Raw genomic sequence first — 88,126 nt, forward strand, 5'->3', positions numbered from 1 at the left:
GGCGGCGCCGGCCGCCGGTCCCCCGTCCTCATGTGCGCCGGGACGCCAGTGAGTCAGGGCGCTGCCGAAGCCGGACGCCGGCAGCGGCAGACACCTATCGGGAACGGCTGATTTGGGGCAGGATATGCCCTGTAAAAGTGCGCCGGCCGCGGCCGCAACCTGGCACCCCCGGCCGCGCCCCCAGCTGCAAGGAGTCCCGGACATGACCACGCTCAACCCGTACCTGAGTTTCCGCGACAACGCGAAAGAAGCCATGGCTTTTTACCAGTCCGTCTTCGGCGGCCAACTGAACATGAGCACCTTCGGCGAATATCAGGCCAGCGACGATCCCGCCGAGCAGGACAAGATCATGCACGCCATGCTGTCCACGGAAAAGGGCATGGTGCTGATGGGCGCCGACACGCCCAACGGGATGGACTACACGCCCGGCACCAGCATCTCCGTGTCCCTCAGCGGCTCCGACGAGAACGAACTGCGCGGCTACTTCGACAAGCTCGCCGACGGCGGAAAAGTGACCGTCCCGATGGAGAAGGCGCCATGGGGGGACATCTTTGGCATGTGCACCGACAAATTCGGGACCGACTGGCTCGTCAACGTCGGACCCGAACCCGGCCAGGCGTAGGTCCGGCTGAGTTCCCGGGCCTCCCCGGGGCCGCACCTCTGGCAGGCACAGGGGGAGAGGCGTAAGCTCGCGCCATGGGCCAGGATCCGGTGGTGTCGAACCCCGCGTTGTACCGGGTAGTTTTCGAGAATGCGCGCGTCCGGGTGCTCGAATACCGCGACGGTCCGGGCGACAAGACCGTGGAGCATGGCCACCCCGACAGCGTCATGGTCACCCTGAGCTCGTTCCGCCGCCGGCTCTCGGGCCACGGGGAGGACGTCGACGTCGAGATTCCCGCCGGGACGGCCCGCTGGCTCGCCGCCCAGGACCATTCCGGCGAGAACATCGGCGACACGGAAACGCACACCATATTCATCGAACTCAAGGAACCCGCGGCCGGGAAGACCACCGGTGAAGCGGCCAGGGCCCCGCTTGGTCCCGCCGACAGCTAGCTGCCCCCGGCCCCGCACCCCGGCCCGCCTCAGGCCGTATTCCCCTAGCCGGTGGCCCCGGCTATTCTATAGACGGCCGGGACAGCATTTTCGAGTCCACCTCCCCGGCCCAGAGAGGCGTGCCATGACCGAGAAGCTGCACCTCACGCCGGAGGATGAATTCCCCGAGGACCTCAGCAAGGTGGAGGACAAGGACCTGCAGGTCCTCGACAGCCAGGTCCAGCGGCAGCTGGACCACGAATACGTGGCCGACGGCGAACCGAACCCGGAGACCGAGTTCAGGCACTACGACCTTGACGAGGAGTTCAGCGAGCGGGACAAACGCGATGGCTGACCCGCCAAACTCTGTCAGTATGCTTACTGGATGCTGAAAGAGCCCCCCACACGCACGCCCGAACGCTTCGAGATTGAGGCAGCGGGCCATCTTGGCCACGTGTTTGTCTCCAAGAGCCCGGCCAGCCACGCGCCGGGGCGGACCGCCGTCGTACTGATCCACGGGATCGGTGCCTCGCACCGCTATCTCAGCCGGCTTCACGGGCTGCTGGCCGCATCCGTGGACACCTACTCGATCGACCTGCCCGGCTTTGGCGCTACCCCCCGGCCGGAGAACACCCTCCCGGTCGCGGACCACGCAGCCTACATCCTGGGCGCCCTCGAACAGCTCGGCGTCCTGGAGTTCGTGCTCGTCGGGCACTCTATGGGAAGCCAGTTCGCGGTTGAGGCCGCACTGCAGCAGCCGGGCCGCATTTCCCATCTGGTCCTGATGGGGCCGGTGGTCGACCCGCTGCGGCGCACCGTGGCGCAGCAGGCCACTGCACTGGGCCGTGACAGCCTCTTCTTCGAAAGCCCGTCCTCGAACGCCCTGGTCTTCACGGACTATCTCCGCTGCGGCCCGAGCTGGTTCCTGAAAACCTTGCGCGTCATGATGGGCTACCGGACGGATCAGCGGATCACCGGGGTCACGGCGCCGGTCCTCGTCCTGCGCGGCGCCAATGACCCCGTCGCGTCCGCGGACTGGTGCCGGCGGTTGACCGCCAGCGCGGCCCGGGGGCAGCTGCTCGAAGTCGAAGGCACCGGGCACGTGGTGCAGCACAACCGTTCGGTGGAAGTGGCCGGAGCCATCCTGGACTTCGCCGGGATCCAGCCGGCGGCCCGGGAGACACCACAGGGGCGCCCGGCATGAACCGGGTACTGCAGGCAGCCGGCTGGTGGGTCCAGGACTACGTCTACGCCGCGGGCCGGCAGCTGCTTAGCGCCGTCTCCCGGACCCGGCCGGACGATTTCCTCGGCGGGACCGGCCGGCCTGTCGTCGTGATTCCGGGTGTGTACGAGGACTGGCGCTTTATGCTCCCGCTGGTCCAGCGGCTCCATGAGGCGGGCCATCCGGTATATGTGCTGAGCCTGCTGCACCGGAACCGGCTCGCGGTGCCCAAAGCCGCGGATCTGATTGCGGGCTACATCCGGGACCGTGACCTGACGGACGCGATGATCGTCGCACACAGCAAAGGCGGGCTGATCGGCAAGTTCGTGATGATGCAACTGGACCCCGAACGCCGGATCGCGGGCATGGTGGCGGTCTGCTCACCGTTCTCCGGTTCACGCTACGCCTCGTTCATGCTGCTGCCGAGCCTGCGCGCCTTCTCGCCCCGCAATGCCGTGACGATTCAGCTCTCCCGTGAGGAACGCATCAACGAGCGCATTACCTCGGTCTACGGTCTCTTCGACCCGCATATCCCCGAGGGCAGCGTGCTGCCCGGCGCCCGCAATATCCAGCTCGACACTGCGGGCCACTTCCGCATCCTCGCCCACGAGGACACGATCCGCACCATCCTGGACGTCGCCGCCGGGACGCCGGCCGCAAGCCCTGCCACGCAGCGCGCCGGGCCGACCGCCTAGCCCTCGAAGTGGGTGCGGGCGGGTCCTTGACCGAGCGACTCCACGACCCCAGCAGCCACCACATGGAGCTTGATGTTGCGGGCCGCGCGGGTGTCGCCGTCGAGTAGGAACGGCAGAGCCAGGATGGAGCGCACTCCATGGCCGCGCACCGTGGCGGCGTACTGGATCTCGTCCATGGCCTGGGCCGCCGGGCTGCGCGCGGAAACCCGTGCCAGCTCACACCGGAACCGCTGCAAAACCGTACCGGGAAATTATATACATCCGGTTCCCGTGTTTCGACGCCCGTGAAGGATTCAGCTTGTGGACGTACCCTAGGGCATAACTCCACGTTCGAACGGATCCTGCATGCCAGAGCTCGATGTCCAGAGACCACCCGCTGCGCCCTTGATGATCGCCGACGCCGCCCACCGGCCGGTGGGCGAGGTCGCAGCGCAGCTTGGCTCCGGCGAGCAGGGCCTGAGCAGCAGCGAGGCCGCCCGGCGCCTCCTCGAGCTGGGACCGAATGCGCTCCGCACCCATCAGGCCAGCGGCTGGTCCGTGCTGGGCCGTCAGCTGCGCAGCCCCATCCTGATCCTGCTGCTCGTCACGGCCGGTCTCTCGCTCTTCCTCGGTGACGCCACGAACTCGATCGTGATCGGCGTGATCCTGCTGGTCAGCGTCGGATTGGGGTTCAGCAACGAATACCGCGCCGAACGCGCCGCCGAGGCGCTGCACTCCCGCGTCACCCACCGCGCCGTCGTGGTCCGCGACGGGACCCCGCAGGAAACCGACGTCACCGCGCTGGTGCCCGGCGACGTCGTGCACCTCGCCATCGGCGCGATCATCCCCGCCGATATGCGGCTGCTGACGGCGAAGGACCTGCTCTGCGACGAAAGCATCCTCACCGGCGAATCGATGCCGGTGAGCAAGGACCCCGCCCCCGTCCCCGGCGCTGCGGCGCTCGGTGACCTGACGTCGTGCCTGTTCATGGGAACCGTGATCCAGGCCGGCAACTGCGCCGGCGTGGTGGTCGCCACCGGCGGCCGGGCCGAATTCGGCCGGATCGCCCTCGGCCTCGGCGAACGTCAGCCGCAGACCGAATTCCAGCTGGGCCTCCAGCGCTTCTCCTACCTCCTGCTCCAGGTTGCCATCGGCCTCACGTCCCTGATCTTCATCGCCAACCTGGTGCTGCAGCGGCCCGTGATCGAGTCGCTGCTGTTCTCGCTCGCGATCGCCGTCGGGATCACCCCGCAGCTGCTGCCCGCCATCGTCAGCACGAGCCTGGCCACCGGCACCCGGCAGCTGGCCAAACGCAAGGTCCTGGTCAAACGGCTGGTCTGCATCGAGGACCTCGGCGACATGGACATTCTGGTGACCGACAAAACCGGGACGCTGACCGAGGGCCGGATCAGCTTTACCGCCGCCCTGCCCGCCGGCCCCGGCATCTCCGCGGGCGAGCTGCTCACCCTGGGGCTGCTGGCCACCGAAGCCGACTACGCCGAATCCAAAGGCTCCCCGGTGGGCCTGAACCCCCTGGACGCCGCGCTGTGGGCCTCCGCCGGAGCCGCAGCCTTCCAGCCCGCCCGGTACGAGCGGCTCGACGTCATCGACTTCGATCATCTGCGCCGCCGGACCAGCGTTCTGGTCAGCGAAGCGGGCGCCGCTGCCCGCATCGTCACCAAGGGATCGCCGGAAGACGTCCTGGCGCTCTGCGGGGACACCCCGGCACACGTGCAGGCGATGCTGGACGAAGAGTTCGACGCCGGCTCCCGGGTGGTGGCCGTCGCCACCCGCCCGGCCGGCGGCCTGACCGCAATCGGACCCCCGGACGAAAAAGACCTGGTCCTCGCCGGCTTCCTGATCTTCCTGGACCGGCCCAAGGCCACCGCCCGGGCTTCCCTGGACCGGCTCGAGGAACTCGGCATCACCGTCAAAATCGCCACCGGGGACAACGCGAAGGTCGCCGAAAAGGTCTGCGACGACCTCGGGGTCCTCTCCGGCGGCACGCTCACCGGCGCCGAGGTCGAGGCCCTGTCCGATCCGGAACTGGCCGCCGCCGCGCGTGAGGCCAGCATCTTCGCCCGGGTCTCGCCCGAACAGAAAGCCCGGATCATCCGGCTGCTGCGGCAAAGCGGAGGGTCCGTCGGCTTCATGGGCGACGGCGTCAACGACGCGCTGGCGCTGCACGCCGCGGACATCGGCATCTCCGTCGACAGCGCCACCGACGTCGCCAAGGATGCCGCCGACGTCGTGCTGCTGGACAAGGACCTGGGTGTCCTGGCCGAAGGCGTCATGGAGGGCCGGCGGATCTTCGCCAACACCATCAAGTACGTTCTGATGGGCACTTCCAGCAACTTCGGCAACATGTTCAGCGCGGCCACGGCCTCCGTCGTGCTGAGCTTCCTGCCGATGTTGCCGGGGCAGATCCTGCTGAACAACCTGCTCTACGACGCTGGCCAGCTCGCCATCCCGGGGGACCGGGTGGACAAGGAACAACTGGTTGCTCCCTCGCACTGGGACATCGGCTTCATCCGCCGCTTCATGTTTCTTTTCGGACCGATCAGCTCCCTGTTCGATTTCGCCACGTTCGCCCTGATGCTGTTTGTCTTTGATGCCGTCCCCGGCGAATTCCGGGCCGGCTGGTTCATCGAGTCCATCGCCACGCAGACGCTCATCATCTTCGTCATCCGGACCCGGCGGGTGCCGTTCTTCCGCAGCCGGCCCTCGGTGGGCCTGGTCGGCGCCTCCCTGGCCGTCGTGGCCCTCGGGGTCTACCTTCCGCTCTCGCCCCTCGCCGGTGTGCTGGGCTTCGATCCGCTCCCCGTCCCTTTCTTCCTGGCCCTGCTCGGAATGGCCGCGGTCTACCTGGTGCTGGTTGAACTCGCCAAACTCTGGTTCTACTCCCGCGCCGCGCAGCAGCCCGTCCTGCCCAAGCCTGCGGGCATCCGGCGCCGCGGCCGGACGCACCACATTTCGCGCCGGGCCGCGCGGTTCAGCACCGCGACGCCCGGCCACATGCTCCATCACCGGGGGGCCCGGCGGGGGCACCGGCCAAACCGGGCATAAAGGCCCTCACCCCCGGCGGGTTCCTGGCAGATAGTGGGAGGGAGCGGCCAACTGGTCAATTCCCCAGCCTGCGGAACGCACGCCTGGATGAGCCCGCGGCCGACATCCCGACTGGAAAGCCGTAGCGATGAGCATTTTCGAAGACAGGGTCGACGCCGGCCGGCAACTGGGGAGGCGGCTCGCGGAACTGCGGGGCCAGGACATCGTCGTCCTGGGTCTGCCCCGCGGCGGCGTCCCGGTCGCCTTCGAAGTCGCCGCGGCCCTCAACGCCCCGCTGGACGTGATCGTGGTTCGGAAACTGGGACTTCCCTACCAGCCGGAGCTTGCCATGGGGGCGATTGGTGAGGGCGGCGCCCGGGTGCTGGAAGAGCATGTGCTGGCCCATGCCCGGGTCAGCGACGCGGAGTTGCAGGCCGTCGAAGACCATGAACGCGCCGTGCTGGCGAACCGGGTGGCCCGTTTCCGGAAAGGCCGGATGCGCCAGGATCTCACCGGGCGCATTGCCGTGATCGTCGACGACGGCATCGCCACCGGTTCCACCGCCCGGGTCGCCTGCCGGATCGCCCGCGAGCTCGGAGCCGCGAGGGTCATCCTGGCTGTTCCGGTCGCCCCCGCCGACACCCTCCGAAGCCTGACCGAGCCCGACGAGGTCGTCTGCCTCGCCACACCGCACCAGTTCTCCGCGGTCGGCTACCACTACCGCGATTTCTCACCCACCGAGGACGACGAGGTGGTGCAACTGCTCGACGCGGCGGCCAAGCGGCTGCAGAATTCAGCGCCGGAGTCCCGGAAGCCGGCCGCGGCCGGCGTGGAGGACGCCGCCGAGCTCGATGAGGAAGTCGAGATCCCCTCGCGCGGGGTCCGTCTCCAGGGCCAGCTGCACCTGCCGGTCCCGGCCCCGGGCGTGGTGCTGTTCGCGCACGGCAGCGGCAGCAGCCGGCACAGCCCGCGGAACCGGTACGTGGCCGGGGTACTCCAGCAGGCCGGACTCGGCACCCTGCTGCTGGACCTGCTGACCCCGGCGGAGGAACGAAACCGCGCCAACGTCTTCGACATTGAACTGCTGGCCCGCAGGCTGTCCGCAGCCACGGACTGGCTCGCCACCCGGCCGGACACAGCCTCCTCCAGGATTGGCTACTTTGGAGCCAGCACGGGCGCCGGGGCCGCACTCTGGGCCGCCTCCGAACCCACTGCCAGGATCGACGCCATCGTCTCCCGCGGCGGCCGGCCGGACCTGGCCGGACCCAGGCTGTCCGCGGTCCGGGCCCCCACACTGCTCATCGTGGGCAGCTACGACCACGAGGTGCTCGAGCTCAACCGCAAGGCGAAAGCCATGATGCGCTGCCCCAACCAGCTGGCTGTGGTCCAGGGTGCCACCCATCTCTTTGAGGAAACCGGTACGCTGGCGGCGGCTGCCATCCTCGCCAGGGACTGGTTCGTCGACTACCTGCTAAAGGCCGAAACCAATCCCCAGGAGTAACCGCATGAGCTACACCTACACCGCCGTCGTCCCGCTGAACTGGGCGGAGGCCGTCGAAAAGACGCGTGCGGCGCTCGCCGCCCAGGGCTTCGGAATACTCTCGGAAATCGATGTGCGTGCCACCTTCGCCGCCAAACTCGGCGAGGAAGCCGCGGAAGCGCTGGGGGACTACGTCATCCTCGGGGCCTGCAACCCGATGCTTGCCAGCCGGGCGCTGGCCGCCGAACCGGAAATGGGGGCGCTCCTGCCCTGCAACGTCGTGGTGCGCCGCGGATCCGGGGCCACCGCGACCACCGTCCATGCCATCGACCCGCAAACCATGGTGCAGCTCAGCGGCGCACCCGAGGTCCGCGAGGTCGCTGAGGACGCCGGCACCCGCCTGCGCGCGGCCATGGCCGAACTCGCCGGGGGCGCCTGATCCGTCAGGCCCCGTGCACGTTGTGTTGGGCCCCGGGGTGGGCGCCGCCCCGGTGGCGGTAGGCGTAGACCAGCAGCGCCACACCGGCGAGGACCAGGAATACCGGGACGAAGAACTCACTCGCGGTGAGCAGCGCCGTGGCCTGCAGGGCGAAGATGAGCCCCAGCACGGCCAGGACCGCCGCCGGAATCAGGGGCCACTTCATCCGTGACGGTGCCGCGGGCCCCGGGTGGCCGGCCAGCGCTGCAGACCGGTCCGGGTAGCTGCCCGGGCCAGGGATAGGGCCGGAGCCAGGGTGCGAACCGTCGCTGGGGCTGGGGCCGGGGTGGACCGGAACCAGGGACAGGGCCGCGAACGTGGCAGCCAGGCCCAGGAACAGGACGGCGGCGACCGGTATGCCGCCCCAGGCCTGCGGGAGGGCCACCACGAGGGCGAGCGTCAGCATCACCCCGCAGGGGATCAGCGCCCACCAGTTGGAGCGTTCGCGCACATACACGGCGCCGAAGCCTGAGCCCATGAACAGGAAAAAGACAGCACCGCCCCATTCCGCCGCGCCCGGCCAGAGCTGGGTGAGAGTGATGACCGCCGCCAGGCCCAGGAAGACCGAGCCCGGGATGGCGGCCCACCAGTTGTCCCGGCTGCGGAGGAACAGGGTCAGGAAAGCGGCCCCGGCCGCCGCGAAAATAAGCGGCCACACGAGGGCCGCGCTGTCGAGGATCCCGAGCAGATCCAGCAGCAGCAGGACGCCGGCCGCCATTAAGGCTATGCCTGCGATGATACTGGTTCTTGCCGATTTCACCGTTTGCCTCCCGGAAGCCGGCGGGCGGCTGCGCACCGCCCCTGAATCTTCAGGCTAATCCGGTCCGGGGCGCCGGCGTAGGGCACAAGGTCATGGACGCCGGGGGCCGCCCCGGTAGCGGCCGCGGCCCTCGGCCAGGGATTTGAGGCCCAGCAGCATGCGCCGTTCCATGACGAACTGCACGGGTTCCAGCACTGGCCGGAGAATCAGCCCCACGGGGAGCGGGGAGTAGTCGTACCGCGTGCGGGACAGCAGCCGCGTGGTGTGTCCGTCGACGGGCTGCAGCACAAAGGTCCAGCCAAGCTCCAGCCGCGGGCTCGCCGCGGCCCCGCGGGAAGGGGTGCTCTTCCCGGTGCGTGGATCCATCGTGCCGCCGAGGGCCAGCACCGCTGCGGTCGCCAGGCGCCGGACCGGAATCCCGACGTCGGGGCCCAGCGGGATGACATCGCCGACGTCGAGCTGCTGGTATTCGGGCAGGATCCCGTCCGCGCTGTGCATGCCGAGGCCCGCGGCGTTCTCCAGCAGGTCATAGCTGTACATGCCCCCGCGCCCGGCACCCAGCTGGAGCAGCCAGGGCCAGATGCCCTCGGCCGGTGCGTTGATGGTGACGGCCCGGGTGCTCTGCATCCGCGGCGTCCGAACGAGTTCGTCGCCGGGGAGCGGGCCGGCGGCTTCCTGGCTGGTGGCACCCCAGTTCAGCAGCCGGGGCCGGACCGCGAGGACGTACCCGGCGGCGGCGGCCGCCGCGGCGAGGGCGGCCAGCGGTCCGCGGAGCCGGGTGGATGCGGGTCGCCCGGCGTGTTCCGCTGTGCGGGTCCCCGCCGAAACTTGCAGCTGTGCCATGGCTCCTACCCCTCCGGCCCTTGAACGGCGCCGGCGTCCGCGGTGTCCGGCCGGTGGATCCCGCGGCGCTGCGTCACGACCCCGCTGGAATCGAGCTCAAGTTTCCACAGGTGCAGCCCTCCCAGCACCAGGAAGAGCGCCGACAGCAGCACCGAGGACCACAGGGACAACGCCGAGACCGGGACGCCGAACTGCGGTTTGAACAGCTCGCCCAGCGCCAGGGAGAAGATCAGGGTGAACCCGAGCAGGTACAGCGCCGGCATAAGAACCAGCCCCGGCCAGCGGCGGCGGAACGTCCCAACGGCCAGGATCAGGAACGCCGGCATGATGAAGCACAGGTCAAGGATGAACACGGAGTAAAGCGAATCGATCTGCTCGCCGGTCCGCATCAGCGGCAGCAGCATGGCAACCCAGAGCGGATAGAAGATGAGCGGCTGCAGGAGCGCGCCCGCGGCCGAGAGCACCCGGATGCCCCGGGGGAGCCGCGCACGCCGCGGCCCGTCCGCCCGGAGCTCCAGCGCCGTGTAGACCATCCCCCAGAAGGACAGGGCAAAGACGGCCAGGTAGAGGAGATAGAAGCCGTTGTAGGTCCGCTCGATGGAGTAGATGCCGTACGCGTAGAACAGGTAGCCCAGGATTCCCAGCGCCGCGATCTGCGCCTTGGCCTGCCCGCGCCGCGCCGCGAACGCCAGGACCGGGAGGGTGATCCCGGCGGCGGCGGACATCAGGTCCTGCGAGACCGCGCCGGGCAGCAGCTCCGCCGCCACAACGCCCCGGTAGATGCCGGGGACCAGCAGCCCGGTCACCGCGGCCGGGAGGGTCAGCGCGCCGGTGAGGATCCAGAGGCCCCGGACCGGCCACCGGCTGCGGCCCATCACTTCCCCTGGTGCTCTCCCGCGTCCTCGCCGACCACCAGCACCGGGCAGTGGGCGTGGGCCGCGCAGGCGCCGCTGACCGATCCCATGACCTGCGCGAGGAAGCCGCCGCGGCCGCGCCTGCCGACCACCAGGAGCTGGGCGTTCCGGCTCTCCTCCACGAGGACCTTCGCCGGGGGCCCGAACTTCACGGTCCGGGTCAGGCCCTCCGGGACGTCAGTGCCGAAGGCACGTTCCAAGGACTCCCCGACGAGCCGCTTGGCCGTCTCTTCCAGCTGGGTCGTGGTGGGGGCGCGCTCTTCGGGCAGGTGGGAGGCCAGGAAAAGATCCGAGGTGCCCAGGCAGGTGACCACCTCCAGCGGCGCCCCAAGGCTTCTGGCCATCCGCCCGGCGAGCCGCAGCGCCGTCGTTGAGAAATCAGAACCGTCCACGCCCACGACTATCCGCTGATCAGCGTTCATGGCCCCCAGCCTGCCCGGTCAGCCCGGCAGTGCCTAGGGCCAAAAGTCACGCGGGGAACCGCCCCCCGGGGGTGTGCAGCGTCCCCCGCCCCCTCTAGGGTGGAACAAACCCTACGAGCCGAGGAGTGCAAATGAGAGTTGCTGTAACTGGAGGAAGCGGAAAGCTGGGCCGGAGCGTTGTCCGGCGGCTGGGCGAGGACGGGCACGAGGTCACCAACCTGGACCGCACGGGAACGCGCGGACACGGTTATACCGAGGTGGACCTGCGCAACTACGGCCAGGTGGTGGACGTGCTCCTGGGCCTTGAGGACCGGCACGACGGGTTCGACGCGGTTGTGCATCTGGCCGCGATCCCGGCCCCGGGCCACGCCCCGGACGCCGCGACCTTCGAGAACAACATGCAGGCCACCTACAACGTGTTCCAGGCGGCCCGACGGGCCGGGATCAAGAGGATTGTCTACGCGTCCAGCGAGACGGTGCTCGGCCTGCCGTTCGACGTCGACCCTCCCTACATCCCGGTCGACGAGGAATACCCGGCCCGGCCGGAAAGCACCTACTCGCTGGTGAAGCACCTTGAGGAGCAGATGGCGGTCCAGCTCACCCGCTGGGATCCGGAGCTGAGCATCACGGCCCTGCGCTTCTCCAACGTGATGGACCCGGAGGACTACGAGGAGTTCCCCGGCTTCGACGCCGACGCGACGCTGCGCAAATGGAACCTCTGGGGCTATATCGACGGCCGGGACGGGGCGCAGGCGGTGGCCCGTGCCCTCGAACACGGCACCCCGGGGTTCGAGGCGTTCATCATCGCCAACGCCGACACCGTGATGAGCCGCAGCAGCGCCAGCCTCGCCGCGGAGGTCTTCCCGAACGTGGCTGTGACCAGGGAGCTCGGAGAGCACGAAACCCTGCTCTCGATCGACAAGGCCAAGCGCCTGCTCGGCTACGCGCCGGAGCACACCTGGCGGAACTACCACCCGCTGCGCACCACGCCCACCGAAGACTGAAGGGGACTCCCATGAAATACCGCACGCTTGGCACCAGCGGCGCCGTCGTCTCCAACTACGCGCTGGGCACCATGACCTTCGGCGCCGAAGCCACTGAGGAACAGTCCCACGCGATCCTGGATGGCTACCTCGCGGCGGGCGGCAACTTCATCGACACCGCCGACGTCTACAGCTCCGGCGTCTCGGAGGAGATCATCGGGCGCTGGCTCGCCGCGCGCCCGGAGGCCCGGGACCGCGTGGTGCTCGCCACCAAGGGCCGCTTCCCGATGGGGAAGGCCCCGAACGACGTCGGCACCTCCCGCCGGCACCTGAACCGGGCGCTGGATGACTCGCTGCGCCGCCTTGGCGTGGAGCAGATCGACCTGTACCAGCTGCACGCCTGGGACCCCATCACGCCCCTGGAGGAATCGCTGCGGTTCCTGCAGGACGCCGTCTGCAGAGGCAAGATCGCCTACTACGGCTTCTCGAACTTCCTCGGCTGGCAGCTGACGAAGGCCGTCCACGTGGCCCGGTCCCACGGCTGGAACGGACCCGTGACCCTGCAGCCGCAATACAGCCTGCTGGTCCGCGAGATCGAGTCCGAGATTGTCCCGGCCTCGCTCGACGCCGGAATCGGGCTGCTGCCCTGGTCGCCGCTGGGCGGGGGCTGGCTCTCGGGAAAGTACAAGCGGGACCAGCCGCCGGCAGGCGCCACCCGGCTGGGTGAAAACCCGGAGCGCGGCATGGAAGCCTGGAAGGCCAGGAACGCGGACCCGCGGACCTGGGAGATCGTGGACGCTGTGCACGAGATCGCCGGACGGCACGAGGCAAGTGCCGCCCAGGTGGCCCTGGCGTGGCTGGCGGCACAGCCCGCCGTAACCTCGGTGATCCTGGGCGTGCGCAGCACGAAACAGCTCGCCGACAATCTCGCGGCCGCGGACCTCGCGCTGACCGAGGGGGAACTGCTGCGGCTAAGTGAGGTGAGCCGGCCGCGCGTCGGGGTCTATCCGTACGGGCCGATGGCCCAGGAACAGCGGAGCCGGAAGATCGCCGGCGGCCGCTAACACAGCAACAACACAGCAACGCGGGGTCACATCGCGCCTATCCGGGCACTCCGGATGGGCGCGATGTGACCCCGCGTTGTGTTTCCGGGGGCGGGGCGGGGGTGCCGGGCTGCTGGTGCCTGGACCAGATGTCGCCCATCTCCTCCGAGGACTGCTCCACGATCCGGCTCATCGCCGCGTGCGCCGCGTTTGCCTCGCCGCGCTGGATGGCGCTGGCGACGTCGACGTGCAGCTGCAGCGCCTCGTGCTGGGGCAGGTGCGGCATCAGGCCGTGTTCGGTGCGCCCGGTCAGCACCTCGGTGACGAGCTTGTGCAGCTGGGAAAACATGGGATTGCCGGAGGCCTTGAGCACCGCGGCGTGGAATTCGATGTCCAGCCGGAGGAAATCGTCCTGGTCCCCCTGCTGGCCTGCCGACCAGAGCCGGGCAGCCCGGGCGACCAGATCGCTGCCGGCGTCCCAGGAGGCGCGCTCGGCGGCAAGGCGGGCGGCCTGGGGCTCGATCGCGCCGCGGAGTTCGTTCAGCGCCTGCAGCTGTTCCAGCCGTTTGGAGGAGGCGAGCCGCCAGCGGATCACCTGCGGATCGTAGGCGTTCCAGGTGTCCTCCGGCTGCACCACCGTGCCGAGCCGCCGGCGTGATTCCAGCATGCCCTTGGAGGAGAGCACCCGCGTGGCCTCCCTGACCACCGAGCGGGACACCTTGTACTGGGCCTCCAGCTCGTCCAGGCGCAGGATCGAGTGCGGTGCCAGCGTCCCCTCGGCGATGGCAAGTCCCAGCTTGTGGACCAGCACGGAATGCAGGTCAGCTGAGGACTCCGCCTTTGGGGTATTCATAAATAAATCATACGGCTCGGGCGCAAGGGGTTGTTTAAGTCTGCTTTATTTCTCTAAGATCGCTTCCAGAGCAGATGTAACGATGCATATGCAGCCGGCTGGACAGTGACGCCCAGCCCCTAAAGAACCAAGGGAGTCGTAATGAAGCGACGTTCGATCATGCAGTACGCGGCAGTCGCCGCGGCCCTGTCTCTGGGCCTCACCGCCTGCGGCGGAGCCAGCGGCAGCACCGATGCCAAAGCCGCCGGCACCGTCCGGGTCACCCTCGCGAACCACGTCTGGACCGAAGGCATCAAGGCAGCCATTCCGGAATTCGAGAAGTCCACCGGCCTCAAGGTTGAGCTGACCCAGCTCGGCGAGGACCAGCTCTCGGACCAGTACAACGTCAAGCTCAACGCCGGCAGCGACGAGATCGACGTCATGATGTACCGCCCGCTCCAGGAGGGCAAGGCGTTCGCCAAGAACGGCTACCTCGCCGACCTGACGTCCAAGGTCTCCTCGGACGCCGGCTGGGACTGGAAGGACTACCAGGAGGGCCCGGTCAAGGCCAGCACGGTTGACGGCAAGGTGGTCGGCGTCCCGATCATCACCGAACGCGAAGTGCTCTACTACCGCAAGGACCTGCTGAAGGCCGCCGGCCTCGAGGTTCCCAAGACCATGGACGAGCTCGAAGCGGCTGCCAAGGCTATCAAGGCCGCCAACCCGGACACCGCGGGCTTCGTGGCGCGGACCAGCAAGTCCGCCGCCGTCACCCAGTTCTCCAGCTTCCTGTACAGCTTCGGCGGCGACTTCACCGACGCCAGCGGCAAGTCGGCCGTCAACTCCGACGCCGCCAAGAAGGCCTACGCATTCTACGGCGGCCTGATCAAGAACTACGGCCCGGCCAACGTCAGCACCGACATGAGCTGGCCCGAGGCGATGGCCATCTTCACCCAGGGCAAGGCAGCCTTCTACACCGAGGCCGACTCGCTCTACAAGAACGCCACCGACCCGGCCAAGTCCAAGGTCGCCGACACTGTCGGCTTCGCCGCACTGCCCGCCGGTCCGGCAGGCTCCAAGCCGTACAACATCCCGTCATGGGGCCTCGCGGTGAACCAGGCCTCGGGCAACCAGGACAACGCCTGGAAGTTCATCCAGTGGGCCACCAGCAAGGAACGCACCCTGGCGGCGCAGAAGGCCGGCGTCCCCGGACCCCGCGCCTCCGTCTGGGCCGACCCCGCCGGCACCTCCACCTACCCGCAGGACCTGGCCGAGGCCATCGCCGCCAGCGCCAAGAACGGCGTCGGCCACGACCGTCCCGAGGTTGTCACCGTAGGCAAGGCCCGCGAAATCGTGGGTGGCCCGATCGTGGCCACCATCACCGGCGCGGACGCGTCGACCGCTGCTGACACCGCCCATGACGCCTTCCAGAAGTTCCTGGACAGCGAAAAGAAGTAGCGCACTGAACCGCCCGGCGGGGCGGCGGCCAAGCCGTCGCCCCGCCGCGGCCAGCTCTTCACTTCACCCCCGACTCCTTAGGTGAACCATGTCTGTACTGACTCCTCCCCGCAACGCCCGGTCCCAGCCGGGATCCGGCCGGAACGCCGGCCCCGCCCGCAGCGCCGGTGAGAATTTCTCCGCCTGGGCCAACCGGCACCGGAAGTGGCTCTTCGCCGCCCCCGCCATGATCTTCGTCGGCGTCCTGATCGTCTTCCCCCTCGCGTGGACCCTGTACCTGAGCCTCACCGATTCCCAGGGCTCCGTCCGGGCCGCCTCAGAGTTCGTCGGCCTGGAGAACTACCTCACCGTCCTCTCCGACGGGGAACGCTTCTGGCCTGCCGTCGGACGCACCCTGACCTTCACCGGCGTCGCCCTCGTCTGCGAAGTGGTGCTGGGCATGTGCATCGCCCTGCTGCTGTGGCGCCCGTTCCGCGGCGAGAAGTGGGTCCGGGTGGCCATCCTCATGCCGCTCGTCGCGACCCCGGTGGCTGTCGGCATGATGTGGCGGCTGATCTTCGACCCGAACATCGGCTTCGTCAACCAGCTGCTCGGCATGGTCGGCATTCCGCCACAGCCGTGGCTCTCCGGCCAGGACACCGCACTCGGCACGACGATCTTCATGGACGTGTGGCAGTGGACCCCGATGGTGGTGCTGATCCTGCTCGCCGGCCTGACCTCGCTGTCCGAGGAGCCGGACGAAGCTGCCCGGATGGACGGCGCCAACGCCGCCCAGCGCTTCTTCCTCATCACGCTGCCCCTCATGATGCCGACCGTGATCGTGGCCATCCTGCTCCGCGGCATCGACGCCCTCAAGACCTTCGACATCCTCTACGCCACCAAGGGCAAGGGCGGCGGATCCTTCCACGAGGTGGAGACCCTCAACGTCTACGCCTACGGCCTGAGCTTCGACTACAACCAGTACGGGCTGTCCTCCGCGGTGCTGATCCTGTTCTTCATGATCATCATCGGCTCCATGTGGCTGCTGACCATGCGCAAGAAAGCGGTAAGCAAATGACCGTACTGTCCAAAAACACTGAAACTGCACCGCAAACCGCCGCCCGGCCTGCGCCGGCGCCGCGCCGCCGCAAGCCGCTGGGCACCCGGGCTTACAAGGCCTTCCGGGTCGCCGCGCTGATCGGCGTCGTGCTGTTCCTGGTGGCCCCGCTGTTCTGGATGCTGCTGGCCTCCTTCAAGACCAACGTGGACATCTACGACACCGGCAAGTCGTTCTTCTTCACCCCCACGGGCGAGAACTACGCGAACGTGCTGCAGCGCAACAACTACTTCGTCTTCATCTTCAACAGCTTCTGGGTCGCGTTCGTCTCCACCGCACTGTCACTGGTCCTCGGCGTCCCGGCGGCCTACGCGATGAGCCGTTTCACCATGCACCGCTCGGCCCTCGTGGTCCTGATGGCGCGCGTCATCCCGGGCGTCTCCCTGCTGGTGCCCTGGTACTACGTCTTCTCCAACCTGAAAATGGTGGGCGGTTTCGAGGTCCTGATCCTCAGCCACATGTTCGTCTCGCTGCCGCTGATCGTCTACATCATGATGAGCTACTTCGATTCGCTGCCGCTGGAACTGGAGGAATCCGCGCAGGTGGACGGGCTCACCCCGATCGGCGCGTTCCGCCGCATCACCCTGCCGCTCTCCGTGTCCGGCATCGCCACCGCCGGCATCCTGTCCTTTATCTTCTCCTGGAACAACTTCATGTTCGCCCTGGTGCTCTCCGGCTCCAAGACCAAGACCCTTCCGGTCGCGATCTTCGACTTCGTCTCCTACGCCAGCATCGACTGGGGCGGACTGATGGCGGCCGCCACGGTGGTCACCATCCCGATCATGATCATTGCGCTCTTTACGCAGAAGTACATCGTCTCCGGCATGACCGCCGGCGCGACCAAGGGCTAGGCCACCGATGACACTGATCAGCAGGATTGAAACCTTCCTCGTCGCCCCGCGCTGGCTCTTCGTCCGGATCGAGACCGCCAGCGGGATCGTCGGCTGGGGCGAGGCCAGCTGCGAGGGCCGCAGCGAAACGGTCCGCACCGCCGTCGACCAGCTCTCCGAGCTGCTGATCGGCAACGATGCGCTGCGGATCGAGGACCACTGGCAGGTGATGACCAAGGGCTCGTTCTACCGCGGCGGGCCCATCCTGGCCAGCGCCGTGTCCGGGCTGGACCAGGCCCTCTGGGACATCGCGGGCAAGCACTTCAACACCCCCGTGCACCAGCTCCTGGGCGGCCACGTCCGGGACCGGATCCGGATGTACGGCTGGGTGGGCGGGGACGAGCCCAACGAGGTCGCCGACCAGATCAGCGCCCAGCTGGAGGTCGGGCTCACCGCCGTGAAAATGAACGCCAGCGGCCGGATGAGCCCCATCGCCTCCGTCGCGGAGCTCGACGGCGTCGTCCGCCGTGTCGCCGCCGCCCGCGAGGTCCTGGGGGACCACCGCGACGTCGCGGTCGACTTCCACGGCCGCTTCAGCCTCGCCAACGCCCGGCGGGTGGCGCCGCTGCTGGAACCGTACCGGCCCTTCTTCCTCGAAGAGCCGGTGGTCCCGGAAAACACCCACCTTCTGCGCGAATTCACCTCCTCCACCACGACGCCGGTCTCCACCGGCGAGCGGCTCTACAGCCGGCAGGAATTCCTGCCCGCGCTTCAGGCCGGCATCGCCGTGGCCCAGCCGGACCTCTCACACGCCGGCGGCATCACCGAGGTCCGCAAGATCGCCTCGCTCGCCGAAATCTACGAGGTCCAGCTGGCCCCGCACTGCCCGCTGGGGCCGCTGGCCCTGGCCGCGTGCCTGCAGGTGGGCTTCGCGACGCCGAACTTCCTGATCCAGGAGCAAAGCATCGGCATCCATTACAACCAGGGCGCCGAAGTCCTGGACTACGTGATGGACAAGTCCCCGCTGAAGTTCGTGGACGGCCACATCGAACGCCTGACCGGCCCGGGTCTTGGCATCGAAATTGACGAGGCCGTGGTCCGCGCTGCGGACAAGCGCGGCCACGCCTGGCGCGGGCCCGTCTGGCGGCACCCCGACGGAGCCTTCGCAGAATGGTGAATCACATGACCAACGAGCAGACCAACCACCTGACGCCCGAGGCCCTGCTGGCCGGAATCCGGCAGACCCGGCTGGTCGCCATCGTGCGCGGCTCAGACGGCGGCGCCGCCGCGAGGGCTGCCCTCGCGGCCATGGACGAGGGCTTCCGCTACGTCGAAATCGCACTGACCACACCGGATGCGCTCACAGCCATCCGCCAGGTCCGCGCGGCCGCTCCGGACGGCTGTTTCGTCGGGGCCGGCACCGTGCTGACCGCGCAGGATGTGGAGCACGTGGCCGAGGCCGGCGGGCAGTTCATGGTGACCCCGGCCCTGGCCGAGTCGATCGGTGCCTCCGCCGCCGCCGGCATCCCGGTACTGGCCGGGGCGATGACGCCCACCGAGGCCTACGAGGCAATGACCCGCGGTGCCACCGCGGTCAAGCTCTTCCCCGCGTCAATCGGCGGAACGGGCTACCTCAAGGCACTGCGGGATCCGTTCCCCGGGATCCCCTTCATCGCCGTCGGCGGCGTGGGGCTCGACGAAGCGACGGCCTACTGGCAGGCAGGAGCCGTCGCCGTCGGCCTTGGCAGCCCCCTCTTCGGCGACGCCGGCTCGGGCGGCGACCTGGCCCCGGTCCGGGAACGCGCCCGCGGTTTCCTGGCGCTCGCCGCCGAATACGACCGACGGATCGCCGCGGAGAGCCTGCGGTGATTACCGACGGCGCCTGGACCCCTGAACTGCTCACCCTCGGCGAATCCATGGTCTCGCTGCGCTCCGCCGGGCCGCTGTCCGCCGGCGGCGCCCTGGCCATGCACGTTGCCGGAGCGGAGTCGAACGTGGCCGTCGGCGTCGCACGGCTCGGCCACCGGGTGGGCTGGGCGGGCGTCGTCGGCGCGGATCCGCACGGAGAGTTCATCCTGCGGCAGCTCCGGGGCGAGGGGATCGGGGTGCTGCACCGCGAGGACGCCAGCCGCAGCACCGGGGTGATGTTCCTCGAGCGGCGCACCGCCGACGTCACCCGCGCCTTCTACTACCGTGCCGGTTCCGCCGGATCCACCCTGGACCGGGACGACGTCGACCGGGCCTTCCGGAACGGCGCCCGGGTCCTGCATCTCACCGGGATTACGGCAGCCCTCAGCCAGGAGGCGCGGCGGGCCGTGGAGTATGCGGCCGCCCGCGCCGCCGACCAAGGCCTGGAAGTCTCCCTCGACGTGAACTACCGCAGCAAGCTCTGGTCCAGGGACGAGGCGCGGGCCGTCCTGACCCCGCTGGCCCGGCACGCCAGCATCCTGATCGCCTCCGACGACGAACTCGGGCTGGTCGCCGCAGCGCCGGGGGGCGCCGGGCCGGGGAGCGCCGGAACGGCCGACGCCGCCGAAACGGCCATGGCCGCCGAACTCCTGGACCGCGGGGTCCGGGAAGTCGTGGTCAAGCGGGGCGCTGCCGGCGCCGGGGTCCACACCGCCGCAGGCCGGTGGGAAACGCCCGCCGTACCCGTCACCAGCATCGATACCGTGGGCGCCGGCGACGCATTCACCGCCGGCTACCTCTCCGCCCTGCTCGACGGCGAGGACGTGGCCGGCCGCCTGCAGCGCGGCGCCCTCGCGGGAGCCTTCGCCGTCAGTACTGCCGGCGACTGGGAAGGGCTGCCCCGCCGGGACGAGCTGGCGCTCCTGGGGACCACACCCAGCGGCACCACCCAACGCTAGAGGCCCCGGCACCACCACCCACGTGCCGTCCACCGACTCACGACCAACCAACACAGAAAGCCAGGACCAGCTGTGAAAATCATTGCCGCGGAAGTCTTCGTGACCAGTCCGTCCCGTAATTTCGTGACCCTCCGGATTACCACCGAGGACGGGGTGACCGGGATCGGGGACGCGACGCTGAACGGGCGTGAGCTCGCCGTGGCGGCGTATTTGAAGGAGCACGTCGCGCAGTTGCTGATCGGGAAGGACCCGCACCGGATCGAGGACACCTGGCAGTTCCTGTACCGGTCCTCGTACTGGCGCCGGGGTCCGGTGACGATGGCCGCGATCGCGGCGGTGGACATGGCGTTGTGGGACATCAAGGGCAAGATGGCCGGGATGCCGGTGTACCAGCTGCTGGGCGGGGCGTCCCGGAACGGGCTGCGCGCGTACGGGCATGCCTCGGGCGCGGATCTGGAGTCGTTGTTCGATTCGGTCCGGGAGCACCTGGAGCTGGGCTACAAATCGGTGCGGATCCAGACGGCGGTGCCGGGGATCAAGGCCGTGTACGGGGTTGCGGCGCAGGCGCAGGCGTCGGGGGAGCGGTATGACTATGAGCCGGCGGGACGGGGTGCGTTCCCGGTGGAAGAGGACTGGGATACCCGCGCGTATTTGCGGCACCTTCCTTCGGTGTTTGAGGCGGTGCGGAACGAGTTCGGTCCGGAGTTGCCGCTGCTGCACGACGGACACCACCGGATGACCCCGATCCAGGCCGCGAAGCTGGGCAAGGCGCTGGAGCCGTATGACCTGTTCTGGCTGGAGGACTGCACGCCGGCGGAGAACCAGGAGGCGCTGCGCCTGGTCCGGCAGCACACCACGACGCCCCTGGCGATCGGGGAGGTCTTCAATACGGTCTTTGATTACCAGACGCTGATCAAGGAACAGCTCATCGACTATGTCCGGGCGGCCTCGACGCACTTCGGCGGGATCTCCCCGCTGAAGAAGGTGATGGACTTCGCCGCGCAGTACCAGATCAAGTCCGGCTTCCACGGCCCGACCGATATTTCCCCGGTCGGGTTCGCCGCGCAGCTGCATGTGGGCCTGGCGATCCATAACTACGGGATCCAGGAATACATGCAGCACTCAGACAAGACCAACGAGGTCTTCGAGCAGTCCATGACGTTCGTCGACGGGTACCTGCACCCGGGGGACAACCCCGGCATCGGGGTGGAGTTCAACGAGGAAGCCGCCGCGGCCTACCCCTACCAGCAGGCCTACCTGCCCTACAACCGCCTCGTCGACGGAACGGTCCACGACTGGTGAGGTTCCCTGCCTGACGGTTGCTTCCTGGCGGGCCGGCTGACGCAGCCAGGCGCAAAAAAGGTCCCGGGCGGGAGTCGAAGCTCCGCCGCCCGGGACCTGGCCCTTCTGCGCTGCAAGCCAGCGCTCAAGGCATCGTCAGGCTCAGTTAATGATTTCCCGCGTCATGCCGAAGGGCACCTGGTCGGAAAGCGCCGCCGTGTAGTGGCCTGCCTTGTGCCGCGTGAGCAGGATGCCCTGCGTCCCGGCGGCCATGGCGATCTGCTGGAGTCCGCGCACGGCGTCGTCGAGCCGTTCGTCAAGGACCTGGCGGCTGTCGACCTGGATCTCAATGCACTCGGTTATTGTCGTCATCGCACTGTTCTTTCTTGGGTTATTCATCGGCCCCAATGATTGAAGCGACAATAACGTCATATTTATGGGCCCGTCAAATCTGCGGGAGGGGCCTCAGCGGCGTCGGTTCGGACCAAAAACTCGGCCGGCGCGAACCGCACGCCGTTGACCTGCGGTTCCAGTACATGCGCCCCCGCATGATGGACCCGCGTGGTCATTTGGCGGAAAGCATGGCGCTTCGAAAATCTCCGGGACTCGCCCGGCCCGAGGACGGCTGTGCCGAGCTTGAACACCTTTTCCGCACGGCAGCCGTTGGCCTTGGCATAGTGCACCACATAGTCGACGGCGAGCCGCGCCTCCGCCGGTCCGTTATTGGTGACCTCGAAGTCGAAGGCGAGCTCACCGGGAAGCTCGACGACGGTACGATCCAGCCGGGGAGGCGTCACGGCCAGCGACGCCGGCGGGAACCCCAGCAGTTCCAGTGCGCCGGGGTGGGCCTTTTTGAGCAGCGTCCGCAAGCCGTGCCGGACCACCCTGGCGGTGTTCGCGTCCGGGGCGGCCACCCATCTGGCGGCGGTGGCGACCACCTCGTCCGGGGCGTGCCGGGCCAGATCGTTGAGGTGGTTGGCCACGGAGCGACGCACGTCTTCCACCGGGTCGCGGTACAGGGCGTCGAGGATCGACAGGGTAGCTGCGGGCCGCTCGGTGATTTCTGGAACACGGATCGCCCACGGCAGGTAGGCCCGGGTTCCCTCGCTGGCGAGCCGGCGGACATGCCAGTCCGGGTCGGAGGTCCAGTCCTGGATGACGGCCAGTGCCCGGTCCAGGTCGGCGGCGAGGAGCCGCCGGATCGCGAACTCAGCGGTGAGCCGCGGCGTCAGCTCAGCGAGCAACGACAAGCAGTCCTCGAAGTCGTGCGGCTCCGGCGAGATGAGGGCGAGCGTGGCCGCCGTCTCGGTCACGGGCCAGATCATCCAGCCGGTGAAGTCCGGATCGGCCAGCGCCCGGCGGAAGATGACCGCGGCAGCGGCGTAGTTTCCGGGCAGGTCGGACAGCAATGCGCGGCTCAGGAGGTCGGTGCGTTCCCGCAGGCTCAGTTCCTCCAGTTGTGCGGCCGTCCCGGCCAGGTGTGAAAAGCCGCCGCCGGGTGCGGCCGCGGCCAGGATCCGCTCCAACGATCGGACGACCCGCGGGTTGATCAGTTCATTCATGACGCCCATTTGATTCAGGCTACCTGGGAGCGGGCCGTCGGGCCGCCGGACAAGCCTTGGCGCCGGCAGAACCGACAGCACTTTCCGCGCCGGAACCGGGATATTCTTCACGAAGTAAATATCCATACATGGTGCAGAGGCGGATGCGGGAAATGGCGCAGGAAGAATCAGGAAGCTCGCCCGGCTGGTGGCGGGTTTTCCACGACAAGTTCGTGGTCGAGGAGCGTTACATGAGCGCGCAGGACCGGAAGAACCTGTACCGGATCGCCGTCGGCCTAGCGGTTGTCGGCGCCGTGCTGTTCTTCTCCATCCTTGCCAGTGTTCTCCAGCATGGCGGCCTCACTGCAGGCGATGAACCGGTCCGCTCCTGGCTCCTGACCCTTCGCTCCGAACCGCTCACGACGATCATGATCATCCTCGCGATCGTCTTCGGCCCTGTCGGCCTGCCGATCATCACTCTTGTGGTGACTGTCACCTGGGGGCTGTTGGCCAAGCATGCCTGGCGGCCGATGCTGCTCGCTGGTGCCATGCTCACCGGCGTCATCCTTGCCCAGCTCATCGGACGTTCCATCGGGCGCCAACGCCCGCCGGTGGACCTCATGCTCTTCGGCGCAGACTTCACCTTTTCTTTCCCCTCCGGGCACGTGCTGGGAGCCTGTGACTTCCTGCTGGTCACCACCTTCCTGGTCTTCTCGCGCCGGAGCAACCGCATGGCCGCAGTCGCAGGATTCCTACTGGCTGGCGTCGGAATCTTCTTCGCCGCGGTCAGCCGGCTCTACTTGGGCTACCACTGGCTGACCGACGCCCTCGCCTCGCTGTCCATCTCGTTCGTGATCCTCGGAGGGGTGATCGCGCTCGACACATGGCGGACGGCGCGCATCCGCGGGGAGCGGATCACGGGGGAGCTCTCCAAGGCCGACACCAGCCTGGAATGACTCCCGGCCGGTGTCTGGGTGGCATCGCGGTACGTCCGCGACGACGAGCCCTGGCCCGGACCGATGACGACCGCCAAGGCCGGCCTTTCGACAAGGGCCGGCCTTTCGCGTCACCTATTGCGCCGAACGGCATGTGACGAGGAGTTCAGGCGCAGTGGCGCAGGAAGGATTCAGGGCAGGTGTCCACAGGGGGCTCCGTCCAGTCCGGGAAGGGGTCCGGGGGCAGTTCCTGGTCGGGATCCGGGCCGGGGTCCATGGGCAAGCCGTGGTCCAGGAGTGCGTCCAGGTCCGTGCCGGTGCCCGCGCCCAATCCCGGGTCCAGACCCGTTTCTACATTTGTGGTCAGGAGGCCGTCGGGCCAGTGGGGTGGTTCCCAGTCCTGTTCTTCGCTGGGGTAGTACCGGCCTGAGGGTGAGGTCCATCCGGGTGGTTTGTCTTTGCTGGCTGCGGAGGGTGTCCACGCGGAGCCGTGTTTGAGCCGGTGGTGTTTCGGGCAGGGCTGTCCGAGGTTGGAGATCCCGGTGGTCCCTCCGTCGGCCCAGGCCAGGAGATGGTCCGCGTCGTTATCCAGCGAGGCGTTGTTGCAGCCCGGGAACGGGCACTTCCCGTCGCGCAGGCGCAACCACCGCCGCTGGGCTTTGGTGAGGCGGTAGCGGGTCCGGCCGATTTCCAGCGGCGCCCCGTCCCGCGGATCGGTCAGGACCCGGTAGAACGACCCGGCACCGTCGGCGATGAGTTGGCGGGCCATCGAGGGCGGGATCGGCCCGTAGCCGTCCAGGACCGCCGGTTCCCCGCTCATACCGAGCAGGGACAGGACCGGGACCGTGACCAGGACCTGCGCCCGCGGCGAGGGAACACCCCCGCACCCGGCCATCCCCGTGCCGGTGCCGGCGGTTCCCCCAGTGGCTATTCCCCCGGTGCCGCCGGCCGTTTCCCCGGTGGTGCTGCCGGCGAGGAGAAGGGTCGCGGCGATGTCGGCGCGCAACTGCGCCAGCGTGCGGGCCTCGTCGGGGTCCTGCAGGGCCCGGGCGGCGGCGGTGGTCCGGTCCCAGATCCCCGCGACGGTGTCCGCCGGCAGGTACGCCGAGAACCAGGCCATCCCGTCCCGGTCCGGGAGGAACTCCACCCGCCGGTCCGCGGCACACTTGGTGTGGCGTTTTTCGATGCTGACGGGGTGGTGGCGTTCGCGCCAGGTGCGGGCTTTGGCCCGGAACCGGCCCGGGACAAGGTCCCCGGCCGGACACCCCCGGGCCGCGCCGGGCGCGTCAGGGTCCAGGAAGTGCGCTTCCAGCCCGGCCGCGGCGGCCCGGTCCAGGCCGATGGTTTCATCGACCATGATCCGGGCGTGCTGCCAGGAAATTGTTCCGGCTTGCAGCGCCGCCAGGGTCAGCGGCAGCGACGTGGTCAGTGCCTGGCAGTCGCACAGGAACCCGTCCGCGGTCCGCTCGCTGACGGTCAGGACACACGCGACCTCCGCGGTCATGGCCATCTCCTGACAGGAGTCCCGCAACGACCCCGGGGCCGCCAGGGCCCTGGTGGCCTGCACGTACTCCGCGGCAAGCCGCACCTTCAACGCCGCCACACCCGCCTCCAACCGGGCCACCCCGGCCAACGCATCCAGGCAATCATCCGCCAGATCCCGCAACGGATCGATCCCCCGGAACGGATCCGTGTCCCGGACGGCCACCGCATCCCGCAACGGGTCCACGTCCCGCAGCAGGGCGCCGGCGTTCCGCAGCCCCTCGGCGGAGGGCTGGGCGTCGGCCTTCGGCAGCGGGGCCGCGTCGCGCAGCGCATCGGCGGAGGGCAGTTCCGACCCGTCCGCACCGGCGCCGATGAACGCAGCAAGCGCAGCCGTGGACGCCGCGACAGCCGCCAGGGCCTGCCTGCTCTCCACACTGAACGCTGCTCCGCTGTCCACAATCAAAGACTATAGGGGGCCTCTGACAGTAACCGGCTGGGGTGCCGCGTGACCTGGAACCGGCCGACATCCCGGACGGGTTGGTCTCCAATAGACAGATTTCGAGGTGACTCGGCTCCGGCGTCGGACACTCCCACGAGCTCGAAGCCCTCAAGCGGGGCAGCGCCGACGAATGCGATCACCTCGAACTCGATGAGCTGCTGGTAAGAGGTTCAAGTTGCGGCACCGATCCGGTCGGAGATTTCCGGGAAATTCAGGTGGCTCAAGGCGGTCAAACAGGGCAGACTGGCCTAGAGTCACCGGCGTAACGCGCAATTGCGGAAACTTACACGACTCCACGGGGCCTAACCCTGTCCCCAAGCAAGGGGGACGCGGCCTGGAACCCCCACTAGGACCGGCGTGAGCGGAGGCTGTTCAGTTCGTCCTGGAGCCGGGCGTTGACCGCCTCCAACTCCAGGACTTTAGCCACGCCGGCCAGATTGAGTCCCTCCTCCAGAAGCTCGCTGATCCGCCGCAGCACCGCCAGGTCTGCGTTGCTGTATTGCCGCGTTCCCCCGGCCGTGCGGTCCGGCGTCAGCAGGCCCTTCCGCTCGTAAAGCCGGATGTTCTGCTGCCCGGTACCGACCAACTGGGCCACGACGGAGATCGCGTAGAGGCCCAGTTCCTGACCACGATCCGTCATGGTGCTCCCTTGCAGTGTCTCGATCCTGCAGCGTCTGGTTGTTGCAGAGTTTGATGTTCCAATTTCCCCTTGCATCAGTGTCGCACCGGTGCTATAAAAAATCTATATCCACCACCACACATAATCAGGTCGGTTGGATAAAGGAAAAACTGGCAACCCCCGTATGAAGGAGTGGGAAATGATGTTGATGCGTACGGACCCGTTCCGTGAACTGGACCGGCTGACCCAGCAGGTCTTCGGAACGGCGGCACGGCCCGCGGCCATGCCGATGGACGCATGGCAGGAGGACGGCGAGTTCGTCGTCGCGTTCGATCTTCCCGGCGTCAACGTTGACTCGGTGGACCTCGATATGGAGCGTAACGTCCTGACCGTCAGGGCTGAAAGGCGCGACCCAACGCAGCCCAACGTTGAGCTGATTGCCTCGGAACGGCCGCGCGGTGTCTTCAGCCGCCAGCTCATCCTCGGCGACACGCTGGACACCGAGAAGGTCAAGGCGCATTATGCCGACGGCGTCCTGACGCTCCGCATTCCGGTGCTGGAGCAGGCCAAGCCGCGCAAGATTGAAATCACTCACACGCAGGACAAACTGCAGGAGATCGGGAAGTAACGGCGGCGGACCGATACCGTCCAGCCAGCCGATAAGTACGGGGACCAGACGGCACCGTCTGGTCCCCGCCCGGTCGTTCCGGACAGGGGTGCACCGATGAACCGTGACCCTCGTGGCTACTACGCGGCACTGCACGTGACGCCGGACGCGACGCCGGCAGAGATTCAGCGTGCCTTCCGGACGCTGATGCGCCTCCGCCATCCCGACGTCGGCCCCCGGGCCGGCGCCGGGGACTCAGTGGCCGGAGACGCCGGCGACGAAGTGCGGCGCATCCTGGAGTCCTTCGCGGTCCTACGGGATCCGAGATCCCGGGCCCAGTATGATCCCGTCGGCAGGGACGCCGGACAAGGCGCCATGGTGGCCGGAAGCGCCGCCACGGGACGCGCTGTCACCGAAAACCAGGCCACGGGAAGCCGCGAGGTCCCGGTGCGTCACCACCGAAACACGCAGCCTGTCCTGCGCGTAACCCCGGTGCGGTGGGAGCGGGGCCCGTGGTGACACCGGCGCGTGGGCCCGGCCCGGACCCAACACCCACACAGCAAAAACAAAAAGAAGGAGGGCGGCCATGAGCGCATGGCGCCGCTACGATTCGCATCTGATGCCGGTCTTCCACGAGCGTTTCGAGGCCCGCTGGGGTCAGGGGACGGCCCCCTTCCTCGACCCGGAAGCCCATGAAGCACCGCTTCCGCGGGCCCAGTGGATCAACGTCGACACCGGTGCGGCCCTGGCAGTGGTTCCCATCTGGACCGCCGAGGACAGCCAGCACCGCTCTTTCGGCGTTTTCTACCTGCCGCCGGCCGGTGACATTTGGGTGCTGCGGCCCGGGTACACCAGTTATCTGGAACCCTCGGCGGACGAGACCGAACAGCTCCAGGCCCTGCGCAACGACGCATTCAAGAAAGCCGTCGCCCACGCCAAGGATTTCCTGTTCGGGCCCGAAACCTCGGTGTATTGAATACGCGGCAGCCCTGCCGGGACGGTGGCCGCCCGGCACGCTGACGCAGGTCGTGGCGCGGGGATGCGGCGCGGCCTAAAATCAGTCAACTGCCGCAAAACTACCTGAGGGAATCTACTGATGAATGCTTCCGCCAAGGACTTGGCCGCCCTTTTGCCGTCGCGATTCACCCTTGGCGTGGCAACCGCGGCCTTCCAGATCGAAGGGGCCCTGAACGAGGACGGACGTGGCCCCTCTGGCTGGGACGTCTTCGCCGCCAGGCCCGGAGCGATCGTTCAGGACCACAGCCCGGCGGTTGCCTGCGACCACTATCACCGGATGCCCGAGGACGTGGCCCTGATGAAGGACCTCGGGGTCGATTCCTACCGGTTCTCCCTGTCCTGGTCTCGTATCCAGCCCGGCGGCAGCGGTCCGGTCAATCCTGCGGGGCTGGACTTCTACGACCGGCTGATCGACCTGCTGCTGGCCAACGGAATTGCCCCCATGGCCACGCTCTATCATTGGGACACGCCGCTGGAGCTCGATCAGGCCGGTGGCTGGATGAACCGGGACACCGCCTACCGGCTCGGCGAGTTCGCCGCGATCGCCGCGGCCGCCTACGGAGACCGGGTGACCCGCTGGGTGACGGTCAACGAACCCGCCACGGTCAGCACCAACGGCTACATGCTGGGGATGCATGCGCCGGGCGAGGCACTGATGCTGAAGGCGCTGCCGAGCGTCCACCACCAGCTCCTGGGCCACGGTCTGTCCCTGCAGGCCCTCCGGGCCGCCAACGTGCCCGGCGACATTGGCATCACGAACGTGTATTCGCCCATGGTGCCCGCCTCGATCAACCCGCTGGACAAGCTCAGCGCCGGACTGATGGACATGGCCCAGAACCGGCTCTACGCGGACCCCGTCCTGCTCGGCAAGTACCCCGACACCGTCCGGGCCGCCACATTCTTCTCCTCCTTCAGCCCGTCCAGCGAGGACATGGCGCTGATCTCGCAGCCGCTGGACTTCTACGGGCTCAACTACTACATGCCAACTCGCGTGGCGTCCGGTCCGGGCGGAGGCGCCGTGCCCAAGGGGATGGCAGAGGCCATGGGCGATGACCTGAGCGGCACCGCGCCCGGCGCCCCGTTCCACATTGCCTCGTTCCCGGACACCGAGACCACCGCCTACGGCTGGCCCATCAAACCGGAGTACATGGGGGTCGCGCTCGCGGAAATGGCCGAACGCTACCCCGACCTTCCACCGGTCTACATCACCGAGGGCGGAGCGAGTTTCGAAGACCTGGAGATCCGGGACCGGGAAGGCCGGCTAATCATCCCGGACGAACGCCGCGCCCGCTACCTGTCGGACCACATTGCCACCGCGATCGAAGCGACGTCACCCGGTGGCCCGGCGGAATCCGTGGACCTGCGCGGATACTACGTCTGGTCGCTGATGGACAACTTCGAATGGTCCGGCGGCTACAAGCAGCAGTTCGGACTGCTGCACGTGGACCGTAAGACCCAGACCCGCACGAAGAAGGCCTCCTACTACTGGCTCCAGGAAGTGCTCGCCGCCCGCCACCGGGACGCAGCCCCGAAGGCGCCCGCAACGCCGGCGTCCGGGGACGTGGCTGCCGGGGACGTGACTGTCGGCGCCGTGACTGCCTGCGCCGCGGCGCAGGCGTCCGACGTCGAACGCCCCCACCCGGTCGGCTAGCGCCAGGCTAGAGAAGGTCCATGTCCAGCAGGCCCTTGGCCAGTCCGGCGCCGTCGGGGGAGTAGAGCCACGGGACAGACGTTCCGGTGTGGTCGCCGGTGTCCGAGTGGCCGCCGGCCAGCACAGCCTCGCTGGCCGAGAGCTGGCGGATCCCGACGGCGGCGACGCTGTCGGGGTGCTGCCGGGCGAAGTCCGAGTAGATGGCTTCGTCGTGCTGGCCGTTGTCTCCGAAGAGCAACCAGCGCATGTGCGGGAATTGTTCGGCGAGCAGTTCCAGGTTGCGGCGCTTGTGCTCCTGGCCGCTGCGGAACCAGCGGTCCTGGGTCAGGCCCCAGTCGGTGAGCAGCAGGGTGCCGGAGGGGTACAGGTTCCGGCTCAGGAAACGTGCCAGGGTGGGCGCGGCGTTCCACGGACCGGTCGAGAGGTAGATCACCGGGGCTTCCGGGTGTTCGACCAGAAGGCGGTCCATCAGCACGGCCATGCCGGGTGTCGCCATCCGGGCCCGCTCGTTCAGGACGAAGGTGTTCCAGAGCGCCAGGAAGGGGCGGGGCACGGCCGTGACCATGATCGTGTCGTCAATGTCGGAAACGATCCCCAGCTTGGTGTCGGGGGAAATGACGTAGATCCGCGCCTCGGTGGGCTCGGTGCCCTCGGCGCGGAGCACTGCGGTGTGCCACCCCGGCGTGAGGGCCACCTTGACGATGGTGTCCACGAGGCCGCCGCGGTCCGCATGCACCCGGGCGGTCACCCCGCCGATTTCGATTTCCACTTCGGTGAACTGGATCGGGACGGACGTGAATGCACGCCAGCCCCGGATGTTCTGGTTGCCGTTCTGGGCGGCATGTTCCTCCCGGCTGCCGGGATGCGGCCTGCTGGTGAGGACCACGCGGCCGAGCACGCGGACCCACTCCGTGGAGCCGTACCCCTGGTAGGCGATGGTCTGCGGGATGAACCGCCAGCGTTTGGCCGCCTGCAGGCGGAACCCGTTGACTGTGTCCGAGACCAGGTGCGCCAGGCGGAAGGCCCGGTTGCCGGTGACCGGCTGCTGCCGGGGTGAGTGCTGTGAGGCCAATTCCATGCCTCCACTCTGCCACAAGGGTCCTTTCCGCCACGGACGGCGTCGGGAAATGCCGGGCGTTCAGGCAGCGCCCAGCATTTGGCGCAGGGTGTCGGCGTTGCGCACGGCGTTCCCGCCGCCGTCGTTGTTGAAATACACGAAGACCTCCCTGCCGGCCGCCTGCCATTCGCGGATCCGGTCCGCCCACCAGCGCAGGTCCTCGTCCGGGTACGAGCCGCCATAGAGGTACTCCCGGTCCGGGCCATGCAACCGGACGTAGACGAAGGACGCGGTGGCACGCAGGACGCAGGGGAGCCCCGCACCGCTCATGATGCAGTAGGCGGCGCCGTGGCGTTCCAGCAGCGCGTAGACCCCGGGATCGTCCCAGCTTTCATGGCGGAATTCCACGCTGACACGGATCCAGCCGGGCAGCGCCGCCAGGAAGTACTCCAGCCGCGCGTCGTCCCGGGCGAAGGCCGGCGGCAGCTGGACCAGCAGCACCGCCCGCTTCTCGCCGAGTTCGTGCCAGCACCGGGAAATCCTCTCGATCCAGACCTCCGGGGCGTAGAGCTTCTTCCCGTGCGTCAATCCGCGCGGAGCCTTGACCGAGAGCAGGAACCCGGGCGGAAGCCGCCGCCGCCAGCTGGCGAAGGAGGTGTCCCGGGGCCAGCGGTAGAAGCTGGCGTTCAGCTCCACCGTGCTGAAACGGGCCGCGTAGTACGCCAGCCGCTCCCGCGCCGGCAGCCCGGGCGGGTAAAGCACGTTCTCCCAGTGGTCATAGCTCCAGCCGCTGGTGCCGATGTGCACCGTTCCGTTCCCGGGTGTGCCGTGGTCCATTGTCCGTCCCTCTCCCAGCCTGCTGTGCCCGCCCTGGACTTCCCCGGCCCATTCGCCGGCATGGTCGGCGAAGGCCTCTTCCCGCCGCGCCCGCCCGGCCTCCGGCAGCGCTCCGCGCACGACGGCGGCTGCCGCGGCGCGTTCCGTTTCAGCATCTAGGATCCTAGTCCCCAGGTAAACGGGTGTGGCACTGTAAGTCCCATGGCTCGCATTGAAGATTACGCACTGGTCGGGGATCTGCACACGGCTGCCCTGATCAGCACCCAAGGTTCGATCGACTGGCTCTGCCTGCCGCGGTTCGACTCGCCGGCCTGCTTCAGCGCGCTGCTGGACACGCCCGAGGCCGGTCGCTGGCTGCTGGCGCCGGAGGGCGGCGGGGAATGCACGCGCCGGCACTACCGCCAGGACACCCTCATCCTGGAAACCGAGTGGGAGACGCCCACCGGAAAGGTCAAGGTCATCGACTTCATGCCGCCCCGCGACGCGGTGGCGGACATCGTGCGGATCGTGGTGGGCATCCGCGGCACGGTCAGGATGCGCGGTGAACTGGTCCTGCGCTTCGACTACGGCCACATCGTCCCCTGGGTCCGCCACGACGAGCACGGGATTCACGCGGTGGCCGGTCCCGACGCGGCGTACCTCGTGACCGAGGCACCGCTGCGGGGCGAACGCCTGCGGACCATCAGCGACTTCACTGTCACAGCGGGGGAACGGGTGCCGTTCGTGCTGACCTGGACGCCGAGCCATCTCTACCGTCCCCGCAAGGTGGACCCGGAGCAGGTCCTGGCGTCGACCGAGGAATTCTGGCGGAGCTGGTCGGCCAAGTGCACGGTCACCGGGCGCTACCGGGAGGCAGTGCAGCGCTCGCTGATCACGCTGAAAGCGCTGACCTTCGCGCCCACCGGCGGAATAGTGGCCGCCGTGACGACCTCCCTGCCGGAGGAACTGGGCGGCGAACGGAACTGGGACTACCGGTTCTGCTGGCTCCGCGACTCCACCCTGACGCTGCAGGCGCTGCTCGCTGCGGGCTACACGGAGGAGGCTGCGTCCTGGCGCGACTGGCTCCTGCGGGCAGTGGCGGGAGACCCCAAGGACCTGCAGATTATGTATGGCCTCCACGGCGAGCGCCGCCTGCCCGAGATGGAACTGCCCTGGCTGCGGGGGTACGAGGATTCCGCCCCGGTCCGGACCGGGAACGGCGCGGCCGGCCAGCTGCAACTCGATGTCTGGGGCGAGGTGCTGGACGGACTGTCGCTGACCCGGAATTCGCTGCTGAAAAGCACCGACGAATCCTGGGACGTGCAGATCGCCCTGATGGAGCATCTGGAGACGGCCTGGGACCAGCCCGACAACGGGCTCTGGGAGATGCGCGGGTCACGGAGGCATTTCACCCACTCCAAGGTGATGGCCTGGGTGGCGGCCGACCGGATGGTCAAGGGCGTCCGGGAGTTCGGCCTCCCCGGCCCCGCGGACCGCTGGGAGGAACTGCGGGACACGATCCATGCCGACGTCATGTCCAAAGGGTTCGACGCAGAACGCAACACCTTCCTGCAGTCCTACGGCCGGCCAGAGCTCGACGCGAGCCTGCTGCTCATCCCGCACGTCGGGTTCCTGCCTCCGGATGACCCCCGCGTTATCGGCACGATTGATGCCGTCCAGAAGGAACTGACCCACGACGGCTTCCTGCGCCGCTACAAGCCGGAAGAATGCGACGACGGGCTGCCCGGCGGGGAGGGGGTGTTCCTCGCCTGTTCGTTCTGGCTGGTCGAGGCGCTCCTGGGGGCGGGCCGGCACCACGAGGCGCAGGAACTGTTCGAGCGGCTGCTGGCGCTGCGCAACGACGTCGGCCTCCTCAGCGAGGAATGGAACATCGAGGAAGGGCGGCAGCTGGGTAATACGCCGCAGGCGTTCAGCCACTTTGCCCTGATCAAGAGCGCCTTGGAACTGCAAGAAGACGGCGTGCACCGCAGCGACACCCCGCTCCGGGGGAGTGGCACGGCGAAGCCCGTGGGCCAGGACTAGGGTTTTCTTCAAGAGTTTAGATAAGTATACTTACTAATATCCCAACGATGGGGCAGAGGATTTAGGAGTGTGCGATGGCTGGGTATTTCGAGCTCGTGGACGCGCCCGACGGCGGCTACCGGATCCGGATGCTGGACGGTGCCGGCGCGCTGATGGCCGTGTCCGTCACGTTTCCGACCAAGCGGGCAGCCGTCGCCGGCGTGGCCCAGGCCCGCGAAATCGCCGGCACGGGTCTGATCCGGGATCGCAGCGCCGGCGGGCAGTCCGCGCCGGTGGGGCCACTCGCCAGGGTGAACAGAAGAACCGCCGGGGGCGCGGGCCGCGGGGCCTCCCTGTCCGGCGGGTCGCTGGCAGCCGGCAAACGGGCGCGTGCCCATTACTGACATGAACCCCGCCCCGCCTGGCGGCCGCCGCAAAGCCGCGGTGCTGTTCGACGTCGACGGCACCCTGGTCGATTCCGTCTATTTCCATACCGTGGCCTGGTGGCAGGCGTTCCGGCAGGCCGGCTACGACGTGCCGATGGCGAGCATCCACCGCTCGGTCGGCATGGGCGGGGACAGGATCCTCGCCAGACTCCTGCCGGCTGACCGGGACGCCGGGGACGACAGTACGATCATGGCCTCGCACGCCGCCGTGTTTTCCACGTTCTGGCCTTCGCTGGAACCCCTGGATGGCGCCCGAGAGCTGCTGGAGCGGTGCCACGGCGGCGGGCTCGCCGTGGCGCTGGCGTCCTCCGCACGGGAACGCGACCTCGAAGTGCTGCGGTCCGCAATCGGGGCCGACTCCTTCATCGACGCGGCCACGAGCTCGGCCGACGCGAAGGAAAGCAAGCCGGCGCCGGACATCCTCGTTGCCGCCCTCGACGCTCTGGGTGTGCGCGCCTCCGACGCCGTCTATGTGGGCGATGCCGTCTGGGACATCTACGCCGCCGGGAAGCTCGACATTCCGGCCATCGGACTGACGTGTGGCGGCACCAGCGCAGCGGAACTGCGCGACGCCGGCGCAGCCGAGATCTACGAGACCCCCCGGGCGCTCCTGGAGAACCTGCCGGACAGCGCGATCGGACGGCTCGCCGCCCGCGTCCACCGGAGCTAGCGGGAGCCGGGCCTCCCGGGCACAAGACCACCCCGCCGACCTGTGGCTGCCGCCGACCTGTGGTTACAGTGTGTCCATGGATCCAACGGGGGAGAAGGAGTCCGGGCCGTCCCGCACCGGGCGGCTGGCCCGGTTTGCAGTGCCGTTCCTGGCCGTGGCCCTGCTGGCGGCGGGCATGGTCCTGCTCTCGCTGCCGGTGCGGCAGGAGAATTTCGGCTGGTTCGCCTATGCCCCGCTGTCCCAGCAGGCCTTCGTCCCCCAAGGCCTGCTGATCATGGACGCGGAGAAATGGGCGGGCGTTGTGCTGGCCGGGGTCGGACTGCTGACGCTCGCGTTCTGGTCCGGTTACCGTACCGGCCGGCAGTCCCGCCGGCGCGGGGACGGCCTGCCCCTGGATGGATGACACGTTGCCGCAATTTTGGCCGGAGCCCTGTCATGGCCCGGCAACTCGGCATACGCTGGCCGGATGACACGACAGCACCTGCCCGGCCGCGTAGCCGTAGTCACCGGCGCCGGCTCGGGGATCGGCCGGGCAGTCGCCCGGCTCATGCTCGCCGACGGGTACCGTGTGGTGCTGGCCGGCCGGCGGGAAGCGCCGCTGCTGGAGACCGGGGCAGGACATGCCCAGGCGCTGGCGGTTCCCTGTGACGTCACGCTGCCCGACGACGTCGAACGGCTCTTCGCCGCGGCCCTCCAGCGCTGGGGGCGCGTGGACGTGCTGTTCAACAACGCCGGCGTGTTCGGCCCGGCCGCCTCCGTGGACGAGATCAGCCTGGCGGACTGGGACGCCACCGTGGCGGTGAACCTGACCGGGTCCCTGCTGTGCGCCGCGGCCGCCGTCCGGGCCATGAAGGCGCAGTCGCCACAGGGCGGGCGGATCATTAACAACGGCTCGATCGCCGCGCATTCACCCCGGCCGCGGACGGTGGCGTACACCGTCACCAAGCACGCCCTGACCGGGCTGACCAAGAGCATTGAACTCGACGGCCGCGGCTTCGGGATCACGTGCGGCCAGATTGACATCGGAAATACGGCCACGGAACTGATGGACACAATCGGCGTCGGTTTGGGGGCTGTCCAGGCCGACGGCAGCAGGCGCGTGGAGCCGACCTTCCCGGTCGATGACGCGGCCCGCGCCGTGCTCCTGATGGCCGGCATGCCGCCCTCGGCCAGCGTGGGATCCCTCGTGATTACCGCCGCCGGGATGCCATTCATCGGGCGAGGGTAGCCCGGGCGCAGGCAGCCTAAAGCGGCAGCAGGCCCGAGAGGTCGGCGCGCAGCCCCGAGGCGGCGACCCGGCCGGCGTCGACGGCGTCCGCCCAGCTCAATTGCCCGCTGACCATCGCCAGCCAGGTGGCGGCGTCGCACTCGATGACGTTCGGGGGTGTGCCGCGGGTGTGCCGCGGGCCCTCCACGCACTGCGTGACACCGAACGGCGGTACGCGGACCTCCACCGAGTTTCCTGGCGCCCTCGCGGTGACCTCCTCCAGGGAGTAGCGGACCGCCATTGCCAGGGTGCCGCGGGGAATGGGGGCCGCCGCGGGGGAGCCGGAAGCAGCGGCAGGCTCCAGGGCGGCGCCCGACTCCGGGGCGTTGCCCGACTCCGGGGGGTTGGCTTCCAGCCATGCCGCGAGGGCGGCCCGGCCCTCGTCGAGGCCGATACGACGTCTCGAAACCACCCTTAACTTGCCTCCCGGCCGATCCACACAGTTAGCGGCAGGGCCGCTCTTTCAAAGCTGGATCCAGCTTACTCTGACCGTCACCACCGTCAGCGGCACCCCCGGGAACGCCGGACTCGCCGAACTGCAGGCCTACGGGAATTGACGGCGCCTTATTGACCGCCGCCTCGCAGACGCGCGCCCGGAGGGCCAGCCTGTCCGGCTGTGCCCGTCCGGCGTCGGATCGCCCGCCGCGGGCGGCGACGGTCAGTCGAGCAGTGCCGAGACGGCGTGGCCGAGGCGGATTTTGCCCACCGGCCGGCCGCCGCCAAGGACGGGGGTGACCACCTTGTCCAGGACACTGGCCACCTCCGGGACGTCGACAGCGCCGGCGGCTGCCAGCAGCGTCAGCCCGACAAGCGTGGTGGCCCGGATGCTGCCATCGAGGATCTTGATGGCGACGGAGGCCCCCGTGGGGGTGGCCAACACCAGCACGCCCTCGGCGCCGATCTTGGCGAGGATGCCCAGGTCGTCCATGACGATCGTGTTGCATTCGCCCTTGCCCTGCACAGCCCACGGGTAGTCCAGCATCGAGGTGGCGATCGTGGCGGCCCGGGCGTTGGAGTTCTTGTCCCCGGGGGCCTTGGCCAGTTTGGAGAAGGCCCGGGCGAGTCCGGTCAGTGAGACGGCAGCCACGGGGGCGCCGCAGCCGTCGATGCCGAGGTGGGCGATGCTTTCGCCGCAGTATTCCTCGATCACGGAGCGGATGCGCTGCTGCAACGGGTGGTTGGGCTCAAGGTAGCTGTGCGTGTCCCAACCGTTTTCTGTGCAGGCCCAAAGGAACGCGGCGTGTTTTCCGGAGCAGTTGAAGGCGAGCTTGGACTTGCCCCGTTCGGAGCGGACCAGCCAGTTCCGGGCGGTCTCATCCTCGGGCCAGGCAGCGGGGCACTGCAGCTGCTCTTCCTTGACCCCGGCGGCCTTGAGCATTCCTTCGACGACGTCCATGTGGTCCAGCGAGCCGACGTGGCTGCCGCAGGCGATCGCTGCCTGCGCGCCGCGCAGGGGGACTCCGGCCTGCATGGAGGCGAGGGCCTGCAGGGGCTTAAGCGTGGACCGGGCGTAGATCGGGGTGGTGATGTCGCCCAGTTCGGTGACCACCGTGCCGTCCCCGGCGATGAGGACGGCGGAGCCGATGTGCCGGGACTCCACAAAGCCGCTGCGTTCAACGACGGCCAGTTCGACGGCGGACTCGACGGTGAAGGTGGCGTGTGAATTCAGGGGCATCCAGCAAGTCTATGGTGCCCGGCGGGGATACCCCGGTTATTCCACGGTCACCATCAGCGACTGCCAGCCGGATGCGCCGTCGGGGACCGGATCCGCTCTCTTTTCGGTCTGGACCTCGCCGGTTCCGTCGGTGGCGCGGGCTTTGATGTAGTGCGGGCCCGGGGTGGCCTCCCAGTCGAAGGACCACTGCCGCCAGGTCACGACGGAGAGCTCTGTGGAGAGCACCGCCTCGGTCCAGGGTCCGCCGTCGATCTGCACCTCAACCTTGGTGATGCCCCGGGTCTGGGCCCAGGCGGTGCCGCCGATCGCGACCCGTCCGGCGGGGACCTTGGCGAAGGACTTGGGGACCTCCACCCGGGCCATGGTCTTGATGGGGCCGCGTTCGGACCAGCCGCGCTGCGTCCAGTAGGCCTTGCTGTCCGCGAATCGGGTGACTTCCAGGTCCACGACCCATTTGGTGGCGGAGACGAAGCCGTACAGGCCGGGGACGACCATGCGCACCGGGTAACCGTGCTCCAGCGGGAGGGCTTCACCGTTCATGCCGATCGCCAGCATGGCGTCGCGGTCGTCCTGGAGAACCTCGAGCGGCGTCGACGCGCTGAATCCGTCGATCGACGTGGAGAGCACCATGTCCGCGCCGTCCTTGATCCCGGCCATTTTGAGCACGTCACGGATGGGCATGCCCAGCCATTTGGCGTTGCCGGCCAGGTTCCCGGCGACGGGGTTGGACACACAGGTCAGCGAGACGTGGGATTCGATCAGCTGCGCGTCGAGCAGGTCCTGGAAGTTGAGCCGCACCTCCCGGTCCACCAGGCCGTGGACGCGCAGCTCCCAGTCCTGGACGTTGATTTCGGGCACGCTCAGGGCGGTGTCAATGCGGTAAAAGTCGTTGTTGGGCGTCAGCCAGGGTGTGACCCCGGCGGCCTTGGACTGCACACCGGCGGGTACCGCTGCGGCCGGTTTCGCCGGAGCGGGGAGCTGGAGGGAATCGCGGGCCTGCGCAACGTTGCTGCGGGCGGCGCTGAGCAGTCGTCCGCCGGTCGCGGCGATGGCTGAGGCTGCGGCGGTGACGCCGGTCGCGGCGAAGAACGTGCGGCGGCTGGTGGCGGGGCGTTCCGGATCCTTGGCGGCCAGAGCGGCGTCCATGTCCGGCCACTGACGCATCCGCCAGAGCCTCGTGATCAGGAAGCGGAGCACAATGAGGCCGGCCGCTGTGCCGATCAGCGTGGGAATCGCGTCCAGCGGCTTCACACTGGCCCGGGTCACCACGCTGCCGACTATCACGGCGCCCATCAGCAGCACACCCAGGACGCCGAGGGCCCACTTGCGGTAGGCCACGATGCCGAGGACGCAGGCGAGGAGCAGGATGGTCACGCCCATGCCGATGAACAGGGCGAGCTTGTCATTGGTGCCGAAGGTGGCGATCGCGAAATCCTTCATCCACGGCGGGGTGAAGTCGATGAAGGTCGAGCCGAGGGCGATCACCGGCGTCGCCCGCGGCGTGAAGAATGCACCGATCAGTTCGGCGACGGAGAGGACGACGCCGGCAGCAGCCACCCCGGCCAGCGCGGCCAGCGCGGTGGGTCCGGACAGCCGCTTCCCGGGTTTCTGTTCGCCGGGCTGCGTCCGGGCGGGTGTCCGGATGCTGAGTTCTTCCGCGCGGGGCGTCTGCGTGCTGGGCTTCTCCATATCTGGTCTTCGTAGCCGTACCGGCCGCGGATTGCCGCCGGGGGGCCGCCCTCCCGTGGGACATGCCCTCCTCTGGGGTGCGGGGATGGACATGCTGGCACTATGTCCGGTGGGCGCGGCCGGGACTGGGCATGTCCCGTGGTGGTCACAGCTTAGGAGCCTGCCGGGTCCACAAAGTACCCTTGGGAACTGTGAAGGTACTAGTCATCGGCCCCGGCGGCCGCGAACACGCCATTGTCCGGTCCCTGCTTGCTGACCCGAACGTGTCCGAGGTCCACGCGGCCCCGGGCAACGCCGGCATCAGCAAACTGGTCCCCACTCACGCCATCGACGCGAACGATCCCGACGCCGTCGCGGCCCTGGCCACCAAACTCACCGTCGACCTCGTGGTGGTTGGCCCGGAGGCGCCCCTCGCCGCGGGTGTGTCCGACGCCGTCCGCGCCGCCGGCATCCCCGTGTTCGGCCCCAGCAAGGCCGCGGCCCAGCTCGAGGCCTCCAAAGCCTTCGCGAAAGAAGTCATGGCTGAGGCCGGCGTGCCCACGGCCATGGCCCGGGTGGCCGCGAACGCCCAGGAAGCCGCCGACGCGCTCGACACCTTCGGCGCCCCCTTCGTGGTCAAGGACGACGGACTCGCCGCAGGCAAGGGCGTTGTTGTCACTAACAACCGGGACGAGGCCCTCGCGCACGCGCAGAGCTGCTTCGATGCCGGCGGCACCGTGGTGATCGAGGAATTCCTGGACGGCCCGGAGGTCTCGGTCTTCGTCCTCTGCGACGGCCGCAACACCGTGGCGCTGTCCCCGGCGCAGGACTTCAAGCGGATCTTCGACAACGACGAGGGCCCCAACACCGGCGGCATGGGCGCCTACACCCCGCTGGAATGGGCTCCCGAGGGACTCGTCCAGGAGGTCATCGACCGGGTTGCCCAGCCCACGGTCAACCAGATGGCGCACCGGGGGACCCCGTTCGTCGGCGTGCTCTTTGTCGGATTGGCGCTGACGTCGCGGGGCACCCGCGTGATCGAATTCAACGTCCGCTTCGGCGACCCGGAAACCCAGGCCGTCCTCGCCCGCCTCAAGACCCCCCTCGGCGGGCTGCTCATGGCGGCGGCCAAGGGCGAACTGGACAAGGTCCAGCCGCTGCGCTGGTCCAAGGAAACCGCCGTCGCCGTCGTTGTCGCGGCCGAAAACTACCCGGACACCCCGCGCACCGGTGACCGGATCCGCGGGCTCAAGAAAGTCGAGTCGATCGAGGGCGTCCACGTGATCCACGCGGGCACCAGGCTCGACGACGAGGGCAAGGTGGTGTCCGCCGGCGGGCGGGTCCTCGCCGTGGTGGCGCTGGGCACCGACCTCGTCGAGGCCCGGGAACGGGCGTACGACGGCGTCGAACTGGTCCAGCTGGACGGCGGCCAGTTCCGCACCGACATCGGTGGCAAGGCGGCCCGCGGCGAGATCAAGGTCAAGACGGCCGGCGCCGCCGCCACGAAAGCGAAGGCCTGAGCATGACCAACCCCGATTCCTCCGTGCCCGATTCCTCCGTGCCCGGTGCCCCGCTGCCCGGTGCCCCGCTGCCCGGTGCCCCGGCGGGCGGTGCCCCGGTGGCCAAGGGCGGCCTGGACACCGAGACGCTGGATCTGCCAGGCTGGAAGCACATTTACTCCGGCAAGGTGCGTGACCTCTACGTTCCGGCGGACGCGTCCATCACCGAGCGCCTCGGCCAGGAGTGCGTCCTCGTCGTCGCCAGTGACCGGATCAGCGCCTACGACCACGTCCTCGCCAGTGAGATCCCGGACAAGGGCCGCATCCTCACCCAGCTGAGCCTGTGGTGGTTCGAGCAGCTCGGCGTGGAGCACCACGTGCTGGCGGCCACGGTCGACGCCGGTGTGCCCGCCGCGGTGGAGGGCCGGGCGATGATCTGCAAAAAACTGGACATGTTCCCCGTCGAATGCATCGCCCGCGGCTACCTCACCGGCTCCGGGCTCATGGAGTACCGGCAGTCCGGAACCGTGTGCAGCATCCCGCTGCCGGACGGCCTGGTGGACGGGTCCCGGCTTGCGGAGGCCATCTTCACCCCCTCCGCGAAAGCCGAGGTGGGCGAGCACGACGAGAACATCACCTACGGCGCCGTCGTGGAGCTCGTCGGCGCGGACATCGCCGCCCGGCTGCGCGAGCTCACCCTGGAGATCTACACCAAGGCGGAGGGGATCGCCCGCGGCCGCGGCATCATCCTCGCCGACACCAAGGTGGAGTTCGGCCTCGACGCCGCCACCGGCATCATCACGCTCGGCGACGAGGTGCTCACCCCGGACTCCTCACGGTTCTGGGATGCCGCCACGTACGAACCGGGCAAGGCCCAGCCCTCCTATGACAAGCAGTACGTCCGCGACTGGCTGACCTCGGCCGAATCCGGCTGGGACAAGTCCTCGGACGCGCCGCCGCCGGCGCTCCCGGCCGACGTCGTCGCCCGCACCCGCAGCCGCTATGTGGAGGCCTACGAAAAGCTCACCGGCCGCACCTTCGGCTAGCCCGCCGCGGGGCGGCGGTCCCAGCGCCCGCAGGGCGGCCGGCTAGTTTCCGGCTGAGGCGGCGGCCTGGGCGCGGCGCTGCGCGAGCCGGATTTCCAGCACGGCGTCCATCGCCTGCTGGACCCGGTCCGAGGCGCCCGCGGCGCTGAATTCCTTCTGCGCTTCCTCGAGATAGACAAGGGCTTCGTCCGATTCGCCGGCGGCCTTGAGTGCCTTGCCGAGCAGGAGCGAGACCTCACCGGCGGTGTGCTTGGCCAGTGCATCCTTTTCGGCGTGGATCTCTCGCAGCTTCTGGACGGCGGCGACAATGTCGCCCGTGAGGTAAAGCCAGCGGGCCCGGATAAATGCGACCTCGAGCTGGTCCGTCTTGTTGCCGCCCACGATGGAGAGTGCCAGCTCGGCGCGCTCGATCGAGGTCAGCGTTTCCGGCTCGACGATCCCGGAGGACAGGCGGACGGCCGCCGAGGCTTTGTTGAACCGCGCCCAGAGGTCGATGTCGTTCGCGGGGGAGAGCAGCTGGGCCGCCCGCTCGTGGTACTTGATGCCCTCCTGGTAGTCGTGGCGCATAAAGGCCACGTTGCCGATCACCCAGGCGACCTCGCCCGCGAGCTGGGTCATGGAGTGGTCATCCATGTGACCGTTCATGTCCTGGCAGTACTCCCAGGCCTCGTCGAGCCGGCCGCTCTCGGCCAGCGCGCCGATCAGGGCGCGCAGCGCGCCAATAACGAGGGTGGACCCCTTGGGCAGCTCGGCGCAGAGCCGCACCGCTTCCTGGGCGTGTTCGACGGCGGCCGTCAACTGCCCTTGTCCCTGGGAGGCCGCGGCCAGCATCTGCCGGGCCCGCACTCCCAGCCCCGCCGACTCGGCGGCCATCGGGTGGTCCAGGAGGCGCTGGACGATGTCCTTGCATTCCTGCCACTGGCCTTGCTTGATCAGGCACTCGGCCTGCATGTAGCTCATGTTCCACCAGGCGCTGGTGTTCTTGGCTTCGAGGGCGATCTGGGCCGCAGCCGCGGCGTGCGTCGCCGCGAGCGGGTAATCCCGCAGATCCCAGGCCTGGCGGGCGTACAGTCCAGCGAGCACATATTCAGCGTCGCTGATGGATACCGGCTGGCTCCAGGCCTCCAGCGCCTTGGGGGCGAGTTCGAGCCGCCGGGCCAGCTCCTCAATCACATCCGCAGTCGGTTCGCGGCGCCCGGTCTCCAGAAGGGAGATGTAGCTGGGCGAGTACAGATCCCGGCCTAATTCCGCTTGCGTCAGGCCGCGTTCCAGCCGTTCCGCTCGGAGTTTCTCCCCGAATCCGTTCCCCACGGATACCTCCTAATTCCGGACAATCTTTGTACTAAATGCTTGACAGCCTCTGTGGAAATCATTTTACAATGTATGTCAACAAGGGTAGTGCTGACTTGGTAAGGACCCCGACTCATATTGAGGAACTACATGTTGAAGAAGATTGCAGCCGGCGCCGTTCTGGCGGGCGCACTGGCATTCTCCGCGGCGGCCCCGGCCGTTCTGTCTGCTGGTTCCATCGCCGACGAGGGTGGATTCACCGCTGTCGGTAACTGGCCGGATCCCATGAAGGCACCGCAGGCCGTTGGCAACTGGCCGGACCCGATGATGTACTCCCTCAACGTCGGTAACTGGCCTGACCCGATGTAAGACTTAGCAAAGCCGCGCTGAACAGCCCCGGGACTGGTTCGAACCGTGTTCCGGGGCTGTTCTGTGCCCGGGAGCCTTCCGCGACTGCCCCGTGCCGGCCCTTCTGGGGGGGTCAAAACGGCAGTTGTGGAGCAGCCGATCGGGGTTTTCGACGGCGGCGCTGGGCGGGGAGCATGGCGGGCACAACAAGAAGAGGACCCTCCAGCTGGAAGGCCCTCTACTTGATTGGTCGGGATGACAGGATTTGAACCTGCGACCTCGTCGTCCCGAACGACGCGCGCTACCAAGCTGCGCCACATCCCGATCCGTTACTTCAAAAGCAACTTCACAAGACTATCCGATGGGGGCCCCGGATGCGAAATCGGGCCGCCGGCGGCCCCGCAACAGAAGCCGTCACGGCACCCCGAACAGGAACCGACGCCGACTGCACGGCCCCCGCGGCTCAGACCAGCGAGTCTTTCCACGCCCCGTGCAGCTGCGCGAAGCGGCCCCCGCCGCCGATCAGCTGCTCCGGGGTGCCGTCCTCAACGACCCGCCCGTCGTGGACCACGAGGACCCGGTCGGCGGTTTCCACCGTGGACAGGCGGTGCGCGATGATCAGGGCGGTCCGGCCGCCGTCGGCGCCGGTCCCCCGCAGCAGCCCGGCGAGGCCAGCCTGCACGAGCCGCTCGGACGGGATGTCCAGCGAGGAGGTGGCCTCGTCGAGGATCAGCACCGCCGGCCGGGCCAGGAACGCCCGGGCGAAGCTGATCAGCTGGCGCTGCCCGGCGGAGACACGGCCGCCGCGCTTGTTGACGTCCGTGTCATAGCCGTCGGGGAGCGCCTGGATGAACTCGTGCGCGCCCACGGCCCTGGCGGCCGCCTCGATCTCCTCCCGGGCGGCCCCGGGCCGGCCCAGTGCGATATTGTCCGCCACGGAGCCGCTGAACAGGAAGGCCTCCTGGGTGACCATCACGACGTTCCGGCGCAGGTCCGCCGTCGCGAGCTCCCGCAGGTCCACCCCGTCGAGCGTGAGGGACCCGGCGGAGACGTCGTAGAAACGGGCGATCAGCTTGGCGAACGTCGATTTGCCGGCGCCGGTCTGGCCCACGAGGGCCACGGTCTGGCCGGCGGGGATGTGCAGGTCCATCGTGGGGATGATGACCGGCCCGTCGCCGTACCGGAATTCCACGCCCTTGAAATCGATGGTGCCTTTGGCATCGTGCAGGGCCACCGGATTCCCGGGCGGGCGGACGGTGGGGACCTCCTCCAGCAGCCCGGAGACCTTCTCCAGCGCCGCCTGGGCGCTCTGGAAGGAGTTGTAGAACATGGCCATCTGGTCCACCGGCTGGAAGAAGCGCTTCGTGGACAGGATCAGGGCCAGCAGCACACCGACGGCGAGTTCGCCGCTGAGCACCCGGAACCCGCCGGTGAGCAGCACGACGGCGACGCAGACGTTGCCGATCAGCACCAGACCGGGCTGGAAAATGCCGTTGAGGTTGATGGAGCGGACCGTGACCCTGCGGTAGTCCTCGGAGAGCTCGGCGTAGCGCGCGGCGTTCTTGCGTTCCTTGCGGAAGGCCTTGACCGCGCGGATCCCCGTCATGGTTTCGACGAAGTGCACGATCAGCCGTGCCGAGACCACCCGGGATTCGCGGAACGCGATCTGGGAGTGCTTCTGGTACCAGCGGGCCAGGAAGTACATCGGGACGCCGGCGGCCAGGACCAGGAGCCCGCTGCGCCAGTCGAGGGCAAACACCGTCACGGCCGTGAACACCATAAACAGCATCCCCGAGACCAGCGAGCTGATTCCGGAGTCCAGGAGTTCCCGCAGCGCTTCCAGGTCCGAGGTCTGCCGGGCAATGATGCGCCCCGAGGTGTACTTTTCGTGGAATTCCAGGCTGAGCCGCTGGGTGTGCCGGAAGACCCGGACCCGCAGGTCCAGCAGCATCGCCTGGCTCAGCCGGGCCGTTGACGTTACGTACAGGGCGGTGAGGCACGCCGTCGCGACGGCGGCCGCGAGGTAGGCGGCACCGGTGAGCAGCAGCGGGAGGTTGTTGCCGGCGCTCAGGGCGGGCAGGGCCCGGTCGATGCCGAAGGCAATCAGCGCGGGCCCGGCGACCCTCGCCGCCTGGGACAGCACCACGGCGGCAATGGTCAGCCAGAACCGCCGGCGGACCGGGCGGATGAGCGAACCGAGCAGGGCCACGGAGCGGCGCCGGACGGTCTTGCTTTCGCCCTTGGTCAGGTGCGCGTTGTCCTCGTTCGCCGTGCCGAAGGTTGCGCTGCTCATCGGGAAATCTCCTCGGCGCCGAGGCCTGACAGTTCTGAGTCCAGCAGGTCGGAGTCGAGGTCCCGGGGTTCGGTCTCGAGGCTGGCGATCACGTAGCGGTAGTGGCGGTTCTCCGCGAGCAGTTCGGTGTGCGTTCCGACGGCGGTGATGCGGCCGTCCTCCAGCAGCGCCACCCGGTCCGCCAGCGCCACGGTGGACGGCCGGTGGGCCACGATCAGCGTCGTGGTGTCGGCAAGGACCTCCCGGAGCCGGGTCTCGACGAGTTCCTCGGTGTGGACATCCAGGGCGGAAAGCGGATCGTCCAGGATCAGGACCCTGGGCCGGGCGGCGATGGCGCGGGCCAGGGCGATGCGCTGCCGCTGCCCGCCGGAGAGGCTGAGCCCTTCCTCACCGATCAGGGTGTCCAGGCCGTCCGGCAGCGAGTAGGCGAAGTGGGCCTGGGCGACGTCGAGCGCCTCCTCAAGGGCCTCCTCGCGGCGCTCCGCGGGCAGGCCGGCCGGGGCTCCGAGCATCACGTTGTCCCGGACCGAGCTGGAGAACAGGGTGGTGTCCTCAAACGCGACGGCGACGACCGTGCGGAGCTCCTCGACGCTGAACTCGCGCAGGTCCACCCCGTCGATGGTGATGGCACCGTCGGTGACGTCGTAGAGCCGCGGGACCAGCTGGAGCAGCGCGCTTTTGCCGCTGCCCGTGATCCCCACGAGGGCCATGGTCTCGCCCGGTTTGATGTCCAGGTTGATGTCCTTGAGGATCGGTTTGTCCGGGGCATCCTCGTAGGCGAAGGTGGCGTTGCGGAAGCTGAGGGCCCCCTTCAGCTCGGCGGGCCGGCGGGGCTGCTCCGGGCTGGTGATGGTGTTCACCGTGTCCATGACCTCAAAGTGCCGGTCCACGGCGGATTTGGCGGTGAGGGCCATGGCGAGCAGCATCCCGGAGAACTCCACCGGTGTGGCGATCACGGCGGCGGTGGCGAAGAAGGCGACGAGGGAGCCGATGCTCAGCTCGCCGGTGGAGGCCAGCAGGACCCCGACGACGAGGCCGGCACCGAGGGCCAGCTCGGGCAGGAGGGTCACGACCAGGCTGAACGTGGCCAGGTGCTTGGCCTTGGCGATCTCCGTCTGGCGGAGCTCCTCGGCCTGTTCGTTGAAGTTCTCCAGCGCCTCGCGGCTGCGGCCGAAGGCCTTGAGCACCCGGATCCCGTGCACGGATTCCTCCACCGTCGTGGCGAGGTCACCGGCCTGGTCCTGGCTGCGGCGGGCCACCTTGCTGAATCGGGTGCGGAACCGGAAGCCGTAGATCATGATCGGCACGGCGGCGGCTAGGAAGATCAGCGCCAGCTGCCAGCTCATCGAGAACATCACCACGACGCCGATCACCACGGTCAGGGTGGTGACCACAAGCATGATGGCGCCGAAGGCCATCCAGCGGCGCAGGAAGTTCAGGTCGGTCATGGCGCGGGAGAGCAGCTGCCCGGAGCCCCACCGGTCGTGGAAGGAGACGGTCAGGTCCTGCAGATGGTCGTAGAGGGACACCCGCATCCGGGTCTCGACGGTGGTGGCGGGGTTGATCACGAACTGGCGGCGCAGCGCCACAAGCCCGGCCTCGGCAATGCCGAGGCTCAGGATCAGGAGGGAGGCGATCCAGACCGCTTCCGCGCTGCCGCCGGGCTGGAGGGACTGGTTGACCAGCACCCGCAGCACCTGGGGGATGGTCAGGGCCACCACACTGGCGAGCAGGGCGCAGAGCAGGCCCATGACGAGCCGCGGAATGATCGGCCTGACGTGGGGATAGAGACGGCTGATGGAGGAGAAAAATGAGGTCTGCTTGGCCATGCCCGCTTCTTAGAGCTCAACTGCGAAGATCTAACGCAACTGGATGTAGTTTCCTGTAGCAACTACCCTAGGCCATCGAATGACAGGGTTCACGTGAAAATCCACAGCTTCAGGATCTCGCCCAGTAATTACATTCCGCAATGGTTCCCCCGCTCGCCCTGGCCCGGACATGCCCAGTCCCGGGCGCAGCGAGTGGACATAGGCACGGTGCCCCCGCTGGACATGCCCAGCCTTGCGCGCGGCCAGTGGACATAGTGCCACTATGCCCATCCGCGGCGCCCAGGGGAGGGCATGTCCCGCGGTGGGGCGGGGTCAGGGGCGGGGGGTGAGCGTGAGCAGCACGGCCTCGGGCTTGCAGGCGATCCGGACCGGGGCGAAGCGTGAGGTGCCGATGCCGCCGGAGACGTTTACCGGCGTCGTGCGTCCCTTGCTTTCCCAGTCGTGCAGGCCCTTGGCACGCCAGGTCGGCAGGTCGCAGTTGGCCACAAGGGCACCGAAGCCCGGGACGCAGATCTGCCCGCCGTGGGTGTGCCCGGCGAGCAGCAGGTCGGCCGCGTCCTCGGTGAAGTGGTCCAGGACGCGCTGGTACGGGGCATGGATGACGGCGACCCGGAGGTGCGGCCTGCTGTCCTGGCCCGTGGTTCCCCGGGGCCAGCCGGCGTAGCGCTCAAGGCCCAGATGCGGATCGTCGACGCCGGAGAAGTCAACGCGCAGGCCCCTGATGACCAGCGACTGGCAGCGGTTGGTCAGGTCCACCCAGCCGCCCATGCCGAAGCCCGTGCGGAGCCGCGGCCAGTCCAGCTTGGCGGGGTCCCTGGGCTTCTTGGACGGACCCAGGAAGTACGACGCCGGGTTCTTCAGCCGCGGGGCGAAGTAGTCGTTCGAGCCGGGGACGAAGACGCCGGGGAACTTCATCAGCGGGCGCAGCGACTCCAGCAGGGGTTCCACCGCCTTGACGTGGCTGAGGTTGTCGCCGGTGTTGACCACCAGGTCCGGTTCGAGATCCGCGAGCGAGGACAGCCATGCGGCCTTCCGGTCCTGGCCGGGCACGAAGTGGATGTCGCTGAGGTGCAGCACCCGGATCGGGCCGAACCCCGCCGGAAGAATCGGCAGGGTTTCCTCACGCAGGACGAACTGGTTCTTCTCCCACAGCCCGTATCCGGCGGCCGCGGCACCCGTGAGGGCACCGGCGGCGGCAGTCACGGCAAAGCCGCGCCCGATGCTCCGGACGCGGCCTGCCAACACCCTGTTGTTAGCGGTCATGGGTCAGGGCTTGCCGGTTGCGCCGTTGCCGGGCTTGGCCGTAGGCGCCGGTACCGGATCAGCGGGCGCCGGGCTGGAGGGCGCCGTCGTCGGCTGAGCTGACGTCTTGGGCACCGGCACCGGCGCGGGGGTCTGACCGTTCACCAGGTTCGACGGCGGGGCCGGGAACGGGTTGGTGCCGTAGGCCGGCGCGACCTGGGACATGTAGTTCGAGAACTGCGGGCCCGCGATCATGTAGCCGTCGATCGCCTTGTAGAACTTGCCGTTGAAGGTCAGGTTGCGTCCGGGCCGGTCCTGGCCGCCCAGGGCATCGCCGAACCAGGACGCCGTGGCCAGGCCGCTCGTGAAACCCACCACCCAGGTCGAGTTGTTGGGGTCGTTGGTACCGGTCTTGGCGGCGATCGGGAAACTGGTCCGGGTTGAGATCCTGGGCTGGATCAGGGAACCGGAGCCGCGGTTGAGGACTTCCTGCAGGGCGGCGGTCACGCCGCGGGCAACCTCCGGTTTAATCGCATCCCGGCAGCTTGTGGCCTGGGCCGGCAGCTGGGCGCCGGTCGCGTCGGTCACCGACTCGATGGCGATCGGCTCGCAGTATTTGCCGTCGTTCGAGAAGGTGGCGAACGCGCTGGCCATGGTCAGCGGCGAGGTCTGGGTCGCGCCGATCAGGTTGGACAGGCGCGTCATGGGAACGGGGTCGTTGGTCTGGCCGGCGTGGATTCCGACGGCATCGACGATCTTCTGGATGCCGCAGAGGTCCACCTGCGCCGCGGTGGCGAACGTCATGGTGTTGATCGAGTTCGCCAGGCCGTCCACGACGGTCATGTTCTTGTAGTAACCATCTTCGGCGTTCTGCAGGTCGTCGGCGGCGCCGAGTCCCTTTTCCGCAGTGTTGTATGCGCCGTCCACCGGGGTGGGGCAGGTGTTCTTCCACCGGTAGTTCAGCGGGTACCTGCGCACAGCGCCGTTGAGGACGGTGTTCATCGACTTGCCTTCGTTGAGCCACTCGGCGAAGGTGAACGGCTTCATCGTGGAACCGGGCTGGAATCCGCCCAGGCCGCCGAGGTCGTTGCCCTGGGCGTCCCTCATGTCCACGTTGAAGTTGATGACGTTGTTGAATTTCCCTTCGGCCTCCAGGAACTGGGTGTTCTGGGCCATCGAGATGATCTTGCCCGAGCCCGGCTGCACGGACACCAGCGAGGCGCCCCACTTGTCCGGGTTCGCCCCGGCGGAGCCGTCAACCTGGGTCTGCGCCACGGCCTGGGCGTTCGGGTCCAGCGTGGTCTTGATGGTCAGGCCGCCGCGGAAGACCGTCCGGACCCGGGCGTCGGCGTCGGCGCCGTAAGCGGGGTTGTTGAGCAGCAGGTGCAGCACGTAGTCGCAGAAGTACGGGGCCGTCGTCGAGTAGGCACAGCCCTGGCGTGCCGGCGTGACCTTCGTTTCCACCGGGGAGGCCACGGCGGCGTCATAGTCGGCCTGCTTGATCTTGCCCTGGCTCAGCATGGCCTGGAGCACCAGGTCGCGGCGGATCTTGGCGTTCTCCGGGTTGTTGATCGGGTCGTAGAAGGACGGGCTGTTGACGAGGCCGGCCAGCAGTGCGGCCTGCGGCAGGGTCAGGTCCTTGGCGGTGGTGCTGAAGAAGAACTTGGACGCGGCTTCGATCCCGTAGGCGTCACGGTTGAAGAACACAATGTTGAGGTAACCCTCGAGGATCTGCTCCTTGGTGAACTTCTTCTCCAGGGCGATGGAGAGCTTCATTTCCCGCAGTTTGTCGCCGATGCCCTTGTTCACGCCGTTCAGGAGGACCTGGTCGCCCTTGCCCTCGGCCTCCAGGGAGGAGTTGATGACGTTGTTAACGTATTGCTGCGTGATGGTTGACGCGCCCTGCTTGTTGCCGCGGGCCGTGCTGACGAGCGCGCGCATGATCCCGGTGGTGTCCACACCGCCGTGCTCATAGAAGCGGTTGTCCTCAATGGCGATGACCGCGTCCTTGATGTACGGCGACATCTGGTCAAGGGATACCTTGGTGCGGTTCTCCGCATACAGGCTCGCGATCACGCTGCCGTCGGCGGCCAGGATAGTCGTCGACTGGCTCGGCGGGTCCACTTTCAGTTCGGCTGGCAGCGTGTCGAAGAACTTGATCGATCCGCTGGCCGAGCTGCCCGTGACGGCGGCTGCGGGGACCAGCAGTCCCGCCACCAGGACGCCACAAATGGCGCTCACGCCCAGGAAAAGAAGGAGCTTTCCGAGGGTGGTGGCCGTGTCAAATAAAGGGTTCTTACCAGTCGCCATGTTTTCCACTTTACCGGCAAGGACTAGGCTTTAGGTCATGACCAAATGGGAGTACGCCACGATTCCGCTCATTATCCACGCCACAAAGCAGATTTTGGACCAGTGGGGTGACGACGGCTGGGAGCTTGTCCAGGTTGTTCCGGGCCCCGAAGGAAACGGCCTGGTTGCCTACCTGAAGCGGGAGAAGCAGTAGCCATGAGCACCCCCGCATCCGCCGCTCCGGGCGCCTCTGCCGCGCCCGGAACACCGGCCCACAGCACCGACGGGACGGGCGCGTCGTCCGCCGTCGAGCAGCGCCTCGCCGAGCTCGGGCTGAGCCTGCCCCAGGTTGCCGCCCCGGTGGCCGCCTACGTCCCCGCCGTGATCTCCGGCAACCACGTCTACACCTCGGGCCAGCTGCCGTTCGTCAACGGCAGGCTTGAGGCGACCGGCAAGGTGTCCTCCGGCACCGAAGGCTTCTCGGACGAGGCCACGGTCTCCCCGGAGGCTGCCCGGCAGTACGCCGCGATCTGCGCCGTCAACGCCCTCGCCGCAGTGAAGAGCGTCATCGGGGACCTGGACCGCATCACCCGGATCGTCAAGGTTGTCGGCTTCGTCTCCTCCGACCCGTCCTTCACCGGCCAGCCCGGTGTCATCAACGGCGCGTCCGAACTGCTCGGCAAGGTTCTCGGCGACGCCGGCCAGCACGCACGGTCCGCCGTCGGCGTTGCTGTACTTCCCCTGGACTCCCCGGTTGAAGTCGAACTGATCGCCGAATTCGCCTAGAGGGCAGGTTAGTTTCTTTTGCCTCAGTTAGCCCGACGCCTGTTTCCCCTTCCCCCGGATCTTGAGGGGGCGGCCCGCAGCTGGATAGAACACGGCGAGCGGACCCCCCGCGCGCCCCGCTTCGCCTCCTCGGTGGTGCTCCTGCGCGACTCACCCACCGGCCTGGAGACCTGGCTGGGCTACCGGCCCGGCTCATCACCGCTGGGCATCCTCGCCTTTCCGGGCGGCTCACTGGAGGCGTCCGACGACGACGCCGTCGGCTGGCTGGGCCCCCCGCCGCAGTACTGGGCCGAGCGCATGGGCACCGCCGACGTCGGCCTGGCCCGCCGCCATGTGGTCGGTGCCATCCGGGAACTGTTCGAGGAAACCGGCATCCTCCTGGCCGGAACGGACCTGTCCACCACGGTGGAAGCGACCTCCAAGGCCGAGTGGATGCGGGCCCGGGTGGCGGTGGCGGACCAGGAGAAGACCTTCACCGAGGTGCTCGCCAAGCGCGGCCTCTCGGTGCGGACCGATCTGCTCAAGCCCCTGGTCAACTGGCTCAGCCCGGACTTCGCGCACCGCCGCTTCAACACCCGCTATTTCGCGGCGACCGTGCCGATGAACCAGCAGCCGTCCTTGCTGGCCAGCAAGGGGATCTGGGGCCGCTGGGTGTGCGTCCGCAAGGCCATCGAAGAACGGAACACCGCCGCGCTCGGCGATGAGGTGGGCCAGGAGAACACGGTCGGGCGAACCCTCGGCCAGCTCCTGGTGCCCGGCTCCGAGATCATGCTTGAGAAAATGGCCGCCGCCAACGGTTGCATCGCCTACCTGAGCTACAAGCGCAAGGCCCACGTCTACCAGCCGAAGCTCGTCGAGGAAGACGGCCAGCTCATGCTCGAGGTCGAGGCGGCCAAGACCGTGGCCGGGGAACCCCAGCGCGAACGCTGACGCGCCGGGTGGCCCGGGGTGTCCGAGCCCCACGCCACGCCACCCCACCCCGCGCCGCCACGCCGCGGGACATGCCCAGCGTTGGCCCGGGCCAGTGGACATAGTGCCACTATGTCCACTCGTTGCCGCCAGGACTGGGCATGTCCCGCGGGGGAGTCCGGGAGCTTAAGCGTGGAAGCTTAAACACCGAAGGCCGGCACCGTTTTCACGGGCCGGCCTTCTTGGTGCTGCCAAACAGGTCTAGCGGGAGCGCTGGCGGAGGCGCTGCATGTCGAGGATGACGACGGCGCGGGCCTCCAGGCGCAGCCAGCCGCGCTGCACGAACTCGGCGAGGGCCTTGTTGACAGTTTCGCGGGATGCCCCGACCAGCTGGGCCAGCTCTTCCTGGGTCAGTTCGTGGGCCACGAGGACGCCGTCGGTCGCGGGACGGCCGAAGCGGTCCGCCAGGTCCAGCAGCGCCTTGGCCACCCGGCCCGGAACGTCGGAGAAGACCAGGTCCGAGAGGGAGTCGTTGGTGCGGCGCAGGCGGCGGGCCAGGGCCTGCAGCAGCTGCGCGGAGACCTCCGGGCGGGTGCGCAGCAGGGCGTTCAGGCTCTCGTTCTTCAGCCCGGCCAGGCGCGTCTCCGAAACGGCCGTTGCCGTGGCGGTGCGCGGGCTCGGATCGAAGAGTGCCATTTCGCCGAAGAGCTCGCCCGGGCCGAGGATGGCGAGCAGTGACTCCCGGCCGTCCGGGGACGTGCGTCCAAGCTTGACCTTGCCGGAAACGATGAAGTAGAGCTGGTCGCCCTGGTCACCTTCCCGGAATACCGAGGCTCCGCGTGAGAGGTCCACCTCGGTGAGTTCGTCCGTCAGCAGACGGAACGCCTCGTCGTCGAGCGTGGCGAAAAGGGGTGCGCGGCGCAATACCTCGATATCCATGAAATCTCCTGACTAAAACTGTGTCGGCTGGGGCGCTTCAGCCATTGTTTCAGAATTTTGGCGCTTCTGTGACGTACTTGGCAGTCAAACGCGCCAAACGTCGTGGCGGCGGGTGCAGGAGCGGCGCCTCCGGCCGCCGGACGCGCTCGGGAAACTGTCAGCCGGCGCCGGTAGAATTGGGGCTTACCCGCCTAAAAGGAGCACTGGTGTTCGGCTTGACCATCTTGGACCTCGTGTTGATTCTGACGCTGCTGTCCTACCTGTTCCACGGCCTGCGCAATGGCTTCCTGGTCACCGCCGGCGGCATCGCCGGGTTCGCGGCAGGCGCTGTGGCCGCGTTTGTGTCCGTGCCCGTCGTCAGCGGTCTGGTGGCGGACAGCGGGTGGCGGCTCACGGCCATCATTGCCACCGCCGTGCTGCTGATGGTCCTGGGGCACGGGCTGGGCACCGCGATCGGCCGCAGGATCCGCAGCGTCGTCAGGATCAGACCGCTCCGGTCCATGGACCGCCTGGCCGGCGGAGGTGTCAACGTGGTGGTCTCCGCCCTGGTCATGTCGATGCTGGCCTTCAGCATCGGTGCCCTCGGCGTTCCGTTCGTCTCGCAGCCGCTCGCCGAGTCCAAGGTGATCCGCTTCATCGACGGCGTGACCCCCGTACCGCTGAAAACGTCGATGGCCCAGCTGCGGTCCGCCGTGATCGGCGAGGGCATCCCGACCCTGTTCGAGGGGATCGGCCAGGGCCAGCCGGTGGCCGTCCCGGATGCCAGCACCGACACCCCGGCCCTGAACAGTGCCGCGGCCTCGGTCCTGAAGATCGCCGGCACCGCCTACCAGTGCGGGCAGAACCAGACCGGAACGGGCTTCGTGGTGTCGCCCGGCCGGGTCGTAACAAACGCCCACGTGGTCGCCGGGGTGTCAGAACCGGTCGTGGAGATCCCCGGCGGCGGCGCCCTGCCCGGGCGCGTGGTGTACTTCGACAGCCAGCATGACCTCGCTGTCGTGGCCGTGGACGGTCTCCGCTCCGCCCCGCTGCCCCTGGGTTCCGACCTGCCCGCCGGCAGCCCGGCCGCGTTTGCCGGCTACCCCCACGGCGGCCCGTTCCAGTCCAAGCCCGCCACGGTCCAGGACATCTCGACGGTGCTGGTCCCGGACATCTATGGCAACAACGCCGCGGCGGAGGACGTGTACCGGATCGCCGGGGATGTCCAGCCGGGCAACTCGGGTGGCCCGCTGCTGACCACCGACGGCCAGGTCGCGGGAGTGGTCTTCGCCAAGTCCACGGGGGAATCCTCGCTCGGTTACGCCATCACCATGACGGATCTGGGACCGGTGGCCGCCCGGGCCGCGGGCCTCGGCGATGCTGTCTCCCCGGGCCAGTGCATCCAGAAATAGCAGAGATCGAATAGCGGAGATCGCGGAACCGGCCCGGCACATCTGGGCAGCCGGCTAAAGCCATTCCAGGCTCTGGCCGTGCGGGCCGGTGATCGCCGTGGGCTTCCCGTTGTGCAGCAGCAGGAATCGGCCGCGGAGCCGGGAATCGTCCATTTCGGGGACCACGCTGGAGCCATCCGCCTGGATGATCACGGTGTGCCCCTCGTTGGAGAGCCACTGGCAGCCGCGTTCAACGGCGAGCCGGGACATGGTGCTGCGGAACCGCTCCCGGGCCTCCGCATCGAGGTAGGCCATCACCGCGCTGTGGAAGACCACCAGCGTGGCGTCGGCCGGCGCCTGCGCGGCCAGGGCCGGGAGCCGGTCGTTGAGGTCCCCGGCCACCAGGAGCGGCGGATCCGCCCGGGCGATCGCGATCGCCCGGCGCAGCCGTTCGCGGCGGAAGTCCTGCTCCGGCCAGATCAGCGCTTCCAGCCAGGCGACGTCGTCGGGGTCGCGGACATCGAGCGGGTTGAGGTCGATCCCCGCACGCCACACCACCCGCGGGAGTTCGGCCGGGAGCGGCACCGGGCCGGTGAAGGCGCAGTCCAGGACCGGGTAACTGCCGGGAGCAGCGCCGGCCGGGGCCAGCCGGGTGACCCCGGCGCCGGCGTCGTACGCGTAGCCGTAGCGGTCCGGGAAGAGCGCGAGCCCGGCGGACGCCCCGACCTCAAGCAGCGCCAGCGGTCGCCCGCCGGCGGCGGCGATCCGCGCCAGGGACGGCAGCAGGGCGGCGCAGCGCCCGGCCTCATTGGTCTGGGTGGCCCGGGTGAGCACGGTCCGCGAGACGTCGTCCCAGCGTGCGTCCAGGAACGCCCGGAAGTCCGGGTAGGGGCTGATCCGCGCGCCGAGGAACCGTGCGGCCGCGAGCAGCAGCAGGGGCTGGCGTTTGTTGTACGGCCACTCGTCGATCCGCCGGACCAGCCCCGGGTCATCCGCGATGCCCACCGACCACTCCGCGTAACACTCGGAATTGCCCGGCGCGTCGACGGTGCCGAAGTGCCGGTACCACCGGGCAGTGGCGGACTCCGCACCGCCTGATTCCGCCCCGTCTGTTTCCATAACGCCCGGTTCCCCGGTGGACGGTGTCCCTGCAGACGGTGTCCCGGAGCCGGGGCCAGCGGAGGACATGCTCAGTCGCCGCTGGCCTGCAGCCCGGCGAGGTACTCGACGGCGAACCGGTAGCCCAGGATCCCTGCGCCGGCAATCACTGCCTTGCTGACGTCCGAGAGGTACGAATGGTGCCGGAACTCCTCGCGGGCATGGACATTCGTGATGTGGACCTCGACGGCGGGCAGCTGCACCGCGGAGATGGCGTCCCGGATGGCGACCGAGGTGTGGGTGTACGCCCCGGCGTTGATGACGATGCCGAGGGCCCTGCCGCGGGCGGCATGGATGGCGTCCACGAGGGCACCCTCGTGGTTCGACTGGAAGCACTCGACGTCGAGACCGTGCGCCGCGCCGGTGTCCGTGGCGAGCTGTTCGACGTCGGCCAGGGTGGCGGTGCCGTATTTCTCGGGTTCGCGGGTGCCGAGCAGGTTCAGGTTGGGTCCGTTGAGGACCAGGATGGTGCCGCGGCCGGCGCCGGCGGGGGTGGCTTCGCTCATGCCTGACAATGTATCGCGTTGCGTTGCGGGCTGCCGCCCGGCCGGCGGAAAGGGCGCGCAGATGACGGCCCGGGCAGCGGCCAGCCGGCTCTGGCCCGCACCGGCCCGCCTGCCTAGACTGAAAGGACCATCGTGCGGAGCTCCCGTACCGGTCAGCCCGCGCGGAAAGCCCGATCTCGGAGCACATCATGCGCAACATTCATGCAGGAAAATCAATCCGCCGCGTGGCCGTGGGCATGCTCGCCGTTGCGGCCTTCCTCGTGCCGGCGCCACTGGCCACCGCCGCCCGGGCGGACCCGGCGGGCCGGGATGACCGGCCCCCGGTGATCAGGCTCCCCGGTGCCACCGGCGCTGAAGGCATCGCCGCCGGGGACGGCAGCACGTTTTTCGCCGGCGACCTGCTCAACGGGAATATCTTCCGGGGCGACATCGACAAAGGCAAGGCCAAACTGTTCATCACGGCGCCGGAAGGCCGGGCAGCCGCCGGCATGAAGGTGGACCGCGAAAACGGCCTGCTCTTCGTCGCCGGCGGTGCCACCGGCCAGGCCTACGTTTATGACCTGGAGACGAAGAAAACCGTGACAGTTTACGATCTGGCGCCGGCCGGTGCCAGCTTCATCAACGACGTCACCGTGACCCATGACGGCGCGTGGTTCACCAACTCCCGCGCCGGTGAGCTCTACCGGATCCCGATCGGCCGCGACGGGAAACCCGGCGCGGCCCGGACCCTGGCGCTCGAGGCACCCGCCGGCACCGTGGGCGAGGGGTTCAACCTCAACGGCATCGCCGCCGCCAAGGATGGCCACCGGCTGATCGTCGCCCACACGGGCAATGGCGCCCTGTACAGCGTGGACCCGGACGACGGGTCGAACAGGCTGATCGGCGTCACCGACTCCTCCGGGGCCCCGGTCACCCTGGCGAATGTCGACGGCATCATCCTTCGTGACAACACCCTGTGGGCGGTGCAGAACTTCACCAACCAGGTCAGCCGGATCGAACTGAACGGCTCGCTGCGCAGCGGCGAGGTGCAGGAAGTCATCACCAGCGGGAACTTCGACGTCCCGACGACGGCGGCACTGTTCGGCAACACTCTGGCCCTGGTCAACGCGAAATTCTCAACCCCCGCAGCGACCAGTTTCGAGGTGGTCCTCGTCAGGGCCTGCAACGGCGGCTGAGGCCCGAACGCACCCTGTTGTACGGTTGCGCCCGGCAGCTGAGGCCGGGTGCAACCGTACCCGGCGGACCCCGCCGGCCACGGGGCAGGCGGCACGGGTCCCTAACGTGCCGCGAGCCGCTCTATCCGCCGCAGCGCCAGGGCGCACACCGGTAGGTAGGCCGGTGCCCACCACGGGACGGTGAAGGTGACGAGGCAGCCGCCGGGCTGCGGAACCACCCGGTGGCCGGTGGCCGGGACCCCCGCCACGGACCAGGACCAGTAGCGTCCGGGCTCAAACGCGGTCACTGTGTAGGGCAGCGACGCACCCAGGACCGTGCGGACCTTGCCCTGGCTGCCGAGCCCAAAAACGCTGGGTGCGGTCCCGGTGGCGGGTGCGGGTCCAGCTGCGGGTCGGACGACTGGCCCGGTCCCGGTAGCGGGTTCTGCTCCGGTGGTGGGTCCTGCCGGGCTTGCGGCCGCGGCCGGCTCCACGCCGGTGATCGAGGGCCCCCAGGACGGCCACTTTCCGGTATCGGTGAGCAGGGCCCAGGCGTCCTCCGCGGGCGCGGCGATCCGGCGCGACACGGAGAAGGTCATCTGGGCAGTCCGAGGACGGCCAGCGCGGCCCGGTGGCCGCTGACGAGCGCACCGTTGATGGACGCCGTTTCCCGGTGATCGCCGCAGATGATCATTCCGGACGGGCCCTCCAGCGGCTGCCGGGGCCGCAGCGGCGGCGGTTGCAGGGGCAGGGCGTGCGGGATCTCGTGCCTCGCCACCAGCTCCCAGCCGGCCGTGGAGGAGCGGAAAAGGTCCGCGGCGTGGCGGCGGACGTCGCCGTCAGTGGGGACCGGCCGGCCCCGGCCCAATAGTGCGGAGGTCTGGATCAGATGCCGCCCGGCGGGGGCGTAGCTCGGTGCCGCGTTGGAAATGACTGCGGCGTTGACCAGCGGCCCGCCCGGGTGCGCGCGGCCGTCGACGTGGAGCATGTCCACCCCGCTGGGCGCCGAGTCGGACGCGAACCAGTGCGTCAGCACGCCCTTCATGGCCGGGACGTCGCCGCGGGCCAGCCTGGCCGCGCCGACCGGATCGGCGGCGAGGACGACGTGGCGGGCCCGGATCCTGGCATCCCGGGCGGCGACCAGGGTCGCGTCGTTGTCCGGAGTGATCGATTCCACCCGGGTCGAGGTACGGACCGGGGTGGTGAGGGTCTGCGCCAGTTGCCGGGGGAGGGCCTGCATGCCGTCGCGCGGCAATCCCGGCACCCCGGTCGCGAAGACCCGTACAAGCTGCAGCGCGAATTCGTTGGAGGTGCTGCCCTCATCCTCCAGCAGGACTCCGGCGAGGAACTGGTCCACTGCCCTGCGCAGTGCGCCGGAGCATCCGGCCCGGTCCAGGGCCTCCCGCAGCGGGACGTCGGCGCCGGGATGCCGCAGGCGCCGGGCGAACGCCGGGGCGGCCCACCGCAGCAGCCCCGTGACAGCGCGGGGATCGAGCAGTCCGCTGCGCAGGGTCTGCAGGATCAGTCCGGGCTCGCGCACGGGGTGGGCGAGGACCGCGACGGAGTCCTGCCGGCGGACCCGGAGGCCGGCGCCGAACGGCTGCAGCGCCAGGGCGTCGACGTCGACCCAGCGGCGGACCGCCGGGTACGCGGGATTAAGCACCTGAAAGCCGCGGTCCACGAGGAAGCCGTCGATCCGGTCGGTCCGAATCCTGCCTCCAACATCGTCGGAGGCTTCCCACACCAGCACCTCGCGCCCGGCGGCCTGCAGCTCCCGGGCACACTGCAACCCGGCCAGGCCGGCGCCAATGACGAGGACGTCGCAGGCGTCCGTCACCGCCGCAACGTTCCGTCCTGGACGGCCCGGACCGGGTGCGTGCTCACTTTCTCAGTGAGTTCGCGATCTGGGCCATGACGGTGTTGTCGGCCAGGGTGGTGGCGTCGCCCACTTCGCGTCCTTCCGCGACGTCCTTGAGCAGGCGGCGCATGATCTTGCCGGAGCGGGTCTTGGGCAGCTCGGGCACCACGAGGATGGTCTTGGGCTTGGCGATCGGCCCGATCTCCTTGCTGACGTGGTTCCGGAGTTCCTGCACGATCGCGTCCCCGGTGTCCACGGCGTCGCCGCGCAGGATCACGAAGGCGACGACCGACTGGCCCGTGGTCTCGTCCGCGGCGCCCACGACGGCGGCCTCGGCGACGGCGGGGTGCGAGACGAGCGCGGATTCGATTTCGGCGGTGGAGAGGCGGTGGCCGGAAATGTTCATCACGTCATCGACCCGGCCGAGCAGCCAGATGTCGCCGTCCTCGTCCTTCTTGGCGCCGTCCCCGGCGAAGTACATGGTCTCGAAGCGGGACCAGTAGGTTTCCTTGAAGCGCTCCGGGTCGTTCCAGATGCCGCGCAGCATGGCCGGCCACGGCTCGCGGATCACGAGGTAGCCGCCGGAGCCGTTGGGCACCGACTCGCCGGCCTCGTCCACGACGTCCACGGCGATGCCGGGCAGCGGGACCTGTGCGGAGCCGGGCTTGGTGGCCGTCACCCCGGGCAGCGGGGCGATCATCTGCGCGCCGGTTTCGGTCTGCCACCAGGTGTCCACGATCGGGGCGGGGTTTTCCTTCCGCTCCCCGTTCTTGCCGGCGTTGCCGCCGATGACCTCGCGGTACCACATCCACGCTTCGGGGTTGATGGGTTCGCCGACGGAGCCCAGGACGCGGATCGAGGAGAGGTCCGACTTCGCGGGGATTTCCTTGCCCCACTTCATGAACGTCCGGATGGCGGTGGGGGCGGTATAGAGGATGGAGACCTTGTACTTCTCCACGATCTCCCACCAGCGGCCCTGGTGCGGGGAATCCGGGGTGCCTTCGTACATCACCTGGGTGGCGCCGTTGAGGAGCGGGGCGTAGGCGACGTAGGAGTGCCCGGTGATCCAGCCGACGTCGGCCGTGCACCAGTAGACGTCCGTTTCCGGTTTGAGGTCGAAGACGGCCTTGTGCGTGTAGGCGGTCTGGGTGAGGTAGCCGCCGGTGGTGTGCAGGATGCCCTTGGGCTTGCCGGTGGTGCCGGAGGTGTAAAGGATGAAGAGCGGGTGCTCGGAGTCATGCCCGACGGCGGTGTGCTCGGCGGAGGCGGTCTCGACCGTGTCGGCCCACCAGTGGTCCCGGCCCTCGTGCCAGTCGACGTCCTGGCCGTTGCGCTTGACGACGACGACGTTCTGCACGGTGTGCCCGTCGTGGGCCAGGGCCTCGTCGACGGCGGGCTTGAGCGCGCTGGGCTTGCCGCGGCGGTAGGTGCCGTCCGCGGTGACGACCAGCTTGGCCTCGGCGTCGTCGATCCGGGAGCGGAGCGCCTCGGCTGAGAAGCCGCCGAAGACCACTGAGTGGATGGCGCCGATCCGGGCGCAGGCCAGCAGCGTAATGACGGCCTCGGGAATCATCGGCAGGTACACGGCCACGCGGTCACCCTTGGCGACGCCGAGGGACTCGAAGGCGTTGGCGGCCCGCTTGACCTCGTCGGTGAGCTGGGCGTAGGTGTAGGTGCGGGTATCGCCGGGTTCGCCTTCGAAGTAGATGGCGACGCGGTCCCCGTGGCCGGCCTCGACGTGGCGGTCCAGCGCGTTGTACGCCGCGTTGACCTCGCCCCCGACAAACCACTTCGCAAACGGAGGGTTGGACCAGTCCAGGGCCTGCGTGAAGTCCTTGCTCCAGCTCAGCATTTCGCGGGCCTGTTTCGCCCAGAAGGCGGGCCGGTCGGCGTCGGCCTCGGCGTACTCTGCGGCGGTGACCACCGCGTTGGCGGCGAACTCGGGGGAAGGGGCGAACTTGCGGTTCTCCTGCGACAGGTTTTCGAAGGCATCGCGCTGGGGAGCCTGCGTCGTCGTGGAGCCGGGTGTCTGCTGGGACATGGTGAACCTCATCATTGATCGATCCGTGCTGCGCGGAGCGTCCGTTCCGCCGCAGCACCGGGCCGCTTGCGCGTCCTCGGGCGTCGGCTGGTCACGGGCGTACCGCAAAGAGCTGTTCCGAAATACACACTAACGCCTGTGCCGGGTCTGACGTGTGCCGCGTCACACAGTGAACCGTGAGCGGTGTTTGTTAAGCGCCGAATGGCGGCGGGACGGCCTGCGAGGGCGCCGGCGCGGGCCGATTCCGTGCCCCCGTGCCCGGCTTGTCAGCTAGTGATCGGCCAGCCACTTGACTAGGCTGAGATGAAGTTGTGACATCCGATGGAGGCGACGGGACCGCCCGCGGTCCCTGCTCGGCCTGCTGTTAGACGGTGCTGTCCAGAGTGCCGCCATGCTAAGGAGAACCGAATGAACGAGCAAGCAAACGGGCAGCTGAAGCTGCCCGCCCAAAGCCAGGGCAACGGTACGGCCGACCGGCCTGCCGGCTACGGGGAAGCACCCCGTTTCACGGTGGACAAGGCAGGGCGCAAGAAGGCCGGCACCAAGAACGAGGCGGTCCTCGGACCCTTCACCATCCGCGACCTCACGGTGTTCGGCTCGACGCTGATCCTCTTTGTTGCCTCGCTGATCCCGATGTTTGCCGTCCGGTACAACCTGTGGAACCTGGGCAGCCTGTTCTTCCTGGGCCTCGGGATCCTGCTGCCCGTGGTCGTCACCGCCCTGTTCGTGGCGCGCCGGCTCAGCCCCGCAACGAAGCTCCGGATCGGCTCCCTGTCGGTGGACCAGTTCGCCTCCGTCGTGGCGTCCTTCTCTGTCGCGTTCTTCTTCCTGGCCGTGGCAGGAGCCTACATCCCCAGCATGTTGCTGGCCCTCGTCGGCGCCCTCGGGCTGCTCTCGGCCACCGTGCTGGGCCGCCTGGTCCCCTTTTTCGCGGGTGATTTCCTGGACCGCGCAGAGGTCCCGGCCCACATCGTGGCCCGCGAGTCGGCAGTCCCCGTCCGCAAGCCCCGCGCCCCCAAGGCACCGAAGGAGGCCAAGGACGAGCACGCGCCGAAGGCCGCTGGCACCAGTGCTGTCGCCGGCTGGGCGAAACGGATGACCTCGGGCGGGCACGCCGGCGCCGCCGGCGCAGGCCCAGCGGGCGCCCCCGGAGCGGTGCCTGCAGCAGCAGGCACCGCTCCGGCAGCAGGCTCCGCTCCGGCCCACGGCGCCGCCGGGGCCGTGGGCGCCGCTTCTGCCGCTGCCTCCGCCGCTGGCCCTGCGGTTTCGACGCCGGCCGCGGCCCCCGAAGCGCAGGACCGCACCGCCGCGCCGACCCCGGTCGTCAGTTCCCCGGAAACCCGGATCACGGGCATCGTGCCCGCCGCGTCCGGGCCGGCGGCACCGTCCGCCGCTGAGCAGACCCAGGCGGCGGCCGCCGCGCCCACTGCCGTGACTGCCCCCGCCGAAAAAGCATCTGCCGAAGCAGCCTCTGCCGGGAAATCCGCCGCCGCCGGGCAGGTCCCGGAGGCGCAGGTCCGGGCCGCCGCGGCGGCCGAGGAAACCCGCGCCGCGGAAGTTCCCGCGGCCTCGGGCAACATGGCCCCCACCACCGTGAACCCGCAGGTGCGCAAGCACGAGCCGATCGGCGCCACCGTCGACCCTGCGAGCCGCCCGGAGGAACATGAGGTCCACGTCGTCCATGAGGCATTCTGGTTCGCCGTCGCCCAGCCCCGCACCGCCGTAGACGAGCACAGCGGCGCACCGGCCTTCGTGATTGAGCCAGGCGGCTGGGTGCTCGCCCTGGAGGACCGGGGACACGAGTTCCTGGTCCAGCACACTGACGGCCGCGTGGGGCTGCTCCGCGACCTCAGCAACATCGAACGCGGTTAGCCAGCCCCGGTGTCCACCGAGTCCAGCAACCCGGCCCCCGGCAACGCCGCGCCCGGCCTCACAAACGCGGGTCCCGCAGACCTGCGTCCCAAGAATGCCGGCCCGAAAAGTGCCGGCCCGCGGGCGGCGGGGGAGTCGCTGCTGGGCCTGAAACGCCGTGCCCGCCGGATCAACAAGGCGCTTGCGGAACAGTACCCATATGCGCACGCGGAACTCGATTTCCGCAGTCCGTTCGAGCTCATGGTCGCCACGGTGCTGTCCGCGCAGACCACGGACGTGACCGTCAACCAGATCACGCCCCTGCTGTTCGCCCGCTACCCGGACGCGCGGAGCATGGCGGAGGCGGACCCGGCGGAGGTGGAGGCCATTATCAAGCCCACCGGGTTCTTCCGGGCCAAGACCCGGAACCTGATGGCGCTGTGCAACCGGCTCGTGGATGAGTACGACGGCGAGGTGCCCGGCCGGCTGGCCGATCTGGTGACGCTTCCCGGCGTCGGGCGGAAGACCGCGAACGTGGTGCTCGGGAACGCGTTCGGTGTCCCCGGGATCACGGTGGACACCCATTTCGGCCGGCTCGCCCGCCGCTTTGGCTGGACGGAGTCCGATGACCCGGTCCGGATCGAGTCCGACGTCGCGGAACTGTTCGAACCCCGGGACTGGACCATGCTCTCGCACCGGGTGGTGTTCCACGGCCGGCGAGTGTGCCATTCGCGCAAGCCGGCCTGCGGCGCCTGTGCCGTGGCGAACTGGTGCCCGAGCTACGGGATGGGTGAGACGGACCCGCAGAAGGCGAAGAAACTGCTGAAGTACGAACTGGCCCCGGGGCAGGAGGAGTTGCTGTCGCAGCTCCTCGCGGAGACACACCGGGCCGCGGAAATCCGGATGGCATCCCAGAGGAAGCCGTTGTGACGGCCCGCCAGGACCTCATTGATCTGGCGGCCGCGGTGGAGGCCGGAACGGCACCGTCCCCGGACCCGCGCTGGCGCGAACTCGTCGTCGGACCCGGCGAGCGGATCCGCCGGGCGGCCGTGCTGATGCTTTTCGGCTCCCTCGATGACGTCCCGGCGACGTCGGTCAAACTTCTGGCGCCGGCGGATCTGGACGTCCTGCTGCTGCAGCGCGCCCAGACCCTGGATGACCATCCCGGCCAGGTCGCGTTCCCCGGCGGCGGCATCGACCCGGGCGAATCCGTCATCGACGCCGCCCTGCGCGAAGCGGAAGAGGAAACGGGACTGGACCCGGCCGGCGTCGAGGTCCTCGGGGTGATGCCGGAACTGGCCCTTCCCCGCGGGAACTTCCTGGTGACGCCGGTTCTGGGCTGGTGGGCGTCCCAGTCCCCCGTGCGGGTGGTGGACTACGGCGAGTCCGCCCAGGTTTTCCGCGTCCCGGTCCGGGATCTGCTGGACCCGGACAACCGCGTGATGGCCACCGTGACCCGGGCGGGGCAGACGTTCCAGAGCCCTGCCTTTACCGTCAATGACGTCGTGGTCTGGGGCTTTACCGGGATGATCCTCAACCAGCTCTTCGATCAGCTGGGGTGGGCGGTCCCGTGGGACCGCACGAGCCTGCTGGACGTCGATGCCTGGAGCCGGCTCGACGGCTGAGGCGGGAAATCCGGAACCCTCCGGGACTTGTCGACGATCAGCCCGGTCGCCGCGTTCTCCCGCACGGCGGTGATGCCCGCGGCTGCGCCCTTGATCGTGTTGAACAGTGGTGAAACGGCGACCACCGTGCCGTCGGGTGCCGTGAGCTTGAAGAAGTACTTCTTCCCGCCGGCCTCGGCGATCTCAAAAATGCCAGCCAATATGCTGCCTTCCCAGAAAACTATGCGTCATTGCATGGCCGGCGGATTGTCGGATCACTGACCGGCCTTTTCGAGGGTAACTGCCGACACGCGCGGCGCACAACGCTACCGGCGGGTACGTTACGGCAGGCGGCCCGGAGGGCTATTTGGCGTTGTCGTAGGAGTCCACGACGGCGACACTCACCGGGAATTCCACCGGGATCCTGCCGAACAGCAGCTCCTTGGCGGCGTTCGCTGCTTCCTCGATGACCCGGACGCAGTCGGCCACCCGGTCCTCGGGGCAGTGGACCATGACTTCGTCGTGCAGGAAGAAAACCAGATCCCCGGCGGGGGTGCCGTCCGCACGCAGGGCGCGCAGCCGGCGTCGCAGTTCTGCCAGCCAGCAGGCCGCCCAGTCCGCCGCGGATCCCTGAACCACGAAGTTGCGAGTGAAGCGGCCGCGCGAGCGGGCGATCGAGTCGGCTCGGCGCTGTTCCTCGGCGCTGGTCGACTGCTGGCTTTGCAGCCAGCGGTCGGACGGCGGCGGGCTGCTGCGGCCCAGCCGTGACGTGACGGTCCTGCCGGCCTCGCCGTCGCGGGCGGCCTGTTCAACGAAGCCGACCGCACGCGGATACGTGCGGGTCAGCTGCGGCATCAGCCGGCCCGACTCGCCGGTCGTTGCCCCGTAGATCGCGCCGAGCAGCGCCACCTTCGCTTTGGCGCGGTCGCCGCCGAAGCCCTGCGCCGCGATGCCGGCATACAGGTCCTTGTCGCGCGCGGCTTCGGCCATCTTGGAATCCTGCGCCAGTGCCACGAGCACCCGGGGCTCAAGTTGCGAGGCGTCGGCGACGATCAGCTTGTGACCCGGATCGGCATGCACGGCGCCGCGGATCTGGCGCGGAATCTGGAGCGCCCCGCCGCCGCGGGAAGCCCAGCGGCCGGAGACCACCCCGCCCACCACATACTCCGGCTGGAACCGGCCGTTCTTCACCCACGCATCCAGCCACACCCACCCGTTGGCGGCGTGCAGGCGGGACAGCTTCTTGAACGCCAGCAGCGGCTCGATCGCCGGGTGGCTGGATTCCTTCAGTTCCCACTGCCGGGTGGTCTTCACCTCGATGCCGTTCCGGTGCAGGGCGCGCATGAGCTCCTGCGGTGAATCCGGGTTCAGCGAGGGGGAATTCAGCAGCTGCCGCAGCTCGGCGGTAAGCGCCTCCAGCTTGGCCGGACGGTGGCCCAGGGGCGGCCGGGGGCCGAGGTAATCCACCAGGATCCGCTCATGCAGTTCCTCGCGCCACGGCACGCCGGTGTGCTGCATTTCCGCTGCGATCATGGCACCGGCGGATTCGGCCGCGAGCAGCAGCTGGAGGCGCTGCTTGCGGTTGTCGCCGTGGCGTTCGACGCCGGGGCCGCCCGCCTGGCTGAGGGCCTCCTGCTGCGCGGCGTATTCCGTGCGGAGGTCTTCGGGGCTGTGGCGGGGCGTGCCGCGCATGCCGGGATCATCAAACAGTGCGCCCTGGTCAGCCGGCGGGGGAGGAGGCTGCAGCGCCCGCGGCGGCTGCAGCTCATCGTCCTGGGTCAGTTTTTCCGCGTTCTGCGCGTACGCCGTGTGGGCGGTGAACTCCGAATGCGCCAGGATCGCGCCGCACAGGGTGAGGTCGTAGCAGCGCTCCAGTTCGACGCCGGCAGCGAGCAGCGCGGGGTACCAGTCCTGCGTGCGGTGCCAGATCCAGCGCGGCCGCCGCAGTTCGAGCGCACGCACGACGCCGGCCAGCTCGGCGGCGCCGACGATCCGCGGTACCGGTGTGGCGGGGTGCGGGGTACCGTCCGCAGTGAGTTCCTGAAGGGCTGCGCCGTCAGCGTGGGCGGCGAGCAGCAGGTACATACGGTCAATTCTGCCCTGCGGGCGGCGTTCCCGGGGCCCATGGCCTGCAGTGTCCTTGCCACGTGCTTCTCCACATAGCGGCCGGAGTGGGTTATGGCGGGTTCCGGGGAGGGGAAGACTGGCCGCATGAGCAGGCACCAGCTATCGGGTTCCGGCCCTGGCCCCAGGTCCGGCTTTCTGCCACCGGCCCCTGGCCCGGCCGCCGCGCCGTGGCTGCCGGCGCAGTCGTCGGAGGACCTGCTGGTGACGGGGTCCGAGCTGCTGCGCGGCGAAGTGGAACGCGTCGTGGCGGCGTCCGGCGGCCAGCTGCGCACTGTACTGAACCTCAGGGAGGCGGCGCCGTTTTGGGACCGGGCGCCGGTGGTGCTGATCGGCAGCGACCTCGCCGACTTGCCGCCGCGGGGACGTTCGCCGGCCGTCCTGGTCGGCCTCAACGGCGACGGCGACGGACTCTGGCACCTGGCGGCCGCCATAGGTGCTGAACGGGTCGCGGTGTTGCCCGACGCCGCGTCCTGGCTCGCCGAGTACCTCAGCCGCTCCCGCGCTCCCGAGTCCGGCGGGACAGTCCTCGGGATTGTCGGGGGGTGCGGCGGCGCGGGGGCCAGCACGGCCGCGGTCTGGCTCGCCCAGGCCGCCGCCCGGGAGGGACTGCGGGTGCTGCTGGTGGACGGTGACCCGTGGGGCGGGGGCCTGGAGCTGGCGCTCGCGGCCGAGGACATGCCCGGCCTCCGCTGGCAGGATCTGGCCGACGCCAGCGGCACGATCGATCCCCGCCAGCTCGCCGATTCCCTGCCCGTGGCCGGCGGGTTCCCGTTCCTTTCCTGGCCCGGGACCAAGGAGTGCCACAGCGCAGTGGACCAGGCAGTCGTGGCCGGTGTGCTGGACGCCGCCCGGCGCGGCTACGAGCTCGTCCTGGTGGACATCGGCCGGGCCCGGGAAGCCCTGCGGGCTTTCGCCTGGGACTGCGACCGCATCGTTGTCGTGGCGCCCGCGCTGCTGCGGGCGGCTGTGGCGACGGCCCGGCTCCTGCAGGACCTTCCTGCGGTGGAGACCGTGCTCGTGGTGCGGGGCAAACCCGGGGCCGCGCTGGACGCTGAGCTGATTGCCGCGTCCGTCGGGTTGCCGCTGGCCGGCACCATGCCCGACGTCAGGCGCGCCGCGGCCGCCACCGAGCTCGGGCGCCTGCTGGATACCGGGCGGCAGCGCAAGGTGCGGCGGTTTGCCGGAATGGTGCTGGACTTCGGGGCAGGAGCCACCGGTTGAGCGCCCATTCGGCGCCGGGGCCCCCGGATTGCGGCGGAAGCCCGGGCGCCGCGCGGTACCGGCCCCCTGACCGCGCCTCCGTGGACGCGCGGTTGCTGGAATCCGTCCGCGAATCCGTGATGTCCGACGCCGGGCCGGTGACCCCGTCCCGCGTGGCAGCCGCCGTGCAAGCGAGTGGACGCCTGCTGGGGACGGCGGGCGCCCTGGCCGCGGTCGAGGGGATCAGCGCGGAACTGAGCGGACTCGGACCCCTGCAGGTCCTGGTCCGGGACCCGGCCGTGACGGACATCTTTGTCAACGGCCCGGGCTCTGTCTGGCTGGACCGCGGCGGCGGACTGGAGAGGGCGCCGGTGGTGTTCTCCGGCGAAACGCAGGTCCGGGCGCTGGCGGCGCGGCTGGTGTCGGCCGGCGGGAGGCGCCTGGACGATGCCTCGCCCTGCGTCGATGTCAGGCTCGACGGCGGCTTCCGGGTCCATGCTGTGCTGCCGCCGATCTCCACGGCGGGGACACTCCTGAGTGTCAGGATCCGGCGTGAACGGGTCTTCTCGATGGAAGAGCTCAGGCAGAACGGGATGTTCGGGTCACTGGTGCAGTCCGTGCTGGAACGGATGGTGGAACACCGTTTGAGTTTCCTGATCAGCGGAGCCACCGGGTCCGGGAAGACCACGCTGCTGGCCACGCTGCTGGGCCTGTGTTCGCCGGGCGAGCGGCTGGTCCTGATTGAGGACGCCGCGGAGCTCAACCCGGTTCACCCGCACGTCGTGTCGCTAGAGGCGCGGCACGGAAACCTTGAAGGCGGCGGGGTGGTGGATTTGGGCGAGCTCGTGCGGCAGTCCCTGAGGATGCGGCCGGACCGGCTGGTCGTGGGGGAGTGCCGGGGTGCTGAAGTGCGCGAGCTGCTGGCCGCCATGAATACCGGCCACAGCGGAGGCGGCGGAACCATTCACGCCAACACCGCGGCCGACGTGCCCGCACGGTTAACGGCGCTGGGTGCGCTTGCCGGACTGGGTCAGGACGCGGTCCGCCTGCAGGCAGCCAGCGCGCTCGACGCAGTGGTCCACGTGGAAAGGATGAACGGTAGTCGCACCGTGGCCTGCATCGGTGTGCTGGAAGGCGGCCCCGCGGGCCTGGTCGTCAGCTGCGCACTGGACATTTGCGGCGGTGCCGTCCGTTGCGGGCCGGCCTGGCCCGGGTTGGCGGGCCGTCTCGGATTGGACCCGGCCGGAGCGGGCACTGCATGACAGCCCTGCTCATTGGCGTCCTGGCGCTCGCCGTGGTTTTGGCGCTCTCGCCGCCACGGACCCCGCGCCGCCGGATTCGCGCGGCGTTCGCCGCAGCACAAGTTGTGCCAGCCGAGGGCACCCGGGCGGAATCCGGCAGGCTGCCCGGATGGCGGAGCCGGAACGCGCCCACAGTTTCGATGACCCTGCTCGTGCAGCAGATGGCGGCATTGCTGAAGGGTGGCCGCGCTCCGGCGCGGTTGTGGGATGAGCTGTGGCTCCTGCACGGGGGCGGCCCGTCCGGCTCCCTGCACGCGGGCGGCCCCTCCGGCCGGAGCCCGGGGCTGGCACCGGGATCCGTGCGGATGCTCGCTGCAGCCCGCGCGGCAGCGATGCGCGGGTCCCCGGTCGCGGCGGCGATCCGTTCCGGGGGCACGGCCCTGTCCGGCGGACCGGGCGCCCGGCTGACCAGGGACAGTGGCGCAGGGCAGGGTCTGCGCGAACATCGCGTCTGGTGTCAGCTCGCGGCGTGCTTCGACGTTGCCGAGGCCAGCGGCTGCCCGCTGGCAGAGGTGTTGACCCGCTTCGCAGCCCAGCTCGAGGCCGAGGACGACGCCGAGGCGGCCAGACAGACGGCGTTGGCCGGGCCCCGCGCGACCGTACGGCTGCTGACCTGGCTGCCGTTTCTGGGCCTGGGTCTGGGCACGCTGCTGGGCGTGGATCCTGTCGAGGTCCTGCTGGGGACCCCTCTCGGCGTGGCGGCGCTCGCGGCGGGTCTTGCGCTGACCGCGGCAGGCCGGATCTGGTCAGCGCGGCTCGTCCGCGCGGCTGCCGGGCTTCACTCATGACAGCCGATGCGGCTGGCCTGTCGGTGCTTGCGATTCTGGCGGTCGCTGCTGTGACGGCGCTGTCAGAGCGTGGGCTGTCCCGGCGGAGACTCCGACGCCAGCTGCCCCCTGTCCTGGGCGCCGGAAACTCAGACCGCTCAAGTTCCGGCCGCACGCCGGCCGGGGAAGCCGGCGGTCCCGGCATCGGCGACGCGGCAATGATGCTGGAACTTATCGGCGCGATGCTGGACGCGGGAGCCGGGCTTGGCCGTGCACTGGCTCTGGTGGCCGAACTCGCCGGGCCGGACGTCCGTGGCCCGCTGCGGCCGGTCGTCGCGGCGCTCGCCATAGGCGCGGATTGGGAAACGGCCTGGCGCGGTTCCGACGTCCGGTCGCCGGAACTTCTCGCCCTCCGCCAGGCGCTGGGATTCGCAGCGCTCACCGGCGCCCCGTCCTCGGCGATCCTCTTCGCCCAGGCGGCCCGCATGCGCCGCGAGCGATTCCGGTCCGCGGAGAAACAGGCCGCGGCCCTGGGCGTGAAGCTCGTTGTGCCGCTGGGCCTGTGTTCGCTGCCTGCCTTCATCTGCCTGGGAGTCGTTCCGGTGCTGCTGGCCATGCTGCCGGGCTGACGCCGTGGGTGGACGGCGGTGCTGGGGGAGCCTTCCTCCACAGTCCCCATTGGGGGCAGTTTTCCACTTGGCCGGGAAACCGCCTTACCTGGCGCCGCGCCGGCCGGAAGAGTCTAGGGACAGCCGGCGGTCCTGCCGGCACCCAGGGAAAGGGAAGTCCATGTCAGTCCAACACAACGTGCCCGTCGGCACCCGGAGGGCCCAGCACGCCCAGCACGCCCAGCACATCCAAAACCTCCGCTCCCAGACGGACGGCGCAGAGATCCGGGAGATCTATCCGGGGGCGGCCGCTGCCGAGCCGTTCCGGGCGCGACGTCGCAGAAAGCTGTTCGGCTCCGAGCGGGGGATGGCGACGGCCGAGTACGCCATTGCCACGCTCGCCGCGGTGGGGTTTGCCGGCATCCTCGTCTTTATCATGCGCAGTGACGAGGTCCGGGGTTTTCTGCTGAACCTCATCCGCACGGCGCTCGCCTTGCCATGAACCGCGGATGGCCGGCCGGAGGCGTGAACCGGGCAGGCGCGTCCCCTCGGGCGGGCGCGCCTGCGCGGCGGTGGCAGGTCGGTCGCTCCGATACGGGCCGCGGGGCCGTCACGGCTGAGTTCGCGGTGGCGCTGCCCGCCGTTATGCTCCTGCTGGCGCTGCTGCTGGCCGGCTCAGCGGCGGGGGTCACCCAGCTGCGGCTGGAGGAGGCCGCGCGGGCCGGCGCCCGCGCCCTGGCCCGGGGCGAGGACGCCGGCGCAGTGGGCGCCATCGTCCGGCGGCTCGCGGGTGACTCGGCGGCATCTGCCGTGGCGTCCGAGGGCGAATGGCTCAGCGTAACGGTCTCCGGCAGGGTTCCCGGCGCCGTCGGTTCGCTTCTTCCCTGGACACTCTCGGCCCGCGCCTGGACCCGGGGCGAAACGTCCGGCCCGTCAGCCGCGGCCGGGGTAATCCGGACGTGGCGCTGCCAGCTGCAGAGTCTCGCCGCGTGAGCGGGCAGCCTTCGTGGGTGCACGCCGCGTGCGCCCAGCCGGAATGGCCGGGGTGTTCGGCGCAGTGCGAGCAGCCGCAGCACCTCGAACACACGGAGTCCCCGCCGCACTTTGAGCGGCTGAACCACCCGGAGCACCCGGAGCGCGGCGCCGGGACCGTCCTTGCGCTCGGGCTGGGGCTGCTGGTCGTCCTGGCAGCGGTCCTGATCGCGTTGCTGGCCCAGTCGGCAGCAATGGCAACCCGCGCGGCGGCAGCCGCTGATCTGGCGGCCCTTGCTGCCGCGGATGCTGCCCGGGGAATTATCCCGGGAGACCCCTGCGACGTCGCGGCCGACGTCGCACGCCGGAACAAGGCCAGGGTTCTCAGCTGCTCCGAGGGCGCCGGCAGCACGGTCCAGGTCCGCACGGAGCTTGAGGTCCGCAGCCCCGTGGGCCGGGCCACCGGGCTGGCCAGGGCGGGGCCGCCCCCGTAAGCCGGTGGCCGCAGCGGGGACTACGCCTGCAGCGGTGTCGCGGCCTGGTCCGGCTGCCCGGTGCGCATCCGGTCCGTCGCGTCCTTGAGCAGCACGTCGATGAGGGTTACGGCAGCGTCCTTGTCGAGGGGGTTGTTCTTGTTGCCGCACTTGGGCGACTGCACGCAGGACGGGCAGCCGGACTCGCATTCGCAGGCCTTGATCGCGTCACGGGTGGCGGCGAGCCAGACCCGGGCCTTGTCGTAGCCGCGCTCGGCGAAGCCCGCGCCGCCGGGGTGGCCGTCGTAGACAAAAATGGTCGGCACGCCGGTGTCGGCGTGGATGGCGGTGGAGACGCCGCCGATGTCCCAGCGGTCGCTGGAGGCAACCAGCGGAAGGAGACCGATCGCCGCGTGCTCCGCGGCGTGCAGGGCACCCGGGAACTGGGCCTCGATCAGCCCCGCGCCGGTCAGCGATCGGTTGTCCATGACAAACCACACCGCTTTGGTGAACAGGTCCCGGGCCCCCAGCTGCAGCGGTTCCTCGCCGAGGATCTCATTCGAGATCAGCGCCTTGCGCTGGAAGGAGACCACCTGCGTTGTCACCTTCACGTCGCCGAAATGCACGGCCACATCGCCCCACTGGGTGGTGCGCTGCGTTTCGAGCACCTCGATCTGGGTCACGTCCCGTGCGGTGGTGTAGTAGTCGGGGTTCGCCCGGCGCACCATCACGCAGTGGTCGTCCTCGTTCAGGTCCTCCACCACGTAGCTCTCGCCCTGGTGGACGTAGATGGCACCCGTGTGGGCCTGATAATGCGTCTGCGGGGAATCCATGGTCCCGAGCAGGGAGCCGGTGTCGGCGTCCACGATGCTCACCGGCCCGCCGCCGTCGGCCCTCAGGTTCACCATAGCCGCGGCGCTTTGCGGGTGGGTCCAGAACCACCCCGCCGGGCGCCGGCGCAGATACCCCTGGGCCACCAGCTGGTCCAGCAATTTCTCGGACGTCGCACCGAAAAGGCCCAGTTCGGCGTGCCCGAGCGGCAGCTCTGCTGCAGCGGCACACAAATGAGGACCCAGCACATAGGGATTGGAGGGATCGAAGACCGTGGCCTCCACCGAGACGTCGAAGATCGCCTCGGGGTGGTTCACGAGGTACGTGTCCAGCGGGTCGTCGCTCGCAACGAAAGCTGCGATGGCATCCTGCCCCGCCCGGCCGGCCCGGCCGATCTGCTGGAACAACGACGCCCGGGTCCCTGGCCAGCCCGCGACGAGCACAGCGTCGAGGCCGGAGATGTCGATCCCCAGCTCCAGGGCGGAGGTGCTGGAGACGCCCAGCAGTTCCCCTGAGCGCAGAGATTTCTCCAGGGCGCGGCGCTCCTCCGGCAGGTAGCCCGAACGATAGGCGGCGACCCGTTGCGGAAGGCTGGGATCGACCTCGTCGAGGAGGCGCTTGGTGATGGAGGCAATGGTCTCGGCGCCGCGCCGGGACTTAATGAACGCAATGGTCCGCACCCGCGAGGAGACCAGGTTGGCCAGCAGGTCCGCGGTTTCCGCCACGGCTGTGCGCCGCTCCTTGGCGCCGTTCTCGCCCCGGACCTCGCTCAGGGCAGGCTCCCAGAACGCGACGGTGGTGGAGCCGTGCGGCGAGGAGTCCTCGGACACGGCACGGACGGGAGCGCCGATGAGCCGGCCGAAGGAGGTCCCGGGCTCGGAAGCCGTGGCCGAGGCCGCGATGAACACCGGCCCGGACCCGTCGGGGCTGTAGTAGGCGCAGATGCGGCGCAGCCGCCGCATCAGATTGGCAACGTGCGACCCGAAGACGCCGCGGTAACTGTGGGCCTCGTCGACGATCACGTAGCGCAGCCGGCGGAAGAACCGAGCCCACCACGCGTGGTTGGGGAGAATCCCGAAATGCAGCATGTCCGGGTTGGCCAGGATGAAGTTCGCGTGGTCCCGGATCCAGCGGCGGGACGCGGGGTCAGTGTCGCCGTCATAGGTCTCGGCCCGGACGGTCGGGAGCTTCAGGGCCCGGATGGCAGCCAGCTGGTCGGCCGCCAGGGCCTTGGTGGGCGAGAGATAGAGGGTGACGGCGCCGTCGTCGTGGATCTTGCCCGGTTCGGCAAGTACCCGCAGCTCGGAGCGGTGGATCGCGTCCAGCGCCGGCAGCTGGTAGGCCAGCGACTTTCCCGAGGCGGTGCCGGTGGCGATCACGACGTGCCCGCCGGCGTGGGCGAGTTCGGCGGCCTGGATCTGGTGGCGGTACGGCTCGTGGATGCCGAGCGAACCGTAGGCGTTCACCACATCGGGGTGGGCCCACTCGGGCCAGGGCGCGTGGACGGCCTGGCGGGCGGGGATGGTGCGCACATGACGGAGCTGTTCCGGGTCCGGGCCGCGGCCCAGCAACGAAATCAGGGAATCATGTGGGTTCACTCGTACATTCTTTCACCCGGCCTCAAATCGCCCGGGGCACAGAACCCGCCGGCACAGACCCCGCCAGCACTCGGCCGCCTGCACTCGGCCGCCGGAACGGAACCCGACGGCACATGACTGCCAGCCTGGACCTGCCAGGGCCTCAGCCCACGGAGAGGTCGGAGCCCTCGTCCGAGGCGGAGAGCATCAGCACATGGCTGACCGTGGTCCAGCCGAGGTGCGAGTACAGCTTTTGCCCGTCGAGGGACGCGAGCAACAGCCCGTTTTCGACGTCGTGCTCGAAAGCCTGGGCGGCCAGGGCCCGCATGATGAAGCTGCCAAGTCCCCGGCGCTTATATCCGGGTTCCGTGACGATCTTGTCGAAGATTGCGGTGTGGTCCACCACGAATACGCGTCCGCTCGCGGCGACTTCGTCCCCGGCGTAGACCACGGCGTGGTGGACGCCGTCGGTGCGGGAGGGCACCCACCGGAGGTCATCATCTGGAAGCCAAGGATCCTCGGCGTCCTGGGTCTCCATGTCCACGATCATCATGGTCTGCGAGGCTGATGTGACGTTCAGCCCGTGCTGCTGGGCGAGGAAATGGTACCGCTGCACGTCATTCGTGAGGATTGTGAGGATCCGGGCTGGTACCTCGGCGGTGACAGCGGCCAGCGTCGCAAACTCGGCATCGGAGGGGTCGTGGGCGAAGTATTCCCATTCGTGGGTGGTGTCCGCCCGCAAAGCCGCGGGAAACCGGCCCTCCCGGCGTGTCTCATATCCCCGGCACCCGGCCCAGCCGGCGACCCAGATTTCCAGCAGATGCGTGGTGTCTGCAACCATGGCCTCAAGACTCATGTGATGAGCGTATTCCAGCCCCGCCACAAGCAACAGGGGCCGGGTCGGGGAACAGGCCTTGCTTACTCAATTGTGACCGGACCGCCCCGCCGGAACCGGTGCCGCCGGGTCCGGACCGCGGCGGGACCAGCACAGCGCTCGCCGCCCCCGCGCTCACCCCGTCTCGCTCTGCCAGCGCGACGCTTGGCGCGGCCACCCGGCCCCTCGCTGTCGGTCCACCCAGTACCCTTAAAACGTGGCTTTGAACAGAATTGTGCTTTTTTACGGCTTTACCCCCCTCGCGGACCCGGATGCCATCCGGCTCTGGCAGCGCGCCCTCTGCGAGAAACTCGGACTGACCGGCCGGATCATCATCTCCAAGGACGGCATCAACGCGACCGTCGGCGGCGAGCTGAACGCGGTCAAGCAGTACGTGAAGACCACCCGCGAATACAAGGGCTTCCACGGTATCGATGTGAAGTGGTCCGAGGGCGGCGCCGCCGATTTCCCCCGGCTGAGCGTCAAGGTCCGGGACGAGATCGTGTCGTTCGGTGCACCGGGAGAACTAAAGGTCGATGCCGACGGCGTCGTCGGCGGCGGCACGCACCTCAAACCCGAGGAACTCCACCAGCTAGTGGAAGCGCGCAAGAACTCCGGCGAAGAGGTCGTCTTCTTCGATGGACGCAACGGCTTCGAGGCCCAGATCGGCAAATTCAAGGACGCGGTGGTCCCGGACGTGGCCACCACCCACGACTTCATCATGGAACTCGATTCCGGCAAGTACGACGCGCTCAAGGACAAACCGGTCGTCACCTACTGCACCGGCGGGATCCGCTGCGAGGTGCTGTCCAGCCTCATGGTGAACCGCGGCTTCAAGGAGGTCTACCAGCTCGACGGCGGGATCGTCCGTTACGGCGAAACCTTCAAGGACCAGGGCCTCTGGGAAGGCTCCCTTTACGTGTTCGACAAGCGCATGCACCTGGAATTCAGCGGGGACGCGAAGACCATCGGCGAATGCGTCCGCTGCTCGGCGCCCACGAGCAAGTTCGAGAACTGTTCCAACCAGTCCTGCCGCACGCTCACCCTCTACTGCGCGGACTGCGCCGCCAGCCCGGAGACGCTCCGTTGCCCGGACGGCTGCGCTGCCTCAAATACCGCCGTCTGAAATACCGCCGTCTGAAACCCCGCCGTCTGACGTCCCGCCGTCTGAAACCCCGCCGTCTGACGTCCCGCCGCCTGAGTTCGCGGACCGGCGTCGGACCTCAGACGCGGCCCACGCGATAGGCAAAGTTGGCTCCAGCGTTGGCCTCCACCCTGATAGTGAGCAAAGCGTCTGCGGGCAGATAAACCACGTTTACCCGTGATGCTCCGCAATACAGGTGAAGGTCCACCAGTTCAGTGTCGCCATGGCTCACGCTGAACAGCACCCGTCGCGGACTCCGGCAGGCCAAGGTAATGGCGTAGCTGCCGGCGGGCAGGTTCGAGGTGGTCTCCTCCCGTTCCTCATCCGCCGCAAGGGTGCCGTAGCCGGTGTGGAACACCTGGGCCTCGGTGGCGGGGAGTACCTGCGCCAGCCACGCATCCAGCTCGGCCCCGGAGACAGGCCATCTCGTCGAAGGATCCCGCGGCACGGCCGCATCGCTGAACGCCGGGGCGGACGCGGACGCCGTCCCGAAGGCAGACGCATCGTCGTATTCGTATTCGTAGGCGCAGCCGGCCAGCGCCATGCTCATGGCCAGCGTCAAGGACAGTCCCACGGCGGATACCGTGCGGGTCCGGGCCACGCTGGACACCGGAACAGTAGGCATATTCCGACATTAACCCCGCCCGCCTCCGCGCAACAGAGTCCAATGGCGGCCGAACCAAGCTGCTTCCCAGACTCACTGGGACTCGTTGAGGGCAACCCGGATGCCTGCGACGGCGCCGGTTCCGGGCCCGGGGACGCCGCCGCCATAGCGGACGAGGTAAGCCGGCACTGTCCCGGGTTCCAAGCCGACGCGAGCCTCCGCCAGGCTGCCTCAGTCGAGGCTGAGCTCAAGGCGTGTGCCGCCTTGCCGGAACTTTGAGTGACGGGCCAATGCGCCCCGGGTGCCCCGAGGCAGGCTGCATACGCCCAGTAGCAGACATGCACCGAGCCTCGCGGCGGCGGCCCTGAAGGCAAGTTCCGGCGCCCCCGACGTCTCGGCGGCAGGGGCGTTACTCTGCGGGCACCAGCTGGTAGGCGTAAATGAGCGGGGCATCAACGCTTGAGGTGCTGATCTCCAGCGTGCCGGCGGCGGGGACCTTGATCCGCGCCGTTTCGCGGCTGCTGTTGCAGGCCGCCCCGGCCTCGCTCAGCCGGGCGCCGTCAAGGGAAACCTGGAAGAAGGCCTTGCCGCCGCCGTCGCAGCTGATGGTCAGCACGTAGGTGCCTGCGCCGATCCCGGCCGCGGTTTTGGTGATCGGATCCCGGTTGAGGATTCTGCCCGCGTCCTCGAGCACGACCCCGCCGGCAGACGGGAGCGCTGTGGCCTTCCACGCCGGCACATCTGCGGACTCTATGGAACCGGCAGGTGAGCATGCTGCCGCGGCCAGGACGACGGCGGCGCCCGCCGCCATGCCGCGGGCAGTTCGCCAGATCGGCCGGGCAGCGCGTCCGACAGGCCGGGCGCGCTGGAGGTTGGTCCGGCCGCGCAGGGGGCCGGGGATAAGGAAGGGCATGCCTCCAACTTACCGCCGTTGCCGGTGGCCGCTGACTCCTGGCCTGCCGGCCACCCGCCCGCCACCCTGCCCGGACCCCCGCCCGGCACACTGCCGGGCCACCGGAGCCGTTCGACGGCGGCGGGCGGCAGCTCCGACGCCGGGGTGACGGCCCTGATCTCCAGCGCGGCCAGCACCTCGGCGTCCGCTCCGAGGGCCGTCCGCGCCCGGTCGCCGAGCAGTTCGACGTCGGCCTCCGCCCCGGACCCGAGAACTAGGGACAGATCGTGCCGGACCTCCGGCATGACTGACACCGGCCGGTAGTGGTCCAGATCCAGTAGCTGGGCCTGAACGTCGGGGTTCTCCGAGCGCAGGAGCCGGATGTCCCGGATGCCCTTGCGCAGCATCAGGGCACGGTCCAGCCCCAGTCCCAGAGCGAGACCGGCCCAGCGACGCGGATCTAGCCCGGAAGGGCCTTGACCTTGACGTAGCGTCAAGGCCTAGCATCGGGTTACCGGCCGGAAGCTGCCGGAAAGCGGCCCTAGGCGGCCGGAAACTGACGCGGACAGGGGGGCAGCCACGTGGATTGGTCCGTGCAGCAGATCGCCAGAATCGCTGGAACCACGAGCCGGACGCTGCGCCACTATGACGACATCGGGCTGCTCAAACCCAGCCGCACCGGGGGCAACGGCTACCGGTTCTACAACCAGGCGTCCCTCGTCCGGCTGCAGCGCATCCTGCTGCTGCGGGACCTCGGGCTGGGGCTCCCGGCGATCGCCGAAGTCCTCGACCACGAGCCGGATGCCGCCCGGGCGCTGGCCCGCCACCTGGAGTGGCTGCGGCAGGAACAGGACCGGCTGACGCGGCAGATCGCCTCGGTCCGGCAGACGCTTGAAGGACTGAAAGAAGGAGAACCGATCATGGCGGAAAAAATGTTCGACGGCTTCGACCACACGCGGTACAAGGACGAAGTGGGGCAGCGCTGGGGCAAGGACGCTTACGCGGAAGGTGATTCCTGGTGGCGCGGGATGGGACCGGCGGAGAAGGACGCCTGGCGGGAACGCTCCCGGCAGCTTGGCAGCGACTGGATCGCCGCAGCGGAGTCGGGCGTCGCGGCGGACAGCGCCGAGGCCCAGGAGCTGGCCCGGCGGCAGGTCGAATGGCTCACTGGAATCCCGGGCACACCCGCCTCGGGGTCAGCAGCCGGCGGTGACCGCGACGTGAAGGGGTACGTCATCGGGCTCGGGGAGATGTATGTTACCGATCCGCGCTTCGCCGCGAACTACGGTGGCGAAACCGGCGCGGCGTTCGTCCGCGACGCCCTGCGGATTTACGCGGGGAGGCACCTTTAGTCCCGGCCCGGGTCCGCCGGGGCCGGGACTAAACTTGTCCGGTGACTCCCTCAACGCACTTCACTGCCGGCAACACCCCCGACGCCCCGCGCAGCGACCTCCCTGGCCTGCTCGAATCCCTGGCGGCGGACCTGCGCGGGATCGGTTATACCGTGGACGGCGTCGCCGAACTGCTCGGCGCGGCCGCGCACAGCGCCCTGGCCCGTGACCAGCTCGTCCCGGCGCTGATCGTCACGGAGGCAGCCCGCGACGGGGAGCCGACGACGGCGGCGCTCGCCGCCGTCGTGCGCTTCTGGCTGCTGGCCGAACCGCAGCCCGCGGCGACCCTCGACGCCGCCCTGCCCGGCATCGGCACGGCGGGCCTGCTGGAACTGGGCCTCGTGGAGCCGTCCGCTGACGGCCTGGTTCAGGCGAAGGTGGATCTGCGGCCATACGGATGGGACGGCACCCCCGGGGACGGCACCTCTCGGGAAGACACCCCCGGGGACGGCACCCATGGGGAAAACACCGTCGGCAGCGGCGGCGCGGAGCTCTGGGTGGCCAGCGATCTCGCCGCCCACCAGCGGCCCGGTGTGCTGCGCCACGACCACGTGCTCGGGATCGGGCAGGCGTCCACCACCCTGGTGCAGGTCACCGCGCGCCGCCATGTGGCCCGCGCCTTGGACCTCGGCACCGGCTGCGGCATCCAGACCTTCCACCTGCTGCACCACGCCGAGCACGTGACCGCCACCGACATTTCGGGCCGTGCCCTGGCGTTCACCCGATTCAACCTGCTGCTCAACGCCGACCAGCTGCACCTGGACCCCTCCGATCTGGAGGCCCGGGTGAGCCTGCGCCAGGGCTCCCTGCTTGATCCGGTGGCGGGCGAGGAGTTCGAACTGGTCGTCTCCAACCCGCCATTCGTGATCACGCCGCGCAGCCCGGGCGAGGCCGCAGCGGACCAGTTCACCTACCGTGACGGCGGCCTGCCGGGCGATGACATCGTCGCCGCGCTGGTCCGGGCCCTTCCCTCGGTGCTCAGCCCTGCCGGAACAGCCCAGCTGCTGGGCAACTGGGAGATCCCGGCGGGCGCCGCCTGGGACGGACGTCCGCAAGGTTGGGCCGGTCCGGACACGGACGTCTGGTTCATCCAGCGCGAGCAGGTCTGCCCGGAACAGTACGCCGAAACCTGGCTGCAGGACGCCTCCGAGTCCCGCGACCGGCGGCTCTATCAGGACTCGTACGCCGCCTACCTCGAGGATTTCGCCTCCCGCAATGTCGACGCCATCGGCTTCGGGATGATCTGGCTGCGGCGGCCCGCCGACGGGGCCGCACCGGTGCTGCGGCGCTTCGAGGAGATCACCTATCCGATCGAGCAGCCCGTGGGCCCGCACCTCGGCGCCGCCGTGGAACACGCCGACTGGCTGGCAGCCCACGATCTGGCGGCCGCGCACCTGCTCGTGGCCGAGGACGTCACCGAGGAACGGCACCAGCGCCCGGGAGCTGAACATCCCGGCGTTATCCTGTTGCGCCAGGGTGCCGGACTCCGCCGCACCAACCTGCTGAGCACCGAGCTGGCCGGCTTTGTCTCAGCGTGCGACGGCGACCTCTCCGTCGGGCAGATCATGGGCGCCCTCGAGGCGCTGCTGGGCGGCGGCGAGGGCTGGGACAGCGAGACCTTCCGCAGCGGGCTCATCACCGAGGTGGGGAACCTGGTGCGCGACGGGTTCCTGCTGCCCGCCTGACGCCCCGGCTGAATTTCCGGTGGCTGTGGCGGGTGCGGCATACGCTGAGGGGCCGGCGGACGTTGCCGGCGCGGCGCCGGAACCGGTGGTTTCCGGCGGGGCAGCGCCCTCGTTGCCGTAACGCGGCAGGACATACGCGGCGACAGCCAGGGCCGCCAGGACCCCGGTTGCTCCGGCGAGCAGGAAGCTCATCCGAATCGGGAGCAGGGCGCCGAGCAGCCCGCCCAGCGCGAGCGCACCGATCGAGACGGCCCGTGTCAGGCCGCCGATGATCGCCATCGCCTGGCCGCGGCCGCTTTCCGGGATCCGCAGGATCGCGATCGTCCCGAAGCAAGCGTTCAGGACCCCGCAGGCGGCCCCCATTGCGGTGTAGGCCACGAACAACAGTTCCATGCTCGGCACCAGGGCCATGATCCCGAGGAATGCCGAGGTCAGGGCCATCGCAGCCAGCAGTGCGCGCAGGCGGGCGGGTGGGGTCCTGATCCGCCCGGCCAGCGCCGCGCCTGATGCCATGCCAAGACTGAACGACGCGGCCAGCAGGCCGTATTGCATTTCGGTGGCGCCGAGCTCGTCGCGGGCCAGGAACACTTCCAGGACGTTGGTCGCTTCGCCGACGGTGATGAAAAACAGTGCGCCGAGGACCAGCGCCCAGACCAGGCCGTCGCGCCGGATCAGGCGAAGGCCGTCCAGGAGCGCAGGCCCGTCCTTGCCGACGCGTTCGGCGGCCGTGCCCCGGCGGGTCCGGATCAGCATCGCGCCCGCGGCCATGGCGAGGTAGCAGCCGCTGGCGACGGAAAACACGAGACCGGATCCGCCCAAACCGCTAAGCAGGCCGCCGGCCGCCGGCCCAACCATGCCGGCAATCATGATGGTTGCCTGCATGGTGCCCAGCGCCCGCGGGGTCCGTTCCTCGCCCACAATCCGGGGCAGCAGGGCCTGCCAAGTCGGTCCGGCGACGGCCTGGGCGGCGTCGAGGAGGAAGGTCATGGCGAACAGCACCGGCAGGTAGTTGTCCAGATTCTGCATCCCCAGGCCCATGCCGGCGACGGCCGCGGCACTGACCACGGCAGACGCTGTCGCCAGCGTCCGTGAATCCCGGGTGTCCGCCAGCCGTCCGGCCCACGGTGCGAGCAGCACCAGCGGGAGCGCTGAGCAGAGCAGGTACGCCGCCACGAGCCAGGGCCCGGCAACCGGCGTCTGGCCCGCGGCGGCCAGGTTCTGCAGGTGTAGCATGACGCTGATGATGACCGCGCCCATGCCGGCCGTGGCGATGAAGCGGGCGCTGCCGGCGAGGACGAAATCGCGGTTTCGCCAGAGCGGCGGCGCGGGCTGTGCCACACCCGGCGCCGCCTGAAGTGCCTTTTCCATACGTAGCAAGCTACTCTCCGGTACAATTCAGTGTCAAGCATTTCTTTCATAGTTTGGCGGCCGTCGGTAGACTTATGGGGTGAGCACAGAAATCCCAATGGCGGAGCCGCCGGCATCTCCGGGCCCCAAACGCCGGCAGCGTCCGGAGAAGAAAGTGGAAATCACTGACCCGAAGGCGATCCGGGCGCTCGCCCACGCTGCCCGGCTGGAAGTCATTTCCGAACTGTATGCAACCCAGGTCAGCCGGACGGCGACCGAACTCGCCGCGCAGACAGGCCTCACGCCGAGCGCCATGAGCTACCACCTGCGCGCCCTGCAGAAATGGGGCATTGTGGTGCCGGCCGCCACCGCCGGCGATGCCAGGGAACGCCGCTGGAAAGCCGCCGGCACCGACTTCACCATCAACTCGGGCGGCGGCGTGGCGAGCCCCGAGTTCGCCGTGCTTGATCTCGAACTGGACGCCTACCGGCGCCGCGTCAGCGCCTACGCCAAAACCCGCGACGAGCGGCGCGAGCGCGGCGAAGCCGCGGAGGGACCCTCCTCCGTGGTGCTGGCCAGCAATCTGCTCTACCTCACGCCGGACCAGCGTGAGGAGCTGAACAACCGCATCTTCGAACTGCTCCGGGACTACGAACTGGAGGACCCGGACCAGGTCCCCGACGGCGCTGAGCGGATGGCAACCATGTGGTCGATGATCCCGGACGACCGCGGAAAGGCTCCGGCGAACCCCGCCGCAGGGCCAGCCTGACACCCTCCGGGGCCGCCCTGTCCGCGCCGGACGGAAGCCCGCGGCGCGTGGGTTCATGACGTCCGGGAGTCGTGTATGGGAGCCCGTCATTTCAGGCTGAATGCGCGGGAATCCGCAAAATATGGTGAACTAGGCGGGTATGGGCGCATCTGCCCGAGCAACCTTTTTCTGTAGGAGCACCGTGCCAAGCAAGGCCAAAACCGGTAAGAAACTCGTGATTGTGGAGTCTCCCGCCAAGAGCAAGACCATCGCCAAGTACCTCGGCGAGGGCTTCATCGTTGAGGCCTCCATCGGTCACATCCGCGACCTCCCGCAGCCCTCGGAACTGCCGGCGGAACTGAAGAAGACCTCGGTGGGCAAGTTCGCCGTCGACATTGATAACAACTTCAAGCCGTACTACGTGGTGTCCCCGGACAAGAAGAAAAAGGTCGCCGAACTCAAGGCCCAGCTCAAAGACGCTGACGCCCTCTACCTCGCAACCGATGGGGACCGCGAGGGCGAGGCCATCGCGTGGCACCTGCTGGAAGTGCTCAAGCCCAAGGTGCCGGTCTACCGGATGACCTTCGGCGAAATCACCAAGGAAGCCATCCACCGCGCCATGGACAACCTGCGCGACGTCGACCAGGACCTGGTGGACGCGCAGGAAACCCGCCGGGTGCTGGACCGCCTGTACGGCTACGAGATATCCCCGGTGCTGTGGCGCAAGGTTGCACGCGGCCTCTCCGCAGGCCGCGTGCAGTCCGTCGTGACCCGCATGGTCGTGGACCGCGAGCGGGAGCGGATGGCCTTCAAATCGGCCTCCTACTGGGACCTGACCGGCCAGTTCGGCGCCGGGTCCGGCTCCTTCAAGGCTAAACTGGCCATGGTCGACGGCGCCAAGGTTGCCAGCGGCCGCGACTTCAACGACAGCGGTGAGCTCACCTCCCGCAATGCGGTGCACCTCAATGAGGAGCTCGCCACCTCCCTCGCCGCCGGACTGCAGGACGCCGACTTCCGCGTCCGCTCCGTCGACACCAAGCCCTACACGCGCCGCCCGGCCGCACCGTTCACCACCTCCACGCTGCAGCAGGAGGCGGGCCGCAAGCTGCGCTTCTCCTCCAAGAGCACCATGCAGGTGGCCCAGCGGCTGTACGAAAACGGCTACATCACCTATATGCGTACGGACTCCTCCGCGCTGAGTAACGAGGCTGTCACGGCTGCGCGCCGCCAGGCCTCCGAGCTGTACGGCCCGGAATATGTCCCCGCGTCCCCGCGCGTCTACACCGGCAAGGCAGCCAACGCGCAGGAGGCCCACGAGGCCATCCGTCCCGCCGGTGACTCCTTCCGCACCCCGGCCCAGGTGGCCAAGCAGCTTTCCGGTGACGAGTTCCGCCTTTATGAACTGATCTGGAAGCGCACCGTCGCCTCGCAGATGGCCGACGCCAAGGGCTCCACCGCCACGATCCGCCTCGGCGCCGTGACCGTAGGTGCCCCGGGCGAAAGCCGCGACGCCGAGTTCTCGGCCTCCGGCACCGTCATCACCTTCCCCGGCTTCCTGGCCGCCTATGAAGAGGGCAAGGATGAAAGCCGCGACGACGAGTCCGACGAGGCCCGCCGGCTGCCCAACGTGGCCAAGGACGACGCGCTCACCGCCTCGGAGATCGTCGCCGTCGGACACGAAACCTCCCCGCCGCCGCGCTTCACCGAAGCGTCGCTGACCGCCGAGCTGGAAAAGAAGGGCATCGGCCGCCCGTCGACCTACGCCTCCACCATCTCCACGATCCAGGACCGCGGCTACGTCCGGAAGCAGGGCTCCGCGCTGGTCCCGAGCTGGATTGCGTTCTCGGTGATCCGGCTACTGGAACAGCACTTCCACGACTACGTGGACTACGAGTTCACGGCCGACATGGAAGCGGACCTCGACAAGATCGCCAACGGCCAGGCCGAGGGACCCGCCTGGCTCAAGCACTTCTACTTCGGCGAGGATTCCGAGCCCGGCCTGCTGAGCATCGTCAACAACCTCGGCGAGATCGACGCGCGCGAAATCAACTCCATTCCGATCACCGAGGGCATCACGCTGCGGGTCGGGAAGTTCGGGCCGTACCTGGAAAGCTCCATCCCTACGGTCGACCCGAAGACCGGCGAGGTGGTTGAGGCCGCCCGCGCCAACGTCCCCGAGGACTTGGCCCCGGACGAGCTCACCGCGGCCAAGGCGGTTGAGCTGATGGAAACCGCAGCCCCCGAGGAGCGGGTGCTCGGCGCGGACCCGCACACGGGGCACACCGTCGTGGCCAAGAACGGCCGCTACGGCGCCTACGTCACCGAGGTCATCCCTGAAATGACCGAGGAACAGCTCGCCAACCAGCCGGTGGAGTACTACAAGAACGGCAAGCCCAAGCCGCCGAAGAAGCCAGTGAAGGCCAAGCCCCGCACCGGGTCGCTGTTCGCCTCCATGAGCGTGGACACCATCACCCTGGACGAGGCCCTGCAGCTCATGAGCCTGCCCCGGGTGCTCGGCCAGGACGCCGAAGGCAACCCGATCACGGTGCAGAACGGCCGGTTCGGCCCGTACCTGAAGAAGGGCACTGACTCGCGCTCCATCGGTTCGGAAGAGGAGATCTTCACGATCACCCTGGAGCAGGCGCTGGAGATCTACTCCCAGCCGAAGCAGCGCGGCGCCCGCGCCGCCGTCGCGCCGCTGGCAGAGTTCGGCCCGGACCCGGTCTCGGAGAAGAACATTGTGGTGAAGGAAGGCCGCTTCGGACCGTACATCACCGACGGCATCACCAACATCACGGTGCCGCGCTCCACCGCGCTGGAGGAGCTCACCCGGGAACAGGCCGTTGAACTCCTCGCGGAGAAGCGCGCCAAGGGCCCGGTCAAGCGCACGGCGACGGCCCGCAAGGCACCCGCCCGCAAGGCGACCGCCAAGAAGTAGCCCCTGGCGCGCCGCACGCCCGGCCGCGGACGACAGCAAACCTGTCATACAAGAGCCTGACACACAGGGGGCTTCCGGCGATCCCGCGCGCTTCCGGCGACTTCGCGTTTGCGGACCCGGGCGCAACGTGATCGAGTAGACGTATGACTGAACAGCCCGATCACCTGGACCTCCAGCCGCTGAACGACCTCGAAGAGAAGCTTGCCCGGGGGGAGGAGCCGGACGCCAACCCCGTTGACGTCATCCTCGCCTTCCTCAACAACGAGGTCTACATCGTCAGCTCCGATGCGCTCGAAGGAGCCGATTCCCAGGTCGAACCTCTGGTGCTGGCCAACTCCGCCGGGAAACCTGTCCTGGCCGTGTTTTCCCACCCCAGCCGCGTCACCGAGCAGTACCTTGCCGCTGCGCCCAACGTGCTCGGCACCCAGGGCGCCGCGATCCTCGGCAACCTTGGCGATGACCTCGGCATGGTCATCAACCCCGGCGCAGCCTTCGGGTTCGAGATAGATCCGGAAGGCGTCGCCAACATCCGCCGCGACTTCAAGCCTGCCGACGAGGACGATGAGACCGCCGGCGAGGACGGCCAGCCCTAATTCGGGGGAGGTCTCCAGCGAGGCCGGCCAGCCCTAGGCCGACGGCCGGGGTGCGGCCGTCGGTTAGGCGGCCCGCGCCCCCAGGGGAATAATTGCACTATGCGCCTAGGTGTCCTTGATATTGGATCAAATACTGTCCATCTCCTGCTCGTGGATGCCCACCCGGGTGCGCGCCCTGTGCCCTTCGCCTCACACAAACGCCCACTGTCCCTCGTGCAGTTCCTCGAGAGCGACGGCAGCATCAACGACGCCGGGCAGCATGAGCTGATCGAGTTCGTCCTCGAAGCGTGGGAATTCGCGGCCAAGCACAAGGCCGAAGACCTGCTGGCGTTCTGTACCTCCGCAATCCGCGAGGCAACCAACGGCGCTGCTGTGCTGGCCCGCGTGAAGCATGAAACCACCGTGACGCTCCGGGAGCTGTCCGGCAGCGAGGAAGCCTCGATGACGTTCTTCGCCGTCCGTCGCTGGTACGGCTGGGGCGCCGGACCGATGCTGAACCTGGATATCGGTGGCGGTTCCTTCGAGATGGCCTACGGGGAGGACGAACTCCCCGAGCTCGCGACGTCGGTCCCGCTCGGAGCGAGCCGTCTCACCCGGGACTGGCTGCAGGAGGACCCGCCCTCGGCCAAGAGCGTCAAGGAACTTCGCCGCTACATCAGGGCCACGCTCAAACCGGTGGTGCGCGACTTCGCGAAGCTTGGCAAAGCGAACCACGTGGCTGGCACCTCCAAGACTTTCCGCTCGCTGGCCCGCATCGCCGGCGCCCCCCCCCCCCGCGACGGCACCACGCCGCCGTCGGCCGCCTAC

85 protein-coding genes, 1 tRNA gene and 1 pseudogene are annotated in these 88,126 nt (G+C 68.9%); 52 read left to right on the plus strand and 35 right to left on the minus strand.

Annotation, left to right across the window (positions count from 1 at the left end; translation table 11 throughout):
* Positions 1-202: 202 nt before the first annotated feature.
* The 5 genes from QCD75_RS11110 (at position 203) to QCD75_RS11130 (ending at position 2,949) form a co-directional block, all read left to right on the plus strand.
* Positions 203-622 (plus strand): VOC family protein, encoded by a 420-nt coding sequence (locus QCD75_RS11110; RefSeq protein WP_301228552.1) that lies wholly within the window; start codon positions 203-205, stop codon positions 620-622.
* Positions 623-696: 74 nt separating this feature from the next.
* On the plus strand, positions 697-1,053 hold the full coding sequence (locus tag QCD75_RS11115; protein ID WP_301228554.1) for a cytoplasmic protein: 357 nt from the start codon (positions 697-699) through the stop codon (positions 1,051-1,053).
* Positions 1,054-1,177: 124 nt separating this feature from the next.
* A complete protein-coding gene (locus QCD75_RS11120; protein WP_226759012.1) occupies positions 1,178-1,387 on the plus strand; it encodes a hypothetical protein in 210 nt (69 codons plus the stop codon).
* Between the two features lie 30 nt (positions 1,388-1,417).
* Positions 1,418-2,236, plus strand: a complete 819-nt coding sequence (locus QCD75_RS11125) for an alpha/beta fold hydrolase (protein ID WP_301228557.1) — start codon at positions 1,418-1,420, stop codon at positions 2,234-2,236.
* The gene (locus QCD75_RS11130; RefSeq protein ID WP_301228559.1) at positions 2,233-2,949 is read left to right on the plus strand and encodes an esterase/lipase family protein; all 717 of its coding nucleotides are present in this window, start codon (positions 2,233-2,235) and stop codon (positions 2,947-2,949) included. Before QCD75_RS11125 ends, QCD75_RS11130 begins: the two co-directional genes overlap by 4 nt.
* Here QCD75_RS11130 and QCD75_RS11135 read toward each other — a convergent pair.
* Positions 2,946-3,125, minus strand: a complete 180-nt coding sequence (locus tag QCD75_RS11135; protein ID WP_301228561.1) for a hypothetical protein — start codon at positions 3,123-3,125, stop codon at positions 2,946-2,948. The two genes, QCD75_RS11130 and QCD75_RS11135, sit on opposite strands and share 4 nt — an antisense overlap.
* 169 nt (positions 3,126-3,294) lie before the next feature.
* On the opposite strand from QCD75_RS11135, the gene mgtA reads away from it, so the two are divergent.
* From mgtA to QCD75_RS11150, 3 genes are all read left to right on the plus strand, one after another.
* Positions 3,295-5,994 carry a magnesium-translocating P-type ATPase gene (mgtA, locus tag QCD75_RS11140; RefSeq protein ID WP_301228563.1) on the plus strand — a complete coding sequence of 900 codons (2,700 nt, stop codon included), beginning with the start codon at positions 3,295-3,297 and terminating at the stop codon, positions 5,992-5,994.
* A 127-nt stretch (positions 5,995-6,121) separates the two neighbouring features.
* Entirely contained in the window at positions 6,122-7,474 is a 1,353-nt protein-coding gene (locus QCD75_RS11145; protein ID WP_301228565.1) for a phosphoribosyltransferase family protein, read from the plus strand.
* Positions 7,475-7,478: 4 nt separating this feature from the next.
* The gene (locus QCD75_RS11150) at positions 7,479-7,892 is read left to right on the plus strand and encodes a DUF302 domain-containing protein (RefSeq protein ID WP_301228567.1); all 414 of its coding nucleotides are present in this window, start codon (positions 7,479-7,481) and stop codon (positions 7,890-7,892) included.
* Between the two features lie 4 nt (positions 7,893-7,896).
* On the opposite strand, the gene QCD75_RS11155 is transcribed toward QCD75_RS11150, so the two are convergent.
* The 4 genes from QCD75_RS11155 to QCD75_RS11170 form a co-directional block, all read right to left on the minus strand.
* Positions 7,897-8,649, minus strand: a complete 753-nt coding sequence (locus QCD75_RS11155; RefSeq protein ID WP_301228569.1) for a hypothetical protein — start codon at positions 8,647-8,649, stop codon at positions 7,897-7,899.
* Between the two features lie 132 nt (positions 8,650-8,781).
* A complete protein-coding gene (locus tag QCD75_RS11160; RefSeq protein ID WP_301228571.1) occupies positions 8,782-9,534 on the minus strand; it encodes an SRPBCC family protein in 753 nt (250 codons plus the stop codon).
* A gap of 5 nt (positions 9,535-9,539) precedes the next feature.
* Complete coding sequence (locus QCD75_RS11165; RefSeq protein WP_301228573.1) at positions 9,540-10,409, minus strand: hypothetical protein; 870 nt, start codon at positions 10,407-10,409, stop codon at positions 9,540-9,542.
* Entirely contained in the window at positions 10,409-10,870 is a 462-nt protein-coding gene (locus tag QCD75_RS11170) for a universal stress protein (RefSeq protein ID WP_301228575.1), read from the minus strand. The genes QCD75_RS11165 and QCD75_RS11170 overlap by 1 nt, the downstream gene beginning before the upstream one ends.
* Positions 10,871-11,001: 131 nt before the next feature.
* Here QCD75_RS11170 and QCD75_RS11175 point away from each other — a divergent pair, with 131 nt between their 5' ends.
* Positions 11,002-11,874: an NAD-dependent epimerase/dehydratase family protein gene (locus QCD75_RS11175; RefSeq protein ID WP_301228577.1), complete on the plus strand. Its 873-nt coding sequence runs from the start codon at positions 11,002-11,004 to the stop codon at positions 11,872-11,874.
* Between the two features lie 11 nt (positions 11,875-11,885).
* A complete protein-coding gene (locus QCD75_RS11180; RefSeq protein ID WP_301228579.1) occupies positions 11,886-12,917 on the plus strand; it encodes an aldo/keto reductase in 1,032 nt (343 codons plus the stop codon).
* A gap of 37 nt (positions 12,918-12,954) precedes the next feature.
* On the opposite strand, the gene QCD75_RS11185 is transcribed toward QCD75_RS11180, so the two are convergent.
* Positions 12,955-13,749, minus strand: coding sequence for a FadR/GntR family transcriptional regulator (locus QCD75_RS11185; RefSeq protein ID WP_301228581.1), 795 nt, complete (start codon positions 13,747-13,749; stop codon positions 12,955-12,957).
* 141 nt (positions 13,750-13,890) lie between these two features.
* Here QCD75_RS11185 and QCD75_RS11190 point away from each other — a divergent pair, with 141 nt between their 5' ends.
* The 7 genes from QCD75_RS11190 (at position 13,891) to manD (ending at position 21,281) form a co-directional block, all read left to right on the plus strand.
* Positions 13,891-15,186 carry an ABC transporter substrate-binding protein gene (locus QCD75_RS11190; RefSeq protein WP_301228583.1) on the plus strand — a complete coding sequence of 432 codons (1,296 nt, stop codon included), beginning with the start codon at positions 13,891-13,893 and terminating at the stop codon, positions 15,184-15,186.
* A gap of 88 nt (positions 15,187-15,274) precedes the next feature.
* Positions 15,275-16,243 carry a carbohydrate ABC transporter permease gene (locus QCD75_RS11195; RefSeq protein ID WP_226760664.1) on the plus strand — a complete coding sequence of 323 codons (969 nt, stop codon included), beginning with the start codon at positions 15,275-15,277 and terminating at the stop codon, positions 16,241-16,243.
* Positions 16,240-17,133, plus strand: a complete 894-nt coding sequence (locus QCD75_RS11200) for a carbohydrate ABC transporter permease (protein ID WP_301228586.1) — start codon at positions 16,240-16,242, stop codon at positions 17,131-17,133. The genes QCD75_RS11195 and QCD75_RS11200 overlap by 4 nt, the downstream gene beginning before the upstream one ends.
* A 7-nt stretch (positions 17,134-17,140) precedes the next feature.
* Entirely contained in the window at positions 17,141-18,289 is a 1,149-nt protein-coding gene (dgoD, locus tag QCD75_RS11205; protein ID WP_226760662.1) for a galactonate dehydratase, read from the plus strand.
* A gap of 5 nt (positions 18,290-18,294) precedes the next feature.
* Positions 18,295-18,981, plus strand: coding sequence for a bifunctional 4-hydroxy-2-oxoglutarate aldolase/2-dehydro-3-deoxy-phosphogluconate aldolase (locus QCD75_RS11210; RefSeq protein WP_301228588.1), 687 nt, complete (start codon positions 18,295-18,297; stop codon positions 18,979-18,981).
* Entirely contained in the window at positions 18,978-19,979 is a 1,002-nt protein-coding gene (locus tag QCD75_RS11215) for a sugar kinase (RefSeq protein ID WP_301228590.1), read from the plus strand. The genes QCD75_RS11210 and QCD75_RS11215 overlap by 4 nt, the downstream gene beginning before the upstream one ends.
* Positions 19,980-20,051: 72 nt before the next feature.
* Positions 20,052-21,281: a D-mannonate dehydratase ManD gene (manD, locus tag QCD75_RS11220; protein WP_301228592.1), complete on the plus strand. Its 1,230-nt coding sequence runs from the start codon at positions 20,052-20,054 to the stop codon at positions 21,279-21,281.
* A 141-nt stretch (positions 21,282-21,422) separates the two neighbouring features.
* Here the strand turns inward: manD and QCD75_RS11225 are convergent, their stop codons facing one another.
* Together QCD75_RS11225 and QCD75_RS11230 are read right to left on the minus strand one after the other, a co-directional pair.
* Positions 21,423-21,632 (minus strand): hypothetical protein, encoded by a 210-nt coding sequence (locus QCD75_RS11225; RefSeq protein ID WP_301228594.1) that lies wholly within the window; start codon positions 21,630-21,632, stop codon positions 21,423-21,425.
* Between the two features lie 62 nt (positions 21,633-21,694).
* Entirely contained in the window at positions 21,695-22,831 is a 1,137-nt protein-coding gene (locus tag QCD75_RS11230) for a DNA alkylation repair protein (protein WP_301228595.1), read from the minus strand.
* Positions 22,832-22,950: 119 nt separating this feature from the next.
* On the opposite strand from QCD75_RS11230, the gene QCD75_RS11235 reads away from it, so the two are divergent.
* The gene (locus QCD75_RS11235; protein ID WP_441005470.1) at positions 22,951-23,757 is read left to right on the plus strand and encodes a phosphatase PAP2 family protein; all 807 of its coding nucleotides are present in this window, start codon (positions 22,951-22,953) and stop codon (positions 23,755-23,757) included.
* Positions 23,758-23,902: 145 nt separating this feature from the next.
* Here the strand turns inward: QCD75_RS11235 and QCD75_RS11240 are convergent, their stop codons facing one another.
* Positions 23,903-25,465: an HNH endonuclease signature motif containing protein gene (locus QCD75_RS11240; protein WP_301228693.1), complete on the minus strand. Its 1,563-nt coding sequence runs from the start codon at positions 25,463-25,465 to the stop codon at positions 23,903-23,905.
* 601 nt (positions 25,466-26,066) lie between these two features.
* On the minus strand, positions 26,067-26,360 hold the full coding sequence (locus tag QCD75_RS11245) for a MerR family transcriptional regulator (RefSeq protein ID WP_301228597.1): 294 nt from the start codon (positions 26,358-26,360) through the stop codon (positions 26,067-26,069).
* Between the two features lie 181 nt (positions 26,361-26,541).
* Between QCD75_RS11245 and QCD75_RS11250 the strand changes: the two genes are divergently transcribed.
* The 4 genes from QCD75_RS11250 to QCD75_RS11265 all read left to right on the plus strand — a co-directional run bounded on the left by QCD75_RS11250 (position 26,542) and on the right by QCD75_RS11265 (position 29,614).
* A complete protein-coding gene (locus QCD75_RS11250) occupies positions 26,542-26,967 on the plus strand; it encodes an Hsp20/alpha crystallin family protein (protein WP_301228695.1) in 426 nt (141 codons plus the stop codon).
* A gap of 96 nt (positions 26,968-27,063) precedes the next feature.
* A complete protein-coding gene (locus tag QCD75_RS11255; protein WP_301228599.1) occupies positions 27,064-27,465 on the plus strand; it encodes a J domain-containing protein in 402 nt (133 codons plus the stop codon).
* A gap of 67 nt (positions 27,466-27,532) precedes the next feature.
* Entirely contained in the window at positions 27,533-27,922 is a 390-nt protein-coding gene (locus QCD75_RS11260) for a hypothetical protein (protein WP_301228601.1), read from the plus strand.
* Positions 27,923-28,042: 120 nt separating this feature from the next.
* On the plus strand, positions 28,043-29,614 hold the full coding sequence (locus QCD75_RS11265) for a GH1 family beta-glucosidase (RefSeq protein WP_301228603.1): 1,572 nt from the start codon (positions 28,043-28,045) through the stop codon (positions 29,612-29,614).
* Positions 29,615-29,621: 7 nt separating this feature from the next.
* Here QCD75_RS11265 and QCD75_RS11270 read toward each other — a convergent pair whose 3' ends face one another.
* Positions 29,622-30,692, minus strand: a complete 1,071-nt coding sequence (locus QCD75_RS11270) for an App1 family protein (protein ID WP_301228605.1) — start codon at positions 30,690-30,692, stop codon at positions 29,622-29,624.
* Between the two features lie 60 nt (positions 30,693-30,752).
* The gene (locus QCD75_RS11275) at positions 30,753-31,508 is read right to left on the minus strand and encodes a DUF72 domain-containing protein (RefSeq protein WP_301228697.1); all 756 of its coding nucleotides are present in this window, start codon (positions 31,506-31,508) and stop codon (positions 30,753-30,755) included.
* Between the two features lie 201 nt (positions 31,509-31,709).
* Here QCD75_RS11275 and QCD75_RS11280 point away from each other — a divergent pair, with 201 nt between their 5' ends.
* The 5 genes from QCD75_RS11280 (at position 31,710) to QCD75_RS11300 (ending at position 35,853) form a co-directional block, all read left to right on the plus strand.
* On the plus strand, positions 31,710-33,530 hold the full coding sequence (locus tag QCD75_RS11280) for a glycoside hydrolase family 15 protein (protein ID WP_301228607.1): 1,821 nt from the start codon (positions 31,710-31,712) through the stop codon (positions 33,528-33,530).
* A 74-nt stretch (positions 33,531-33,604) separates the two neighbouring features.
* Positions 33,605-33,913 carry a hypothetical protein gene (locus QCD75_RS11285; RefSeq protein ID WP_301228609.1) on the plus strand — a complete coding sequence of 103 codons (309 nt, stop codon included), beginning with the start codon at positions 33,605-33,607 and terminating at the stop codon, positions 33,911-33,913.
* A gap of 1 nt (position 33,914) precedes the next feature.
* Complete coding sequence (locus tag QCD75_RS11290) at positions 33,915-34,625, plus strand: HAD family hydrolase (RefSeq protein WP_301228611.1); 711 nt, start codon at positions 33,915-33,917, stop codon at positions 34,623-34,625.
* A 76-nt stretch (positions 34,626-34,701) separates the two neighbouring features.
* Positions 34,702-35,028: a hypothetical protein gene (locus QCD75_RS11295; protein WP_301228613.1), complete on the plus strand. Its 327-nt coding sequence runs from the start codon at positions 34,702-34,704 to the stop codon at positions 35,026-35,028.
* A gap of 63 nt (positions 35,029-35,091) precedes the next feature.
* Entirely contained in the window at positions 35,092-35,853 is a 762-nt protein-coding gene (locus QCD75_RS11300) for an SDR family oxidoreductase (protein WP_301228615.1), read from the plus strand.
* 16 nt (positions 35,854-35,869) lie between these two features.
* Here QCD75_RS11300 and QCD75_RS11305 read toward each other — a convergent pair whose 3' ends face one another.
* The 3 genes from QCD75_RS11305 to QCD75_RS11315 form a co-directional block, all read right to left on the minus strand.
* Positions 35,870-36,304 carry a sterol carrier family protein gene (locus QCD75_RS11305; protein ID WP_301228616.1) on the minus strand — a complete coding sequence of 145 codons (435 nt, stop codon included), beginning with the start codon at positions 36,302-36,304 and terminating at the stop codon, positions 35,870-35,872.
* A gap of 246 nt (positions 36,305-36,550) precedes the next feature.
* Positions 36,551-37,567: an asparaginase gene (locus tag QCD75_RS11310; protein WP_301228618.1), complete on the minus strand. Its 1,017-nt coding sequence runs from the start codon at positions 37,565-37,567 to the stop codon at positions 36,551-36,553.
* 36 nt (positions 37,568-37,603) lie between these two features.
* A complete protein-coding gene (locus QCD75_RS11315) occupies positions 37,604-39,256 on the minus strand; it encodes a molybdopterin-dependent oxidoreductase (RefSeq protein WP_301228620.1) in 1,653 nt (550 codons plus the stop codon).
* 191 nt (positions 39,257-39,447) lie between these two features.
* Here QCD75_RS11315 and purD point away from each other — a divergent pair, with 191 nt between their 5' ends.
* Positions 39,448-40,755: a phosphoribosylamine--glycine ligase gene (purD, locus tag QCD75_RS11320; protein ID WP_301228622.1), complete on the plus strand. Its 1,308-nt coding sequence runs from the start codon at positions 39,448-39,450 to the stop codon at positions 40,753-40,755.
* A 2-nt stretch (positions 40,756-40,757) separates the two neighbouring features.
* Positions 40,758-41,780 (plus strand): phosphoribosylaminoimidazolesuccinocarboxamide synthase, encoded by a 1,023-nt coding sequence (locus QCD75_RS11325; RefSeq protein WP_301228624.1) that lies wholly within the window; start codon positions 40,758-40,760, stop codon positions 41,778-41,780.
* Positions 41,781-41,822: 42 nt separating this feature from the next.
* On the opposite strand, the gene QCD75_RS11330 is transcribed toward QCD75_RS11325, so the two are convergent.
* A complete protein-coding gene (locus QCD75_RS11330) occupies positions 41,823-43,091 on the minus strand; it encodes a helix-turn-helix domain-containing protein (protein WP_301228626.1) in 1,269 nt (422 codons plus the stop codon).
* Positions 43,092-43,220: 129 nt separating this feature from the next.
* Here QCD75_RS11330 and QCD75_RS11335 point away from each other — a divergent pair, with 129 nt between their 5' ends.
* The gene (locus tag QCD75_RS11335; protein WP_301228628.1) at positions 43,221-43,439 is read left to right on the plus strand and encodes a hypothetical protein; all 219 of its coding nucleotides are present in this window, start codon (positions 43,221-43,223) and stop codon (positions 43,437-43,439) included.
* Between the two features lie 226 nt (positions 43,440-43,665).
* Here QCD75_RS11335 and QCD75_RS11340 read toward each other — a convergent pair.
* The 5 genes from QCD75_RS11340 to QCD75_RS11360 form a co-directional block, all read right to left on the minus strand.
* A tRNA-Pro gene (locus tag QCD75_RS11340) sits at positions 43,666-43,742 on the minus strand.
* A 139-nt stretch (positions 43,743-43,881) separates the two neighbouring features.
* Positions 43,882-45,711 carry an ABC transporter ATP-binding protein gene (locus QCD75_RS11345; RefSeq protein ID WP_301228630.1) on the minus strand — a complete coding sequence of 610 codons (1,830 nt, stop codon included), beginning with the start codon at positions 45,709-45,711 and terminating at the stop codon, positions 43,882-43,884.
* Entirely contained in the window at positions 45,708-47,540 is a 1,833-nt protein-coding gene (locus QCD75_RS11350) for an ABC transporter ATP-binding protein (protein WP_301228632.1), read from the minus strand. The genes QCD75_RS11345 and QCD75_RS11350 overlap by 4 nt, the downstream gene beginning before the upstream one ends.
* Positions 47,541-47,852: 312 nt before the next feature.
* Entirely contained in the window at positions 47,853-48,803 is a 951-nt protein-coding gene (locus QCD75_RS11355; RefSeq protein ID WP_301228634.1) for a metallophosphoesterase, read from the minus strand.
* A gap of 3 nt (positions 48,804-48,806) precedes the next feature.
* Positions 48,807-51,092 (minus strand): transglycosylase domain-containing protein, encoded by a 2,286-nt coding sequence (locus QCD75_RS11360; RefSeq protein WP_301228636.1) that lies wholly within the window; start codon positions 51,090-51,092, stop codon positions 48,807-48,809.
* Between the two features lie 37 nt (positions 51,093-51,129).
* Between QCD75_RS11360 and QCD75_RS11365 the strand changes: the two genes are divergently transcribed.
* From QCD75_RS11365 to QCD75_RS11375, 3 genes are read left to right on the plus strand one after another with little or no spacing between them, the layout of a single operon-like run.
* Positions 51,130-51,285 carry a DUF4177 domain-containing protein gene (locus QCD75_RS11365; RefSeq protein WP_144671455.1) on the plus strand — a complete coding sequence of 52 codons (156 nt, stop codon included), beginning with the start codon at positions 51,130-51,132 and terminating at the stop codon, positions 51,283-51,285.
* 2 nt (positions 51,286-51,287) lie between these two features.
* On the plus strand, positions 51,288-51,857 hold the full coding sequence (locus tag QCD75_RS11370) for a RidA family protein (protein ID WP_301228640.1): 570 nt from the start codon (positions 51,288-51,290) through the stop codon (positions 51,855-51,857).
* Between the two features lie 18 nt (positions 51,858-51,875).
* Positions 51,876-52,787, plus strand: a complete 912-nt coding sequence (locus QCD75_RS11375; protein WP_301228642.1) for an NUDIX hydrolase — start codon at positions 51,876-51,878, stop codon at positions 52,785-52,787.
* 240 nt (positions 52,788-53,027) lie between these two features.
* On the opposite strand, the gene QCD75_RS11380 is transcribed toward QCD75_RS11375, so the two are convergent.
* Entirely contained in the window at positions 53,028-53,705 is a 678-nt protein-coding gene (locus QCD75_RS11380; protein WP_011693220.1) for a Crp/Fnr family transcriptional regulator, read from the minus strand.
* Positions 53,706-53,911: 206 nt separating this feature from the next.
* Here QCD75_RS11380 and QCD75_RS11385 point away from each other — a divergent pair, with 206 nt between their 5' ends.
* Positions 53,912-55,096 carry a MarP family serine protease gene (locus QCD75_RS11385; protein ID WP_301228650.1) on the plus strand — a complete coding sequence of 395 codons (1,185 nt, stop codon included), beginning with the start codon at positions 53,912-53,914 and terminating at the stop codon, positions 55,094-55,096.
* Positions 55,097-55,150: 54 nt separating this feature from the next.
* On the opposite strand, the gene QCD75_RS11390 is transcribed toward QCD75_RS11385, so the two are convergent.
* Both QCD75_RS11390 and aroQ read right to left on the minus strand, forming a co-directional pair.
* The gene (locus QCD75_RS11390) at positions 55,151-56,194 is read right to left on the minus strand and encodes a DUF2332 domain-containing protein (RefSeq protein WP_301228652.1); all 1,044 of its coding nucleotides are present in this window, start codon (positions 56,192-56,194) and stop codon (positions 55,151-55,153) included.
* A gap of 71 nt (positions 56,195-56,265) precedes the next feature.
* Complete coding sequence (gene aroQ / locus QCD75_RS11395; RefSeq protein WP_301228654.1) at positions 56,266-56,739, minus strand: type II 3-dehydroquinate dehydratase; 474 nt, start codon at positions 56,737-56,739, stop codon at positions 56,266-56,268.
* A 188-nt stretch (positions 56,740-56,927) separates the two neighbouring features.
* On the opposite strand from aroQ, the gene QCD75_RS11400 reads away from it, so the two are divergent.
* Positions 56,928-57,914, plus strand: coding sequence for an SMP-30/gluconolactonase/LRE family protein (locus tag QCD75_RS11400; protein ID WP_301228656.1), 987 nt, complete (start codon positions 56,928-56,930; stop codon positions 57,912-57,914).
* 101 nt (positions 57,915-58,015) lie between these two features.
* On the opposite strand, the gene QCD75_RS11405 is transcribed toward QCD75_RS11400, so the two are convergent.
* Genes QCD75_RS11405 through acs form a run of 3 tightly spaced genes read right to left on the minus strand, consistent with a single transcriptional unit; the run spans position 58,016 to position 61,792 of the window.
* Positions 58,016-58,492 (minus strand): SRPBCC family protein, encoded by a 477-nt coding sequence (locus QCD75_RS11405; protein WP_301228658.1) that lies wholly within the window; start codon positions 58,490-58,492, stop codon positions 58,016-58,018.
* Positions 58,489-59,730: an FAD-dependent oxidoreductase gene (locus QCD75_RS11410; RefSeq protein ID WP_301228660.1), complete on the minus strand. Its 1,242-nt coding sequence runs from the start codon at positions 59,728-59,730 to the stop codon at positions 58,489-58,491. Before QCD75_RS11410 ends, QCD75_RS11405 begins: the two co-directional genes overlap by 4 nt.
* Before the next feature lie 43 nt (positions 59,731-59,773).
* Positions 59,774-61,792 (minus strand): acetate--CoA ligase, encoded by a 2,019-nt coding sequence (acs, locus tag QCD75_RS11415; RefSeq protein WP_301228661.1) that lies wholly within the window; start codon positions 61,790-61,792, stop codon positions 59,774-59,776.
* A 408-nt stretch (positions 61,793-62,200) separates the two neighbouring features.
* Here acs and QCD75_RS11420 point away from each other — a divergent pair, with 408 nt between their 5' ends.
* From QCD75_RS11420 to QCD75_RS11430, 3 genes are all read left to right on the plus strand, one after another.
* Entirely contained in the window at positions 62,201-63,664 is a 1,464-nt protein-coding gene (locus QCD75_RS11420) for a hypothetical protein (RefSeq protein ID WP_301228662.1), read from the plus strand.
* Positions 63,665-63,745: 81 nt separating this feature from the next.
* Complete coding sequence (nth, locus tag QCD75_RS11425; protein WP_301228699.1) at positions 63,746-64,573, plus strand: endonuclease III; 828 nt, start codon at positions 63,746-63,748, stop codon at positions 64,571-64,573.
* Positions 64,570-65,268, plus strand: coding sequence for an NUDIX hydrolase (locus tag QCD75_RS11430; RefSeq protein WP_301228664.1), 699 nt, complete (start codon positions 64,570-64,572; stop codon positions 65,266-65,268). Before nth ends, QCD75_RS11430 begins: the two co-directional genes overlap by 4 nt.
* Here the strand turns inward: QCD75_RS11430 and QCD75_RS11435 are convergent.
* Both QCD75_RS11435 and QCD75_RS11440 read right to left on the minus strand, forming a co-directional pair.
* A complete protein-coding gene (locus QCD75_RS11435; protein ID WP_226759626.1) occupies positions 65,193-65,468 on the minus strand; it encodes a YegP family protein in 276 nt (91 codons plus the stop codon). The genes QCD75_RS11430 and QCD75_RS11435 overlap by 76 nt on opposite strands.
* Positions 65,469-65,610: 142 nt before the next feature.
* Positions 65,611-67,332: a bifunctional 3'-5' exonuclease/DNA polymerase gene (locus tag QCD75_RS11440; RefSeq protein ID WP_301228667.1), complete on the minus strand. Its 1,722-nt coding sequence runs from the start codon at positions 67,330-67,332 to the stop codon at positions 65,611-65,613.
* Between the two features lie 126 nt (positions 67,333-67,458).
* Between QCD75_RS11440 and ssd the strand changes: the two genes are divergently transcribed.
* The 7 genes from ssd to QCD75_RS11475 all read left to right on the plus strand — a co-directional run bounded on the left by ssd (position 67,459) and on the right by QCD75_RS11475 (position 72,716).
* Complete coding sequence (gene ssd / locus QCD75_RS11445; RefSeq protein WP_301228668.1) at positions 67,459-68,595, plus strand: septum site-determining protein Ssd; 1,137 nt, start codon at positions 67,459-67,461, stop codon at positions 68,593-68,595.
* An 80-nt stretch (positions 68,596-68,675) separates the two neighbouring features.
* Positions 68,676-69,836 (plus strand): TadA family conjugal transfer-associated ATPase, encoded by a 1,161-nt coding sequence (locus QCD75_RS11450; protein ID WP_301228701.1) that lies wholly within the window; start codon positions 68,676-68,678, stop codon positions 69,834-69,836.
* Positions 69,833-70,663, plus strand: a complete 831-nt coding sequence (locus QCD75_RS11455) for a hypothetical protein (RefSeq protein WP_301228669.1) — start codon at positions 69,833-69,835, stop codon at positions 70,661-70,663. The genes QCD75_RS11450 and QCD75_RS11455 overlap by 4 nt, the downstream gene beginning before the upstream one ends.
* A complete protein-coding gene (locus tag QCD75_RS11460; RefSeq protein ID WP_301228670.1) occupies positions 70,660-71,271 on the plus strand; it encodes a type II secretion system F family protein in 612 nt (203 codons plus the stop codon). Before QCD75_RS11455 ends, QCD75_RS11460 begins: the two co-directional genes overlap by 4 nt.
* Positions 71,272-71,431: 160 nt before the next feature.
* Positions 71,432-71,752 carry a DUF4244 domain-containing protein gene (locus tag QCD75_RS11465; protein WP_301228671.1) on the plus strand — a complete coding sequence of 107 codons (321 nt, stop codon included), beginning with the start codon at positions 71,432-71,434 and terminating at the stop codon, positions 71,750-71,752.
* Between the two features lie 23 nt (positions 71,753-71,775).
* Positions 71,776-72,243 carry a TadE family type IV pilus minor pilin gene (locus QCD75_RS11470; protein ID WP_301228702.1) on the plus strand — a complete coding sequence of 156 codons (468 nt, stop codon included), beginning with the start codon at positions 71,776-71,778 and terminating at the stop codon, positions 72,241-72,243.
* On the plus strand, positions 72,240-72,716 hold the full coding sequence (locus tag QCD75_RS11475) for an Rv3654c family TadE-like protein (RefSeq protein ID WP_367400649.1): 477 nt from the start codon (positions 72,240-72,242) through the stop codon (positions 72,714-72,716). Before QCD75_RS11470 ends, QCD75_RS11475 begins: the two co-directional genes overlap by 4 nt.
* 20 nt (positions 72,717-72,736) lie before the next feature.
* Here QCD75_RS11475 and QCD75_RS11480 read toward each other — a convergent pair whose 3' ends face one another.
* Together QCD75_RS11480 and QCD75_RS11485 are read right to left on the minus strand one after the other, a co-directional pair.
* Entirely contained in the window at positions 72,737-75,124 is a 2,388-nt protein-coding gene (locus QCD75_RS11480) for a DEAD/DEAH box helicase (RefSeq protein ID WP_301228672.1), read from the minus strand.
* A gap of 142 nt (positions 75,125-75,266) precedes the next feature.
* Positions 75,267-75,959 carry a GNAT family N-acetyltransferase gene (locus QCD75_RS11485; protein WP_301228673.1) on the minus strand — a complete coding sequence of 231 codons (693 nt, stop codon included), beginning with the start codon at positions 75,957-75,959 and terminating at the stop codon, positions 75,267-75,269.
* Positions 75,960-76,194: 235 nt separating this feature from the next.
* Here QCD75_RS11485 and trhO point away from each other — a divergent pair, with 235 nt between their 5' ends.
* Positions 76,195-77,103, plus strand: a complete 909-nt coding sequence (gene trhO / locus QCD75_RS11490; RefSeq protein WP_301228674.1) for an oxygen-dependent tRNA uridine(34) hydroxylase TrhO — start codon at positions 76,195-76,197, stop codon at positions 77,101-77,103.
* A gap of 97 nt (positions 77,104-77,200) precedes the next feature.
* Here trhO and QCD75_RS11495 read toward each other — a convergent pair whose 3' ends face one another.
* From QCD75_RS11495 to QCD75_RS11505, 3 genes are all read right to left on the minus strand, one after another.
* On the minus strand, positions 77,201-77,746 hold the full coding sequence (locus tag QCD75_RS11495) for a hypothetical protein (RefSeq protein ID WP_301228675.1): 546 nt from the start codon (positions 77,744-77,746) through the stop codon (positions 77,201-77,203).
* 388 nt (positions 77,747-78,134) lie between these two features.
* Entirely contained in the window at positions 78,135-78,464 is a 330-nt protein-coding gene (locus tag QCD75_RS11500) for a hypothetical protein (RefSeq protein WP_441005471.1), read from the minus strand.
* Between the two features lie 11 nt (positions 78,465-78,475).
* On the minus strand, positions 78,476-79,114 hold the full coding sequence (locus QCD75_RS11505) for a tRNA ligase subunit PheS family protein (RefSeq protein ID WP_301228677.1): 639 nt from the start codon (positions 79,112-79,114) through the stop codon (positions 78,476-78,478).
* 84 nt (positions 79,115-79,198) lie between these two features.
* Here QCD75_RS11505 and QCD75_RS11510 point away from each other — a divergent pair, with 84 nt between their 5' ends.
* Both QCD75_RS11510 and QCD75_RS11515 read left to right on the plus strand, forming a co-directional pair.
* The gene (locus tag QCD75_RS11510) at positions 79,199-79,969 is read left to right on the plus strand and encodes a MerR family transcriptional regulator (protein ID WP_301228678.1); all 771 of its coding nucleotides are present in this window, start codon (positions 79,199-79,201) and stop codon (positions 79,967-79,969) included.
* Positions 79,970-80,010: 41 nt separating this feature from the next.
* On the plus strand, positions 80,011-81,693 hold the full coding sequence (locus QCD75_RS11515; protein ID WP_301228679.1) for a DUF7059 domain-containing protein: 1,683 nt from the start codon (positions 80,011-80,013) through the stop codon (positions 81,691-81,693).
* Between the two features lie 99 nt (positions 81,694-81,792).
* Here QCD75_RS11515 and QCD75_RS11520 read toward each other — a convergent pair.
* Positions 81,793-83,061, minus strand: a pseudogene (locus QCD75_RS11520) (MFS transporter); the annotation flags it as partial.
* A 97-nt stretch (positions 83,062-83,158) separates the two neighbouring features.
* Between QCD75_RS11520 and QCD75_RS11525 the strand changes: the two are divergent.
* From QCD75_RS11525 to QCD75_RS11540, 4 genes are all read left to right on the plus strand, one after another.
* Positions 83,159-83,809 (plus strand): ArsR/SmtB family transcription factor, encoded by a 651-nt coding sequence (locus QCD75_RS11525; protein WP_367400650.1) that lies wholly within the window; start codon positions 83,159-83,161, stop codon positions 83,807-83,809.
* A gap of 181 nt (positions 83,810-83,990) precedes the next feature.
* Entirely contained in the window at positions 83,991-86,726 is a 2,736-nt protein-coding gene (gene topA / locus QCD75_RS11530; protein ID WP_301228685.1) for a type I DNA topoisomerase, read from the plus strand.
* Between the two features lie 143 nt (positions 86,727-86,869).
* On the plus strand, positions 86,870-87,319 hold the full coding sequence (locus QCD75_RS11535) for an SseB family protein (RefSeq protein ID WP_301228687.1): 450 nt from the start codon (positions 86,870-86,872) through the stop codon (positions 87,317-87,319).
* 99 nt (positions 87,320-87,418) lie between these two features.
* Positions 87,419-88,126: Ppx/GppA phosphatase family protein (locus QCD75_RS11540; RefSeq protein WP_301228689.1), on the plus strand; the 708-nt coding region annotated here is incomplete at its 3' end.

The sequence above is a fragment of the Arthrobacter sp. PsM3 genome (genome assembly GCF_030433895.1).
Classification (GTDB): domain Bacteria; phylum Actinomycetota; class Actinomycetes; order Actinomycetales; family Micrococcaceae; genus Arthrobacter.

What these genes read in the sequence shown, in the direction of transcription:
- QCD75_RS11295 (WP_301228613.1), top strand. Translation starts at nt 34,702, where the DNA reads ATGGATCCAACGGGGGAGAAGGAGTCCGGGCCGTCCCGCACCGGGCGG.
- QCD75_RS11195 (WP_226760664.1), top strand. Translation starts at nt 15,275, where the DNA reads ATGTCTGTACTGACTCCTCCCCGCAACGCCCGGTCCCAGCCGGGATCC.
- mgtA (WP_301228563.1), top strand. Translation starts at nt 3,295, where the DNA reads ATGCCAGAGCTCGATGTCCAGAGACCACCCGCTGCGCCCTTGATGATC.
- QCD75_RS11210 (WP_301228588.1), top strand. Translation starts at nt 18,295, where the DNA reads ATGACCAACGAGCAGACCAACCACCTGACGCCCGAGGCCCTGCTGGCC.
- QCD75_RS11185 (WP_301228581.1), bottom strand. Translation starts at nt 13,749, where the DNA reads ATGAATACCCCAAAGGCGGAGTCCTCAGCTGACCTGCATTCCGTGCTG.
- QCD75_RS11120 (WP_226759012.1), top strand. Translation starts at nt 1,178, where the DNA reads ATGACCGAGAAGCTGCACCTCACGCCGGAGGATGAATTCCCCGAGGAC.
- QCD75_RS11335 (WP_301228628.1), top strand. Translation starts at nt 43,221, where the DNA reads ATGTTGAAGAAGATTGCAGCCGGCGCCGTTCTGGCGGGCGCACTGGCA.
- QCD75_RS11200 (WP_301228586.1), top strand. Translation starts at nt 16,240, where the DNA reads ATGACCGTACTGTCCAAAAACACTGAAACTGCACCGCAAACCGCCGCC.
- QCD75_RS11535 (WP_301228687.1), top strand. Translation starts at nt 86,870, where the DNA reads ATGACTGAACAGCCCGATCACCTGGACCTCCAGCCGCTGAACGACCTC.
- QCD75_RS11495 (WP_301228675.1), bottom strand. Translation starts at nt 77,746, where the DNA reads ATGCCTACTGTTCCGGTGTCCAGCGTGGCCCGGACCCGCACGGTATCC.
- aroQ (WP_301228654.1), bottom strand. Translation starts at nt 56,739, where the DNA reads ATGAGCGAAGCCACCCCCGCCGGCGCCGGCCGCGGCACCATCCTGGTC.
- QCD75_RS11285 (WP_301228609.1), top strand. Translation starts at nt 33,605, where the DNA reads ATGGCTGGGTATTTCGAGCTCGTGGACGCGCCCGACGGCGGCTACCGG.
- QCD75_RS11420 (WP_301228662.1), top strand. Translation starts at nt 62,201, where the DNA reads ATGAACGAGCAAGCAAACGGGCAGCTGAAGCTGCCCGCCCAAAGCCAG.
- QCD75_RS11150 (WP_301228567.1), top strand. Translation starts at nt 7,479, where the DNA reads ATGAGCTACACCTACACCGCCGTCGTCCCGCTGAACTGGGCGGAGGCC.
- QCD75_RS11455 (WP_301228669.1), top strand. Translation starts at nt 69,833, where the DNA reads ATGACAGCCCTGCTCATTGGCGTCCTGGCGCTCGCCGTGGTTTTGGCG.
- QCD75_RS11275 (WP_301228697.1), bottom strand. Translation starts at nt 31,508, where the DNA reads ATGGACCACGGCACACCCGGGAACGGAACGGTGCACATCGGCACCAGC.
- QCD75_RS11380 (WP_011693220.1), bottom strand. Translation starts at nt 53,705, where the DNA reads ATGGATATCGAGGTATTGCGCCGCGCACCCCTTTTCGCCACGCTCGAC.
- QCD75_RS11400 (WP_301228656.1), top strand. Translation starts at nt 56,928, where the DNA reads ATGCGCAACATTCATGCAGGAAAATCAATCCGCCGCGTGGCCGTGGGC.
- QCD75_RS11180 (WP_301228579.1), top strand. Translation starts at nt 11,886, where the DNA reads ATGAAATACCGCACGCTTGGCACCAGCGGCGCCGTCGTCTCCAACTAC.
- ssd (WP_301228668.1), top strand. Translation starts at nt 67,459, where the DNA reads ATGAGCAGGCACCAGCTATCGGGTTCCGGCCCTGGCCCCAGGTCCGGC.
- QCD75_RS11390 (WP_301228652.1), bottom strand. Translation starts at nt 56,194, where the DNA reads ATGGAAACAGACGGGGCGGAATCAGGCGGTGCGGAGTCCGCCACTGCC.
- QCD75_RS11465 (WP_301228671.1), top strand. Translation starts at nt 71,432, where the DNA reads ATGTCAGTCCAACACAACGTGCCCGTCGGCACCCGGAGGGCCCAGCAC.
- QCD75_RS11110 (WP_301228552.1), top strand. Translation starts at nt 203, where the DNA reads ATGACCACGCTCAACCCGTACCTGAGTTTCCGCGACAACGCGAAAGAA.
- QCD75_RS11280 (WP_301228607.1), top strand. Translation starts at nt 31,710, where the DNA reads ATGGCTCGCATTGAAGATTACGCACTGGTCGGGGATCTGCACACGGCT.
- dgoD (WP_226760662.1), top strand. Translation starts at nt 17,141, where the DNA reads ATGACACTGATCAGCAGGATTGAAACCTTCCTCGTCGCCCCGCGCTGG.
- QCD75_RS11270 (WP_301228605.1), bottom strand. Translation starts at nt 30,692, where the DNA reads ATGGAATTGGCCTCACAGCACTCACCCCGGCAGCAGCCGGTCACCGGC.
- QCD75_RS11525 (WP_367400650.1), top strand. Translation starts at nt 83,159, where the DNA reads ATGGCGGAGCCGCCGGCATCTCCGGGCCCCAAACGCCGGCAGCGTCCG.
- QCD75_RS11160 (WP_301228571.1), bottom strand. Translation starts at nt 9,534, where the DNA reads ATGGCACAGCTGCAAGTTTCGGCGGGGACCCGCACAGCGGAACACGCC.
- QCD75_RS11260 (WP_301228601.1), top strand. Translation starts at nt 27,533, where the DNA reads ATGAGCGCATGGCGCCGCTACGATTCGCATCTGATGCCGGTCTTCCAC.
- QCD75_RS11370 (WP_301228640.1), top strand. Translation starts at nt 51,288, where the DNA reads ATGAGCACCCCCGCATCCGCCGCTCCGGGCGCCTCTGCCGCGCCCGGA.
- QCD75_RS11360 (WP_301228636.1), bottom strand. Translation starts at nt 51,092, where the DNA reads ATGGCGACTGGTAAGAACCCTTTATTTGACACGGCCACCACCCTCGGA.
- QCD75_RS11115 (WP_301228554.1), top strand. Translation starts at nt 697, where the DNA reads ATGGGCCAGGATCCGGTGGTGTCGAACCCCGCGTTGTACCGGGTAGTT.
- QCD75_RS11290 (WP_301228611.1), top strand. Translation starts at nt 33,915, where the DNA reads ATGAACCCCGCCCCGCCTGGCGGCCGCCGCAAAGCCGCGGTGCTGTTC.
- QCD75_RS11250 (WP_301228695.1), top strand. Translation starts at nt 26,542, where the DNA reads ATGTTGATGCGTACGGACCCGTTCCGTGAACTGGACCGGCTGACCCAG.
- QCD75_RS11145 (WP_301228565.1), top strand. Translation starts at nt 6,122, where the DNA reads ATGAGCATTTTCGAAGACAGGGTCGACGCCGGCCGGCAACTGGGGAGG.
- QCD75_RS11310 (WP_301228618.1), bottom strand. Translation starts at nt 37,567, where the DNA reads ATGCCCCTGAATTCACACGCCACCTTCACCGTCGAGTCCGCCGTCGAA.
- QCD75_RS11300 (WP_301228615.1), top strand. Translation starts at nt 35,092, where the DNA reads ATGACACGACAGCACCTGCCCGGCCGCGTAGCCGTAGTCACCGGCGCC.
- QCD75_RS11485 (WP_301228673.1), bottom strand. Translation starts at nt 75,959, where the DNA reads ATGAGTCTTGAGGCCATGGTTGCAGACACCACGCATCTGCTGGAAATC.
- QCD75_RS11125 (WP_301228557.1), top strand. Translation starts at nt 1,418, where the DNA reads ATGCTGAAAGAGCCCCCCACACGCACGCCCGAACGCTTCGAGATTGAG.
- QCD75_RS11170 (WP_301228575.1), bottom strand. Translation starts at nt 10,870, where the DNA reads ATGAACGCTGATCAGCGGATAGTCGTGGGCGTGGACGGTTCTGATTTC.
- QCD75_RS11230 (WP_301228595.1), bottom strand. Translation starts at nt 22,831, where the DNA reads ATGGGCGTCATGAATGAACTGATCAACCCGCGGGTCGTCCGATCGTTG.
- QCD75_RS11315 (WP_301228620.1), bottom strand. Translation starts at nt 39,256, where the DNA reads ATGGAGAAGCCCAGCACGCAGACGCCCCGCGCGGAAGAACTCAGCATC.
- QCD75_RS11345 (WP_301228630.1), bottom strand. Translation starts at nt 45,711, where the DNA reads ATGAGCAGCGCAACCTTCGGCACGGCGAACGAGGACAACGCGCACCTG.
- QCD75_RS11245 (WP_301228597.1), bottom strand. Translation starts at nt 26,360, where the DNA reads ATGACGGATCGTGGTCAGGAACTGGGCCTCTACGCGATCTCCGTCGTG.
- QCD75_RS11130 (WP_301228559.1), top strand. Translation starts at nt 2,233, where the DNA reads ATGAACCGGGTACTGCAGGCAGCCGGCTGGTGGGTCCAGGACTACGTC.
- QCD75_RS11350 (WP_301228632.1), bottom strand. Translation starts at nt 47,540, where the DNA reads ATGGCCAAGCAGACCTCATTTTTCTCCTCCATCAGCCGTCTCTATCCC.
- QCD75_RS11155 (WP_301228569.1), bottom strand. Translation starts at nt 8,649, where the DNA reads ATGGCGGCCGGCGTCCTGCTGCTGCTGGATCTGCTCGGGATCCTCGAC.
- QCD75_RS11190 (WP_301228583.1), top strand. Translation starts at nt 13,891, where the DNA reads ATGAAGCGACGTTCGATCATGCAGTACGCGGCAGTCGCCGCGGCCCTG.
- QCD75_RS11440 (WP_301228667.1), bottom strand. Translation starts at nt 67,332, where the DNA reads ATGTACCTGCTGCTCGCCGCCCACGCTGACGGCGCAGCCCTTCAGGAA.
- QCD75_RS11235 (WP_441005470.1), top strand. Translation starts at nt 22,951, where the DNA reads ATGGTGCAGAGGCGGATGCGGGAAATGGCGCAGGAAGAATCAGGAAGC.
- QCD75_RS11225 (WP_301228594.1), bottom strand. Translation starts at nt 21,632, where the DNA reads ATGACGACAATAACCGAGTGCATTGAGATCCAGGTCGACAGCCGCCAG.
- QCD75_RS11175 (WP_301228577.1), top strand. Translation starts at nt 11,002, where the DNA reads ATGAGAGTTGCTGTAACTGGAGGAAGCGGAAAGCTGGGCCGGAGCGTT.
- QCD75_RS11255 (WP_301228599.1), top strand. Translation starts at nt 27,064, where the DNA reads ATGAACCGTGACCCTCGTGGCTACTACGCGGCACTGCACGTGACGCCG.
- QCD75_RS11365 (WP_144671455.1), top strand. Translation starts at nt 51,130, where the DNA reads ATGACCAAATGGGAGTACGCCACGATTCCGCTCATTATCCACGCCACA.
- QCD75_RS11135 (WP_301228561.1), bottom strand. Translation starts at nt 3,125, where the DNA reads ATGGACGAGATCCAGTACGCCGCCACGGTGCGCGGCCATGGAGTGCGC.
- QCD75_RS11265 (WP_301228603.1), top strand. Translation starts at nt 28,043, where the DNA reads ATGAATGCTTCCGCCAAGGACTTGGCCGCCCTTTTGCCGTCGCGATTC.
- QCD75_RS11405 (WP_301228658.1), bottom strand. Translation starts at nt 58,492, where the DNA reads ATGACCTTCTCCGTGTCGCGCCGGATCGCCGCGCCCGCGGAGGACGCC.
- QCD75_RS11325 (WP_301228624.1), top strand. Translation starts at nt 40,758, where the DNA reads ATGACCAACCCCGATTCCTCCGTGCCCGATTCCTCCGTGCCCGGTGCC.
- QCD75_RS11355 (WP_301228634.1), bottom strand. Translation starts at nt 48,803, where the DNA reads ATGACCGCTAACAACAGGGTGTTGGCAGGCCGCGTCCGGAGCATCGGG.
- QCD75_RS11165 (WP_301228573.1), bottom strand. Translation starts at nt 10,409, where the DNA reads ATGGGCCGCAGCCGGTGGCCGGTCCGGGGCCTCTGGATCCTCACCGGC.
- QCD75_RS11460 (WP_301228670.1), top strand. Translation starts at nt 70,660, where the DNA reads ATGACAGCCGATGCGGCTGGCCTGTCGGTGCTTGCGATTCTGGCGGTC.
- acs (WP_301228661.1), bottom strand. Translation starts at nt 61,792, where the DNA reads ATGTCCCAGCAGACACCCGGCTCCACGACGACGCAGGCTCCCCAGCGC.